The 114,611-nt window shown below is 61.4% G+C and carries 98 protein-coding genes and 1 pseudogene (1 of these 99 only partly in view); 41 read left to right on the top strand and 58 right to left on the bottom strand.

Annotated features, from left to right (window positions below; genetic code table 11):
* Positions 1–72 precede the first annotated feature (72 nt).
* Positions 73–780 carry a YebC/PmpR family DNA-binding transcriptional regulator gene (locus HDC32_RS05560; protein ID WP_131698122.1) on the top strand — a complete coding sequence of 236 codons (708 nt, stop codon included), beginning with the start codon at positions 73–75 and terminating at the stop codon, positions 778–780.
* 76 nt (positions 781–856) lie between these two features.
* Here HDC32_RS05560 and HDC32_RS05555 read toward each other — a convergent pair whose 3' ends face one another.
* The 4 genes from HDC32_RS05555 to HDC32_RS05540 form a co-directional block, all read right to left on the bottom strand.
* Entirely contained in the window at positions 857–2,161 is a 1,305-nt protein-coding gene (locus HDC32_RS05555) for a protein kinase (RefSeq protein WP_184742831.1), read from the bottom strand.
* A gap of 40 nt (positions 2,162–2,201) precedes the next feature.
* Positions 2,202–3,296, bottom strand: a complete 1,095-nt coding sequence (zapE, locus tag HDC32_RS05550; protein ID WP_184742828.1) for a cell division protein ZapE — start codon at positions 3,294–3,296, stop codon at positions 2,202–2,204.
* A 62-nt stretch (positions 3,297–3,358) separates the two neighbouring features.
* On the bottom strand, positions 3,359–4,096 hold the full coding sequence (locus tag HDC32_RS05545; RefSeq protein ID WP_184742825.1) for an anti-sigma factor: 738 nt from the start codon (positions 4,094–4,096) through the stop codon (positions 3,359–3,361).
* Entirely contained in the window at positions 4,093–4,599 is a 507-nt protein-coding gene (locus tag HDC32_RS05540) for an RNA polymerase sigma factor (protein ID WP_027606262.1), read from the bottom strand. The genes HDC32_RS05545 and HDC32_RS05540 overlap by 4 nt, the downstream gene beginning before the upstream one ends.
* A gap of 169 nt (positions 4,600–4,768) precedes the next feature.
* Between HDC32_RS05540 and HDC32_RS05535 the strand changes: the two genes are divergently transcribed.
* Complete coding sequence (locus HDC32_RS05535; RefSeq protein WP_184742822.1) at positions 4,769–5,851, top strand: catalase family peroxidase; 1,083 nt, start codon at positions 4,769–4,771, stop codon at positions 5,849–5,851.
* On the top strand, positions 5,848–6,387 hold the full coding sequence (locus HDC32_RS05530) for a cytochrome b (protein ID WP_065940125.1): 540 nt from the start codon (positions 5,848–5,850) through the stop codon (positions 6,385–6,387). Before HDC32_RS05535 ends, HDC32_RS05530 begins: the two co-directional genes overlap by 4 nt.
* Positions 6,388–6,405: 18 nt before the next feature.
* On the opposite strand, the gene HDC32_RS05525 is transcribed toward HDC32_RS05530, so the two are convergent.
* Both HDC32_RS05525 and HDC32_RS05520 read right to left on the bottom strand, forming a co-directional pair.
* A complete protein-coding gene (locus HDC32_RS05525) occupies positions 6,406–7,557 on the bottom strand; it encodes a M14-type cytosolic carboxypeptidase (RefSeq protein WP_131698117.1) in 1,152 nt (383 codons plus the stop codon).
* A 464-nt stretch (positions 7,558–8,021) separates the two neighbouring features.
* Positions 8,022–8,372, bottom strand: a complete 351-nt coding sequence (locus tag HDC32_RS05520; protein WP_131698116.1) for a DUF6124 family protein — start codon at positions 8,370–8,372, stop codon at positions 8,022–8,024.
* A gap of 131 nt (positions 8,373–8,503) precedes the next feature.
* Here HDC32_RS05520 and HDC32_RS05515 point away from each other — a divergent pair, with 131 nt between their 5' ends.
* On the top strand, positions 8,504–9,139 hold the full coding sequence (locus tag HDC32_RS05515; RefSeq protein ID WP_145337623.1) for a LexA family transcriptional regulator: 636 nt from the start codon (positions 8,504–8,506) through the stop codon (positions 9,137–9,139).
* Here the strand turns inward: HDC32_RS05515 and HDC32_RS05510 are convergent.
* The 4 genes from HDC32_RS05510 to HDC32_RS05495 are packed head-to-tail and all read right to left on the bottom strand — an operon-like array spanning position 9,136 to position 14,661.
* Positions 9,136–11,061, bottom strand: a complete 1,926-nt coding sequence (locus HDC32_RS05510; RefSeq protein WP_184742819.1) for an acetyl/propionyl/methylcrotonyl-CoA carboxylase subunit alpha — start codon at positions 11,059–11,061, stop codon at positions 9,136–9,138. The two genes, HDC32_RS05515 and HDC32_RS05510, sit on opposite strands and share 4 nt — an antisense overlap.
* Positions 11,058–11,864, bottom strand: coding sequence for a gamma-carboxygeranoyl-CoA hydratase (locus HDC32_RS05505; protein WP_184742816.1), 807 nt, complete (start codon positions 11,862–11,864; stop codon positions 11,058–11,060). Before HDC32_RS05505 ends, HDC32_RS05510 begins: the two co-directional genes overlap by 4 nt.
* 14 nt (positions 11,865–11,878) lie before the next feature.
* The gene (locus tag HDC32_RS05500; RefSeq protein ID WP_053138385.1) at positions 11,879–13,486 is read right to left on the bottom strand and encodes a carboxyl transferase domain-containing protein; all 1,608 of its coding nucleotides are present in this window, start codon (positions 13,484–13,486) and stop codon (positions 11,879–11,881) included.
* Positions 13,487–13,497: 11 nt separating this feature from the next.
* Positions 13,498–14,661, bottom strand: coding sequence for an isovaleryl-CoA dehydrogenase (locus tag HDC32_RS05495; protein ID WP_131698111.1), 1,164 nt, complete (start codon positions 14,659–14,661; stop codon positions 13,498–13,500).
* A 150-nt stretch (positions 14,662–14,811) separates the two neighbouring features.
* Between HDC32_RS05495 and HDC32_RS05490 the strand changes: the two genes are divergently transcribed.
* Together HDC32_RS05490 and HDC32_RS05485 are read left to right on the top strand one after the other, a co-directional pair.
* Entirely contained in the window at positions 14,812–16,446 is a 1,635-nt protein-coding gene (locus tag HDC32_RS05490) for an AMP-binding protein (RefSeq protein WP_184742814.1), read from the top strand.
* Positions 16,447–16,527: 81 nt separating this feature from the next.
* Positions 16,528–21,699 carry an NEL-type E3 ubiquitin ligase domain-containing protein gene (locus tag HDC32_RS05485; RefSeq protein ID WP_184742812.1) on the top strand — a complete coding sequence of 1,724 codons (5,172 nt, stop codon included), beginning with the start codon at positions 16,528–16,530 and terminating at the stop codon, positions 21,697–21,699.
* 549 nt (positions 21,700–22,248) lie between these two features.
* Here the strand turns inward: HDC32_RS05485 and HDC32_RS05480 are convergent.
* From HDC32_RS05480 to HDC32_RS05470, 3 genes are all read right to left on the bottom strand, one after another.
* Positions 22,249–23,148 (bottom strand): hydroxymethylglutaryl-CoA lyase, encoded by a 900-nt coding sequence (locus HDC32_RS05480; RefSeq protein WP_184742810.1) that lies wholly within the window; start codon positions 23,146–23,148, stop codon positions 22,249–22,251.
* A gap of 16 nt (positions 23,149–23,164) precedes the next feature.
* On the bottom strand, positions 23,165–23,557 hold the full coding sequence (locus HDC32_RS05475; protein ID WP_090402693.1) for a MerR family transcriptional regulator: 393 nt from the start codon (positions 23,555–23,557) through the stop codon (positions 23,165–23,167).
* Between the two features lie 115 nt (positions 23,558–23,672).
* Complete coding sequence (locus tag HDC32_RS05470) at positions 23,673–24,608, bottom strand: LysR family transcriptional regulator (RefSeq protein WP_131698107.1); 936 nt, start codon at positions 24,606–24,608, stop codon at positions 23,673–23,675.
* 151 nt (positions 24,609–24,759) lie between these two features.
* Here HDC32_RS05470 and HDC32_RS05465 point away from each other — a divergent pair, with 151 nt between their 5' ends.
* On the top strand, positions 24,760–25,989 hold the full coding sequence (locus HDC32_RS05465; RefSeq protein ID WP_184742808.1) for an acyl-CoA dehydrogenase: 1,230 nt from the start codon (positions 24,760–24,762) through the stop codon (positions 25,987–25,989).
* A gap of 121 nt (positions 25,990–26,110) precedes the next feature.
* Here the strand turns inward: HDC32_RS05465 and HDC32_RS05460 are convergent, their stop codons facing one another.
* Both HDC32_RS05460 and xthA read right to left on the bottom strand, forming a co-directional pair.
* A complete protein-coding gene (locus tag HDC32_RS05460; protein ID WP_184742806.1) occupies positions 26,111–27,445 on the bottom strand; it encodes a substrate-binding domain-containing protein in 1,335 nt (444 codons plus the stop codon).
* Between the two features lie 149 nt (positions 27,446–27,594).
* Entirely contained in the window at positions 27,595–28,407 is an 813-nt protein-coding gene (gene xthA, locus HDC32_RS05455) for an exodeoxyribonuclease III (RefSeq protein ID WP_131698105.1), read from the bottom strand.
* Positions 28,408–28,575: 168 nt separating this feature from the next.
* Here xthA and HDC32_RS05450 point away from each other — a divergent pair, with 168 nt between their 5' ends.
* The 7 genes from HDC32_RS05450 (at position 28,576) to HDC32_RS05420 (ending at position 39,554) form a co-directional block, all read left to right on the top strand.
* Positions 28,576–29,220 carry a GNAT family N-acetyltransferase gene (locus HDC32_RS05450; protein ID WP_131698104.1) on the top strand — a complete coding sequence of 215 codons (645 nt, stop codon included), beginning with the start codon at positions 28,576–28,578 and terminating at the stop codon, positions 29,218–29,220.
* 64 nt (positions 29,221–29,284) lie between these two features.
* A complete protein-coding gene (locus HDC32_RS05445; protein ID WP_184742804.1) occupies positions 29,285–31,012 on the top strand; it encodes an autotransporter assembly complex family protein in 1,728 nt (575 codons plus the stop codon).
* A complete protein-coding gene (locus HDC32_RS05440; protein WP_184742802.1) occupies positions 31,012–34,683 on the top strand; it encodes a translocation/assembly module TamB domain-containing protein in 3,672 nt (1,223 codons plus the stop codon). The genes HDC32_RS05445 and HDC32_RS05440 overlap by 1 nt, the downstream gene beginning before the upstream one ends.
* Before the next feature lie 205 nt (positions 34,684–34,888).
* Complete coding sequence (locus tag HDC32_RS05435; RefSeq protein ID WP_145337635.1) at positions 34,889–35,362, top strand: MarR family winged helix-turn-helix transcriptional regulator; 474 nt, start codon at positions 34,889–34,891, stop codon at positions 35,360–35,362.
* The gene (locus HDC32_RS05430) at positions 35,359–36,810 is read left to right on the top strand and encodes an efflux transporter outer membrane subunit (protein ID WP_184742800.1); all 1,452 of its coding nucleotides are present in this window, start codon (positions 35,359–35,361) and stop codon (positions 36,808–36,810) included. Before HDC32_RS05435 ends, HDC32_RS05430 begins: the two co-directional genes overlap by 4 nt.
* 15 nt (positions 36,811–36,825) lie before the next feature.
* Complete coding sequence (locus HDC32_RS05425) at positions 36,826–38,025, top strand: efflux RND transporter periplasmic adaptor subunit (RefSeq protein WP_184742797.1); 1,200 nt, start codon at positions 36,826–36,828, stop codon at positions 38,023–38,025.
* Positions 38,025–39,554 (top strand): DHA2 family efflux MFS transporter permease subunit, encoded by a 1,530-nt coding sequence (locus tag HDC32_RS05420; RefSeq protein WP_131698098.1) that lies wholly within the window; start codon positions 38,025–38,027, stop codon positions 39,552–39,554. The genes HDC32_RS05425 and HDC32_RS05420 overlap by 1 nt, the downstream gene beginning before the upstream one ends.
* A 94-nt stretch (positions 39,555–39,648) precedes the next feature.
* On the opposite strand, the gene lpxH is transcribed toward HDC32_RS05420, so the two are convergent.
* Positions 39,649–40,398 carry a UDP-2,3-diacylglucosamine diphosphatase gene (gene lpxH, locus HDC32_RS05415; protein ID WP_131698097.1) on the bottom strand — a complete coding sequence of 250 codons (750 nt, stop codon included), beginning with the start codon at positions 40,396–40,398 and terminating at the stop codon, positions 39,649–39,651.
* On the bottom strand, positions 40,395–40,898 hold the full coding sequence (locus tag HDC32_RS05410) for a peptidylprolyl isomerase (RefSeq protein ID WP_065927032.1): 504 nt from the start codon (positions 40,896–40,898) through the stop codon (positions 40,395–40,397). The genes lpxH and HDC32_RS05410 overlap by 4 nt, the downstream gene beginning before the upstream one ends.
* 249 nt (positions 40,899–41,147) lie before the next feature.
* On the opposite strand from HDC32_RS05410, the gene HDC32_RS05405 reads away from it, so the two are divergent.
* Together HDC32_RS05405 and cysS are read left to right on the top strand one after the other, a co-directional pair.
* On the top strand, positions 41,148–42,848 hold the full coding sequence (locus HDC32_RS05405; RefSeq protein ID WP_131698096.1) for a glutamine--tRNA ligase/YqeY domain fusion protein: 1,701 nt from the start codon (positions 41,148–41,150) through the stop codon (positions 42,846–42,848).
* Positions 42,849–42,868: 20 nt separating this feature from the next.
* Positions 42,869–44,257: a cysteine--tRNA ligase gene (gene cysS / locus HDC32_RS05400; RefSeq protein WP_131698095.1), complete on the top strand. Its 1,389-nt coding sequence runs from the start codon at positions 42,869–42,871 to the stop codon at positions 44,255–44,257.
* Between the two features lie 198 nt (positions 44,258–44,455).
* Here cysS and HDC32_RS05395 read toward each other — a convergent pair whose 3' ends face one another.
* The 7 genes from HDC32_RS05395 to HDC32_RS05365 all read right to left on the bottom strand — a co-directional run bounded on the left by HDC32_RS05395 (position 44,456) and on the right by HDC32_RS05365 (position 51,549).
* Positions 44,456–44,794 carry a Na+/H+ antiporter subunit G gene (locus tag HDC32_RS05395; RefSeq protein WP_027606290.1) on the bottom strand — a complete coding sequence of 113 codons (339 nt, stop codon included), beginning with the start codon at positions 44,792–44,794 and terminating at the stop codon, positions 44,456–44,458.
* Positions 44,791–45,069 (bottom strand): K+/H+ antiporter subunit F, encoded by a 279-nt coding sequence (locus tag HDC32_RS05390; RefSeq protein WP_024076217.1) that lies wholly within the window; start codon positions 45,067–45,069, stop codon positions 44,791–44,793. The genes HDC32_RS05395 and HDC32_RS05390 overlap by 4 nt, the downstream gene beginning before the upstream one ends.
* On the bottom strand, positions 45,066–45,554 hold the full coding sequence (locus tag HDC32_RS05385; protein WP_145337642.1) for a Na+/H+ antiporter subunit E: 489 nt from the start codon (positions 45,552–45,554) through the stop codon (positions 45,066–45,068). Before HDC32_RS05385 ends, HDC32_RS05390 begins: the two co-directional genes overlap by 4 nt.
* Positions 45,551–47,233 carry a monovalent cation/H+ antiporter subunit D gene (locus HDC32_RS05380; RefSeq protein ID WP_167655684.1) on the bottom strand — a complete coding sequence of 561 codons (1,683 nt, stop codon included), beginning with the start codon at positions 47,231–47,233 and terminating at the stop codon, positions 45,551–45,553. The genes HDC32_RS05385 and HDC32_RS05380 overlap by 4 nt, the downstream gene beginning before the upstream one ends.
* Positions 47,230–47,574 carry a Na+/H+ antiporter subunit C gene (locus HDC32_RS05375; protein WP_003192163.1) on the bottom strand — a complete coding sequence of 115 codons (345 nt, stop codon included), beginning with the start codon at positions 47,572–47,574 and terminating at the stop codon, positions 47,230–47,232. Before HDC32_RS05375 ends, HDC32_RS05380 begins: the two co-directional genes overlap by 4 nt.
* The gene (locus HDC32_RS05370) at positions 47,574–50,495 is read right to left on the bottom strand and encodes a monovalent cation/H+ antiporter subunit A (protein WP_184742794.1); all 2,922 of its coding nucleotides are present in this window, start codon (positions 50,493–50,495) and stop codon (positions 47,574–47,576) included. Before HDC32_RS05370 ends, HDC32_RS05375 begins: the two co-directional genes overlap by 1 nt.
* Before the next feature lie 124 nt (positions 50,496–50,619).
* Entirely contained in the window at positions 50,620–51,549 is a 930-nt protein-coding gene (locus tag HDC32_RS05365) for a DMT family transporter (protein WP_131698090.1), read from the bottom strand.
* Between the two features lie 93 nt (positions 51,550–51,642).
* Between HDC32_RS05365 and HDC32_RS05360 the strand changes: the two genes are divergently transcribed.
* From HDC32_RS05360 to HDC32_RS05325, 7 genes and pseudogenes are all read left to right on the top strand, one after another.
* Positions 51,643–52,206 carry a helix-turn-helix domain-containing protein gene (locus tag HDC32_RS05360; protein WP_167655681.1) on the top strand — a complete coding sequence of 188 codons (564 nt, stop codon included), beginning with the start codon at positions 51,643–51,645 and terminating at the stop codon, positions 52,204–52,206.
* Between the two features lie 152 nt (positions 52,207–52,358).
* Positions 52,359–52,703: a hypothetical protein gene (locus HDC32_RS05355; RefSeq protein ID WP_131698088.1), complete on the top strand. Its 345-nt coding sequence runs from the start codon at positions 52,359–52,361 to the stop codon at positions 52,701–52,703.
* 456 nt (positions 52,704–53,159) lie between these two features.
* Positions 53,160–54,356 carry an SfnB family sulfur acquisition oxidoreductase gene (locus tag HDC32_RS05345; protein ID WP_131698087.1) on the top strand — a complete coding sequence of 399 codons (1,197 nt, stop codon included), beginning with the start codon at positions 53,160–53,162 and terminating at the stop codon, positions 54,354–54,356.
* 12 nt (positions 54,357–54,368) lie between these two features.
* Entirely contained in the window at positions 54,369–54,695 is a 327-nt protein-coding gene (locus tag HDC32_RS05340; RefSeq protein ID WP_184742791.1) for an acyl-CoA dehydrogenase, read from the top strand.
* Positions 54,695–56,128 (top strand): LLM class flavin-dependent oxidoreductase, encoded by a 1,434-nt coding sequence (locus tag HDC32_RS05335; protein WP_184742789.1) that lies wholly within the window; start codon positions 54,695–54,697, stop codon positions 56,126–56,128. Before HDC32_RS05340 ends, HDC32_RS05335 begins: the two co-directional genes overlap by 1 nt.
* A gap of 181 nt (positions 56,129–56,309) precedes the next feature.
* Positions 56,310–56,873, top strand: a pseudogene (locus HDC32_RS05330) (ABC transporter ATP-binding protein); the annotation flags it as partial.
* Positions 56,874–56,885: 12 nt separating this feature from the next.
* Complete coding sequence (locus HDC32_RS05325; RefSeq protein WP_184742787.1) at positions 56,886–58,280, top strand: FAD/NAD(P)-binding protein; 1,395 nt, start codon at positions 56,886–56,888, stop codon at positions 58,278–58,280.
* 20 nt (positions 58,281–58,300) lie between these two features.
* Here the strand turns inward: HDC32_RS05325 and HDC32_RS05320 are convergent, their stop codons facing one another.
* The 4 genes from HDC32_RS05320 to HDC32_RS05305 are packed head-to-tail and all read right to left on the bottom strand — an operon-like array spanning position 58,301 to position 62,903.
* Entirely contained in the window at positions 58,301–59,542 is a 1,242-nt protein-coding gene (locus tag HDC32_RS05320; RefSeq protein ID WP_184742785.1) for an efflux RND transporter periplasmic adaptor subunit, read from the bottom strand.
* Complete coding sequence (locus tag HDC32_RS05315; RefSeq protein ID WP_184742783.1) at positions 59,532–61,010, bottom strand: TolC family protein; 1,479 nt, start codon at positions 61,008–61,010, stop codon at positions 59,532–59,534. The genes HDC32_RS05320 and HDC32_RS05315 overlap by 11 nt, the downstream gene beginning before the upstream one ends.
* On the bottom strand, positions 61,003–62,202 hold the full coding sequence (locus HDC32_RS05310; RefSeq protein ID WP_145337650.1) for an ABC transporter permease: 1,200 nt from the start codon (positions 62,200–62,202) through the stop codon (positions 61,003–61,005). Before HDC32_RS05310 ends, HDC32_RS05315 begins: the two co-directional genes overlap by 8 nt.
* Positions 62,199–62,903 (bottom strand): ABC transporter ATP-binding protein, encoded by a 705-nt coding sequence (locus tag HDC32_RS05305; protein ID WP_131698080.1) that lies wholly within the window; start codon positions 62,901–62,903, stop codon positions 62,199–62,201. The genes HDC32_RS05310 and HDC32_RS05305 overlap by 4 nt, the downstream gene beginning before the upstream one ends.
* Positions 62,904–63,265: 362 nt before the next feature.
* Between HDC32_RS05305 and HDC32_RS05300 the strand changes: the two genes are divergently transcribed.
* Positions 63,266–64,024: a TetR/AcrR family transcriptional regulator gene (locus HDC32_RS05300; protein ID WP_131698079.1), complete on the top strand. Its 759-nt coding sequence runs from the start codon at positions 63,266–63,268 to the stop codon at positions 64,022–64,024.
* 168 nt (positions 64,025–64,192) lie between these two features.
* Here HDC32_RS05300 and HDC32_RS05295 read toward each other — a convergent pair whose 3' ends face one another.
* Both HDC32_RS05295 and HDC32_RS05290 read right to left on the bottom strand, forming a co-directional pair.
* Positions 64,193–65,254 (bottom strand): FUSC family protein, encoded by a 1,062-nt coding sequence (locus HDC32_RS05295; protein WP_145337651.1) that lies wholly within the window; start codon positions 65,252–65,254, stop codon positions 64,193–64,195.
* A gap of 105 nt (positions 65,255–65,359) precedes the next feature.
* Positions 65,360–66,976, bottom strand: a complete 1,617-nt coding sequence (locus HDC32_RS05290) for an NADP-dependent glyceraldehyde-3-phosphate dehydrogenase (protein ID WP_131698077.1) — start codon at positions 66,974–66,976, stop codon at positions 65,360–65,362.
* Positions 66,977–67,127: 151 nt separating this feature from the next.
* Here HDC32_RS05290 and HDC32_RS05285 point away from each other — a divergent pair, with 151 nt between their 5' ends.
* The 3 genes from HDC32_RS05285 (at position 67,128) to HDC32_RS05275 (ending at position 70,669) form a co-directional block, all read left to right on the top strand.
* A complete protein-coding gene (locus HDC32_RS05285) occupies positions 67,128–67,991 on the top strand; it encodes a Dyp-type peroxidase (RefSeq protein ID WP_184742781.1) in 864 nt (287 codons plus the stop codon).
* 119 nt (positions 67,992–68,110) lie between these two features.
* Positions 68,111–69,478: an MFS transporter gene (locus HDC32_RS05280; protein ID WP_131698075.1), complete on the top strand. Its 1,368-nt coding sequence runs from the start codon at positions 68,111–68,113 to the stop codon at positions 69,476–69,478.
* Positions 69,479–69,535: 57 nt separating this feature from the next.
* A complete protein-coding gene (locus HDC32_RS05275) occupies positions 69,536–70,669 on the top strand; it encodes an MFS transporter (RefSeq protein ID WP_184742779.1) in 1,134 nt (377 codons plus the stop codon).
* 1 nt (position 70,670) lies between these two features.
* Here the strand turns inward: HDC32_RS05275 and HDC32_RS05270 are convergent, their stop codons facing one another.
* On the bottom strand, positions 70,671–71,192 hold the full coding sequence (locus tag HDC32_RS05270) for a DUF3087 domain-containing protein (protein ID WP_184744104.1): 522 nt from the start codon (positions 71,190–71,192) through the stop codon (positions 70,671–70,673).
* Between the two features lie 133 nt (positions 71,193–71,325).
* Between HDC32_RS05270 and HDC32_RS05265 the strand changes: the two genes are divergently transcribed.
* A complete protein-coding gene (locus HDC32_RS05265; protein ID WP_131698072.1) occupies positions 71,326–71,505 on the top strand; it encodes a hypothetical protein in 180 nt (59 codons plus the stop codon).
* 12 nt (positions 71,506–71,517) lie between these two features.
* Positions 71,518–71,718 (top strand): DUF6021 family protein, encoded by a 201-nt coding sequence (locus HDC32_RS05260; RefSeq protein WP_184742777.1) that lies wholly within the window; start codon positions 71,518–71,520, stop codon positions 71,716–71,718.
* A gap of 30 nt (positions 71,719–71,748) precedes the next feature.
* On the opposite strand, the gene HDC32_RS05255 is transcribed toward HDC32_RS05260, so the two are convergent.
* Entirely contained in the window at positions 71,749–71,985 is a 237-nt protein-coding gene (locus tag HDC32_RS05255) for a DUF6555 family protein (protein WP_027606320.1), read from the bottom strand.
* A gap of 120 nt (positions 71,986–72,105) precedes the next feature.
* On the opposite strand from HDC32_RS05255, the gene HDC32_RS05250 reads away from it, so the two are divergent.
* Both HDC32_RS05250 and HDC32_RS05245 read left to right on the top strand, forming a co-directional pair.
* Positions 72,106–72,945, top strand: coding sequence for an arylamine N-acetyltransferase (locus HDC32_RS05250; protein ID WP_184742775.1), 840 nt, complete (start codon positions 72,106–72,108; stop codon positions 72,943–72,945).
* 123 nt (positions 72,946–73,068) lie between these two features.
* Positions 73,069–73,821 carry an outer membrane beta-barrel protein gene (locus HDC32_RS05245; RefSeq protein ID WP_184742773.1) on the top strand — a complete coding sequence of 251 codons (753 nt, stop codon included), beginning with the start codon at positions 73,069–73,071 and terminating at the stop codon, positions 73,819–73,821.
* A gap of 125 nt (positions 73,822–73,946) precedes the next feature.
* Here HDC32_RS05245 and nuoN read toward each other — a convergent pair whose 3' ends face one another.
* The 21 genes from nuoN to HDC32_RS05140 all read right to left on the bottom strand — a co-directional run bounded on the left by nuoN (position 73,947) and on the right by HDC32_RS05140 (position 97,746).
* Positions 73,947–75,410 (bottom strand): NADH-quinone oxidoreductase subunit NuoN, encoded by a 1,464-nt coding sequence (gene nuoN, locus HDC32_RS05240; protein ID WP_003174731.1) that lies wholly within the window; start codon positions 75,408–75,410, stop codon positions 73,947–73,949.
* Between the two features lie 7 nt (positions 75,411–75,417).
* A complete protein-coding gene (gene nuoM / locus HDC32_RS05235; RefSeq protein ID WP_048728604.1) occupies positions 75,418–76,950 on the bottom strand; it encodes an NADH-quinone oxidoreductase subunit M in 1,533 nt (510 codons plus the stop codon).
* Between the two features lie 39 nt (positions 76,951–76,989).
* Complete coding sequence (gene nuoL / locus HDC32_RS05230) at positions 76,990–78,843, bottom strand: NADH-quinone oxidoreductase subunit L (RefSeq protein ID WP_184742771.1); 1,854 nt, start codon at positions 78,841–78,843, stop codon at positions 76,990–76,992.
* On the bottom strand, positions 78,840–79,148 hold the full coding sequence (gene nuoK, locus HDC32_RS05225) for an NADH-quinone oxidoreductase subunit NuoK (protein ID WP_003174727.1): 309 nt from the start codon (positions 79,146–79,148) through the stop codon (positions 78,840–78,842). The genes nuoL and nuoK overlap by 4 nt, the downstream gene beginning before the upstream one ends.
* 2 nt (positions 79,149–79,150) lie before the next feature.
* On the bottom strand, positions 79,151–79,654 hold the full coding sequence (gene nuoJ / locus HDC32_RS05220) for an NADH-quinone oxidoreductase subunit J (protein ID WP_003174726.1): 504 nt from the start codon (positions 79,652–79,654) through the stop codon (positions 79,151–79,153).
* 9 nt (positions 79,655–79,663) lie between these two features.
* Positions 79,664–80,212 (bottom strand): NADH-quinone oxidoreductase subunit NuoI, encoded by a 549-nt coding sequence (gene nuoI, locus HDC32_RS05215; protein ID WP_003174725.1) that lies wholly within the window; start codon positions 80,210–80,212, stop codon positions 79,664–79,666.
* 11 nt (positions 80,213–80,223) lie between these two features.
* Positions 80,224–81,231, bottom strand: coding sequence for an NADH-quinone oxidoreductase subunit NuoH (nuoH, locus tag HDC32_RS05210; RefSeq protein ID WP_057721782.1), 1,008 nt, complete (start codon positions 81,229–81,231; stop codon positions 80,224–80,226).
* Complete coding sequence (gene nuoG / locus HDC32_RS05205; protein ID WP_184742769.1) at positions 81,228–83,942, bottom strand: NADH-quinone oxidoreductase subunit NuoG; 2,715 nt, start codon at positions 83,940–83,942, stop codon at positions 81,228–81,230. The genes nuoH and nuoG overlap by 4 nt, the downstream gene beginning before the upstream one ends.
* Positions 83,943–84,076: 134 nt before the next feature.
* Entirely contained in the window at positions 84,077–85,432 is a 1,356-nt protein-coding gene (gene nuoF / locus HDC32_RS05200; RefSeq protein WP_027606325.1) for an NADH-quinone oxidoreductase subunit NuoF, read from the bottom strand.
* On the bottom strand, positions 85,429–85,926 hold the full coding sequence (nuoE, locus tag HDC32_RS05195; RefSeq protein WP_127880709.1) for an NADH-quinone oxidoreductase subunit NuoE: 498 nt from the start codon (positions 85,924–85,926) through the stop codon (positions 85,429–85,431). The genes nuoF and nuoE overlap by 4 nt, the downstream gene beginning before the upstream one ends.
* 2 nt (positions 85,927–85,928) lie before the next feature.
* On the bottom strand, positions 85,929–87,713 hold the full coding sequence (nuoC, locus tag HDC32_RS05190) for an NADH-quinone oxidoreductase subunit C/D (RefSeq protein ID WP_090402815.1): 1,785 nt from the start codon (positions 87,711–87,713) through the stop codon (positions 85,929–85,931).
* A 72-nt stretch (positions 87,714–87,785) separates the two neighbouring features.
* The gene (locus HDC32_RS05185) at positions 87,786–88,460 is read right to left on the bottom strand and encodes a NuoB/complex I 20 kDa subunit family protein (protein WP_003174719.1); all 675 of its coding nucleotides are present in this window, start codon (positions 88,458–88,460) and stop codon (positions 87,786–87,788) included.
* A gap of 10 nt (positions 88,461–88,470) precedes the next feature.
* The gene (locus HDC32_RS05180) at positions 88,471–88,884 is read right to left on the bottom strand and encodes an NADH-quinone oxidoreductase subunit A (RefSeq protein WP_003219575.1); all 414 of its coding nucleotides are present in this window, start codon (positions 88,882–88,884) and stop codon (positions 88,471–88,473) included.
* A 659-nt stretch (positions 88,885–89,543) separates the two neighbouring features.
* Complete coding sequence (gene aceA, locus HDC32_RS05175; RefSeq protein ID WP_003219577.1) at positions 89,544–90,869, bottom strand: isocitrate lyase; 1,326 nt, start codon at positions 90,867–90,869, stop codon at positions 89,544–89,546.
* A 495-nt stretch (positions 90,870–91,364) separates the two neighbouring features.
* Positions 91,365–92,102: a secretin N-terminal domain-containing protein gene (locus HDC32_RS05170; RefSeq protein ID WP_184742767.1), complete on the bottom strand. Its 738-nt coding sequence runs from the start codon at positions 92,100–92,102 to the stop codon at positions 91,365–91,367.
* Between the two features lie 231 nt (positions 92,103–92,333).
* Positions 92,334–92,756 (bottom strand): GNAT family N-acetyltransferase, encoded by a 423-nt coding sequence (locus tag HDC32_RS05165; protein WP_131698064.1) that lies wholly within the window; start codon positions 92,754–92,756, stop codon positions 92,334–92,336.
* Complete coding sequence (locus tag HDC32_RS05160) at positions 92,749–93,915, bottom strand: cupin domain-containing protein (RefSeq protein ID WP_184742765.1); 1,167 nt, start codon at positions 93,913–93,915, stop codon at positions 92,749–92,751. Before HDC32_RS05160 ends, HDC32_RS05165 begins: the two co-directional genes overlap by 8 nt.
* Positions 93,916–93,999: 84 nt before the next feature.
* A complete protein-coding gene (gene purB, locus HDC32_RS05155; protein WP_032889684.1) occupies positions 94,000–95,370 on the bottom strand; it encodes an adenylosuccinate lyase in 1,371 nt (456 codons plus the stop codon).
* A 125-nt stretch (positions 95,371–95,495) separates the two neighbouring features.
* Positions 95,496–96,119, bottom strand: a complete 624-nt coding sequence (hflD, locus tag HDC32_RS05150; RefSeq protein ID WP_027606331.1) for a high frequency lysogenization protein HflD — start codon at positions 96,117–96,119, stop codon at positions 95,496–95,498.
* Entirely contained in the window at positions 96,116–97,240 is a 1,125-nt protein-coding gene (mnmA, locus tag HDC32_RS05145) for a tRNA 2-thiouridine(34) synthase MnmA (protein ID WP_131698061.1), read from the bottom strand. The genes hflD and mnmA overlap by 4 nt, the downstream gene beginning before the upstream one ends.
* A gap of 59 nt (positions 97,241–97,299) precedes the next feature.
* The gene (locus tag HDC32_RS05140; protein ID WP_131698060.1) at positions 97,300–97,746 is read right to left on the bottom strand and encodes an NUDIX hydrolase; all 447 of its coding nucleotides are present in this window, start codon (positions 97,744–97,746) and stop codon (positions 97,300–97,302) included.
* Between the two features lie 192 nt (positions 97,747–97,938).
* Here HDC32_RS05140 and HDC32_RS05135 point away from each other — a divergent pair, with 192 nt between their 5' ends.
* Together HDC32_RS05135 and HDC32_RS05130 are read left to right on the top strand one after the other, a co-directional pair.
* Positions 97,939–98,835 (top strand): DMT family transporter, encoded by an 897-nt coding sequence (locus HDC32_RS05135; RefSeq protein WP_131698059.1) that lies wholly within the window; start codon positions 97,939–97,941, stop codon positions 98,833–98,835.
* A gap of 72 nt (positions 98,836–98,907) precedes the next feature.
* Positions 98,908–99,780 carry a LysR family transcriptional regulator gene (locus HDC32_RS05130; RefSeq protein WP_167655668.1) on the top strand — a complete coding sequence of 291 codons (873 nt, stop codon included), beginning with the start codon at positions 98,908–98,910 and terminating at the stop codon, positions 99,778–99,780.
* Between the two features lie 57 nt (positions 99,781–99,837).
* Here HDC32_RS05130 and HDC32_RS05125 read toward each other — a convergent pair whose 3' ends face one another.
* Positions 99,838–102,063, bottom strand: a complete 2,226-nt coding sequence (locus tag HDC32_RS05125; protein WP_131698057.1) for an NADP-dependent isocitrate dehydrogenase — start codon at positions 102,061–102,063, stop codon at positions 99,838–99,840.
* A gap of 493 nt (positions 102,064–102,556) precedes the next feature.
* Between HDC32_RS05125 and icd the strand changes: the two genes are divergently transcribed.
* The gene (gene icd, locus HDC32_RS05120) at positions 102,557–103,813 is read left to right on the top strand and encodes an NADP-dependent isocitrate dehydrogenase (RefSeq protein WP_027606337.1); all 1,257 of its coding nucleotides are present in this window, start codon (positions 102,557–102,559) and stop codon (positions 103,811–103,813) included.
* 80 nt (positions 103,814–103,893) lie between these two features.
* On the opposite strand, the gene cspD is transcribed toward icd, so the two are convergent.
* Positions 103,894–104,172, bottom strand: a complete 279-nt coding sequence (cspD, locus tag HDC32_RS05115) for a cold shock domain-containing protein CspD (RefSeq protein WP_131698056.1) — start codon at positions 104,170–104,172, stop codon at positions 103,894–103,896.
* A 225-nt stretch (positions 104,173–104,397) separates the two neighbouring features.
* On the opposite strand from cspD, the gene clpS reads away from it, so the two are divergent.
* Both clpS and clpA read left to right on the top strand, forming a co-directional pair.
* Entirely contained in the window at positions 104,398–104,766 is a 369-nt protein-coding gene (clpS, locus tag HDC32_RS05110) for an ATP-dependent Clp protease adapter ClpS (protein ID WP_010567912.1), read from the top strand.
* A gap of 29 nt (positions 104,767–104,795) precedes the next feature.
* Entirely contained in the window at positions 104,796–107,066 is a 2,271-nt protein-coding gene (gene clpA, locus HDC32_RS05105; protein ID WP_053128508.1) for an ATP-dependent Clp protease ATP-binding subunit ClpA, read from the top strand.
* Positions 107,067–107,247: 181 nt separating this feature from the next.
* On the opposite strand, the gene infA is transcribed toward clpA, so the two are convergent.
* The 3 genes from infA to aat form a co-directional block, all read right to left on the bottom strand.
* Positions 107,248–107,466 carry a translation initiation factor IF-1 gene (gene infA, locus HDC32_RS05100; RefSeq protein ID WP_002553999.1) on the bottom strand — a complete coding sequence of 73 codons (219 nt, stop codon included), beginning with the start codon at positions 107,464–107,466 and terminating at the stop codon, positions 107,248–107,250.
* 100 nt (positions 107,467–107,566) lie between these two features.
* Positions 107,567–108,274: an arginyltransferase gene (locus HDC32_RS05095; RefSeq protein WP_053128509.1), complete on the bottom strand. Its 708-nt coding sequence runs from the start codon at positions 108,272–108,274 to the stop codon at positions 107,567–107,569.
* Positions 108,275–108,329: 55 nt separating this feature from the next.
* Positions 108,330–109,010: a leucyl/phenylalanyl-tRNA--protein transferase gene (gene aat, locus HDC32_RS05090; protein ID WP_131698055.1), complete on the bottom strand. Its 681-nt coding sequence runs from the start codon at positions 109,008–109,010 to the stop codon at positions 108,330–108,332.
* A 498-nt stretch (positions 109,011–109,508) separates the two neighbouring features.
* Here aat and HDC32_RS05085 point away from each other — a divergent pair, with 498 nt between their 5' ends.
* The 5 genes in view from HDC32_RS05085 to serS are tightly spaced (at most 54 nt apart) and all read left to right on the top strand, a layout consistent with a single transcriptional unit that may run on beyond the window.
* Positions 109,509–111,917: a DNA translocase FtsK gene (locus tag HDC32_RS05085; RefSeq protein ID WP_131698054.1), complete on the top strand. Its 2,409-nt coding sequence runs from the start codon at positions 109,509–109,511 to the stop codon at positions 111,915–111,917.
* 54 nt (positions 111,918–111,971) lie between these two features.
* Positions 111,972–112,595 carry an outer membrane lipoprotein chaperone LolA gene (lolA, locus tag HDC32_RS05080; protein ID WP_016975527.1) on the top strand — a complete coding sequence of 208 codons (624 nt, stop codon included), beginning with the start codon at positions 111,972–111,974 and terminating at the stop codon, positions 112,593–112,595.
* A 27-nt stretch (positions 112,596–112,622) separates the two neighbouring features.
* Entirely contained in the window at positions 112,623–113,945 is a 1,323-nt protein-coding gene (locus HDC32_RS05075; protein ID WP_131698053.1) for a replication-associated recombination protein A, read from the top strand.
* Positions 113,945–114,319: a fluoride efflux transporter CrcB gene (crcB, locus tag HDC32_RS05070; RefSeq protein ID WP_131698052.1), complete on the top strand. Its 375-nt coding sequence runs from the start codon at positions 113,945–113,947 to the stop codon at positions 114,317–114,319. Before HDC32_RS05075 ends, crcB begins: the two co-directional genes overlap by 1 nt.
* A 16-nt stretch (positions 114,320–114,335) precedes the next feature.
* Positions 114,336–114,611: the 5' portion of a serine--tRNA ligase gene (serS, locus tag HDC32_RS05065; RefSeq protein WP_167655666.1), read on the top strand. 1,005 nt of this gene lie beyond the right edge of the window; only the first 276 of its 1,281 coding nucleotides appear in the window; it begins with the start codon at positions 114,336–114,338; its stop codon lies off the right edge, out of view.

Raw genomic sequence — 114,611 nt, 5'->3', positions numbered from 1 at the left:
CGCGCTATAAACTCTGCCCCCAAAGCGCCGGCCAGCAGACGTTTGGGCGCGATGTATAGAAGAGAGTGAGTCATGGGCGCACAGTGGAAAGTCAAACATAAAGAAGCGGCAGCCAATGCCAAGGGCAAGATCTTCGGCAAGCTGGTGAAAGAAATCACCATCGCCGCCCGCAACGGTGCCGACACCGCGACCAACGCTCACCTGCGTCTGGTGGTGGAACAGGCCAAAAAGGCCTCGATGCCCAAGGAAACCCTGGACCGTGCCATCAAGAAGGGCGCCGGTCTGCTCGGTGAAACCGTGCAATACCACCGCGTGACCTACGAAGGGTTCGCCCCGCACCAGGTACCGTTGATCGTCGAGTGCGTGACCGACAACATCAACCGCACCGTGGCGGAAATCCGCGTGGCGTTCCGCAAGGGGCAGTTGGGTGCTTCCGGCTCCGTGGCCTGGGATTTCAACCATGTCGGCCTGATCGAAGCCTCGCCGGACACCCCGGATGCCGATCCGGAAATGGCAGCGATCGAAGCCGGTGCGCAGGACTTTGAAGACGGCGAAGAAGAAGGCACCACCCTGTTCATCACCGAGACCACCGACCTGGACGCCGTGCAAAAAGCGTTGCCGGAACAGGGTTTCACCGTGCTGTCGGCCAAGCTGGGCTACATCTCGAAAAACCCGGTAAGCGGCCTGACCGATGAGCAGATGGCTGAAGTCGAAGCCTTCCTCGAAGGCTTGGACAACCACGATGACGTGCAGGACATGTTCGTCGGCCTGGCGGGCTGATTTATCAACTGAAGACAGGCGATCCACATGTGGGAGAGGGCAAGTCGAATCGTCGCACCGCCCCTCCCACATTTGCTTAGTGGTGCTGGATGGATTGCAGCAAGGCGTTGATTTCTTCGAAGCTCGGCCGTGCCAACACGTCGGGCTGGCAACAGCTTTTCTGCAAATCCAACAGCGCCTCGTCAATCAACCCCGCCTCAACCCGCTCCAGCAATTCCCCCAGCAACACCCCGAACGCGCGCACTTCAATGCGTTGCAATGCTCGCGTTTCCAAGGTGTCTGCCTTGGCATGAAACGACGCCGCGCCAAAGTCCCCGAGCAAACACTCTCCCGCTTCATTCCACAGGATATTGTGGCCATACAGGTCGCCATGGGTAATGCCGTGCCGGTGCAAATGCGCGGCCACGGAGGCGATGCCCCGGGCCATGCGCAAGGCTGTGTCGACGCTGAAGCGGGTGGTGGGGTCGTAGACGTCGCGGGTGCACGAGGCCAGGCTCGGCAGGGCGGCGAGGTTGCGGTAGCTCGGGTCGATCAGGTCCATGACCAACGCGGCCTGACCCTCAGGGGCACCCACCACGCGGCCTTGCACCTTGATCAGGTTAGGGTGCAACCCGGCGGCGATGCAGGCCTGCATTTCGTGCAGCGGCGAGCCGTCGCTGGTGATCGTGCCTTTGTACAGCTTGACGGCGACGGGCTTGGCCGTGGGGACCCACAGGGCCTTGCGAATCACCCCCGAGGCACCTTCGCCCAGCACGTCGGCCAGTTCCAGTTCCGTCCAGGGAATATCCGCTGTCGCGTCGTCCGCCCCCCCATCCACAGCCATTTCTACCGGGTTGCCCGCATAGGCCAGCCACGTCAGGCTCGGCAGCGTCAACAGCCATTCGGGCAGGAGCGTGAGGCGGTTGGAGGCGATGCGGATCAGCTCCAGGTTGTTGCAGTTGGCCAGGCTCTCCGGCAACTGCGTCAGTTGGTTCCCGGCGAGCATCAGTTTCTGCAGCAGCGGCCGCTCGCCCAATTCGCGGGGTAACTGGCTGATGCGGTTGTCGGTGAGGATCAGCCAGCGCAGCAACGGTGGCAGCGCGGCGGCTGGCACGTGGTTGATCTGGTTGGCCTTGAAGCCGATCATGCTCAGTTTGGCGCACTGGCCCAGGCATTCCGGCAGTTCGGTAAAGGCGTTGTCCGAACAGAACAGCACGCGCAGGTGCGGCAGGCGGTGCAGGTCGTCGGGCAGGCGGCTCAGGGCGTTGCCGCTGAGGTTGAGGATTTCCAGGGAGTCGGCCAGCCCGAAGATTTCCTCAGGGAATTCGGTGAGCCCGCAGGACAGGTCCAGGCGCGTAATGCCGGCCAATTGGCCGGCCTTGAGTTGGGCGAGGGTATTCATCAACGGCGCGGTCACTCGGCAAGGGGGGCGTAAATGGCGCTCATGATACCGGGTCGCGCACCCGTTGCGGGTTGGCCTGTTGCAATTGGCTCAGGCGGCTGGCAGTGCGCGCCAGGTCGATGGCCTGGCCGCTCATTGCCTGTGCCAGCGGTTGTTCGCCGATCAGGATCAGGTGCTTGTCCTTGTCGTAAAGCACGTCCACCAGGTTGATAAAACGCTGCTGCACGGCGATCGGACACTCTGCCAGGTGGGGCAGGCCGTCGATGACCCAGTGATCGAACGCCTCGCACAGCAACAGGTAGTCCATCACCGCCGTCAGCTGTTCGCACAGGTCGTTGAAGGTGAATACGATGGTGCGGGCTTGATGCTGGCGGCAGATCAATCTCCGGTTGCCCACCGTCAGCGTCTGCGTCGGGCCGCCGCTGACAGGCAGGTCGAGCGCCGCACGCTGGGCCTGCGTGCCCGGCCACAGGTAACAGCCGGTGGTAAAGCGCTGCACGGCCTGGGCCTGGGGCAGGCTGCGAAAGTCCTCGGGCGAACTGACTTCCAGCACGTCCATACGCGCGGCAATCAAGTCGATCACCGGCTTGAAACGTTCGTGGTACAGCGGGTTGGGCAACAGCCCTTCGGGTGGATAGTTGGAGGTCACCAGCACCCACACGCCACGCTGGAACAGGGCCTTGAACAGCCGGGTAATCAGCATGGCATCGCCGATGTCGTGCACGTGGAACTCGTCGAAACACAGCACGCGGCAGCCGTCGAGCAGTTCGTCCAGGGTCATGGCCAATGCATCGTCCGTCGCCTGGTGCGTGAACATACCGCGGTGCAGTTGGGCGAAAAACTCATGGAAATGCACGCGTTGCTTTTCGGCGATGGGCAGCGCCTGGAAGAAACCGTCCAGCAGCCAGCTTTTGCCGCGCCCCACCGGGCCGTGCAGGTACAGGCTGCGGGTAGGCTGGCCGGCGAGCAGGTGCTGGGTCTGGCGCGCCATGGCGGTGATGGCCTGGGTTTGGCCAGCACTGAGGGTGTAACCCAGTTGCCGGGCTTTGTCCTGAAAGAACGTCTGGATGGGCGTGTCGTCCAGTGTGTCGGTTTTTTTACCGAACAAACGACGGATAAGGGGGAGCACGGCCAATGCGAGTCACTCTGTAGTGCGGTGGTCGCTTACTTTAGGGCGCCGGTGGCGATTTGACCAATCTAGAACGGCTGCAGCGGCGGCGTCGGCTGGTCCGTCGGGCTGACCACCGCATAGTTGTAGCCGCCGCCGGACCAGTATTGGGCTTGCAACCCATCCGCCGTGCGCTCGCCACGGGGCAGGAAACCGTTGTCCGGGCCCGGTGGGCGAATGTAGAAGCTGATGCGCCGGCCTTGTGCGTCCTGGTACAGCACCATGGCGGCGGCGCCTTGATCGGTGGTGAGCAGTCGCCCGCTGACGGGCGTGAAGCCTGCTTGGCTCAAGTCCGGCAGGCGATGGGCTTGATTGAAGTAGCGGTCGAGCCACGCCTGCATCGTGCCGCGGTCCTGGCCGTTGTAGTCAGCGGGCATGATGCCCTCCTGGGCAAACAGGCGGAACGCTTGCATCGCGTCGGCCATCGGTAACAGCGGCGGTTGCGTGGCTTCACGGGCATGCCAGCCGCCGAGGCCGCCGAGGCTGACGGCCATCAGCAGCACTGCGGCGGTAGCAAAGTGGCGGCGCGTCTGGTGCTTGAGGCGCTGGCGAATCAGCGTCGGGTCCAGCGCCGGGTTGGCCGGTTGTTGCAGGGCGCCGCTCAATGACGCACGCAGCAATTGCGCGTCCTGTTGCCAGGCCTGCACTTGGGCCGCCAGCTCGGGATGGGCGGCCAGGTAGGTTTCGAGCACACGGCGATCACTGTCCAGGAGTTGGTGATCGACGTAGGCATGCAGGTCGCGTTCGCTGGGGGGCAGGCTGATCATTTGAGTATCCGCAGGGAAGGGCTGGCGATGTCGCCATCGCTGAGTTGACGCAACGCTTGGCGCGCCCGGGACAGGCGCGACATCACGGTGCCAATCGGCACCTCGAGTATTTGCGCGACTTCCTTGTAGCTCAAGCCCTCCACCGACACCCACAACAGCAGCGCGCGTTGTTCGGTGTTGAGTTGGTCGAAGGCTTGCAGGGTCGCTTGGGCGATGACGGTGCGCTCCACCGACGGCTGCGCATCATCGCGGCCGGTAAAGAATTCCAGCATGCGTGCATAGCGCCGGGTGCGGCGGTGGGCATCGAGGAACTGCCGGTAGAGGATCGAGAACAGCCACGCGCGCAGATCGCCTTCGATGCGTTTGTCGGCCCAACGGGTGATCGCCCGCTCCAGGGTCGCCTGCACCAGGTCGTCGGCACTGCTGGCGTTACGGGTCAGGGACACAGCGAAACGCCGCAGCCTGGGGATGAGTTCACGTAACGGTTCGTCGAGTTCATGCATGGGTGTCTGGCTGGTCACTACGCTGGGACTAGAGAGACGTCCGGCGTGAACGGTTATTCCCGACCGTGGAAAATAAATCCAGGGCCTGGGAATAGAGCGGATCGGCGTTCGTCTTAATGCTCCGACCTTATGTTTACCCCCAAAGGCCTTCAGGCCCTGGAGTTTGTTCATGGTAGATCACTCATCACCGCCACGTCCCCCGTTAAGCACGGCGAGCCTGATCGCACGACTTGCGGGTATTGGTGCCGTGGTTGCGGTTATGGCCGGGGCATTTGCCTACGTCAATGGCAGCCTCGACCCACAACGCCTTCGCCCGAAAACCCTGGTCAATGCCCTGGAAACCAACAACGGCGTGCACCCTGGATTCCGGCGTAACCACGCCAAGGGCGTGTGCGTGGCCGGGTACTTCGAAAGCAGTGCTGAGGCCCGTGCCTACTCCAGCGCCCAAGTGTTCAGTGAGGCCAGGACCCCGTTGATCGGCCGCTTCGCCTTGCCCAGCGGCAACCCCTATGCGCCGGACAGCAGTGTACCGATCCGCAGCTTTGCCGTGCAGTTCAGCCTGGCCAACGGCCAGCAATGGCGTACCGGCATGAACAGCATGCCGGTGTTCCCGGTGGGCACGCCCGAGGCGTTCTACCAGATGCTCAAGGCCGGCGCGCCGGACCCGGCTACCGGCAAGCCGAACCCGGCGAATATGCCGGCATTTTTTGCCGCACACCCTGAGGCGGCGCCATTCCTTGCATGGGTCAAAACGGCCAAGCCATCGGCCAGTTATGCGACCGAAACCTATAACGGTATCAACGCGTTTTACTTGGTGAGTGCCGAGGGCAAGCGCCAGGCCGTGCGCTGGGGCGTAGTGCCCGAGCGTCAGGATGCGGCGGGGGAGACCGCACCGGCCGGGGGCGATTTTCTTGAGAAAGACCTGGTGCAACGCCTGGCCACAGGGCCTTTGCGTTGGCAGTTGAACATGACCCTGGCCAACCCCGGCGACCCGCTGGAGGACGCGAGCAAACCCTGGACCGGTGAGCACAAGGTGCTGAATGCCGGCACCCTGGTGTTGCAAAGCAGCCAACCCCAGGCCGACGGTGATTGTCGCGACATCAATTTCGATCCGTTGATCTTGCCCAGCGGCATCGAAGCCTCCAATGACCCGCTGCTGGCTGCACGTTCGGCGGCATATGCCAGTTCTTTCCTGCGCCGTGCCGGTGAAGTCAGCCCCTTGCACAGTGCCCCAGCGGAGTCCAAGCCATGAATGCCCAACCTCGGTTTTTTGCGCCCCTGGCGCGCCTGCTGCACTGGTTGATGGCGCTGATGGTCATCGCCATGTTGTTTATCGGCGCAGGCTTGGCGGCGTCAGTGTCGGAGCGGCATGAGTGGTTGATCCACCTGCATAAGCCGCTGGGGATCGCGATCCTGGTGCTGGTGATCGTGCGCTTGGCGGTGCGCTTCTCCACCCGCCAGCCGCCGTTGCCGTCTGACTTACCGCTGTGGCAAGTGCTGGCGGCCAAGGCGTCCCATCTGGTCTTGTATGGGTTGATGCTGGTGTTGCCGCTGCTGGGCTGGGCGATGATTTCGGCGGCGGGCGACCCGGTGATGCTCAGCAGTTCGGTGCAGTTACCGGCGTTGGTGGCGGCGGATGCGCCGCTGTTTGCGCTATTGCGCAAGGCCCATGGGTATCTGGCCTACCTGCTGTTCCTGACGGTGCTGTTGCACCTGGCGGCGGCGCTGTTCCATGGGTTGATTCGGCGCGATGGGGTGTTGCAGAGCATGACCGGCACCAAGGACTGATGCCGGGGGCAAAGGGCGTTAGCGCAGGACCGTGACGATATCGGCCACGCTGCTCAATACGTTCTTGGCCAGTTGTTTGGAGCGTTCGCCTGACCAACCGGTTTGCGGGTTGGGCGCGTTGTCGTTGTCCTTGAACGGCATTTCCAGGGTCAGGGACAGGCAGTCGTATTGCTCGCCGACGGCGTTGCAGGCCAGGGTCATATTGGCTTCACCCGGCAAGTCACGGGTGTAGCCGTGGGTGGTTTGAAAGTCACGGGTCAGCGAACTCAAATGGCTGCGGAAGCGTTTTTCCAGCGCTTCGATGCGCGGGGTGTAGCTGGGGTTGCCTTCGCAGGCAGCGGTGAACACGTAGGGGATTTCTTCGTCGCCGTGGATGTCGAGGAACAGGTCGACGCCGTACTGGTGCATTTGCTGTTGCACGAACAGCACTTCCGGGCTGATCTCCTGGCTGGCGCTTTGCCAGGCGCGATTGAGGTCCTGGCCCATGGCGTTGGTGCGCAAGTGACCGTGGAAGGCGCCGTCGGGGTTCATGTTCGGCACCAGGTACAGGTCGGCAACGGCCAGGAGTTTTTTCATCTCGGCATCGCCATCCTGTTGCAGGCGTTCGATGATGCCTTCCATAAACCATTCGGCCATGTGTTCGCCGGGGTGCTGCTGGGCGATGATCCAGATATTGCGCCGGCCTTCGCCGCCTTTGCCACGCCGTAACAGTTGAATATCGCGGCCCTCGACACTTTTGCCGGTGGCCAGCAGTTGGGTGCCGGCGTACTTCAGGGCCTGGTCGATCAGCCAGTCGTGGCGTTCGCGGCTGTAGGGCTCAAAGTAGGCCAACCAGGCATGCTTCTCACTGGTTTCGAGGCTGATGTGCAGGATCTCGCCGTCAAAGCGCGTAGGGACTCGGAACCAGTTGACGTGATCATAAGACGCGACAGCGTTGTAGCCGCTCCAGGCGTGCTTATACGAAGAGCCACCGGCGTTGCTCAGGCGAAAATTATGGGTGTGGCCCACGTGCATGCCTTCGGCCTTGAAGTGGAACCATTGGTAATGGTGGCTGCGGGTATCGGGCTGGATGGCAAGCAGCAAATTGTAGGCATCGCTGGCGTCGAGCACCTGGATATTGCCACTGTCGAAGTCGGTACTGATCTTGATGGAGGTCAAGGCCACGGTCATAGTCTGGTTGCCTGAATATGAGTGTTGTGGCGGCTATATTACACAGGAGTCTGGTAAAGCCTGGATGCAAAATTGTTGCGGGGGAGGGGGGCGTCATCCGTGACGCCGCCGCAGCTTAGAGTCTATGAGATTGATTCTCAAGCGCTATTTCCCAGAGATGTGCGCCAGAGCGTTGTACTGGCTTTCTTTTGGCGATGGTCTTTTGCTACCATGCGCGCCATCAAGCAACACACAGTCTTCATTAGCCTGAAGCCATGCCAGGGAAACTGGCAAAAAAAAGACCCGGCCAAAGAGCCGGGTCAAAAACCGTGATTAGCCTGATGAGGAGATATTCCAAGAGTCCGACCTAAGGTCTCTTGGTCTATCGACTGATCTCGCGATCAGCTGAGCCCAATAATAATCATTATCATTTGCAAGTCAAATGTTTTTATCCATCGGATAGAAATATTTTTCTTCTGCGCCTGTTATCCGTTCGCCCGAACCTCCGTTGCCTGCAACGACCGCTCCACCATCGCCTTCGCCATATCAATCAAATACACCACTGAAAACGCCAGGTCGCGCTGATTGCCCTGATGGCTGCTCGCTGATTCGTAGGCCGTGGCAGCGGCACTGCGCAACAGGTCCGAGGCGTGTACCAAGGCTTCCTCCTGGCTGATGCCAGGCTTGATGGCGAACAAGCTCATATCCGGGACGGGTGCCGACATATTTTCTTTCAAGTAAAAGTCCAGCGCGCGCTGGGCAGCACCGCTGCTGCGCAGGTTTTGCACGTCATCGTTTTCAGGGGGTTCAGGCAGGAGATACGGGCTCGTCGTCATAAGGGGCGGTACTCTGGGTGGGTGTCGAAAACCTTATGCTCGATGATAGTACGTATCGTATTTATGTCGTTTTATGGATTACTACAAACTGTTTATTGCCCTGGAAAATACCTGACGTATTGTCGGCGCCCATGGATAAATGGATAGCGTTGGTCAAGGCCAGCATGAAAGACCGCAAGGTCACCCAGGGGGAGTTGGCTGAACGCTTGGGCATGTCCCAGGGTGGCGTCGGCCATTGGCTCAACAAGCGCCGCGTGCCGAGCCTGGTGGACATGAACCGGGTGCTGGCAGCGCTGGGGCTGGGCGACCTGGAAGTGGTGCAGGAGCTGCGTGAGAAGGCCGACGAGGTCCGTGGCCCGGCAAGACAGTACACGTCGTACTTTCGCTACCCGGTCAGCGAGTGGAAAGGCCTGTGCGAAATTCGCGAAGAGCGCCCGGCCTATGGCGCCGCACGCTTCGAGCTGACGGATTACCACGCCCAGGGTGACGCCTTCTGGCTGCCGGTGACAGGTGACGCCATGACTGCGCTCAGCGGCCCGAGCATCGCCGCGGGGATGATGATCCTGGTGGATCCGGCCATCGCCGCCGAACCCGGCAAACTGGTAGTCGCCCAACGGGCCGACAGCCCTCACGCGACCTTCCGCCAGTTGATGGAGGAGAGCGGCCAGCTCTACCTGGTGCCGCTCAACCCCACCTACCCGAAACTGTTGTTCACCGCTGATTGCCGCATCCTGGGCGTCGTGGTGCAGGCCACGGCGAAGTTCTAGTCCGCGGTTTCGAGTTCCACCAACGCGCACCCTTCGGCAACCATTTCGCCTTCCTGGCAGAACAGCGCCTTGACTACCCCGGCCTGGGGCGCGCGGATGCTGTGCTCCATCTTCATCGCTTCGAGCACCACCAGTTGCGTGCCGGCCTCGACCGTTTGGCCGACGTCCACCAGCACCCGTACGATGCTGCCGTTCATCGGTGCCGTGAGGCCGCCCTGGTGCGACTGGTTGGCCTCGACCGCCGCAATCGGATCGAACAGGCTCACGCCCTGCATCTCGCCGTCCCAACGCAGGAAAACTTCGTGCCCGTTGCGCACTGCCAGATGTGAACGACGGACGCCCTGGTGTTCGATCACTAACTGTTCGCCCTGCAATCTTGCGGCGTCTGCGGTCAGCGTCACCAGGCGGTCCTGGCCATTGCAGCTCAAGTGCAGCGAGACCTCGGCGGGCAGCCCTGCACGGAATCCACGGTTGTCCGCCCACGGCCCATCACCCGCAGGCAAGCTCTGCATGAAGGCCGAACCTGCGGCCTGCCAGAATTCATCGCTCAACGCCCCGGCCACCGGCAGAAGTTCGTCCTGGTAGCGCGGAATAAATCCGGTATCCAGCTCAGCTGCCGCAAATGCCGGATGGCCAATGATGCGCCGCAGGAAGCCCAGGTTGGTCTTCAGCCCACCCACGGCAAACTCATCGAGCATGCCCAGCAACCGCAGGCGCGCCTGTTCACGGTCTTCGCCCCAGGCAATCAGCTTGCCAAGCATCGGGTCGTAGAACGGCGAAACGTTGTCTCCTTGCTCGACACCACTGTCCACGCGACGCCCCGGGCCGGGGGCGGATTCGCGGTACAGCGCCAGGTGCCCGGTGGCGGGCAGGAAGTCGTTGGCGGGGTCCTCGGCATACAAGCGAACTTCAATTGCATGGCCGATCAGCGGCACCTGCTCCTGGGTGATCGGCAGCGCTTCGCCCTGGGCGACACGAATCTGCCAGGCCACCAGGTCGAGGCCGGTAATCGCTTCGGTGACGGGGTGTTCCACCTGCAGCCGCGTGTTCATCTCCATAAAGAAAAACTCGCCACGGGCGTCCAGCAAAAACTCAACGGTGCCCGCGCCGACATAACCGATGGCCTGGGCCGCACGCACCGCCGCTTCGCCCATCGCCTTGCGCTGTGCAACGCTCAGCCCCGGTGCCGGCGCCTCCTCGACGACCTTTTGATGGCGGCGTTGGATCGAGCAATCCCGCTCATTGAGGTACAGGCAATGCCCATGCTGATCGGCAAACACCTGGATCTCTACGTGGCGTGGCTTGAGCAGGTATTTCTCCACCAGCATCTGCCCATTGCCGAAGGACGACAGCGCCTCACGCTGGGCCGAGGCGAGCGCTTCGGCGAGTTGGCTGACATCCTCCACCACCTTCATGCCCTTGCCGCCGCCACCGGCCGTGGCCTTGAGCAGCACCGGATAGCCGATGCGCTCGCAGGCGGCGCGGAAGGTGTCCAGGTCCTGTTCTGTGCCGTGATACCCCGGCACCAGGGGCACGCCGGCGGTTTCCATCAGAGCCTTGGCCGCGGATTTACTGCCCATGGCGTCGATGGCCGAGGCGGGCGGCCCGAGAAAGATCAGGCCCGCCGCTTCGATCGCACGGGCGAACCCGGCGTTTTCCGACAGGAAGCCGTAGCCTGGGTGTATGGCCTGGGCGCCGCTGGCCTGGGCGGCGGCGATCAGTTTGTCGATTTTCAGGTAGCTCTCGTTAGCCTTGCTGCCCCCCAGGTCGACACGAATATCCGCCTCGCGGCTGTGTCGCGCATCACGGTCGACGGCGCTGTGCACCGCCACGGTGGTCAGGCCCATGGCCTTGGCGGTCCGCATCACCCGGCAGGCGATCTCGCCGCGGTTGGCCACCAGTACGGTGGTCAGGGTGCTCATGAACGCGGCTCCTGGGGCTGCCAGGTGGGCGGGCGTTTTTGCAGGAACGCGCGCAAACCCTCCTGGCCTTCGGCGCTGACACGGATGCGCGCAATGGCATTTTCGCAATAGCGGCGCAGGGCAGGGGTGAGCGCGCCGTTTCCGACTTCGCGCAACAGGTCCTTGCTGGCGCGCATCGCCGACGGGCTGTTTTGCAGCAGGTTGGAGATCCACTGTTCCACCTGCTGGTCCAGTTCGCCACTCGGGTAGCTTTCCGCCAGCAGGCCGATTTCCCGTGCACGCTGGCCGCCAAACCGCTCGGCGGTCAGGGCATAGCGCCGCGCCGCACGTTCGCCGATGGCCTGCACCACGAACGGGCTGATCACGGCCGGGGCCAGGCCGATGCGCACTTCCGACAGGCAGAACTGCGCATCATCGGCGCCGATGGCCATGTCGCAACAACTGATCAGGCCCAGCGCGCCACCGTAGGCCGCGCCTTGCACCACTGCCAGGGTGGGGATTTTCAGCTTGGCCAGGTTGTACATCAGCTCGGCCAGTTCGCGGGCGTCGTCCAGGTTGGTGTGGTAATCCAGTTCGGCCGACTGCTGCATCCAGGCCAGGTCGGCGCCGGCGCTGAAGTGCCTGCCGCGCCCACGCAGCACCAGGAAACGCAGGGACGCATCAGCTTGCACATGGTCGAGGGCGATGATCAGTTCGCGGATCATCTCGGCGTTGAACGCGTTGTTCTTGGCTTCACGACTGAGCCACAGCGTGGCAAAGCCACGGCTGTCGGTGATCAGTTCGAGGGTGTTGAAATCGCTCATGGGGACAACTCCATTTACATGCGGAACACACCGAAGCGGCTCGGCTCGATGGGGGCATTCAGCGCGGCGGACAAGGCCAGGGCCAGCACGTCGCGGGTCTGCAACGGGTCGATGACGCCGTCGTCCCACAGGCGTGCGCTGGAGTAATAAGGGTGACCCTGGGTTTCATACTGGTCGAGGATCGGCTGCTTGATCGCGGCTTCCTCTTCGGCGCTGAACCCGACGCCTGCACGTTCAGCCTGCTCACGCTTGACCTGCACCAGCACGCCCGCAGCCTGTTCGGCGCCCATCACGCCAATCCGCGCGTTGGGCCACATCCACAAAAAGCGCGGGTCGTAGGCGCGCCCGCACATCCCGTAATTGCCGGCGCCGAAGCTGCCGCCGATGATCACCGTGAATTTCGGCACCTTGGCACATGCCACCGCCGTCACCAGCTTGGCGCCGTGCTTGGCAATGCCACCGGCTTCGTATTTCTGGCCGACCATAAACCCGGTGATGTTCTGCAGGAACAGCAGGGGTATCCCGCGTTGGCAGGCCAGTTCGATAAAGTGCGCGCCTTTTTGCGCGGCCTCGGCGAACAGAATCCCGTTGTTCGCCAGGATCGCAATCGGGTAGCCGTGCAAGTGCGCAAAGCCGCACACCAGGGTAGTGCCGAACAGCGCCTTGAACTCATCGAACACCGAGCCATCCACCAGCCGTGCGATCACTTCGCGCACATCGAACGGCTGCTTGGCATCGGCCGGGATTACGCCGTAGAGCTCTTCGCTGCTGTACAGCGGCGCCACGGGCGTGCGTTGCAGCAATTGGCCCTGCTTGCGCCAATTGAGGTTGGCCACGCTGCGACGGGCCAGGGCCAGGGCGTGTTCGTCACTGTCGGCATAGTGGTCGGCCACGCCGGAGATCTTGCAGTGCACATCGGCACCGCCGAGGTCTTCGGCGCTCACCACTTCACCGGTAGCGGCTTTCACCAGCGGCGGGCCGGCCAGGAAGATGGTGGCTTGGTTGCGCACCATGATCGCTTCGTCGGCCATGGCCGGCACGTAGGCGCCGCCAGCGGTGCACGAGCCCATCACCACGGCGATCTGCGGGATGCCCTGGGCACTCATGTTGGCCTGGTTGAAGAAGATCCGCCCGAAGTGTTCGCGGTCGGGAAACACTTCATCCTGGCGCGGCAGGTTGGCGCCGCCGGAGTCCACCAGGTAAATGCACGGCAGGCGGTTTTGCTCGGCGATGGTCTGGGCGCGCAGGTGTTTTTTCACCGTGAGCGGGTAGTAGGAACCGCCTTTCACGGTGGCGTCGTTGGCGACGATCATGCATTCGACGCCTTCCACGCGGCCGATCCCGGCAATCACGCCGGCCGCCGGCACGTCTTCGCCATACACCTGATGAGCGGCCAGTTGGCTGAGTTCAAGGAACGGCGAGCCCGGGTCCAGCAGGCGATTGATGCGCTCGCGCGGCAGCAGTTTGCCACGCGAGGTATGGCGCTCCTGGGCCTTGGCACCGCCGCCTTGCTGCACGTGGGCAAGCAGGGTGTGCAGGGCGTCGACCTGTTGGCGCATCGCTGCGCTGTTGCTGGCGAACTCAGCGGAGCGTGGGTTGAGCTGGGTATGCAAGGTGGCCATGGGGCGCTCCTTCAGCGGGTTTCGTTGAAGAGTTCGCGACCGATCAGCATCCGCCGAATTTCACTGGTGCCAGCGCCGATTTCATACAGCTTGGCGTCCCGCAGCAGGCGCCCGGCGGGGAATTCATTGATATAGCCATTGCCACCGAGGATCTGGATCGCGTCGAGGGCCATTTGCGTGGCGCGTTCGGCGCTGTAGAGGATTACCCCGGCCGCATCCTTGCGCGTGGTTTCGCCGCGCTCGCAGGCCTGGGCCACCGCATAGAGGTAGGCGCGGCTGGCGTTGAGTTGGGTGTACATGTCGGCGACCTTGCCCTGGATCAGTTGGAATTCGCCGATGCTTTGGCCGAACTGCTTGCGATCGTGGATGTAGGGCACGATCAGGTCCATGCACGCCTGCATGATCCCGGTGGGACCGCCGGACAGCACCACGCGCTCGTAATCGAGGCCGCTCATCAGCACTTTTACACCGCCGTTGAGCACGCCGAGGATGTTTTCCTCGGGTACTTCGACGTCATCGAAGAACAGCTCGCAGGTGTTGGAGCCGCGCATGCCGAGCTTGTCGAACTTGTTGCTGCGGCTGAAGCCTTTCCAGTCGCGCTCGACGATAAACGCGGTGATGCCGTGCGGGCCCTTTTCCAGGTCGGTCTTGGCGTAGATCACATAGGTGCTGGCGTCGGGGCCGTTGGTGATCCAGGTCTTGCTGCCGTTGAGCACATAGTGGTCGCCGTGCTTGTCGGCGCGCAGTTTCATCGAGACCACATCGGAACCGGCGTTCGGCTCGCTCATGGCCAGGGCGCCGACGTGTTCGCCGCTGATCAGTTTGGGCAGGTACTTGAGTTTCTGCTCGTGACTGCCGTTGCGGTTGATCTGGTTCACACACAGGTTGGAATGAGCGCCGTAGGACAGCGCCACCGAGGCCGAGCCACGGCTGATTTCTTCCATGCTTACCACGTGGGCCAGGTAGCCCAGGCCGGCGCCGCCGTATTCTTCCGGCACGGTGATGCCCAGCAGGCCCATATCCCCGAACTTGCGCCACAGGTCGGCGGGGAACAGGTTGTCGATGTCGATCTGTGCTGCACGGGGCGCGATTTCCTTGGCCACGAAGGACTGCACCTGGTCGCGCAGCATGTCGATGGTTTCACCGAGGGCGAAGTTCAGGGACGGGTAACTCATGGACAGGCACCTTAATGTGAGCTTTGTTGTTGTGTGGATGGCGCGCCAGGGAAGGGCGCTCACCTTTACGTTAACGTAAGCTTGCGTTACGGCGCTGTCAATCGTAGTTTACGTATACGTCAACCTACAAAAAAGACAACAGGGGTCGTTATGGATCAACCGCATCCGAGCTACAGCCGTGGCTCCCAGGACAAGAGCTTGCTGGCCATGACGATTGGCCAAGCTTTCGATCACACCGTGGCGCAATACCCCGATGGTGAAGCCCTTGTGGTGCGCCATCAGCAGCGCCGCTACACCTGGCGGCAACTGGCCGAGACCGTCGATATGCACGCCCGTGCGTTCCTGGCCTTGGGGATGCAAACCGGCGATCGCCTGGGCATCTGGGCGCCCAATTGCGCCGAGTGGTGCATCAGCCAGATCGCCAGCGCCAAGATTGGCGTGATCCTGGTCAATATCAACCCGGCGTACCGCAGCAGTGAACTGGACTACGTGCTCAAGCAGTCCGGCTGCGAGTGGCTGGTGTGCGCCGGCTCGTTCAAGACCTCTGACTACCACGCGATGTTGCAGGAACTGCGGCCTGAGCTGCGCGGCATGATCAGCCTCGACCCCAGCCCGCCCCCGGGATTCCTGCCCTGGTCGGAACTGGCGGCCCTCGGTGCAGGCCTGCCGCCCGAGCAGTTGCACAGCCGCCAGGCCAGCCTGTACTTCGATCAAGCCGTCAATATCCAGTACACCTCCGGCACCACCGGTTTCCCCAAGGGCGCCACCCTCAGTCATCACAACATCCTCAATAACGGCTATATGGTCGGCGAAAGCCTGGGCCTCACCGCGCAGGACCGCCTGGTGATCCCGGTGCCGCTGTACCACTGCTTCGGCATGGTGATGGGCAACCTGGGCTGCATCACCCACGGCACCACCATGATCTACCCGAATGATGGCTTCGACCCGCTGCTGACCCTCACCGCCGTGGCCGAAGAGCGCGCCACCGGCCTGTACGGCGTGCCCACCATGTTCATCGCCCTGCTCGATCACCCGCGCCGGGGCGAGTTCGAGCTGTCCACCCTGCGCACCGGCATCATGGCCGGCGCCACGTGCCCCATCGAGGTGATGCGCCGGGTCATCGGCGAATTGCACATGGGTGAGGTGCAGATTGCCTACGGTATGACCGAGACCAGCCCTGTGTCCCTGCAAACCGGGGCGGATGATGACTTGGAGCGCCGCGTGACCACCGTCGGCCGCACCCAGCCGCAACTGGAAAGCAAGATCATTGATGAAGCCGGTAACACGCTGCCCCGTGGCCAGGTCGGCGAACTGTGCACCCGTGGCTACAGCGTGATGCTCGGCTACTGGAACAACCCCGAGGGCACCCGCGAGGCTATCGACGACGCCGGCTGGATGCACACCGGCGACCTGGCAACCATGGATGCCCACGGCTATGTGTGCATCGCCGGGCGCAACAAGGACATGATCATTCGCGGTGGCGAGAACGTGTACCCGCGCGAGGTGGAAGAGTTTTTCTTCACCCACCCGGCGGTGGCCGATGTGCAGGTCATCGGCATTCCGGATGAGCGCTACGGCGAGGAGATCGTGGCCTGGGTCAAGTTGCATCCGGGCCATGTGGCCGACGAGCTGGAACTGCAGGCCTGGTGCAAGGGCCGCATTGCACACTTCAAGACGCCCCGGTATTTCAAGTTCGTGGAGGAGTTTCCGATGACGGTGACGGGCAAGATCCAGAAATTCCGCATGCGTGAGATCAGCCTTGAGGAGCTGAGCATCAACCGCTGAAACGGGGTGCATTCCTACCGCGCCCCGCGCGGAGGTGTTGCCTAGAGTGGCGCATTATTTCGCCACTCGAAGGCTATACGCATGACAGACAACATCACGGCCCCTCCTGCAGACAGGGTTTCGGACGCGCAAAGTCCGCACCTGAGCGTCATCAGGGACAATATCCCCGACTGGTATACCGAGGCGCAGGGCAGCCGCAAAGCTGAACTGGCGTCATTGGATTTGCGTATTCCTGATTGGTACAAAAAGGCCTCGCAGGCTGACAGGGACCGGCTGGGTAAGGTCCACAAGCGCAGCAGGGCGTCGTTGAACCAATTGGATCAGATGCTCGGTGAACTGAAACCGCCGGCAGAGTATGCCGAGCCATTGTTGGCGGACGCGATCGAAAAAAAGTTCGGGCAACGGCTGGATACCAGAAAGGTGTTCTATGCCCGCAAGCTGGAACAGACCACCTGCGACGCGCAGCTCACTGAGGTTTCGACCACGCGCGTCAGCGAATTGGGCCCGCAGTTTTATTCTTATAAAGGTGTCAGCCTGTTGGAGGCGGCGCTGAACAACTTTGCTCCGGAACAGGCGAGCGAGCCGGTGTGTAAGGACTGTCACTTGATCACCCGGTACGACTTTTACCGGCATTCAAGCGCGCAGGTGCATCCCTCAGCCAACGTCCAGTCGCTCAAACTCGACATCCAGGCCCACGCGTTTGCCCAACTGTGCAGGGAGCTGGATCTGGGGCGTTCCTACTACGAATATCTGCGAGCCGCCATCAACCGCCACCTTGCGCCAGGAACCCAGAACCAGCCGGCGGGCAAGTTGTTTAGCAGCCTGATCATCAGCCATCAAAACCAGTTGGAACTGGCGGCAGACATCGCCTTGATGAAGGGCGATATCCAGCCTGCGCAACACCAGTTGATCAACGACGTTTTGGTGAGTCAGTCGAGCGGCAAGTGGTCAGGACACACAGTGAAGTTTTCGCCGTTGCGGCTGTGTAACCTCTACATCGAGAACATCCTGATCATCGGTCCGGTGGAGTGGCGGGTAAACATAAGGAATGCCCAGCTCCTGCCGATGCCCTGCATGGTGTATATCCCTGGCGACCCCCTCCATCCCCTCAAGAGCTATGACCACATAGCCGCCTTTACCGACCATTTGACCACCCGCCTGTGCCGTGATGAATACCGCAAATTCTTCAGCCAGTTCGTGCCGCTCGCCCATCAGGACAGTTTTTTTACCCGGCTCAAGGTCTTGCTTGATCCAGGCGCGGCGCATGCCGAGGATCAGGATTTTGTTCCGGCAAATAAAGCTCGAATCACCGACCAGGGGACGTACGGTGTTTCATGGTCTGATGTCTGGATGGACTGCGCGACGCAGCGTATCCGGCTGATCATGAACAACGCCAGTACCGCCGTGGTCTCCACTCAATCGAAGAATGATCAGGCGTATAACGCCTGGCTCTGGTCGTGGGGAAGCACGGCACTGGATATTCTCAATCTGGCTTCTTTCGTGGTGCCCTTCCTGGGGGAGGCCATGCTGGTCGTTGCGGCCGTGCAGATGGTCTATGAGATAGGCGAAGGTATTGAAGCGTGGTCCGAAGGCGACACTCGCACGGCCTGGGCGCACTTTTCGGCGGTGGGTCTGGATCTGGCGGGGCTGGCGGTGCCCAAAGTGCTGATGGCAGCCAAAGACACGGCATTTATCAAGCGTCTGGTGCATGTGGAGTTCGGTGGGCGCACGCGTTTGCACAGTGTCAATCCGGGCCAATACCTGCACCGGATCGCCTTGCCCGAAGGGCTGCGGCCGAACGCGCAGGGGCTGTATGCCCATGAGGGAGGCCTCTATCTGCCGGCAACTGACGGTGGTCACTACAAGGTCGTCACCGGCGCCGAGGGTGAATCCAGGCTCTTGCACCCCGACGGCGATTCACGTTATGCGCCACGCATTCACCATAACGGTATGGGCGCCTGGGTCCATGAGTTCGAACAACCCCTGACGTGGGACCGCAAGACACTGCTCCGGCGTATTGGCCATACGGTCGATCACCTGAGCGATAGCCAGCTTGAGCAGGCGAGGCTATTCAGCGGAGTGTCGGATGACGAGTTGCGTCAGGTGTTTATCGAGCATCGGGCGCCGCCGCCACTCTTCAGAGACATGCTCCGGCGATTTGAGTGCGACGCCAAGCATCAGGCTTTTATCGATCGGCTGAGCAGCCCCGACCCCAATGTGTTCAGTCGCGTCAACTGGTTCATGCAAGTCAAGTTGTTGATCGACAATGGTATGTGGCCTGAATCGCGGGTGCTGATAGCCTTTGATTCCGAGGGCAATCTGACGTGGCTTTCAGGCAAAGTGAGAAGACCACGTGACGTGGTCAAGTTGCAGCCTGAACAGCTCGGCAGTGGGGTCCTGTTCCCCGCCATGCTTAATCAACTGACTGAAGGTGAAATACGCCAGTTGCTGGATGAAGACGAGGTCGAGCAGGAGATACACGCGGAACAGGTGATGCTGGGCATCATTACGCGCGGTGAGCGTTCGGTTGACGGTAAACCGACATTCGCCGAAGAACGTATGGCGCAACTGATGCGTGCGCAGCGTACACCTGCAGCCAGGGCCGCAAGGTACCGGGATCGATTGCTGACAGCGGCTAAAAACACCCGGAATGAGCTGTTCAATCTGGAAATGTCGGCCGGTGATATCTCCAGTGATGTCCATGTCCAGTGGCTCCAGCGCAGCTTTCCCAGCCTGCCTAAATTGGCCGCCGAAGAAATAGTCGCCCACGCCAGGCCCGAAGAGTTGGCACGTTGCATTGAACCCACATCACGCTTGCCGTTGCGGTTGGCCGAAGAGGCACGCCGTTACGCGCAAAAGGCGCGTGTCATGCGGGCGCATGCCGACCTGCTGTTCGACAACCCGTTGACAATGGACGGTGTACACCTGGCGCTGCACAAGCTGGCCGCCATTCCGGGGCAACTGGAAGGGGTGTGTATTGAGCTGCGGGCCGATACGTATGAGGGGGCTGTGCTGGACCGGGTCGGCGATGCGACCGCCCCCAGGCAGCTTCGTCTGATCCGCAGCGACATGAAGGAGTGGATGTTATACAGCGTGCCGCAGCAAAGACTCTATTGTCGCAGTGACAAAGACGCATTTTTCAGCGCGCTGTGGTTCGCCAGCGGCGGGCAGTTCACCCACCGGACAGCGTTACTGTCCTCCACCCAGGCCTTGAAAGGGCAACTGGGGCGCCTGCCACTGAGCGAGCAGGCAAGCCGGCGTGCGCTGGGCCTGCAAACGATCAGGCCTGGATTCAAATCACCGATGCGCCTGGCGGATGGGCGCATCGGTTATCCGCTGAGTCCGGTGGGGGGCGCGGCACAGCGTCCGTTTGTTTGCACAATGAAAGCGATGGTGCTTTACCCCTCGAAGTCCCTGGCTGAAGTCGAGACCCTGCTAGGGCTTCAAGGTGCGGCGGATGCTGTGCTATTGGCGAGGCTGGCGCACCTGGAAACGGAGTTTTTCGATCTGAATAAAGCGCTGGTGAACTGGCAGGAGGAGGAGTCGGGCTATGCGAGTGCCAGGCGCAGAGTGTCGGCGACGATCAACGAAGTCTGGCAGCGAGGTGGCGCGCAGGCATTCGCGGGGGATGGCACACCCATCGGCCATGTGCTGGATCTATCCGAAGAAGCGGTCGGTGAGCTGCCTGCGATTACCGCCAATATGGATCATGTGGGCCATCTGAAGTTACGTCGAATGGGGCTTTCAGACCGTTCTTTGCCTTTTCTGCAGGCATTTGGCGGCTTGCGCTGGTTGAACCTGAGCGAAAACAATTTCACCCAACTGCCGGCGCTTCGAAACGGCGGGGCAGGGCTGACCAAACTCAACTTGAAGAGCAATGACATCCAACTGACCGAGCAGAGCCGAACGCGCCTGGAGAGCATGCAGCAGTTGAAGATTTTGAATCTGGGACACAATCGACGTTTGGGATGGTCGGCCGATGTAAGCCGCTTACGCGAGTTGAACCAGTTGTATCTGCCGAACACCGGCACCACCCGATTTCCCGTCGGCGTCGAACGTTTGCCTGCTCTCGCCCGTATCGACCTGCATGCAAACCAGATCACCACGTTGCCTGAATACGCTTATCAGCACCGGGAGCGCATCAACGTGCACGAAAATCCCTTGTCGGCGGCCACCCTTGCGCGCCTTCAAATGGGCGAGCCCTTGATGCAATGGGGCGAGCACGTCACCGTGGATGAGGCGCGTGATCTCTGGCTGGGCGAGCCATCGGCCGCAGAGCTGACACGGCGTGGTGGGATCTGGGACGAACTGCGGAGCATTCCTGAGTCGGCGGCTTTTTTTACCGTATTGGCCGATACCACCCGCAGTGCCGAGTACGCCAGTGCAGTGACCCGCCCCTCACTGGCGCAGCGAGTGTGGGACATGCTTGAGGCCGCAAGTGAAAGCCAGGCTATTCGCGAATCGCTGTTTACCACCGCCGATGATCGAGTCACCTGTGGCGACGGCAGTTCGGTTGAATTCATGAACCTTGAAAGCGAGCTGATGGGGGCCAGGGCACTGGAAATGGTGGGAACGGAGCACGTTGAAGGCTCGCTGATCGCTACGGGCAGGAAGCTGTTTCGTTTAACCCTGGTGGACGCCATTGCTCAGCGGGATGTCGAGGCCAGGGGGCCTGGGTTTACTGAACAGGTCGAAGTCATCCTGGCATACCGTACCCTGCTTGCAGACCGGCTTGAGTTGCCGGTCAAGTCCCGCGAGATGCTGTTTCCCCAGCAGGCCAATGTGAGTCAGGCAGCGATCGACGGAGCCTATGCGCAGGTGCTGAGGGACGAGCGCAATACCGCTGCCGAAGAGACTTTTTTGACCGGGCGACTGTTCTGGGAAACACATCTTCGCAGTCGATACCCCCAGGAGCTCAAGGCATTGATGACACCGGAGCTTGATCTGATCGACGAGAAAAGCACCGCGTTATTTGAGCTTTCGGATCTGCAAGGCGAGCAGGTTAGCGCCGCAGACCAGGCCACAAAAGACCAGTGGCAGGCGATGCATGACCAGGTGACTGACCGGCTGGCCGGCCTCTTGGGCAGGCGCCGGGATGAAATACTCGTGAACGGCGCGATGCAGAGTGCGTTTTTTGAGAGCGAACTCAAGCAGTTGGGAGTGGAGCGGCAGGCGCTGGAACAACGATCACTGCGAATCTTGACCCGCAGGGTGCTCAACAACTTCGCCGCCACCCAAGGAACACCGCTTTAAATACCAGGGTGCAGACAGCACAAAGGGGACCCGGAGGTCCCCTTTAATTTGTCGTTGCGTGCTCTTTTTTTATTATTGAGGGGCGGTCTATTGTTGTTTTTGGCAACCGTTACCCTTTACCGCTGTTTTTGGCGACCCCCATCCGGGGTCAAGAGCAAACGTATTTTTTTGAGCGCTGATCTGCTTCTTCGTTAACGATCCAACCAGTGGGTAGCTACCTGAGGTAGTTTTATTTTTCTCTAACCGGTTGCGGGTTTCGGCATGCCGGACCCTGCGAAGCACATCTTCTCCAAAAAAATCTGTTAGCTGCGTCTCTGCCGTGTTGTTTTTGTTATGTCAGAGTCGTTTCGTCTTATTTTTATTAGGTTTGGTGCTTTTTATTCTTGTTATGCCATAGAGATAGCAGAAGGCGTGCCAACTTTTAAAAATTCTTTAAAATCAATAAGTTAATTTTTTAGTAAGATTTTTGCTGCGGCAAATGCGACTAAATATGTTCCCGTGTTACTCGACGTGTAGCCGTGCGGTAACACATTGTCACGGCCGCGCTACTCAAACGGCGTTACGTGCCTTGGCCACGCGCGAACCCGTAGGGCGGCCCAGTACGTGACTGATTTGCAGGCCTGCGCGAATCAATGTGTCCAGGTCGATACCGGTGTCGATCCCCAGGCCATTGAGCAGGTACAGCACATCTTCGGTGGCGACGTTACCGCTGGCGCCCTTGGCGTAAGGGCAGCCGCCGAGGCCCGCAATAGAGCTGTCGAATACCGTAATGCCTTCCAGCAGGCTGGCATAGATATTGGCGATGGCCTGGCCATAGGTGTCATGGAAGTGGCCCGCCAGTTTGTCCCGTGGCACCTGCGCACCGACCACCTCGAACAGCCGCCGCGTGGTGCCCGCCGTGCCGGTGCCGATGGTGTCCCCCAGGGAGACCTCGTAGCAGCCCATGGCATACAACTCCCGCGCGACCGCCGCCACTTGCTCGGGCGCGATTTCACCTTCGTAAGGGCAACCCAACACACAGGACACATAGCCGCGCACGCTGATGCCGTGCTGCCTGGCTGCGGCCATGATCGGCGCAAAACGTTCCAGGCTTTCGCTGATGGAGCAGTTGATATTGCGCTGGGAAAACGCCTCGGAGGCCGCGGCAAACACCGCCACCTCCTTTACGCCCGCCGCCAACGCGTCCTCAAAACCACGCAGGTTTGGCGCCAGCGCACCGTAGGTGACGCCGGGCTTGCGCTGGATCTGCGCGAACACTTCGGCAGAGCCGGCCATTTGCGGCACCCATTTGGGCGAGACAAAACTGCCGACTTCGATATAGCTCAAGCCCGCCGCGCTGAGGGCGTCCACCAATTGGACCTTGTCGGCCACGCTGATGGGTTGGGCTTCGTTCTGCAAACCGTCGCGCGGGCCGACTTCCACCAGGCGTACATGGGAGGGGAGGGACATGGCAGCTACCTTCTGATCAATGGCCAACCTGGCCCATGGTGTGGGCCAGTGCCTGGGTGCAACGCTCTTCGGCGGTGTCCAGTTCCAGCTTCATTTGTTCGATGTCCAGCAGTTGCTGTTCCAACTGCTCACGGCGCTCGGCGATCTTGGCCAGCATGCTGTTGAGTTGGATCTGGTTGCCGCCGGTGGGGTCGTAGAGTTCGATCAGCTCGCGGCATTCCGCGAGGGAAAAACCGATGCGTTTGCCCCGCAGGATCAGCTTCAGGCTGACCTTGTCCCGTGCCGAATAGATGCGCTCCTGGCCCCGGCGTTCCGGGGCCAGCAAGCCTTGTTCTTCATAGAAGCGAATGGCGCGGGTGGTGATGTCGAGCTCGCGGGCGAGGTCGGAGATGCTGTAGGTCGTGCTCATGGGGGCGCTCAAGAGGGTCTTGGCGCTAAGCTAATGGCAGGTTGACGTGAACGTCAAGGGCCGCTGCGCAGCCCATCGGGGGCAAGCCCCCTCCCACAGGTAGCGTTCTTGAACCTCAGGCCTGTTGTTTATCCAGCTTCTTTTCGTGGGCGGTGACTTGCTGGCACAACTCGATCATCTGCTCGCGCATCCAGCGGTTGGCCGGATCCTGGTCGGTGCTTTCGTGCCAGTACAGGTGGGTTTCCACCGGTGGCACGTCATTGACCGGCAGGTGGAACCAGTGCAGTTCATGGCGGCGGGCGAAACGTTCGGGCACGGTCATGACCATGTCGGTCTGCTGCAACACTTGCGAGGCCATCAGGTAATGCTGGGAGCGCAGGGCGATCTTGCGCTGGATGCCCATCTTGCCCAGGGCCAGGTCGACGTGGCCCAGACCGTTGCGGCGGCTGGAGATATGGATATGGGTCAGCGACAGGTAGTCATCCAGGGTGAATTTGTCCTTGCCCGCCATGGGATGGCCCTTGCGCATGGCGCACACGTAGCGGTCTTCCATCAGCTTGACGTGGCGCACCTGCGGGTCGGTGTTGAGCGGCGCATCCACGGCAAAATCCAGGCGCCCGGCCGCCAGTTCCTTGGTGGTTTCGCGGCGTTTGGACAGGAAACTCTCGATCACCACGGTGGGCGCCAGGCGGCGCAGGCGTTGGAACAGCAGCGGCAGAATCACCGCTTCGGTGAGGTCGGTCATGCTGATGCGGTAGGTCTTGGCCGCCTGCTGTGGGTTGAAGATGCGGCTTTCCTGCACCGACACCCGCAGCAACGACAACGCATTGCGCACCGGGCCGATGATGTTCTGCGCCATCGGCGTGGGCACCATGCCTTGGGCGGTGCGCACGAACAGCGGGTCGTTGAACGTCTCGCGCAGGCGGGCCAGAGCGTTGGACACCGCCGGCTGGGTGATGCCGACGATCTGCCCGGCACGGGTCAGGTTGGCTTCGGTGTAGATCGCGTCGAAGACGATAAAGAGGTTGAGGTCGACCTTGCTCAGATTCATTTCGTTGCGCTCTTATTGTTAGGTGGCCATATGTCGATCATATATCGGTGATGAATGTTAATACACGCCGAGAATAGGCTAGGTAAATTATCAGCGCTGTTCTAGCATCGATTGCATGACCTAAACAACCTCTCAAAGAAGGGAGCTGCTCATGGATTTCGCCTATTCGCCCAAGGTTCAGGAACTGCGTGAACGCGTCACCGCGTTCATGGACGCTTACGTCTACCCGGCCGAGCCGGTGTTCGAACGCCAAGTCAGCGAAGGCGACCGCTGGCAGCCCACCGCCATCATGGAAGAGCTGAAAGCCAAGGCGAAAGCTGAAGACCTGTGGAACCTGTTCCTGCCCGAATCCGAACTGGGCGCCGGCCTGACCAACCTTGAATACGCACCCCTGGCCGAGATCATGGGCCGCTCACTGCTGGGCCCGGAGCCGTTCAACTGCTCCGCCCCCGACACCGGCAACATGGAAGTGCTGGTGCGCTACGCCAACGAAGAGCAGAAACAACGCTGGCTCGAGCCGCTGCTGCGCGGTGAGATCCGTTCGGCCTTCGCCATGACCGAGCCCGATGTCGCCTCCTCGGACGCCACCAACATGGCCGCCCGCGCCGAGCGCCAGGGCGACGAGTGGGTGATCAACGGCAAGAAGTGGTGGACCTCCGGCGCCTGCGACCCGCGCTGCAAGATCCTGATCTTCATGGGCCTGAGCAACCCGGATGCACCGCGCCACCAGCAGCACTCGATGATCCTGGTGCCGGTGGACGCCCCCGGGGTAAAAATCGTACGCCCGCTGCCGGTGTTCGGCTACGACGACGCGCCCCACGGTCACGCCGAAGTGCTGTTCGACAATGTCCGTGTGCCGTACGAAAACGTACTGCTGGGTGAAGGCCGAGGCTTCGAGATTGCCCAAGGCCGGCTTGGCCCAGGCCGTATCCACCACTGCATGCGCTCCATCGGCATGGCCGAGCGCGCGCTGGAACTGATGTGCAAACGCTCCGTCAGCCGCACCGCGTTCGGCAAGCCTTTGGCGCGCCTGGGCGGCAATATCGACAAAATCGCCGACTCACGCATGGAAATCGACATGGCGCGCCTGCTGACGCTGAAAGCGGCGTACATGATGGACACCGTGGGCAATAAGGTGGCGAAAAGTGAAATCGCCCAGATCAAGGTGGTGGCGCCGAACGTGGCGTTGAAGGTGATCGACCGCGCGATCCAGATCCACGGCGGCGCCGGCGTCTCCAACGACTTCCCGCTGGCCTACATGTACGCCATGCAACGTACCCTGCGCCTGGCCGACGGCCCGGACGAAGTGCACCGCGCGGCAATCGGCAAGTTCGAGATCGGCAAGTATGTGCCTAAAGAGTTGATGCGCAGCGGGCAGTAACACCGCGTCGCCCGCATCGGGGGCAAGCTCCCTCCCACATTTTGATTTGGGAATACATTCAAAGTGTGGGAGGGGGCTTGCCCCCCGATGAGGCCATTCCGAACACCGCAAGGCTAAGCCCTCAGTACACCCAAACCTCCACCCGCCGATTCTTGATCCGCCCCTCATCCGCCGTGTTCGCCGCCACCGGCATCTGTGCGCCGAAGCCGCGAATATCGCGCAATACCACGCCGTTCTTGACCAGCTCCCGGCGTACCGCCATCGCCCGTAGCTTCGACAGCAGCGCCGCCCGTTGCGGGTCATTCTTGGCGTCGCCGAATCCCACCAGCGTTACCTGCTTGTCGAGTTTGGCGTGGCTCTTTATATAGGCCACGACGCGCTGCACATCCTGGCGCGCCTTGTTGTCCAGGCTGGCGCTGCCTTCCTCGAAGCGAAAATTCACGGTCAAACGCTGGGCGTCACGGGCAATCGCTTGGTAGTCGTCAGGCATCGAGGGACGGGGTTGCACCGTCATCGCCTGCACCTGCTGGGCGATAAACCCGTTGGCCGCCACAATCGCCTGGCCTTTGCTGCTCTGGGCAAAGTCCACCAGGGCCTTGGCCCACGGGTTGCTGGAGGACGGCGGCAGGTAGAAGAACAGCCGGCGTGACAGCGGGTAATCCTCGGTGGCAATCAGGCTGTTCAATGGCAGCATCGGTTGCGAGTCGCCATCGACAATCGCCACCGCCTTGGCCTGGCGCACGTAAGGCAAGCCGATAAAGCCGATGCCCTGGGGATCCCGGCTCACCGCATCGGACAACGCTTCGCTGGACTCGAAGCGCTTGGCGGACGCTGCCAGGGGCTTGCCGCGCAGGCGCAACACCAGTTCCTTGAAGGTGTCATAGGTGCCGGATTGGTCATCCCGCGCGTACAAATGAATGGCACCGCCGATACCGCCCAGCGCTTCCCAGGTGTCGATCTCGCCGTTGAAGATCTGCGCCAGTTGCTCGGTGTTCAACGTATTCAGTGGGTTGTGCGGGTTGAGGATAATGGCCAGGCCGTCGATGGCGATCACCTGTTCGGCCTCGGGGCTTTTAAGATCGCCCAGGGGGTCGAGGTCCACCAGTTCGCTGTCCTTGATCGGACGGGAAGACGCAGCCAGGTCGGCGCTGGCTTTTTTCAGCGCGGCAAACCCGGTGCTGGAGCCATGGGCCGCCACCTCGACGGTCACTGTCTTGCCCTGGCGCGTCTTGCCGACCACGCGCTGTTCATTGGCGCCCTCGGCCGCTTCGCTGTGCACCGCCTGCAGGCCCTGATGCTCCATCAAGCCCTTGACCAGCGCCGGCCCCAACGCCGCGCCAATGGTGTTGGAACCCTGAATGCGCAAAGCCGGGCCTTGGTCGGTAACGGGTAGGGGGGCAGCCACAACGGAGAAGGAAAACGCGCAACACAACAGGAACAGAACGCGCAGCATCATGCCGGCACCTTCTCAAGCCAAAGGGAGTGCTGCGAGATTAAGTCAGTTGGATTTCAGTAATGTGACTGACAGTCAGCTTATCTGTTACTGATACACCGCGATCGGGGGCAAGCCCCCTCCCACATTTGGCCCGAGCACAGTCAGGGCGATCAGCTGAGTTCAAGCCAGATCGGTGCATGGTCCGACGGTTTCTCCAAACCCCGCAGGTCATAATCCACGCCCGCATCCTTGACCCGCGGCACCAGGCCGGTTGACGCCATGATCACGTCAATGCGCAGCCCACGCTTGGGCTCATCCTCGAACCCACGGCTGCGGTAGTCGAACCAGCTGAAACGGTCGGCCACCTCGGGGTTGAGGTGCCGGAAACTGTCCACCAGGCCCCAATTCTTCAGGCGCGCCATCCATTCGCGCTCTTCGGGCAGGAAGCTGCACTTGCCGGTTTTCAGCCAGCGCTTGGCGTTGTCGGCGCCGATGCCGATGTCGCAGTCTTCCGGGGAAATATTTACGTCGCCCATCACCACCAGGGCCTGGTCGTTGCTGAACTGGCTTTCCAGCAGGTGTTGCAAGTCTGCGTAGAAGCGGCGCTTGGCCGGAAACTTGGTCGGATGGTCGCGGCTTTCACCTTGTGGGAAATAGCCGTTCATGATGGTGATCGGTTGGCCGTTTTCATCGGCGAAGGTGCCCCAGATAAAGCGGCGCTGGGCGTCTTCTTCATCGCTGGCAAAGCCCTTGTGCACACTCAATGCTTCTTTGCGCGAGAGCAGTGCCACGCCGTAGTGGCCTTTTTGCCCGTGGTAGTACACGTGATAGCCCAAGGCCTGCACTTCGGCCAGGGGGAACTGGTCGTCGTGGACCTTGGTTTCCTGCAGGCCGATGACGTCGGGTTGGTGTTTTTCAATCAGTGCCGCCAGCTGATGAGGGCGGGCGCGCAGCCCGTTGATATTGAAGGAGACGATTTTCATGGTCGGCGGTCCAGTCTGGCAAAAGGGCGATGCTAGCGGACAAGTCGGACGGGGGCCAGCGTGGCGGTAGGACAGATGCACTGCTAATGTCTGGGAACGACTGGTGCTGCGTAGGTTCGTACCCATAAGAACGCCATCTATTGAGTGGCGCCCAGGGAGATTGACTGTATGACTGACACTGCCATTGGCGAAGTTCGCCTGCTCAACAGCGGCTATTCCCGCGAAGCCCGCTCCCTGCTGTACCAGGCCTATCGGCATGAGCCGACGTTTGCCTACATCTTTGAAGCTGAACGCGCAGGCTATGAACAACGGGTACGCGCCACGGTGCGCGAACTGGTCAAGCAGCATTTCTTCCAGAAACTTCCGGCGATTGGGCTGTTCATCAACGACCGCCTGATCGGCATCGCGCTGATCGCGCCCCCGCAGCGGCGCCTGGGGATTACCGAAAGCTGGGCCTGGCAATTGCGCATGTGGTTGAGCACCGGCGTGCGCGGTACCCGGCGCTACCTGGACTACCACTATGCGGTGATGGCCTGCTTGCCCAACGAGTCGGTGCATGTGTTGCCGCTGATGGGCATTCACCCGCAATTCCAGGGCAAGCACTACGGTGAACAGCTGCTGGGAGCGGTGCACAACTGGTGCGCGGAAGACCCGCACTCATCCGGTGTGGTACTGGATACGGGGAATTCGCGCTATCTGGAGTTCTACAAGCGCCAGGGCTATGAAGAGATCGGCGAAGTGGCGGTAGGACCGATCCTGGAACACGTATTTTTCCACCCCAATCCGCAGGTGTTACATGCTGCAACGGCTTAGCGCAGAATTTTTCAGAATCGTCTGAGTTCTAAGTTTCTCCCCAGCTCGTGTAGCATCCGCGCCTATGAAGTTTCCAGGAAGATTTACCAGCGGCTTGGTTCTGCTGTTCACAAGCTGCGGCGCATTCGCGCAAAGCGAATTGGACGTGCGGATCAAGCCTTCAAACGACGCGTTGAAAGCCAACATCGAAGGCTATATCGGTGGCGTGGGCGAGCGTGATGAAGAGGCCTTGCTGCGGTTCAGCCGTGGTGCCGAAGAGCAGGCGCGCAAAGCCGCCCAGGCACTCGGTTTCTATCAGCCCCGGATCGAAAGCGATGTGAAGGGCGGCGAGAACCCGCGCCTGATCCTCACCATCGACCCCGGCGAACCGGTGCATTTGCGCAACGTGACCATTCGGGTCGACGGCCCTGCCGCGAACCTCAAGGCCTTTCGCGTGCCCGCCAGCGATGACCTCAAGTCCGGCGCCGTGCTCAATCACGGCCACTACGAAGACGCCAAGCGTCTTATCCAGAACCAGTCCTCGCGCTACGGCTTTTTCAGCGGGCGCTTCACCAGTCAGAAACTCTCGGTAGACCCCAAGGCCGGCGTCGCCGATATCGAACTCATCTATGACAGCGGCCCCCGCTACACCTTGGGCAAGGTCAGCTTTGCCGGCGATACGCCCTTTGATGAAGAGCTGCTGCAACGCATGGTGCCGTTTAAAAGTGGCGCCCCCTACGATTCCGAACTGATCGCCGAACTTAACCAGAACCTGCAAGCCAGCGGCTTTTTCGAAGGCGTGCGCGTCGACGCGGCCCCCGCGGCTTCGGCCAATGATGTGATTCCGGTGGCCGTCAACCTGGAGACCCGCAAGCCCCGCACCATGGGCCTGGGCCTGGGTTTCTCCACCGACGTCGGCCCGCGCGGCAAGGCCAACTGGACGCGCCACTGGGTCAATCCCCAGGGCCACAGCTATGGCTGGGAAGCCGAGTTGTCGGCGCCACGGCAGAACGTTGGGCTGTGGTACGACATCCCGCTCGACCCGCCGCTCACCGATAAGCTGCGTTTTGCCGGCGGTTACCAGAATGAAGAAATCGCCAACACCGACACCTTGAGTAAATTGCTCACCCTCGGGCCCGAATGGCACAGCAAGTTGCCCAGTGGCTGGACGCGGGTGATCTCGCTCAAATACCAGCGCGAAGAATATCGCCTGGGCAATGACTCGGGCCTGAGTAACCTGGTGATGCCGGGGATCAGTTATTCCTACCTGCGCAGCGATAACCGCATCGACCCCCACAACGGCTACCGCCTGCAATTCGACAGCAAGGTGGCCAAGGAGGGGTTGGGGTCCGACACCAACCTGCTTTACGGCACGGCCATGGTCAAGGGCCTGACCACCCTGTGGGACAACCACCGTTTCCTGGCACGGGCGCAGGTCGGCGGCAGTGCGACAAACGGCTACAAGTCGGTGCCGCCGTCATTGCGCTTCTTCGCCGGTGGCGACCAGAGCGTGCGCGGTTACGAGTACCAGACCCTGTCACCCGAGAACGACCGGGGCGACCGTATCGGCGGCCGCTACATGGTGGCCCTGAGCGCCGAGTATCAATATTCCATCGCCGAAAAATGGCGGATAGCGACGTTTATCGACCAGGGCAACTCGTTCAACTCCCTGGACTTGCCCAGCCTGAAAACCGGCGTCGGCGTCGGCATTCGCTGGGTCTCGCCGGTCGGCCCGATCCGCTTGGACCTGGCCCATGCCCTGGAAGACCCGGGCGGCGTTCGATTGCACTTTTCCATGGGGCCTGAGCTGTGATGTGTGGTGTGAAAATAGCGGGGCTGGCCGTGCTGGCCATCCTTGCCGTGCTGTTGCTGGCCCTGTGGGCGGTCCTCGGTACCCAGGCGGGCAGTCGCTGGGCGCTGGGGCGTGTACCGGGGTTGAGCGTGGAGAATTTCCAGGGCCGTCTGGGCGGCCAGTGGAGCGCCGATCATCTGGTGTGGGCGCAAGACGGCAGTCGCGTTGAACTCGATGCCCCGACGTTTGACTGGTCACCGGCGTGCCTGTTGCGCATGACCCTGTGCATCAATCGCCTGGACGTGGAGCAAGTCCGCCTGGACGTTGCGCCGAGCACCGAAGAGAGCAGCGGGCCGATTCAATTGCCGGACCTGAAGCTGCCCGTTTCCATTCAGTTGGGCGACGTTCGTGTCGGCAGCCTGCTGTTTAACGGCAGCGAAGAACTCAAGGGCCTGCAACTGGCCGCGCACTGGACCGCCGCCGGCATGCAGATTGACGCGGCGCACCTGCAACGGGACGGCCTGGTGTTGGACCTGAACGGCCTGTTGCAACCCAGTGGCGAATGGCCGCTGACCGCCAGCGGCAACCTGAGCCTGCCCTACGCCCCCGGCGGCGCGCCGTGGACGGTCGCGCTCAAGGTCGAGGGCGACCTGCTCAAGACCCTCAGGCTCGACGCCGACAGCAGCGGCTACCTGCCGGCCAAACTCAAGGGCGAGCTGCAACCCCTGGCGGACAACCTCCCGGCCCAGGTGCATATCACCGCCGATGGCTTCAAACCCAGCGCCGATCTGCCCGACACCCTGCAACTCAATCAACTGGACCTCACCGCCAAGGGTGACCTGGGCAGTGGCTACCAACTGCTGGGCAAGGCTGTGCTGCCGGCGGACAAAGGCCCGGTGGACTTGCTGCTGCAAGGCAGGGTCGACGCCAAGGGCGCGCAGATCGCTGGCCTGGACCTGAATGCCGGCGACAAAAAAAGCCTCAAGCTCACGGCGCAGTTGGATTGGCAACAAGGCTTCAGCGCCGAGGCCAAGATCGATTGGCTGGATTTTCCCTGGCATCGCCTCTATCCGCTGATCGACGAGCCACAGGTGGTAGTGCGCACCTTTAACGGTGAGGTTTCCTACAAAGACGGCAACTACCTCGGCAACCTCAAGGCCGACCTCGACGGCCCGGCCGGCAAATTCAATGTGGTCACGCCGTTCAGTGGCGACCTCACGCAAATCTTCCTGCCGGAGCTGAAACTGACCGCCGGCCAAGGCAAGGCCGAAGGGCATCTGAACCTGCAATTTGCCGATGGCATTGCCTGGGATACAGCGTTGGACCTGTCGGCGCTGAACCCGGCTTTCTGGGTGGCGGAATTGCCTGGCACGCTGGCTGGCCCCTTGCGCAGCCAAGGTGAATTCAAAAACGAACAGCTCACACTCAACGCCGATCTCGACCTCAAGGGCCGCCTGCGCGGGCAAACCGCAGTGCTGGCGGCCAAGGCCGAAGGCGCGGGCGAGCAATGGACCCTGGCCAACCTGGATATGCGCCTGGGCGACAACCGCATCAACGGCAGCGGCAGCCTGCAGCAACGCCTGGCAGGGCAGATCGACATCAAGCTGGCGCGCCTGGCCCAGCTGTGGCCGCAGCTGCGTGGGCAGGTGAATGGCCGACTCGACGTGGCCGGCAGCCTCAAGGCGCCCCAAGGCAAACTCGACCTTAAGGGCCAGCAACTGGCGTTCGCCGATAATCGCCTGCAAAGCCTGAGCCTGGACGCGAACCTGGACAGTGCCCAGCGCGCGAAAATCGACCTCAAGGGCAGCGGCATTCAAAGCGGCGACACCCAGGTCGGCACGCTCACCGCCAGCGCCCAGGGCGACATCAGGAGCCAGAAGGTCCAACTCGACCTGGCCGGCCCCTTGGTCAAACTGGCCCTGGCCCTGGATGGCAACCTCGACAAAGGCAACTGGCGCGGCCGCCTGGCCAGTGGCGATGTGCAGGCGGGTGGCCAGGACTGGAGGCTGCAAGCGCCGGCAAAAATCGAGCGCATGGCCGACGGCAAGCTGACCTTCGCGGCCCACTGCTGGGTCTCCGGCGCCGCCAGCCTGTGCGGTGAAGACCAGCGCCTGATGCCCGAACCCAAGTTGCGCTACCACCTCAAGCAATTCCCCATCGACAGCCTGGCGGCGTTTTTGCCCAAGGACTTCGCCTGGCAGGGCAAGCTCAACGCCGACATCCAACTGGACTTGCCCGACAGCGGCCCCAAAGGCGTGGTCTCGGTGGATGCCAGTGGCGGCACCCTGCGCGTGAAGGACAAGGACCAGTGGCTGGATTTCCCCTACGACACCCTCAAGCTGGAAACCACCCTCAACCCCAAGCGTATCGACACCCAGCTGAACTTCCGTGGCGGCAAGCTCGGCGAGTTGCTGTTGCAGGCGCAGATCAACCCGTTGCCGAAAAACAAGCCGATCAGCGGCAATTTCAGCCTGACCGGCCTCGATCTCGCCGTGGCACGGCCGTTTGTGCCCATGGTCGAGAAACTCAACGGCAAGCTCAACGGCAGCGGCCGGATCTCCGGAGGATTGCTGGCGCCACAGGTCAACGGCAACCTCAACCTGGTGGGCGGCGAAGTCTCCGGGCCGGAGCTGCCCATCAGCCTTGAAGGCCTGAACGTGCAGGCGCTGATTGCCGGTGAACGCGTGCAGTTGAACGGCGCATGGCGCAGTGGCAAGGCCGGGCAGGGCAGCCTCAAGGGCCAGATCGACTGGGACCAGGCCCTGGCGGTGGACCTCAGCCTGCAAGGGTCGCAACTGCCGGTCACGGTGGAACCCTACGCCACGCTGGAAGTGGCGCCGGACCTGAAAATCAGCCTGAAGAACGACAAACTGGCGATTGCCGGCAAGGTGCGGATCCCACGCGGCGACATTACCGTGCGTGAGTTGCCGCCTTCCACCGTCAAGGTCTCGGATGACACCGTGATCGTCGGCAGCCAGACCGAAGAGGGCAAGCCGCCGATGGCCATGGCCATGGATATCGACGTGGCGGTGGGCGAAGACCAGCTCAACTTCTCGGGCTTTGGCCTGACCGCCAAGGTGCAGGGCCATGTGCACATCGGCGACAACATGGATACCCGTGGCGAGTTGTGGCTCAACGACGGTCGCTATCGTGCCTACGGGCAACGGCTCGATGTGCGCCGTGCACGCCTGCTGTTCGCCGGGCCGCTCGACCAGCCCTATCTGGATATTGAGGCGATTCGTAAGACCAACGATGTGGTGGCCGGCATCCGCCTGAGCGGCAGCGCCGAGCAGCCCACCACACAGATCTTCTCGGAACCGGCCATGAGCCAGGAGCAGGCGCTGTCCTATCTGGTGCTGGGTCGCCCGCTGAGCACCACGGGCGAAGACAACAACATGCTCGCCCAGGCCGCACTTGGCCTGGGCCTGATGGGCAGCGCCGGGGTCACCTCGGATCTTGCCAACAAGCTGGGCATCCAGGACTTCGACCTCGACACCCAGGGCAGCGGCACCACCACGGCGGTGGTGGCCAGCGGCAAGATCACCGAGAAACTCAGCCTGCGTTACGGCGTGGGGGTGTTCGAACCGGCCAGCACCATCGCCTTGCGCTACCTGCTGAGCAAGAGGGTGTACCTGGAAGTGGCGAGTGGTGTGGCCAGTTCCCTCGACATCTTCTACAAGCGCGATTTCTAGATCCTTTCGCAGTACAAAATGTGGGAGGGGGCTTGCCCCCGATAGCAGCCGTTCAGTCAACACATCAGTGACTGACCCAACGCTATCGGGGGCAAGCCCCCTCCCACATTAGCAAGCAAGCTAATTATTCCATTTGACTTTCGCTGCCTAGGCAGTAACATCTCGTCATACATTCACTGCCTAGGCAGTAATAAGGTGACTTCCGATGCCTCACTTCACCCCCGAAAACTTCCACAACTGCCACCTTGGCCTGTTGCTGGGCCGCGCGGCGATCCTAAAGGACCGCATCATCGACACCCACATGGAACCCCACGGCATCACTGCCGCGCAGTTCAAGGTGTTGATCATCATGGCCCAGTTCGGCGTCGATACCCCGGCGGAGCTGTGCCGCAACCTGTCCCTGGACAGCGGTTCGATGACCCGCATGCTCGACCGGCTGGAGCAGAAAAAATTGCTCAGCCGCCAGCGTTCCGAACTGGACCGTCGCCAGGTGCAGTTGGTGCTGACTGCCGACGGCCAGCGCCTGGCAGACATGCTGCCGCACATAGGCGCCCAAGCGTTGAACCAGCTGGCGGGCGTACTTGAGCCCGGCGAGCTGCAAACCCTGGAACGGATCCTCAAGAAAATTCTGATAGCTGCCGGTGATCCCATCACCCTGCAGCGGGTAGGTAAAGAATGAACACACGTGCCCTATGCCTGGTGCTTGCGGCCATGAGCATGGCCGGTTGCGCCAACTTCAGCGGCCTCGACACCCAGGGCAAGCGCCTCGACGCCAACACCTTGCAAACCGGCAAATCCCTGAGCGGCGTGACCCTGTCGAATGCTGCCTGGCCCAGCGCCGACTGGTGGAAAAGCCTCGGCGACCCGCAGCTCGACGGCCTGATCCAGGAAGCCCTGCAAAACAGTCCCGACATGCAAGTCGCCAGCGCCCGTGCCCATCAGGCCGAAGCCGCCGCCTATGCCGCGAATGCCGCGCGCATGCCGACCCTGGATGCCAGCGCCGGCGTGAGCCGTTCACGCCTGGCCAAAGACCAGGACCCGCGCGGCGAGGGCGATGCCTATTCGACCGTGCGTAATATCGGTGCCAGCTTCAATTACAACTTCGACCTCTGGGGTGGCCAGCGCGCCGCCTGGGAAGCCGCGTTGGGCCAGGCCCGCGCCGCCGAAGTCGACCAGCAGGCCGCGCGCCTGACCCTCGCCGCCGATGTGGCCAAGGCCTACAGCGACCTGGGCCAGGCGCATATCGTGCGAGACCTGGCCAGCGATGACCTCAAGCGCACCCGGCAAATGCTCGACTTGAGCAAGCGTCGCCTCAGCGCGGGCATCGACAGTCAGTACCAGTACCAGCAGACCGAGAGCCTGGAAGCCAGCTCCCAGTCGCAACTGATCGACGCGGAAAAACAACTGCAGAGCGCCAAGATCGCCCTGGCGGTGTTGCTCGGCAAAGGTCCGGACCGTGGCAGCGAATTGGCCCGCCCGAATGTGCTCAAGCCCGCCGCTGTCGCCGTGCCTTCGGTGTTGCCCGCCGAATTGCTGGGCCGCCGCCCGGACCTGATCGCCGCGCGCTGGAGAGTCGAGGCCGCGAGCAAGGACGTCGCCGCCAGCAAGACGCGCTTCTACCCCAACCTCAACCTCAGCGCGAGCGCCGGGGCCGAGTCGTTGCTGGGGGATGCGATGTTCGGCTCGGCCAGCCGCTTCTTCAATATTGCGCCGACGATCTCGCTGCCGATCTTCGACGGCGGCCGCCTGCGCGCCGACCTCGATGCCCGCGATGCCGACTACGACCTGGCGGTAGCCCAGTACAACAAGACCTTGGTGCAGGCCTTGGGCGATATCGGCAACACCCTTTCGCAACTGCGCGAAACCGGTCGGCAGATCCAGGCCCAGCAACATGCTGCGGACATTGCCCAGCAGTCTTACGACACCGGCATGCAGCGCTACAGCTCAGGGATCGGTAACTACCTGGATGTGCTCAGCATCGAGCAGCAATTGCTGCAGGCCCAGCGTCAGCTGGCGACCCTGAATGCCGCGCAGATCGATCTGTCGATTCAATTGATGCAGGCCCTGGGTGGCGGATACAACGCCGACAACGTGGCGTCGACCACCCCAGCCACTCGCACGGAATAATTTGAGGTATTTGTCATGGCCACTGCCGAAAACACCAACGCTACAGAACAACCCAAAGACAACAACCCACGCAAACGCAAAGTCATGCTGATCGGCCTGGCGCTGATCGTCATCCTCGGCGTGGTGGGCGTATGGGGCTGGTATGAGCTGTACGGTCGCTTCAACGAAAGCACCGATGACGCCTATGTGAACGGCAACGTGGTGGAAATCACCCCGCTGGTCACCGGCACCGTGGTCAGCATCGGCGCCGACGATGGCGACCTGGTCCACGAAGGCCAGGTGCTGATCAACTTCGACCCCAACGACGCCGCCGTCGGCCTGCAAAGTGCCCAGGCCAACCTGGCCCGCACCGTGCGCCAGGTGCGTGGCTTGTACAGCAACGTCGATGGCATGAAAGCCCAGGTCAACGCACAGAAAGCCGACGTGCAAACCGCCCAGGACAATTTCAACCGCCGTAAGACCCTGGCCCAGGGCGGCGCGATTTCCCAGGAAGAACTGTCCCACGCCCGTGACAGCCTGACCGCCGCCAAGAACGCCCTGACCAACCTTGAGCAACAACTCAAGACCAGCAACGCGCTGGTGGATGACACCGTGATCTCGTCCCATCCGGACGTGCAAGCGGCCGCTGCGCAACTGCGCCAGGCGTACCTGGCCAATGCCCGCAGCACCTTGATCGCACCGGTCACCGGCTATGTGGCCAAGCGCACCGTGCAACTGGGCCAGCGTGTGCAGCCGGGTACTGCGCTGATGGCGGTGATCCCGCTGAACCAGCTGTGGATCGACGCCAACTTCAAGGAAACCCAGCTGCGCGATATGCGCATTGGCCAGCCGGTGGACATCGAGTCGGACATCTATGGCAGCGATGTTAAGTACAGCGGCACCGTAGATAGCCTCGGCGCCGGTACCGGCAGCGCGTTTGCCCTGCTGCCGGCGCAGAACGCCACCGGTAACTGGATCAAGATCGTGCAACGGGTGCCGGTACGCATCCACATCAATGCCGAAGAACTGGCCAAGCACCCGCTGCGGGTCGGTTTGAGCACCGTCGTGAATGTGGACCTGCATGACCAGAGCGGCCCGGTGCTGGCGCAACAGGCGCCGCAGAAGGCTTCGTTCACCACCAACGTGTATGACCGCCAATTGGCCGAGGCTGACGCCATGATCACCCAGTTGATCCATGACAACAGCAACGCCGCGCCCAAGGCTGTGCAACGCTGATGAGCAATAACGCCTCCTTCACGCCGCCCAGCCTGTTGATGGCCACTATTGGCCTGTCGCTGGCGACCTTTATGCAGGTGCTCGACACCACCATCGCCAACGTGGCGTTGCCGACCATTTCCGGCAACCTCGGCGTGAGTTCGGAGCAGGGCACCTGGGTCATCACCTCGTTTGCGGTGAGCAACGCCATCGCCTTGCCGCTCACCGGTTGGTTGAGCCGGCGTTTTGGCGAAGTGAAGCTGTTTTTGTGGGCCACCATTCTGTTTGTGCTGGCCTCGTTCCTCTGCGGTATTTCCACCTCGATGCCCGAGTTGATCGGCTTCCGGGTGCTGCAAGGTCTGGTGGCCGGGCCGTTGTACCCGATGACCCAGACCTTGCTGATCGCGGTCTACCCGCCGGCCAGGCGTGGCATGGCCCTGGCGCTGTTGGCGATGGTCACGGTGGTGGCGCCGATTGCGGGGCCGATCCTCGGTGGCTGGATCACTGACAGCTACAGCTGGCCGTGGATCTTCTTTATCAACGTCCCCATCGGTATCTTTGCGGTGATGGTGGTGCGTTCGCAGCTCAAGAAACGCCCGGTGGAAACCAGCTACCAACCGATGGATTACGTCGGGCTGCTCAGCCTGATCGTCGGTGTCGGCGCCCTGCAGATCATCCTCGACAAGGGCAACGACCTGGACTGGTTCGAATCCAACTTCATCATTGTGGGCGCGGCGATTTCGGTGATTGCCCTGGCGGTGTTCATCATCTGGGAAATGACCGACAAGCACCCGGTGGTCAACCTGCGGCTGTTTGCCTACCGTAACTTTCGCATCGGCACGATTGTGTTGATCCTGGGGTACGCGGGCTTCTTCGGCATCAACCTGATCCTGCCGCAGTGGCTGCAAACCCAGATGGGCTATACCGCCACCTGGGCCGGCCTGGCGGTGGCGCCGATCGGCATCCTGCCGGTGCTGATGTCACCGTTTGTGGGCAAGTACGCGCACAAGTTCGACCTGCGCCTGCTGGCAGGCCTGGCGTTCCTGGCGATTGGCCTGAGCTGCTTTATGCGCGCGGGCTTCACCAATGAGGTGGACTTCACCCACATCGCCCTGGTGCAGTTGTTCATGGGCATCGGCGTGGCGCTGTTCTTCATGCCGACCTTGAGCATCCTGATGTCCGACCTGCCACCGCATCAGATTGCCGACGGCGCTGGTCTTGCGACCTTTCTGCGGACCCTGGGCGGCAGTTTTGCGGCCTCGTTGACCACCTGGATCTGGATTCGCCGGGCAGACCAGCACCATGCGTACATGAGCGAGAACATGACCACCTATGACTCCGCCACCCGCGACGCGCTGCAGGCGCTCGGTGGGGCAGGGCACAAGGCCTACGCGCAACTGGACCAGATCCTCACCAGCCAGGCGTACATGATGTCCACCGTGGATTACTTCACGTTGCTGGGGTGGATGTTCATGGGGTTGATGCTGCTGGTGTGGCTGGCGAAGCCGCCGTTTGGTGCCAAGGCAGGGCCGGAAGCGTCCGGCCACTGATTGGCAAAGACTGAAATGCAATCAATTGTGGGAGGGGGCTTGCCCCCTCCCACATTTTGATCTCTGTTCACATTGGATCAGTGGGATTCGAGGATCAGGCGCCAGGCAACGCCAACTGCGGATTGACGAAGTCAAACGCCGCCAACTGAAAGCCTTGCTCATCTGCCTGCAACGCCCAGCCCTGCTTGTCCCAATCCCCCAGCACAATGCGCTTGGCCGCCTGGTCGCCAATCTGCAACTTGTGGATCGCCGGGCGGTGCGTATGGCCGTGGACCAGGGTGCGCACGCCGAACTGCTGCATCACCCGCGGCACTTCCTCGGGCGTGACATCGACAATGTCGTTGGCCTTCATGCGCGTTTGCGCACGGCTTTCACTGCGCAGCTTGCGCGCCAGCCGATGGCGGGTGCGCAACGGCAAGTGACGCAGGATAAACAGCACAATCGGGTTACGCAGGATGCGCCGCAGCTTCATATAGCCAAGGTCGCGGGTGCAGAGGCTGTCGCCGTGCATCAACAGCACGGGTTCGCCTGCGAGCTGCACGACACTCGGATCCTTGAGCAACGTGGCGCCTGCCGCTTTGCAGAACGCTTTGCCGAGCAGGAAGTCGCGGTTGCCATGCATGATAAAAATCGGGGTACCGCTGTCGCTCAGCTCGCGCAGAGCCTCGCAGATCGAACGCTGGAAGGGCGTCATCCCATCGTCGCCAATCCAGGCTTCAAAGAAGTCCCCCAGAATGTACAACGCCTGGGCGCCACGGGCGCGGGTGTGGAGCAGATCCAGAAACGCCCGGGTAATGTCCGGGCGTTCCTCTTCCAGATGCAAATCTGAAATCAGTAATATCACTCAACGATCTCGGCTTTCTCGACGATCACGTCTTCGACCGGAACGTCCTGGTGACCGGCCTTGGAGGTGGTCGACACGCCTTTGATCTTGTCGACAACGTCCTGGCCTTCGGTGACTTTACCGAACACGGCGTAGCCCCAGCCCTGTACGTTCTTGCCGCTGTGGTTCAGGAAGGCGTTGTCGGCCACGTTGATGAAGAACTGCGCGGAGGCCGAATGCGGCTCCATGGTACGGGCCATGGCGACGGTGTACTTGTCGTTGGAAAGGCCGTTGTCCGCTTCGTTCTGGATGCTTGGGCGCTTGTCTTTCTTTTCTTTCATGCCCGGCTCGAAACCGCCGCCCTGGACCATGAAGTTACCGATGACACGGTGGAAAACCGTGTTTTCGTAGTGGCCGGCCTTAACGTACTCGATGAAGTTGGCGACGGTGATCGGCGCTTTCTCGGCGTTCAGCTCGATGACGATGTCACCGTGGTTGGTGGTCAGTTTGACTTGGGTCATGTTCACTACTCTTTTCAGGGAATTCGTGGGTTTGGACGCCTGGGGCGCCTTACCTGTCTGGCTAAACGGCGGCCAAGGCGCGCAGTTTAGCGTGCCCGGCAGGAATTTCGAGGTGGTTTTTTACCGCCCGGTTAATTAAAGCAGCAGTTTTTGGTCGTGACCTGTCAGTGTCTTGACAGCATCAGCTATGATATCGCCTTTGTTTTATCTGGCCCCAACCGGCCACGAACCTGTCTGTTCAAGGATCCTATGAGCAAGCCCACTGTCGACCCTACCTCGAATTCCAAGGCCGGACCTGCCGTCCCGGTCAATTTCCTGCGCCCGATCATCCAGGCGGACCTGGATTCGGGCAAGCACACGCAGATCGTCACCCGCTTCCCGCCAGAGCCCAACGGCTACCTGCACATCGGTCACGCCAAGTCGATCTGTGTGAACTTCGGCCTGGCCCAGGAGTTCGGTGGCGTCACGCACCTGCGTTTCGACGACACCAACCCGGCCAAGGAAGACCAGGAATACATCGACGCCATCGAAAGCGACATCAAGTGGCTGGGCTTCGAGTGGTCCGGTGAAGTGCGCTATGCCTCCAAGTACTTCGACCAGCTGTTCGACTGGGCCGTCGAGCTGATCAAGGCCGGCAAGGCCTACGTCGACGACCTCACTCCGGAGCAGGCCAAGGAGTACCGTGGCACGCTGACCGAACCGGGCAAGAACAGCCCGTTCCGCGACCGTTCGGTAGAAGAGAACCTCGACTGGTTCGCCCGCATGCGCGCCGGTGAGTTCCCGGACGGCGCCCGCGTGCTGCGCGCCAAGATCGACATGGCCTCGCCGAACATGAACCTGCGCGACCCGATCATGTACCGCATCCGCCACGCCCACCACCACCAGACCGGCGACAAGTGGTGCATCTACCCTAACTACGACTTCACCCACGGCCAGTCGGACGCCATCGAAGGCATCACCCACTCCATCTGCACCCTGGAGTTCGAGAGCCATCGCCCGCTGTACGAGTGGTTCCTGGACAGCCTGCCGGTACCGGCGCACCCGCGTCAGTACGAATTCAGCCGCCTGAACCTCAACTACACCATCACCAGCAAGCGCAAGCTCAAGCAACTGGTGGATGAAAAGCACGTCAATGGCTGGGACGACCCACGCATGTCGACCCTGTCGGGCTTCCGCCGCCGCGGCTACACCCCGGCGTCGATCCGCAACTTCTGCGAGATGGTCGGCACCAACCGCTCCGACGGTGTGGTCGACTACGGCATGCTCGAGTTCAGCATCCGCCAGGACCTCGACGCGAACGCGCCGCGCGCCATGTGCGTGCTGCGTCCTTTGAAAGTCGTGATTACCAACTACCCGGAAGACAAGGTCGACCACCTCGAACTGCCGCGTCATCCGCAGAACGAAGCACTGGGCGTGCGCAAGCTGCCGTTTTCGCGTGAAATCTACATCGACCGCGATGACTTCATGGAAGAGCCGCCAAAAGGCTATAAGCGCCTGGAGCCGAACGGCGAAGTGCGCCTGCGCGGCAGCTACGTGATCCGTGCCGACGAAGCGATCAAGGACGCCGATGGCAACATCGTCGAACTGCGTTGCTCTTACGACCCGGAAACCCTGGGCAAAAACCCTGAAGGCCGCAAGGTCAAGGGCGTGATCCACTGGGTGCCGGCCGCTGCCAGCATCGAGTGCGAAGTGCGCCTGTACGATCGTCTGTTCCGTTCGCCGAACCCTGAGAAGGCCGAAGACAGCGCCAGTTTCCTCGACAACATCAACCCAGACTCCCTGCAAGTTCTCACCGGTTGTCGTGCCGAACCCTCTTTGGGCGACGCACAGCCGGAAGACCGTTTCCAGTTCGAGCGCGAAGGCTACTTCTGCGCGGATATCAAGGACTCGAAACCTGGTCAGCCGGTATTCAACCGTACCGTGACCTTGCGTGATTCGTGGGGCCAGTGATTCTGTTTTAAGGAACTGTCGTGCTAACGATCTACAACACACTCAGCAAGACCAAAGAAGTCTTCAAGCCGCTGGATGGCAACAAGGTGCGCATGTACGTGTGCGGCATGACCGTGTACGACTACTGCCACATCGGCCACGGCCGCAGCATGGTTGCCTTCGACCTGGTGACCCGCTGGTTGCGTTTCAGCGGCTATGACTTGACCTATGTGCGCAACATCACCGACATCGACGACAAGATCATCAACCGCGCCAATGAAAACGGCGAGTCGTTCGACGCGCTGACCGAGCGCATGATCGCCGCCATGCACGAGGACGAGGCGCGCCTCAACATCCTCAAGCCGGACATGGAACCGCGTGCCACGGACCACATCCCTGGCATGCACGCGATGATCCAGACCCTGATCGACAAGGGTTACGCCTACGCTCCAGGCAACGGCGACGTGTACTACCGCGTCGCCAAGTTCATGGGCTATGGCAAGCTGTCGCGCAAGAAAATCGAAGACCTGCGCATTGGCGCGCGTATCGAAGTCGACGAGGCCAAGCAGGATCCGCTCGACTTCGTGCTGTGGAAAGGCACCAAGCCCGGCGAGCCGAGCTGGGAATCGCCGTGGGGCGCCGGGCGTCCGGGCTGGCACATCGAGTGCTCGGTGATGTCCACCTGCTGCCTGGGTGAGACCTTCGACATTCATGGCGGCGGCAGCGACCTCGAGTTCCCGCACCACGAAAACGAAATCGCCCAGAGCGAAGCCGCCACCGGCAAGACCTACGCCAACGCCTGGATGCACTGCGGCATGATCCGCATCAATGGCGAGAAGATGTCCAAGTCCTTGAACAACTTCTTCACCATCCGCGACGTACTGGAAAAGTACCACCCGGAAGTGGTGCGTTACCTGCTGGTGTCCAGCCACTACCGCAGCGCCATCAACTACTCGGAAGACAACCTCAAGGACGCCAAGGGCGCCCTGGAGCGGTTCTACCACGCGTTGAAAGGCTTGCCCGCCGTTGCACCGGCGGGCGGCGAAGCGTTCGTGGCACGGTTCACCGAAGTCATGAACGACGATTTCGGCACCCCCGAAGCCTGCGCCGTGCTGTTCGAGATGGTGCGCGAGATCAACCGGTTGCGTGAGACTGATCTCGACGCGGCAGCGGGTCTGGCGGCGCGCCTGAAAGAACTGGCGAGCGTGCTGGGTGTGTTGCAGATGGAAGCCGACGACTTCCTGCAAGCCGGCGCTGAAGGGCGTGTGGATGCGGCTGAGGTCGATGCGCTGATCCAGGCGCGTTTGGCGGCTCGTGCCAGTAAAGACTGGGCGGAGTCCGACCGTATCCGTGACCAACTGACCGCGATGGGTGTGGTGTTGGAAGATGGGAAGGGCGGGACGACGTGGCGGTTGGCTGATCAGGCCTGATTGGCAAACGCCGGATGAAAAACGCCCCGACTGGTTCGGGGCGTTTTTTTGCGTACCGTTTTAGTGAGCGGCTCACCCGGTTCAGTGTGGGAGGGGGCTTGCTCCCGATAACAGTGGACCAGTCAGCTCATCTGTAGCTGGCCCACCGCCATCGGGAGCAAGCCTCTCCCACATTTTTTACTGTGTCAGCTTCATAAATCAGCGGCGGCTGCTGACCTCAGCCGGTACATCATCACCGGCCATGCGCTTGCGAAACAGCGCCGTACGCGCCAGCAGCAACGTGGTCACCGGCACGGTGATCGCCAACAAAATCGGTATCAACCACCCGTGCAACACCGGCCCGGACTTGAGCACCGAAAAGTAGATGATCGACGCCAACGCCACGCACCACGCGCCCAGCGTCGAGGCCAGTGCAGGCGGGTGCATGCGCTGGAAGAAGTCTTTCATGCGCAGCAAGCCAATCGCGCCGATCAGTGCGAACACGCTGCTCAACACCAGCAGGACCGCGACGACGATTTCCATCCATAACGGCATCATTCAATTACCTCCCCACGCAGCAGGAATTTCGCCAGGGCAAACGAGCCCACGAAGCCGAACAGCGCAATCAGCAGCGCCGCTTCAAAGTAGGTGTCACTGGCATAACGAATACCGAGCACCAGCATCATCAGCATCGCCAGGATGTACAGATAGTCCAGCGCCAGTACCCGGTCTTGAGCTGAAGGGCCTTTGAACAGGCGGATTAACGTCAGCACCATGGCCAGTGAGAACAGGAACAGGCTGAACAGGATCGCATTGGAGAGCAGGGGGCTCATTCGAAGATCTCCATCAATGGCCGCTCGTAGGCGCTTTTGAAGTGTTCGATAAACGCCGCTTCATCCTCCAGGTCGAACACGTGCAGCAGCAGGATGCTGCGGTCCAGCGCCAGTTCCGACCAGATGGTGCCGGGGACCACGGTGGTGATCATCGACAGGGCGGCGAGGCCGTTGGGGTCGCGCAGGTTCAGGGGGATTTTGACGAAGTGCGAACGCGGTGGGCGTGAACCGCACATCAGCACGCCCCAGGCCACTTGCAGGTTGGAGACGATCACATCGCGGCCGACCACGAAGAACAGGCGGATGATCACGCCGGGGCGGCGGACGCGGATCGGCAGCGGGCGCAGCGGCGCCATCAGCAGCGGTGCGAGAAAGCCCAGCAGCGCGCCCAGCAGCAGGTTGCCGGGGCTGACGGACAGGTTCAGCACCAGCCACAGCAACCACAATGCCAGCGACAACCACGGGGCAGGCAACAGGCGCTTCATGGTTGCACCTCCAGGGCGGCGGTCTTGGCTTCGGGGCTTGGAACCGGGCGGGTCGCCATCACCGCCATGACGTAGTTCTCCGGATTGTTCAGGCTCTGGGCAGTAGCCTGGGTGTAGCGCATCAGCGGCTCGGCCTTGAAGGTCAGCAGGATGCTCAGGCCCAGCAGGAAGAAGATCGGCACGCATTCATAGCGGCGCAGCAAGGGCGATGGGCGCTCTTCCGGGGTCCAGAAACGCTGGATGCCCAGGCGGGCGAAAGCGATCAGCGAGGCCAGGCCAGAGAGGATCAACAGCGCCACCAGGCCCCAGGCCGCAGGACGAACAGGTTCATCCACACTGACGCCCAGGCCCAGAGGATTAACCAGCGCACTCAACAGGCTGAGCTTGCCGATAAACCCGGACAGCGGCGGCATGCCGATAATCAGCAGGGCGCAGGCGACAAAGCTCAAGCCAAGGAAGGCCATGGTCCACGGGATTACCTGGCCGACCACGGCTTTCTGCTCGTCATCCAGGTTGACGCCAGGGCGCGGATGCAGGGATTCCATGGCCTTGGGCAGTGCGTCGATCTCTTCATCCAGCGGCAGGTCGTTGGCCGAGCGCGAACGTTCGATCAATTCGGCCAGCAGGAACAGCGCGCTCAACGCCAGCGTGGAGCTGACCAGATAGAACAGCGCTCCGGCGGTCAGGCTTGGCTGGGCGAAACCAACGGCCGACAGCAGGATCCCGGCCGAGACCAGGATGCTCAAGCTGGCCATGCGCTCCAGTCGCTGCGCCGCCAGCATTGCCAGCGCCGCGCAGATGATCGTGGCCATGCCGCCGTACACCAGCCAGTCGCCGCCGAACAATGCCGACGCGCCGGCCTGGCCGGAGAACAGCAGGGTCCACAGGCGCAGCACGGTGTACACGCCGACCTTGGTCATGATCGCGAACATCGCCGCCACCGGCGCACTGGCCGAGGAGTAGGCGGGGGCCAGCCAGAAGTTCAGCGGCCACATGCCGGCCTTGGCCAGGAATGCGGTGGCGAGGATCGCCGCACCGGCATGCAGCAGGCCGCGATCGGCCTCGGGCACGAGTGGGATTTTCAGCGCCAGATCAGCGAAATTCAGCGTACCGGTGACGCCGTAGATCATCGCCGCGCCAATCAGGAACAACGACGACGCCAGCAGGTTGATCGCGATGTAATGCAGGCCCGACGACACCCGCGCCCGGCCCGAGCCGTGCAGCATCAAGCCGTAGGACGCCGCCAGCAGCACCTCGAAGAACACGAACAGGTTGAACAGGTCCGCCGTGAGGAACGCGCCGTACAGGCCCATCATCTGGATCTGGAACAGCGCATGGAAACTGGTGCCGGCACGGTCCCAACGGGCCATGGCGAACAGCAGCGCACTCACGCCGATGATCCCGGTGAGCACCAGCATCAATGCCGAGAGTTGGTCCACCACCAGCACGATACCGAACGGCACCTGCCAGTTGCCCGGCAGGTAGACGCCAATCGAGCCGGGGCCACCTTGTTGCGTCCAGTACAGCAGCAAAACGGCAATGCCCAGACCGATCAGGCTGGAGAACAGATTGATCTTGGCTTTGAGCGGGCGGCGTTTTTCACCGAGCATCAGCATCAGCGCGGCGGTGAGCAACGGCAGCAGGATGGGGGCGACGATCAGTTGGTTGACCCAATTCATTCCTTGGGCTCCCGGCCGTCCACATGGTCAGTGCCGGTCAGGCCCCGTGACGCCAGCAGCACCACCAGGAACAGCGCAGTCATGGCGAAGCTGATCACGATGGCCGTGAGCACCAGGGCCTGGGGCAGGGGGTCGGTGTAGTTGAGCAGGTCTTGCGGCACGCCGTCCTTGATGATTGGCTCCTTGCCGATAAACAGGCTGCCCATGCTGAAAATGAACAGGTTGACCCCGTAGGACAGCAGGCAAAGGCCCATCACCACCTGGAACGTCCGTGGCCGCAGGATCAACCAGACGCCGGAGGCCGCCAGGACCCCAATGGCAATTGCGATGACTTCTTCCATCAGGCGGCTCCTTCGGTGGCGGCGACTACTTTGGCCTGGTTGCTCGGTTTATGCGCACGCACCGACTGGTGGCCGAGGGCGGTGAGCATCAGCAGCGTCGAGCCGACGACCATGGCGTACACGCCGACGTCGAAGAACAACGCGCTGGCGATATGAATATCGCCCAGCAGCGGCAGGCTGAAATGCCAAGTGTGGGTGGTGAGGAACGGGTAGCCGACAAACAACGCGCCGATCCCGGTCAGCGTCGCCGAGAACAGGCCGAAGCCCATCCAGCGCATCGGCCGCAGGCTCATCTGCGCCTCGACCCATTGGGTGCCGGCGACCATGTATTGCAGGATAAACGCCACCGACATCACCAGGCCCGCGACAAACCCGCCGCCCGGTTGGTTGTGGCCGCGCATGAACAGGTAGAACGACACCACCAGCGCAATCGGCAGCAGCAGGCGCACCAGCACCGCCGGCACCATCATGAAGCCTAGTGCGGTGTCGCTGGCCTGGCGCGGGTTGACCAGGTCGGTGGCCACGTCGGGTGCCAACTGCCGCTGTTGCGAGGGCAGTTGCATACTTTCCTTGGACGGGCGGAAGCGCCGCAGCAGGGCGTAGACGGTCAGCGCCACGGCGCCGAGTACGGTGATTTCGCCGAGGGTATCGAAGCCACGGAAGTCCACCAGCATCACGTTCACCACATTGCTGCCACCCCCTTCGGGCAGGGCGCGGCTCAAGTAGAACGAGGAAATATCGTTGGGCGTCTGGCGCGTCAGCATCGCGTAGGACAGCAACGCCATCCCGCCGCCCACCACGGTGGACAGCAGGAAGTCGCGCAGACGACGGATGCGGGCCTTGCGCAGCGAACCGGGCAGTGGCGATACCTCTTCGATCCGCCGAGGCAGCCAGCGCAGGCCCAGCAGGATCAGCACGGTGGTGACGACTTCTACCACCAACTGCGTCAGCGCCAGGTCCGGTGCCGAGAACCACACGAAGGTGATGCAGGTCATCAGGCCGCACACGCTGACCATGGTCAGGGCCGCGAGCCGGTGATACTTGGCTTGCCAGGCGGCGCCCAGGGCACAGGCGATCGCCAGCAGCCACAGGGTGACGAACACGATGGAGCCCGGGATCTTCGGCCGGTCGCCCCAGGTAAGGCCGCTGTTGATCATCGGGATCATGGCGCCGATCACTGCGACGATCACCAACAGGAACAATTGGGTCTGGAGGCGCTTGGTGCTGATGCGTTTCTCGATCCTGCGCACGCCGCGCATCATCACCACCAGGCTGCGCTCGAAGCCGCGCTTGCCGTTGAAGTAGCTGATGACCGGCGGGTACTTGAAGCGGCCGCGCTTGAGTTGTTTGCGCAACAGCAGGTAGAGCACCACGCCACCGGACATGGCCACCAGGCTCATGATCATCGGCGCATTCCAGCCATGCCAGATCGCCAGGCTATATTCCGGCAGCACGCCGCCGACCACCGGCAGCGCTGCGGCCGCGAGGATCGAACCGACCACCTGAGCTGGGAAGATCCCCACCAGCAGGCAGGTGAATACCAGCAGCTCAACCGGGGCGCGCATCCAGCGCGGGGGTTCGTGAGGCGTGTGGGGTAAGTCGGTGGCGGGCGGGCCGAAGAACACATCCACGGTAAAGCGCAGGGCGTAGGCCACGCTGAACGTACCGGCGATGGTTGCGATCAACGGCAGGGCGAACTCCACCCAGGCGGTCGAGGTAATGAACACGGTTTCGGCGAAGAACATCTCTTTTGACAGGAAACCATTGAGCAATGGCACGCCCGCCATGGATGCGCTGGCCACCATCGCCAAGGTCGCGGTAAACGGGATCAACCGCACCAGCCCGCTGAGTTTGCGGATGTCCCGCGTGCCGCTTTCGTGGTCGATGATGCCTGCCGCCATAAACAGCGAGGCCTTGAAAGTGGCGTGATTGAGGATGTGGAACACGGCGGCGACAGCGGCCAGCGGGCTGTTGAGGCCCAGCAGCAGGGTGATCAGCCCGAGGTGGCTGATGGTGGAATAGGCTAAAAGGCCTTTGAGATCATTCTGGAACATGGCGCAGTAAGCGCCGAGAAGGAGGGTGAGCGCGCCGGCACCGCCGACGATCCAGAACCATTCTTCGCTGCCGGACAGCGACGGCCACAGGCGGGCCAGCAGGAACACGCCGGCTTTCACCATCGTCGCCGAGTGCAGATAGGCTGACACCGGGGTCGGTGCGGCCATGGCATGGGGCAGCCAGAAGTGGAACGGGAACTGCGCGCTTTTGCTCAGCGCGCCGATCAGCACCAGGGCGAGCATCACCGGGTACAGCGAATGCGCGCGAATCTGGTCGCCGGCGGCCAGCACCCGATCCAGGTCATAGCTGCCGACGATATGCCCCAGCAGCATCACCCCGGCCAGCAGGCACAAGCCGCCCGCGCCGGTGACCATCAACGCCATGTACGCACCACGACGCGCATCGGCGCGGTGGTGCCAGTAGCCGATCAACAGGAACGAGAACAGGCTGGTCAGTTCCCAGAAGAACACGATCTGGATCAGGTTGCCGGAAATCACCAGCCCGAGCATCGCGCCCATAAAGGCCAGGAAAAATGCGAAGAAACGCGGCACCGGATCGTCCGGTGACATGTAGTAGCGCGCATACAGAGACACCAGCGCGCCGATGCCGAGCACCAGCATCGAGAACAGCCAGGCAAACCCATCCATGCGCAGCACGAAGTTCAGCCCAAGGCTGGGCAACCACATGAATTCTTCGCGGATCACGCCACCGTGGGCGATCTGGGGGTAGAGCAGGGCGACTTGAACGGTTCCCACCAGGGCCACAAGGCCAGCCAGCAGGGATTCGGTGTTACGTGCATTGTGCGGCAGCAAGGCCGCTAGACAGCTGCCAATGAACGGCAGAAGCAGTAGAACTATCAGGGACATAGGCTTCTAATCTGCGGGAGTTTGGGATGCATCATACGTGCCGCTTTCACGATCACCAAACGGCAAGATGTGGCAGGATCCTACAAGATAGGTCGAATAATCCCATTTGGCAGTGTTTCGGACCCTAGCCCTGTTGCTCCTGTTCCCTCGCATCCTGCAGCTCGATGGCTTTTTGCCCTTTTGTCTTCATCTCACTCACAATCACCGCCACCACGATCAATGCCGCCCCCAGCATCGCAATCGGCGGGAACCGCTCGCCGGCGATACGCCCGACTACGCCTGCCCACACCGGCTCACCGGCATAGATCAACGTGGCTCGCGTCGGCGAAACACTCTGCTGCGCCCAGTTCATCGCGACCTGGATCACCGCACTGGTCAGGCCCAGGCCCACCGCGCTGAACAGCAGCAGCCACGAGAACCCTGGCAACGCTTCGCCCATGGGCACCACCATCAGGAACGACAGCAGCGACGCCGTCGCCAGTTGCACCACCGTCACCCGGCGTACGTCCACTTGCCCGGCGAACGCACTGATCAGGATGATCTCTGCCGCTATCGCCACGGCACCGATCAGGGTGGCGATTTCACCTGGGCTGAAATTCAGCGAAGCCCCCGCCGGTCCGGTCAACAACATCAACCCGGCAAACGCCAGCATGATGCCAATGCTCGGCATCAACCCCGGGCGACGGCCCAGCACCAGCCATTGCAGCAGCGGCACAAACGGCACATACAGTGCAGTGATGAACGCCGACTGGCTGCTCAAGATCGTCTGCAGGCCAATGGTCTGCAAGCCGTAGCCGAACATGATCGCCACGCCGATGAACACGCCCGCCTTCAATTCGAACAACGTCAGGTCGCGTAGGGTACGCAAGGAAAAGAACCCGACCACAATCGCCGCCGCCGCAAAGCGCAGGCCCACGAAAAACATCGGCCCGCTCACGGTCATGGCATGCTGAACCAGCAAAAAAGTGCCGCCCCAAATCATGGTGATAAACACCAGGATGCATTCGGCTTTGCTGAAGCGGTTGAAACGCGAAGGGGAGGTCGGGGCAGTCATGGCGGCTCTGGTCTTGCATGGGAAAGGCACGGACCGCACAATGCGCCGCACGCTGGGCAGTATACTGCGCACACCCACCCAATGAGCAATATAGTGCACAAAGAAAATCCACAACGGGCCTCGGTCCTGCAGCACGTCAGCCAGAACGTTCGTCGCCTGCGCCATGCCGCCGACCTGAGCCAGACCGCGCTCTCGGAAAAGTCCGGGGTCAGCCGGCGCATGCTCGTTGCCATCGAGGCGGGGGAGAAGAACGTCAGCCTGTCCACCCTCGATCGCGTGGCCGAAGCATTGGATGTGGCGTTCAGCGACCTGATCCAGGCGCCGGATGTGCGCGATCACAGCCGCATCAATGAACTGGCCTGGGCGGGTGAGATTCCCGGCAGCAAGGCGGTGTTGCTCGCCAGGGCTCACGCCCGGCGCGAAGTCGAGCTGTGGGAAATGCGTCTGGAGCCGGGGGACCGCTACAGCCCCGAGCCGGACCCGGAAGGTTGGAGCGTGCAGGTGTTCGTATTCGAAGGCAGCTTGACGTTGGTGGTGGGCGAGCAGGAAAACGCCATCAATGCCGGCGAATTCTTCATGTTTCCCAGCCACCAGCCTCATTCTTATCGCAACTCAGAGGGTGGGGTAGTGCGGTTCGTGAGAAATATAGTGATCTGATGATCAGTGTTATTTATGCCTGTCAACTGTCAGGTTTCACAGCTTACATTCTTTGGAGAGGGGACTAGAGTCGGTGTTGCCACTCAATAAAGTCGATTCATGCTAAACCAGTGAATGTTGGGTGGTTTTATCACCTCATGGAGGAAATACTGATGAAATCAAAACACCTACTCAGGGAGCAGCTGTTACCCGCTCCAGAAATAAGACCCTCTGATGGCAAGACTGTGAAGTACAGCGAGGTGACCGGTGGCAAAGGTCGGATTGTTATTCCGCAGTATCCAGGGATATCGGTAGGGCATAAGGTTTACTGGAGTGTGAAAGGAAACGGTACTGCATCTTCCTGGTTTGAGGTTGAGAAGTTGGAGCCCTGTTATGAGGCTGTTTTAAAGTTTGATATCGTATTCCTTACGGAGTCCGTCGTTGCCAGTTATTTTGTTATGCTCAATGATGAAGTACTGGGTTACTCTGATGAGAATACATATAGCGTGTCGAGATGATCTTGGATTGCTATAGGCTCCAGTGGTGCCAATACTCAGGGCCATCGCCCTGAGTATTAAAGTTGGGTATCGAATGAGTCGGAACAAGATCGTAGCCGGTGCAAGTGCTTACGGCGCCACACTATTGGGATAATTTTTTCTCGGCTTGACCGCCTAGCCCCGTATTTCTTTCGAATATCTGGTTTATTGAAAGTCCCGCTTTAACTCCGATATGCCATCCCTCAACGGCCAGCCACCAGCCCCATGCCTATCGCAGTGACGGCGACGTCGCCGTGCGCTTTGTGCGCAATGTGGTGATCTAACTGTTTGCCAGCCAACAGTGGATGGACACTTTGCTGGTTTGAAACGGCGGTTGTCCGCCTGTTTACCCAGCAACCGCCTGATTTTACTGACGATTAAATTCAGGCACGACTCCTGCAAACACTCCAGTATCCCATCGGAGCCTGGAGTCGGCCCATGTCTGCCCACCCTCAACAACCTGCCCATATCATCCGCTCGGACGCGGAGGCCATCGAGGTCGCCAAGCGCCTGGCCCAACGCTTTGCCGTCGACGCCAGCGAGCGTGACCGTGAGCGTCGCCTGCCCGTTGCCGAACTTGACGAATTTTCCGCCAGCGGCCTGTGGGGTATCACCGTTCCCAAGGCCTATGGCGGCGCCGAGGTGTCCTATGTGACGGTGGCCGAGGTGATCAAGTTGATCTCCGCCGCCGACCCGTCCCTGGGGCAAATCCCGCAGAACCACCTGGGTGTGGTGGACATCCTCTTGCAAACCGCCACCGAGGAACAAAAGCGTCACTACTTCGGCAAGGTCCTGGCGGGTTATCGCTTCGGTAACGCCTTCTCCGAGGCCAAGAGCAAAAACGCCGGCACCTTCGATACGCAGATCCGCTTTCACGGCCACACCGCGCAAATCAACGGCGAGAAGTTCTACTGCACCGGCGCGTTGTTCGCGCATATCGTGCCCACCGTGGGTAATAACGAAAAGGGTCAGGCGTTCATCGGCCTCGTCGAGCGTGATGCGCCAGGCCTTACCGTCATCGACAACTGGGACGGCTTTGGCCAGCGCACCACCGCCAGCGGCGGCGTGACCCTCGACGGCGTGACCGTGCCCTTGAGCGCGGTGATTCCCGCCCACCTGGCGTTTGACCAACCCACGGCCGATGGGCCGATTTCGCAAATCATCCAGGCTGCTGTCGACACCGGCATTGCCCTCGGCGCCCTTGAGCAGGCAAAAATTTTCGCGCGCCAGGCCCGTCCGTGGATCGACAGCCAGCAGGATCACGGTTGGCAGGACCCGTTCACCATCGCCGCCATCGGCGACCTGGAATGGCGTGTGCACGGCACCGAAGCGATCCTCGCCAAGGCCGGTCTGGCCGTCGACCGGGCCCTCGCCGAACCGAATGAAGACACCGTCGCCCAGGCCTCGCTGGTCGTCGCCCAGGCCAAGGTCCTGTCGGCCGAAACCGCTTTGCTCGCCAGCAGCAAACTCTTCGAACTGGCCGGTACCCGCTCGGTCACCGCCAAGCACAACCTCGACCGCTTCTGGCGCAACGCGCGGACCCACACCCTGCACGACCCGGCCCGCTGGAAATACCACCTGATCGGCAATTACGTGCTTAACGGCGTCAAGCCTGCGCGCCACGCCTGGAACTGAGGAGCCTTATCCATGACTGCCCTGAATCAAGCGCGCCAATTGCTGGAAAGCACCCGACGCATTGTCGAAAAAAGCGACGACCCCTACGTGATCAGCCGCTTCGGCGATTGGCAGATTCGCGTGGATGTAGCGGCCGTCTTGTTTGAACGCGCCGAAACCGATCCAAGCCCGGTCGCCGTCACCGAAGCGCAGATCGCCGCCGCCGAAGCCTTGCTCTTTGCCAGCAACACCGAATTCGAACTGACCGGCCAACGCACCGCGCTGCCACCGACCCTGGATGATCCGTTGCGCTGGAAATACCAGGTCGTCGGCAACTACCACCTCAACGGAGTGCTGTGATGTCCCGTGAAATCCGCTTGAACGCCTTCGACATGAACTGTGTCGGCCACCAATCGCCGGGCCTGTGGGCGCATCCGCGTGATCGCTCGTGGCAGTACAAGGACCTTGAGTACTGGACCGACCTGGCGAAGATTCTTGAGCGCGGCAAGTTCGACGGCCTGTTTATCGCCGACGTGCTGGGCATCTACGACGTGTACAACGGCAATGGTGACGCGGCGATTCGCCAGGCGACCCAGGTGCCGGTCAACGATCCGTTGTCGCTGATCGCGCCCATGGCGCTGGTCACCGAGCACCTGGGTTTTGGCCTGACCGCGTCGCTGTCGTTCGAGCACCCGTATCCGTTTGCCCGCCGTCTCTCGACCCTCGACCACCTGACCAAGGGCCGCATCGGCTGGAACATCGTCACCTCCTACCTGGAAAGCGGCGCCAAGAACCTTGGCCAGAAAGCCCAGACCGAACACGACGCACGCTACGACTACGCCGAGGAATACCTGGAGGTCTGCTACAAGCTCTGGGAGGGCAGTTGGGAAGAGGGCGCGGTACTGCGCGACCGCGAACGTCGGATTTTCAGCGACCCGAGCAAGATCCACGAAATTCGCCACGTCGGTAAACATTTCCAGGTGCCCGGCATCCACCTGTGCGAACCCTCGCCGCAGCGCACGCCGGTGCTGTACCAGGCCGGTGCCTCCAGCCGTGGCAAGCAGTTCGCCGCCGAGCAGGCCGAATGCGTGTTCGTTGCCGCGCCGTCCAAGGTGCTGCTGAGAAAGACCGTCGCCGACATCCGCCGCCGTGCGGCCGAGGCCGGGCGCGACCCGAAGAAAATCCTGATCTTCAACTTGCAGACGGTGATCGTCGATGAGACCGACGCCAAGGCCAAGGCCAAGTTTGACGAGTACAAATCCTACGTCAGCTATGAAGGCGCGATGGCGCTGATCTCCGGCTGGACCGGGATCGATTTCAGTCAGTTCAAGCCGGATGAACCGCTCAAGCACGTGCACACCAATGCGATTCAATCGGCGGTGGAAGCTTTCTCCACGGCGGATCCGAACAAGGTCTGGACGCCCAACGAACTGGCCGATTGGGTCGGTATCGGCGGCTTTGGCCCACTGTTCGTCGGTGGCCCGGAAACCGTGGCGGACCTGTTGCAGGAGTGGGTCGAAGAGACTGACGTCGACGGCTTCAACCTCGCCTATGCACTGACCCACGAAACCTTTATCGACGCCGTCGAGTGGCTGGTGCCGGAATTGCAGAAGCGTGGCGTGTACAAGACCGAATACGCCCAGGGCACGTTGCGCGAGAAGTTGTTTGGCGACGGTGCAAGGTTGGGCGCGAACCACCCGGGCGCGGGCTACCGCAATTTATTTGGGATACAAAAAACCAATGTGGGAGGGGGCTTGCTCCCGATAGCGGTGGCTCAGTCAAAGGTGTTCTAACTGACCCACCGCCATCGGGAGCAAGTCGAATCGTCGCACCGCCCCTCCCACAGTTGTCCCGTGTCGATCCAAATAATCAAACCAGCGGACCACCGCACGCACACCCCCCAATAGGAGCAACCCCCTATGAGCGTGCACGAACCAACGGCCCTCCTGGAACACCTGCAACACTGGGCACAACTTGCGTGCCGAACGCGCCGAGGTCAGCCGGGGCCTGCTCGAATACGCCGGCGTCGACCCCAGCCAGCGCGTGCGCCAGGGCATGGTGCATGTGCTGGAAGGCCGCCATGTATTCGGCCAGCTCACCGTGGAAGACAACCTGCGCAGCGGCGGCTTTGTGCGGCGCCTGAGCCGCAAGGCCATGGAGCAAGACCTGGAGCGCATCTACGCCTGGTTCCCCCGGCTCAAGACCAAACGTCACACCCGCGCCGGCCTGACGTCCGGCGGCGAGCAGCAAATGGTCGCCATTGGCCGCGCATTGATGACCCATCCTACTTTGGTACTGCTCGACGAGCCGTCCATGGGTTTGGCGCCTATGATCGTGCAGGAGATCTTCGAGATCATCGCGCAGCTCAACCGCGAGCAGCAGGTGAGCTTCCTGATCGCCGAGCAGAACATCCACGTCGCGCTCAACTATGCGTCCCAGGGCTACGTGCTGGATACTGGGCGCGTGGCCTTGAGTGGCAGCGCCGCCGAGCTGTTGGCGCGGGGCGATTTGCACGATATTTATCTGGGTAAACAGTAAAGGCGAATGTGCATGACTGAATCCCTCCGCAACGCTGATGTCCTGATCATCGGCGGCGGCCTGAGCGGCACGATGCTGGCGGTGCAACTGCTGCGCCTGCCTGGGCAGCGCCGGATCCTGGTGATCGAACCGCGCGCCGAACTCGGGCGTGGCGAGGCCTACAGCGCCGTCGAACTGGGCCACACCCTGAACGGCAATGCCGCGCGCATGAGCGTCGACCCGGACAATGCCGATGACCTGACCCAATGGCTCACCGACTACATCGGCGCCGGCGGTTGGCCCGAGTCGGACCAGCAGCACGTGCCCATCAGCGAACTGTTCCCGCCACGCGGGATTTTTGGCCTGTATGCGCAGCAACGGCTGGCTGAAGCCAAGGCGTTGTCGGCGTCCACCGTCGAGCATATCCGCGCCGAAGTCGTCGACCTGCAAGTTGGCGACGACTCAGTGTTGCTGACCCTCGACAATGGCCAACAACTGCGTGGTGCCCACGCGGTGTTGGCCACCGGCATGTTCCCGGCGGCGCGCACGCCGCAGACCGAATCCAGCGGGTTGAACGCCGCCGCCGTGGACCCCTGGGACGTGCAGGCCATGACCCACCTCGACCCGCAGGCGCCCGTGCTGATCATCGGCTCCGGGTTGACCATGGTGGACGCCGTGGTGTCCCTGGAACAGGCCGGGCACCGTGGGCCCATCGAGGTGTTTTCACGCCACGGTTTGTTGCCCCATGTGCGCCGGCAACCGCCGGGCTGGGACGATTTCCTCGCCGCTGACCACGCCTTGCGCAGCCCGCGGAAACTGCTGCGCGAGGTGCGTCGCCAATGCCGCCTGGCGCTGGCGCAGGGTATCGATTGGCAGGCGCCACTGGACACGGTGCGCGCCCATATCGGGCGTTTGTGGAGCCAGGCCAGCGAGGGCCAGAAACGTCAGTTCGTGCGGCATGTACGGCCCTGGTGGGAAAGCCATCACCACCGCTCGCCGCCGTTGAGTGCGCAGTTGGTGGCAAGGCTGCATGAAGAGGGGCGGTTGCGGATTCGTGCGGCGTCGTTCAAGGGGCTGGAGCCTGCGGGTGAGGGCGTGACCATTCGTTTGCGTTATCGGGGCGAACAGGCGATCACTCAGGTATCGGGCGCAGCGCTGATCAACTCCAGCGGCATCGAATACGACTGGCGCCGCGTGGCCCGGCCGTTGCCGCAGCAGTTGCTCAAGCGCGGGCTGATCACGCCCGGGCCGTTGGCGTTGGGGATTGCGGCGGACACCTCCGGCGCAGTGCTGGATGCCCAGGGCCAGGTCAGCGCGCGATTGTTCGCCATGGGCCCGCCGTTGAGGGGGATGTGGTGGGAGAGCACGGCGGTAACGGATGTTGCCCTTCAGGCCAAGGCATTGGCATCGAAGTTGGCGCATTTCTAAATGTGGGAGGGGATCTCTATTTATCTTGAGGTCTTTACGAAGCCGGGTTTTAGGCCGAACACTTCCACCCCCTGCGGCGTCGATTGCCCGGTGGTCACCTTCACGCGCTCCACCGGCTTATCCATCGTTTCTCGATACTCCACCGTCCTATCCGCCTGGATTGCCTCGCTCGGAATCACCATCGCCTGCGCGTTGTTGTAAGTGACGATGGTCAATCGCGCACTCATCCCCAGCCGCACGCGCTGCAACTGTTGCGGGGTCAGCCTGGGGATCGACAGGGTCACCGGAAACTGCGCGCTGCCCTGGCTGTCGCCGGCAATCGCCAGGCCGCTGACCACGCTCACCGAGCCGCTCAGCCGTTCGCCGTCAAAACCATCGCCCAGCACTTCCACCGCCTGGCCCTGGTGCAACTGGTTGATGTCCAGCTCGGAGACCTTGGCGACGATCTTCAGCCGCTCGATATTGGCCAGGCCGAATAGCACCTGGCCCTGGCTGACCCTGCTGCCGGCCTGAATGGGCGCGTTCGCGTTGCCGCCTTGGGGCGCATTATTGCCGGGCGCGGGCACCACGATGCCGGAGAACGGCGCCTTCACCTCTTTGCCTTCGAGCAGGGTGCGCAAGGCCTCGTATTTCACTGTGGCGTTGGTCAGTTCCATGTCGGCGATCTGGCGGTACTCGCCCTTGCCCTGATCAAGGGCCTGCTGCAGTTCGCTGCGGGCAGAGGCGAGGTCCAGCTGCTGTTGCTGGGTCTGTTGCTTGAGGTCGTCCAGCTCGTTGCGCGGGATGATGCCGCGCTTGAACAGATTTTCGCTTTCGATGAGTTTGCGCTGGGTGTTGCCGGCGGTCATCTCGGCGGTGCGCAGGCTGCGGCGCGCACGGCTGACGGTGGGGCCGCTGTCCCAGTCCTGCATTTCCTGCACGGTGCGCCTTGCCTTGAGCTGGGCGGAGAGGGCGTCGCGCAATTGTACTTCAAGGGTGGCCGGGTCCATGCGCAGCAGGACCTGGCCGGCCTCGACTCGCTGGCCTTGCTCCACCAGGTTGGCCTGCACATTGCCGTCGAACGGCGCGGTGAGGGTGAGGGTGGTGTCGGGTTCGATCTTGCCCACCAGGCCGATCTGGTGCACCAGCGGGTCGGGCTTGACCGCCAGCCATTGCTCGCCGGTGGCAGCCGGGCCTTCGGCCGGGCTGCGCAGGGCCAGCCCGGCGCCCGCCAGCAGCACGATCAATACAGCGCCCAGCAGGCCTTTCTGTTTAATAGTCATTGAGGGCGATTTCCCAACTTTCCAGCGTCATGCCCAGGGTCAAGTCGAGCTGGGTCTGGGCGTTCAAATAAGCGATCAGCGCGTTGAGCTGTGCGTTTTCGGCATTGCGCAGGTCGGTCTCGAAACTCAGCACCTGGAAGTTGGTGGAGCGCCCGGCGCTGAGCTTTTCCCGTTCGATCTCGATCTTGCGCCGCGACAACTCCACCGCGCGCTGGGAGATTTCATACTGGCGCCAGCGGGTGCCGAGGTCGCGCACCACGTCGTTGACGCTGCGCTCCAGTTCCTGGCGGGCGTCGGTGATGCGGATCTCCTGGTCCTCCACGTTGACCCGCGCACGCACTTCGGCCTGGCGTGTGCTGATGTCGCCGATGGGGATCTGCACCTGCACCCCGGCGTAGCTGTCCCAGGTGCGGTTGTTGGTGCTGCCGCCGTCGTTATTGTAGGCGTCGCGTATCTGGTTCGCGCCGGCCACCAGGTCCACCTGCCAGCGCCCGGAGTCCTTGGCGATCACCAGGTTGAGGTCGGCCTGCTGGCTGCCGAGCAGGGCGGCGAGGTATTCCGGTTGCTGGGTCTGCGCCAGATTGAAAGCCTGGCGTTTGTCGATCTGCATGGGTTTGGCCTCCAGGGCTTCGCTGGCGCGAATCGGTGTGGACAGGTCCAGGGCCAGCAGGCGCAGCAGGGCGAGGCGGCTGGTGTCCAGTTGGTTCTGCGCTTCTTCGACGCCCAGTTGCTGGGTGGCGATGTCGGCTTCGGTCTGCACGATTTCGAACTCGGCCATGCGCCCGGCGCTGATCAACGCCTTGTTCACTTCAAGCAGCGTGCCGGAGCGCTTGAGGGCGTCCTGCACGATGCTCAGTTGCTCCTGGGCCCGCAGCAGTTCGCGGTAGGTGGCGATGATCTGGCTGATGGTTTGCGCCACGGTCGCCTTGAGGTTCAGGCGGTTGGCCTGCTCCGACAGGCGTGACAGGCGCAGCGGTGCGGTGGTGGCGTCCCAGCCGGCACCGCGCATCAACGGCTGGATGATCGCCAGGTCGAGGCCGTCGCTGCGGTAACGGCCGGCGCGGTCGGCGTTGTTCAATTGCTGGGTCCAGGCCATGCTCAAGCGGGTGCCGTACTCACTGAGCAAACTGGTGGCCGGCGCCACGTTGGCATTGCGCGCACTGTCCTGGGAGCCGCGGGTGCTGCGGTAATAGCTGTTGAGGGTGAGCTTGGGGTTGAACACGTCTTCGGCGACACGCAGGTCGAATTTCTGCGCGACCCGCTGCAGGTAAGCGCTGCGGATCGCCGGGTTGTTGCGCAGGCCCAGGTACACGGCGTCACCCAGGGTCATGGTGGTGACCTGGGCATTCAAGGACACGCCCCGGTCGTAACCGCTGCGGGTGGTACTCGGCGCCGACGGCTTGATGACCACATCGGCCGCCCCGACGGGCAGGCTGATCAGCGCGAGTAGCCAGAGCCATTTATTCATCACGCAGGGCCTCCACCGGCTGCAACCGTGAGGCCGAGACAGCCGGGTAGATGCCAAAGAACAGGCCCACCAGCAACGTACTGCCCACCCCCAGGGGCAGGGCGGCAGCGGCCAGGTCAAATAGCCAGCCCGACAGCCAGGCATAGAGCCACGCGGCGGTCATCCCGAGTACCGCGCCGCACAGCGCGCCGACGGCGGTGAGGGTAACGGCTTCGAGCAGGAACAGGTTGCGGATGTCGCGCTGGCGAGCGCCCAGGGCCATGCGAATGCCGATCTCACGACGGCGCTCCGATACGTTCATCAGCATCACATTCATCACCCCCACACCGCCGCCGACCAGGGAGATGGCGCCGAGGGCCAGCAGCAGGTAGGCGAACGTGCGGCTTTGCCGGGTCATGCCGTCGATCATTTGCTGGGGCACCTGGATGTCGACAGTGTGGTCGGTGAGCTGGGTCTGCAAGGCGCTGGCGGCTTCCTTGGCAATGCGCTCCATGTCCTGACCGGGCGCGGCGCGGATGATCACATTGCCGATCTGCGGCATGGCATAGATGCGGCGCATGCCTTCGGCGGGAATGAACAACGAATCGTTGGCCTGTACCGGCATCAGCATTGCCCTGGGCTGGTTCTGCAGAATGCCCACCACCAGGAACAGGTAGTCGTTGATGCGCACGCGGTCGCCCAGTTGCAGCGGATCGCCCGGCGTTCCGAGGGCCTGGGCCACCTGGTCACCGATCACGCCGTAGGTTTCGTTGGCGTCGAAGCTCGACAGGAAGCGCCCCTGCCGTACCACCAGGCGCATCGCCGCCTGGATGTCCGGTGTGCTGCCGACGAGGTTGGCGTTGGTGGTGCGGCCATGGAACACGATGGGCCCGCTGAACAAGGTCAGTGCGCCGATATGGGCAATGCCCGGCACGGCCTGGCGCACGGCGTCCAAGTCGAGCTTCGCGGGCGTCGGCACGGTGCTGCTGCCCTTGGGCGGGAACTGGGCGACCAGGGTGTCGGTGCCCATGTCCTTGAAAATCATCGCGGCATCCACCGCCGCGTTATGGCCGATATTGATCAGCGCCACCACCGACGAACTGCCGATGACGATGCCCAGCAGGGCCAGGACCGAGCGCTTGCCCAGGGTGCGCAGGCTGACGAAGGCTTCATGCAGCAATTGGCTGAAGCTCTGTTCGACCCGCAGGCTCATAGGCGGTCGGCCTCGTGTACCACGCCATTGCGCACCAGTATCCTGCGCTCCAGGCGCTCGGCGATATGCGGGTCGTGGGTGACAATGATCAACGTGACCTGTTGCTCGCGGTTCAGGGCCAGGAGCAGGTCCATGATGTCCTGGGCGGTGCTGCTGTCGAGGTTGCCGGTGGGCTCGTCGGCCAGGATCACCGAAGGCTTGCCCACCAATGCTCGGGCAATCGCCACACGTTGGCGCTGGCCGCCGGAGAGGTCGGCGGGACGATGATGGGCGCGCTCCGCCAGCCCGACCTGTTCGAGCATGCGCAGGGCCTGCGCCACTGATTCATGCCGGGACACGCCGCGATAACTCAGGGGCAGGGCGACGTTGTCCAAGGCGCTGAGGCGCGGCAGCAGGTTGAAGCTCTGGAACACAAAACCGATCTGCTGGTTACGGATCGCCGCCAGCTCGTCCGGGGAGGCGCTGAAGATATCGTGGCCGGCAAAGTGGTACTGGCCGCTGTTGGGCAAGTCCAGGAGGCCGAGGATATTGAGCAGGGTGCTTTTGCCGGAGCCCGAGGCGCCGAGGATGCCGCAGCTGTCACCGCGATCGATGGACAGGCACACCTCATTGAGAATGGTCAGTTCCTGCCCGGCGAGCTGATAGCGCTTGCCGATACCTTGCAGGGAAATCAAGCCTGGGTGCGCGCGGGTATCTGTCATCGTGACTACGCCTGCAGTCTCGACGCCGCCGTCCTGCCCCCTTTGTAAATCTTTGTAACAAGTTCGGGAGCTAGCTGGTTCGCGTCTCGGACTGGTTTTATTTCTTGTTTTTAAAATATTGTTTGAATACTAACCGGGTTCCCCGCGCTTCGCCAGCCGTGGGTGTAGAGCGGTTTTACGCTTTGAAATGATTTCACCCGTCGGTGTGGTGGGCTGCCAAAATACCTGGGACTGCCCTCAAAGTGCCCATTGGCAAAGGCTTTGGATAGCATAGCGGTGTGTCACTACTTGCTTTCGAACGGCCGCACCGGTATAAAAAATCAAATTATTTTTTAAAACAATATTTCCGCCGTGGAACCCTTATGGTCGCGAAGAAACTCAGCGCTCCAAACGTTACCAAGACTCGATTGCTGGATGCGACAGAGGCTCTCTTCATTAAGTACGGTTATGACGCGGTGTTGTTGCGGCAGATTACCGAGCGCGCCCAGGTGAACCTGGCCGCTGTGAACTACCACTTCGGGGACAAGGATTCCCTGATGAAGACCCTGCTGATGCAACGCCTGGAGCCGCTCAACGAGCAGCGCCTGGAACTGCTGGCGCGTTGTGAAGCCGAGTCCGATGGCCCGCTTGATTGCGACACCTTGCTCGGTGTGCTCTTCGCTCCGGCCATGGGCCTGGAGCGCAGCGACCCGGCCAGTGCCAGTGGGGAAGGGCGTTCGTTCATCCGTTTCCTCGGGCGGGTGTATAGCGACACCTCGCCGTTTATCCAGGAATACCTCAAGGTGCATTACCAGCCGGTGTTCCAGCGCTTCTTCGAAGCCTTCGCGCTGGCCTTGCCGGACTTGCCGCGCAATGAGCTGGGAGTGCGCCTGCAATTTGCCCTCAAGGCCATTTCCGGGGTCATGGCGGGTACCGAACTGCGCCTGCTGATGAACTCCATGAGCCTGGGCCGCCCGGCGACCGACGCTGAAGTGATGGCCAAGCTGATCACCCTGGTCTCGGCGGCGATTCGTGTGCCGCAGCAAAGCCCGGAAGCCGAACACGCGCTGGCCAAGGTGCTGGATACCCAGCGCGCCATTCGTGAGCAAGCGGCCGCGCCGGCCGCGAAGGCCTCGCGTTAACTCAAATCCCAGGCAAAAAAAAGCCCGCTGGGGCGGCGGGCTTGATGTGCAACATTTGTAACGGATGAGGCTTCACACTACGTCTCGGGATGTGAATAAAACGTGAAAAATATGTAAGAGAAAGTGTGAAAGTGTTGATGTGAGTAAACAGGTCAACGGGCCACCTTTCTAGATCCTCCAACGCCCGGCGCTCTTGGCCAGTCGTTGGCGCATCGCGTCCACATTCGCCGCCAGTTGCACCGTTAACAATCGATACCCATCCAGCGCACTGTAAACCGGCGCATCCAGCGTGGGCTCGCCGCCGGTGATAGGGCTGGGCCGCTCCAGCCGCTCCGTGACCCCCGACTTCAATGCCCGCGCCATCCCCACCAGTTGCACTCGAATCTGCCGGTGCTCGGCTTTCAGCATCACCTGCATACGCGCCATCGCCTGTTCATCGCGCGGGTCCGGTCGCGTGTTGCCGAGAATCTCCAGGGTGCTCATGCACATGCGCAGGTGCCGTTGGATGGCGTCCAGTTCGGTCATGGAAATCCGCACTTCCTTGGACACCGACGGCATCAGCGAGCGCAATTGCAGCATCGCCGCATTCAAGCGGTTCAGCAGTTTGAGGTGTTCATCGTCAGTGACCGATTGGCCATTGATGATCCGGCTATAGATCGCGGCACAGTCACGCAACGCGCTGGCCAGGTTGTAGCGCCACGAGTACACCGCATACAGCGGCAGGGCGAAGGAGAACGCCAGGGCCAGCACGATACCGATCAGGATGTCGACCGTGCGCCACAAGCCATCCGAGATCGGATTGTCACCGTGCCCGGCGACGATAAACACCGTGATCGCCGACAACAGCGCGATGTAGCCGCCCTTGCCGATGGCGTGATAGGAAAAGAACCCGCACACCACCGACATCAACAGGTAAGTCAACAGCGGTTGGCCGAAGTAGGCCTGTTGCACCACCAGCAACAAGCCGACGCTGGCGCCGATCAAGGTGCCGTAGGCGCGCTCCACGGCTTTCTTGCCGATATTGCCGTGGTGCTGCAAGCCACCGATCACAATCAGCATGGTCACCGACGCCCATTCACCATGGGGCAGGTTGATGCCGGTGGTCAGCAGGATCGTCGCCAGCAGGCCAATGGACACGCGCACGGCGTGGATCAGCTTGGCGTGGCGATAGCGGCGGTACGGGTCGAGCAGGGGGCGCAGCAGGCGCCGGGCGAAGAGTGGCAGGTTCATCAGTACTAAAGTGGCCTCGGTTTTGGAGATGTACACAATCCAAATGTGGGAGGGGACAAGTCGAAACGTCGCACCGCCCCTCCCACATTGAGATCGGTATTGCCCTTAGAAGATATAGTCGGTGGTCAGGAAGCTTGAGTCGCGGTTGCGCAGAATGTCGCTGACCAGCGCCTTGTTGCTGTCCTGGAACTTGGTCGCCACCAGGGTGCGGATCGAAAACACGCGCAGCGCGTCATGTACCGACAGCGTGCCCTCGGCCGAGTTCTTGCGCCCGTTGAACGGGAACGTGTCCGGCCCGCGCTGGCACTGGGCATTGATATTGATGCGGCCGACCTGATTGGCAAAGGTGTCCACCAGGCGCCCGACTTCCACGGCGTTGGTGCCGAAAATACTCAATTGCTGGCCGAAGTCCGAGTCGAGTACGTACTCGATCACCGTCTCCAGATCACGGTAGGGCACGATGGGCACCACCGGGCCGAACTGTTCCTCGTGGTACACGCGCATCTGCGGGTTCACCGGGTACAGCACCGCCGGGTAGAAGAACGAACCCCGGCGGGTACCGCCATTGGCGTTCACCACCTGGGCGCCGTGTTGTTGCGCATCGGCCACCAGCTCGTTGAGGTAATCCACCTTGCCGACTTCCGGCAGCGGTGTCAGTGAAACGCCGTCTTCCCAGGGCATGCCGGGCTTGAGGGTCTCCAGTTTGCGGTTGAATTTCTCGATGAAGCTGTCGACCACGTCTTCATGCACAAACAGGATTTTCAACGCGGTGCAACGCTGGCCATTGAAGGACAGCGAGCCGGTGACGGCCTCGCTGACGGCGTTGTCCAGGTCCACCTCCGGCAGCACGATGCCGGGGTTTTTCGCATCCAGGCCCAGTGCTGCACGCAAGCGGTGCGGCTTGGGGTGCAGTTTTTTCAAGTCACTGGCGGCCTTGTTGGTGCCGATAAAGGCAAAGATGTCGATCTTGCCGCTGGCCATCAACGCACTGACGGTTTCGCGGCCGCTGCCGTAGATCACGTTGATCACCCCGGCCGGGAAGCTGTCGCGGAAGGCCTCCAGCAACGGTCGAATCAACAGCACACCGAGCTTGGCCGGCTTGAACACCACGGTGTTGCCCATGATCAGCGCCGGGATCAGCGTGGTAAACGTCTCGTTGAGCGGGTAGTTATAGGGGCCCATGCACAGCGCCACGCCCAGGGGGACGCGGCGGATTTGCCCGAGGGTGTCCTGTTCCAGCTCGAAGCGGCTGCTGCGGCGGTCGAGTTCCTTGAGGGCATTGATGGTGTCGGTGATGTAGTCGCAGGTGCGGTCGAACTCTTTCTGTGAGTCCTTGAGGTTCTTGCCAATCTCCCACATCAGCAGCTTGACCACTGCGTCGCGCTGTTCGCGCATACGTCGCAAAAATGCCTCGACGTGCTGGATACGCTCCACCACCCGCATCGTCGGCCATTCACCCTGGCCACGGTCATAAGCGCGTACGGCGGCATCGAGGGCGGTGAGGGCGGTGTCGGCGTCCAGCAACGGGGTGCTGCCGATCACCACGCGGCGGTCGCCCAATTGCACCGGGCTCTGCACCTGGGCCAAGGGGCCGTTCCACACCTGCAACTGGCCGTTGACCAGGTAATCACGCTGTTCGATGGGCGCCGCCAGGCGGTATTGCTCGGGAATATCGGCGACGCTGGTGGGAAACAGCTGGTCGAGCAGGTTGCTGGTGGTCATGTCACTTCCCCTGGAATAGTTGCAAAATATGACTAGAGAGTCACCCAACACAGGGCTCTATGGCAAGGCTTGTGCGCTTTGCAGTACGCACCGGGGCGTGTGGCCTGCTCTTCGAGATAGTAGACTGCGCGCCTTTCTTGAAGGAGTTCACATGAGTCAGTACCAGCCGGGCATTCTTGCCGCACCGGTGCCTTTGCAGGCACGCCATCTGTTTTTTGTCGTGGATACCCTGGCAGCCGTGCCCGCTGCGCTGGACGCGCTGGTGCAGTTGACCGATTCGGCGGCAGTGGTCGGATTTGGCGAGCCGCTGGTAAACGCGCTGGGTGCAACGATTGATGGCTTGCGCAGCTTTCCTGCCGTGAGCGCGCCGGGCGCGCACAACCCGTCCACCCAGCAGGCACTGTGGGTGTGGCTGCATGGCGTCGATCGCGGCGAGTTGCTGCTGCGCAGTCGCGCTTTCGAGAAGGCCCTGGCCCCGGCGTTTCGCCTGGTGCAGTCGACCGAAGGCTTCCGCTACAAGACTGGCTTCGACCTCACCGACTACGAAGACGGCACCGAAAACCCCCACGACGACGCCGCCGTTGACGCCGCCCTGACCGACAGCGGCGCCAGCTTCGCCGCGATCCAGCAATGGCAACACGACCTCGATGGTTTCGCCGCGTTGCCCGCCCAGGAACGCGACCACATCATCGGCCGCCGCCATGGCGACAACGAAGAGCTGGAAGACGCTCCCGAATCCGCCCACACCAAGCGTACCGCCCAGGAAAGCTTCACCCCGGAAGCCTTCGTGGTGCGCCGCTCGATGCCCTGGGCCGAAAACGGCCAGGCCGGGTTGATGTTCCTTGCATTCGGCCATTCCTTCGATGCGTTCGAAGCGCAACTGCGCCGCATGAGCGGCTTGGAAGACGGGATTGTCGATGGCCTGTATCGGATCAGCACGCCGTTGACCGGTGGCTACTACTGGTGCCCGCCGACCCTCGGTGGGCGCCTGGACCTGAGTGCACTGGCAGGCTGATCGCCTTTACCTGTGGTGTGTGGCTGAACATGAAAATTCGCACAGCCACGCAATGCCCCACTGAAAAAATCCCCGGCTGCCCGTAATCTAGACACCTTTGCCACCTGTGCGGATTGTTCATGTCTTCTGTTGCCGATGGGCTGCCCCTCAATAAACGCCTGCCAGCCGTGATCGCGATCTCCCTGGGAATCGGCATGGCGACGCTGGACACGGCCATCGTCAACACGGCGTTGCCGACCCTGGCCGAAGGGATTGGCACCGATTCCGCCTCGGTGATCTGGGTGGTCAACGCTTACCAGTTGGCGATTATCGCCACGGTGCTGCCGTTTGCATCGCTCAGCGATGTGCTCGGGCACCGCCGCGTGTATCTCGGCGGGTTGCTGCTATTTATCGTCTCGTCGCTGTTTTGCGGGCTGGCCGGCTCGCTGGTCAGCCTGACCGCCGCCCGTGTGGTGCAGGGGCTGGGTGCGGCGGCGATCATGAGTGTCAATACGGCGTTGCTGCGGCATATCTACCCGTCAAAAATGCTCGGGCGTGGCCTGGGCTATAACTCGCTGGTGGTCGGGCTGGCGTTTACCCTGGGGCCCACGGCGGCGTCGGCGATTCTGTCGGTGGCGACCTGGCACTGGCTGTACCTGATCAATGTGCCGTTGGGGCTGTTGGCCCTGGCATTGGGCCTGCGTTCATTGCCGACCCTGCCGATGACCGGGCATGCCTTCGACCGCCTCGCGGCCCTGCTATGTGCGGGTTTGTTCGCCTTGCTGGTGCTGGGGTTGGGCACGGCGGTGCACGGTGCTCAGGGGGCGTTGACCCTTGGCTTGATAGCAGTGGCGCTGGTGTGTGGCGCGTTACTGCTGCGCCGGCAGGCCGGTCACCCGGCGCCGATGCTGGCGTTGGATCTGTTCAAGCGGCCGGTGTTTGCCTTGTCTTCCCTCACGGCGATCTGCGCCTTCAGCGCCCAGGGCCTGGCTTTTGTGTCGCTGCCCTTTCTGCTACAGGCGATGCTGGGGCATAGCCAGGTGGAAACCGGGTTCCTGATGACGCCGTGGCCGGCGGTCGTGGCGGTCATGGCCCTGGTCGCTGGACGCCTGGCTGACCGTGTGTCCCTGGGCCTGCTGTGTGGTATCGGGCTGTTGATGTTGAGCGTGGGGATGGCCGCGTTGGCGACCTTGGGCAACGGCGCATCGGCCTTCGATATCGGCTGGCGCATGGCGCTGTGCGGTGCCGGTTTCGGCTTCTTCCAGTCGCCCAACCTCAAAGCCTTGATGACCAGTGCGCCGTTGGCGCGCAGCGGCGGGGCCAGCGGCATCGTGGCGATTTCGCGGTTGCTGGGGCAGACGCTGGGGGCGTCGTTGGTGGCGCTGTGTTTCCACCTGTCCCTGGGCAATGGCCCGCTGTATGCGCTATGGCTGGGTTGTGTGTTTGCGCTGGTGGGCGCCGTGGCCAGCGGCCTGCGTCTGCTGCCTTACGGGAAAAAGCCGTTGTAAAACCTGCGGCGGGAGGGCTACCGTGGCGACCTGAATATTTCGGGATGTTTCAGATTTATGTCCAGCCTGGCCCTCCGCACTGCTGATACCCATTCCCGCCGCGCTGCGTTGACCCTGGCTTTATGCCTGCCCAGTGACGTGTTGCTCTATCTGCTGTTGCCCATGGAGTCCCAGGCCTTCGGCATCACGCTCGCCCAGGCCGGGGTGTTGCTGGCGGCCAACCGGCTGGTGCGGATTTTCGGTTACCGGCATGTGCTGAATTTCTACGCGCGCAACGGTGATCGCCTGAGCTGCATGATCGCCGCCGGTGCCGCAACGCTGTGTGCCCTGGGTAATTCGGTGCTGTCGGGTTTTGCCGCATTGTTGGGGCTGCGGCTGGTGTGGGGCCTGTGTTTTGCCGCGTTGAACCTGTCGACCCAGGTATTGGCCACCTCCGAACCGGAGGGCGCCGCGCGGCGGGCAGGGCGATCGCGGGCGTTGATCGCCTGGGGGCCGATGCTGGCGTTGCCGTTGGGTGGCTGGCTAACGCTGTGGGCCGGGCCGCGGCCGATCTTTGTGATCCTCGCCGGCTGTTGCCTGGTGGGGCTGTGGATGGCGCGCAGCCTGCCCAGCGCCGGGCATGATTTGCACAGTACCCCCGGGCGCCGCTTCCAATGGCCCGACAGCGTGGCGATGTGGTCGTTTATCGAAGGCGTGGCGCTGGACGGACTGTTTATTTTCGGCCTGTCGATCCAGGCGCAGAAGCTGCTCGGCGGCGACGCGGTGCTGATCGCGGGCGGCTTGATGGCCCTGCGTTATGTCTCGGAAATGCTCCTGAGCCCCCTGGGCGGCCGCGCGGCGCAGCGCTTTGGCGCCACCTCGATGTTGTTGCTGTTTTCGTTCATGAGTGCCTTGGCCTTGACGGCGTTCGGCAGCTATTGGGTGGTTGTCGGCGCGGCAGCGGTGTTGGTGCTGCGCGCGTTGCAACTGCCCCTGGTGACCACCTTGGTCGCCGAGCGCAACCCCGGTTCGATGCGGGTGTCGGCCCTGGCGTCCAACGCGGTATGGCGTGATATCGGCGCGGGCCTCGGGCCACTGCTGGCGGGCCTGCTGTTGCCGGTGGCCTCGGCACCCCTGGTGTTTGGCGTGGCAGGCGCTGCGATTGCGGTGAGTGCGCTGTTTTGCTGGCGTACGCGTGTGGCTGGCGACTGACTTACGCGCTTTTCAAGCCTTCCAGCCAGGTGGGGTCGAAACGGGTCTGCTCGGTGTCCATCCCCAGTGCCTGCATCTTGTTTTTATGCGCGTTCATTTCGCCGACCAACTGCGCCTGGGCGCTGGAGTTGGCATCCAGTTCATGCATCTGCGTCAGCCCCAAATGGTAGAAACGCAGCACCTTGATCGCCGTCGGGTCATTGGCCTGCACCCGCTCTGTGACGGTGTGCATCACATTGGTCACGCGCATCAGGTTGCGCTTGAGCTGCCAGCCATACACGGCCGGCGCCAGCCAGGGTTGGCTCCAGAACGGGCCGCGCACCAGGGCGAGGGTAATCAACACCCCGGCGAATACGCCGCCGACATTGAAGCGCACGTTGTCACCGCCGGGTTCGCCGAACAGCATTACCGCCAGGCTCGACAGCAGCATGGCCAAGGCCATGAACAGCACGGCTACGATCAGTGTGCTGCGGCGGGTCTGTTGGCGGTAGGTGACGGGGTCGCAGGGTTTGAGCTCGAACATCCGGTCCAGGTCTCCAGGGCGGGTAGGGAGTGGCATCTTCTCATGGCCAGCGGTCAGCGGTGGGGCAATCAAGTTGAACCATGATCTGGGGCAGTTTCTCTAAACCGGTGTACTCCCTTTGAGGTGAACCACCATGCCCGAATACAAGCAGCCACCGCCCGGTACACCCGACCCAGATCGCACCCCCGGTGAAGAAGAGCGTGACAACGATGCCTTGCGCCCCAATGACCCGAAAGAGCGTGATGCACAGGATGATGTGGAGCGCGTCGAACAAGACCTGGAAAATCTTCACGACAAAGCTCGCCCCCTATAACAGGAGACCATGATGAACAATCGCTCGGATGGACCCCCCTCCAACGAACACGCCAGCGGCAAGGATGAGTTGGGATTTGATCCGGACTCACCGGATGTGGCAGATCCGCAGGTTGATCCGGTAGGTCCGGCCATCGCGCCGCTGGATAAAAAGGACAAGGAAGAGGCGAAAAAAAAGCCGCCCTACGATCCGTTGGGCGACTTGAAAAAATGAACTGAGCCCCGCCATTGAGCGGGGCTTTTTTTATCTGGGCGGCATCCAGGTGACGTCGGTGATGCCGTACTTCTCGGCCCATGGGCGCGTGGTTTTTTTCACCTGTTCATGACCAACCCGGCCGATACGACTGACATGCGCAATGTCAGCGTCAACGGCTGCCCAGTGCCACGCCTCGGCGTTGTTCATCACTTCGGCACGCACCACAAAGGACTTCGGTTGACCGTGCAGTTGGTAGTGGATGGTGTAGATTTTTGCGGTACTCATGTTGCCTCCCTGTCTTGTTATAGATGGATAGGGAACGGTTTAAAAAGGTTCACTCAAAATGACAATCTGCATGCTTGCGCGGCATAGTGACCCCTCCCTTCCGCGCCCAAGGATCGCGCCATGACCCTCCTGAACCACAGCCGTCTGTACCTGCAACGCCTGGGTTACGATTCGCCACCACCGCCCACCCTGCAGACCCTGCGGGATTTGCAACTGCGTCATGTGTGCACCTTCGCCTTTGAAAGCCTGTCGACCCTGCTGCGTCTGCCGGTGCCGATCGACTTGCGCAGCGTCGAGCAGAAAGTCCTGTTCGAGGGGCGGGGTGGGTATTGCTATGAGTTGAACCAGATGTTCCTGGCGCTGTTGCAAGAGTTGGGCTTTGATGCACGCGGCATTACCGGCCGGGTGGTGATGGGCGGGCCACCGGAGGCGCGCACGGCGCGTACCCATCGCCTGAGCCTGGTGACACTGGACGGCGTGCGTTACGTCACCGACGTCGGCTTTGGTGGCATGGTGCCCAGCAGTCCGTTGCAGTTGCACACACAAGCCGTTCAGGCCACGGCCCATGAGCCGTATCGCCTGGCGCTCAATGAGCAGGAGGGCAGCTACACCTTGTGGGCCGAGGTCGCGGGGGAATGGCGTGGCTTGTATGTGTTCGACCTGCAAGTGCAGGCAGACATCGACTACGAAATCGGTAACTGGTACGTCTCGACCCATCCAGGTTCGCCGTTCCTGGGCCAATTGAAAGTCGCACGCCTGGCAGCGGGCGAACGCCACACCTTGAACAACGCCCATTATGCGATTCACTACCTGGATCGGCCGAGTGACAAGCGCGTGATCCAGAGCGCCGACGAACTGCTGGGAGTGCTGGGCACTACTTTTGGGATTCGCGTGCCGGTTCACCCTCAGCTGGATTCAACCCTTGATGGCTTGGTAATGGCTGCCCGCCAGGAGTATTGATCTAGAGCCATCGCTGAACCGTTTTACCTCCAAGAGGGGGCAAATTTTTTCGAACCTTTGGTGCCAACCCGGGTTCGAAGCGTTTCCTGAATAATTTGCCCACCAGACAAGGAGATGTAAGCGATGTCCAAACTATTCGGAAACTTCCTCAAGCATTCCTCACTGCTGGCGCTCGTCGCCGCGCCAGCCGTGGTGTTCGCCGCACCGTCCACTGACCCGATTTCTACCTTTGGGATTCTGGGCAGCTACAACGACTTCAAGCTCGAAGGCGGTAGTGAAAGTGATAAGGACCACATGCCCGAAGCCGGCCTTTTCTACAACTTCGGCAACAAGCTCACCGCCGAGTCGGGCTTTATCTACCAGGCAGGCGTGGAAGCCAAGTACGGTAAAAAGAGTGATAACACACTCAAGGAAGGCCAGGCCGACCTGGATCTCGGCTGGCGTGCCGCGCTGGATGCGCACAACTTTGTCGACGTGATCGTTGGCGGCGGTTACAGCTGGACCCGCTATGAGCTGGACTCGAACGACTACGACATGGAACTCACCAACAAGTCGCCGTTCGCCAAGGCAGCCTTGGGCTACAACCATCAGTTCGATGACATGACGCTGCGTTTTGAAGCGGGTGCGCGTCGCACCCTTGATGGTCGTACGAAGCTCAAGGTGGACGGCGTGGGCAGCGATACCGTAGACCTCAAGGACCGCACCAACCCTTACGCCGAAGTCAGCCTGCTGATGAACCAGAAGGGCGACCTGCCGGTGATGGCGGGCCTTTACTACACCCGCACCGAATACAAGCTAGACGGTGATTCCGAAGTGGCCGATAACACTCGGCTCAAGCGGGATGAGTACGGGGTCAAGGTAGGCATCGCGTTTTAACGCGGTTGCAACGTAAAACGCCCCGAACATTCGGGGCGTTTTTTTTGAGCTATTGCAGGTCAGCCCAGAACGCAAAAACGGCGCCCGAAGGCGCCGTTTCTGTTGACTCACATACCGCTAAGCGATCAAACCCCCAGCACCGCGTGCTGCACCAGGGTGAGCAACGGTTGTGGGTACACGCCGAGGAAGAAGGCGAGCAGGGCGATAGCCAGCAGCATCACGCCACCGGCTTTCTGTTCCCAGTGCAGCTCGGCATCCACACGGCGCAGGTTTGGCTCGATCAGGTACAGGGTGACCATCACGCGCAGGTAGTAGAACACGCCGATGGCACTGCCCAGCACCAGGGACGCAACCAGCCACCACTCGTGGGCTTCGACACCGGTAGCGACGATGTAGAACTTGCCGATGAAACCTGCAGTCAGCGGGATACCGGCCAGGGACAGCATCATCACGGTGAGTACGGCGGTCAGGTACGGACGGCGCCAGAACAGGCCGCGGTATTCGTACAGGGCGTCGGCGTCACGGCCTTTATAAGGCGAGGACATCAGCGTGATCACGCCGAACGCGCCGAGGCTGGTGATCACGTAGGTGACCAGGTACACGCCGATGGCTTCCACGGCCAGGCCTTTGCTCGCCACCAGGGCGATCAGCAGGTAGCCGAAGTGAGCGATGGACGAGTAACCCAGCAGACGCTTGAGGTTGTTCTGGGTCAGCGCCAGCAGGTTGCCGAACAGGATCGACGCGATGGCAATCACGGTCAGCACGTTGCTCAGCACGCCGGTGTTGGCGGCAGGCGAGATCTGGAACAGACGCACCATCACCGCAAACACAGCGACCTTGGACGCGGTCGCCAGGAACGCCGCCACCGGCGCCGGGGCGCCTTCGTACACGTCCGGGGTCCACAGGTGGAACGGCACCAGGGAGAGCTTGAACGCCAGGCCGATCAGCATCATCGCCAGGCCCAGTTGGGCAATCGGCGCGGGGCTGTTGGTGGCCGCCAGGGCGTGACCGATACCGGTGAAGCTCAGGCTGCCGGCTTCGGCGTAGAGCAGGGCCATACCGAACAACAGGAACGCGGAACCGGCGGCCGACAGCACCATGTACTTGATGCCGGCTTCCAGGGAACGCTTGTTGAAGAAGGCGTAGGCCACCAGGCCGTAGGTCGGGATCGACAGCAGTTCCAGGCCGATGAACAAGCCGGCCAGGTGCTGAGCGCTGACCAGCACGATACCGCCGGCCGCAGCCAGCAGGATCAGCAGGTACAGCTCTTCGCGGTTGCCCGGGTAGCCGGTGCCGCCTTCGCCGAGGTAGGCGTGGGCGAGGGTGACGCAGGCGAGGGTGGCGACGAGGATCAGCGCGATATACAGCAGCGCGAAGTCATCGACCATCATCAGCGGGGTCACCGCCAGTGGCGCGACCTTGAGTGCCGGGATAATCGACAGCAAGGCCAGGTTCAAACCGGCACAGGACAGCAGGAACGTTTGTGAATGATTGCGGCGCCAGGCGATCGCCAGCATCACCACCACGATGGTGAGGCTGGTGATCAGCAGCGGCGCAAGCGCGATAAAGTGTTGGATCGTGAATTCCATAGCGCTCTTACCGGGCCGAAGCGAGTTGAGAGAAGGCGGTGCCGAACCACTGCTGCACGCCATGCATCGTTGCGGCAGAAGTGTCCAGGAACGGCTGCGGGTATACGCCGATGTAGATCAGCAATACCGCCAGGCCGAGCACCATGATCAGTTCGCGAGCATCCATCCCTTTCAGGACGGCGTCGGACTTGGCCGGGCCGAAGTAGGCGCGGTGGATCATGATCAGCGAGTAGACCGAACCGAATACCAGGCCGGAAGTAGCAATGGCACTGATCCACGGCGTTTGCACGAAGGCACCCATCAGGATCAGGAACTCGCCGATGAAGTTACCGGTACCCGGCAGGCCCAGGGAGGCGGCGGCAAAGAACAGGCTGATCGCCGGCAGGTACGCAATGCGCGACCACACGCCGCCCATCTCACGCATGTCACGGGTGTGCAGGCGCTCGTACAACTGGCCACTCAGGATAAACAGTGCGGCGGCGGAGACACCGTGGGCCAACATCTGGATCACTGCACCCTGCAACGCCAGCTGGCTGCCGGAGTAGATGCCGATCAGTACGAAGCCCATGTGGGAAACGGACGAGAAGGCAATCAGACGCTTGATGTCGGTTTGCGCGAACGCCAGGAACGCACCGTAGAAGATCCCGATCAGACCGAGGGTCATGGCAATCGGCGCGAACTCGGCCGAGGCATTCGGGAACAGCGGCAGGGCGAAACGCAGCAGGCCGTAGGCCGCCGTCTTCAGCAGGATACCGGCCAGGTCCACGGAACCGGCGGTCGGCGCCTGGGCGTGAGCGTCAGGCAGCCAGGAGTGGAACGGCACCACCGGCAGCTTCACCGCGAAGGCGATGAAGAAGCCCAGCATCAGGATGTACTCGGTGGTCAGGGACATCTTGGTTTTCAACAGGTCGGCGTAGTTGAAGGTAATCACGCCCGTGCTGTTGAAGTTGACCAGTACCAGGCCCAGGATCGCCACCAACATGATCAGGCCGGAAGCCTGGGTGAAGATGAAGAACTTGGTCGCCGCGTAGATCCGGGTTTTCTTGCCGTCCGAAGAACTGTGACCCCAGAGCGCGATGAGGAAGTACATCGGCACCAGCATCATTTCCCAGAAGAAGAAGAACATGAACAGGTCGAGGGCGAGGAACACGCCGACCACGCCGCCCAGGATCCACATCAGGTTCAGGTGGAAGAAGCCCACGTGACGCTGGATCTCTTTCCAGGAGCAGAGTACCGAGAGGATACCCAGCAGGCCGGTCAGCAGGATCATCAACAGCGACAGGCCATCGAGGGCCAGGTGCACGTTGATGCCGAAGCGCTGGATCCACACGTGCTTGAATTCAAGCGCGAACGTTGGATCGACACCCGGTGCCGGAGCAAATGAATAGTCGCCATGGGCCCACAGCCAGAGGCCGAGTGCGAGTTCCAGGGACATGGTCAGCAACGCAATCCAGCGGGGGAGGGTGGCGCCGAAGCGTTCACCCATCCAGCAGAGCAGGCCGCCGATAAAGGGGATCAGGATTAGCCAGGGCAGAATCATGACGGGCTCGTTTCCTTTCGCAAGTTCGCAAAGTTCATATCAGACCGCTACCACAACGATGGCGCCGATCACCAGCACGGCACCGGCCGCCATGGAAGCTGCATACCAACGCAATTGGCCAGTCTCGGTACGGCTCAGGGCGGTGTGACCGCCTTTGGCCGCGCGCGGGATCAAACCGATGGTCTGGTCGAGCGGGTCTTTACGCAGCACGTGACTGATGGCCAGGTATGGCTTGACGAACAGTTTGTCGTAGATCCAGTCGAAGCCCCAGGCCGCGAACCACCAGGCCGAGAGGAAACGGCCGATGCCACTGTTGGCCACGGCGGTCACGAAGCGACGCTTGCCGAGGAACAGCATGGCCGCCAGCAGGATACCGGCGATGGCAATGGCGCCCGAGGCGATTTCCAGGCTGTGCTTGGCGGCGCCGCCGGCATGGCCGGCGCTTTCCGGCAGTACACCGGCCAGTGGCGGGGTGATCAGGGCGCCGATGAAGGTCGACAGGATGATCAGCACCGACAGTGGCAACCAGTGGGAGATGCCGTGGCCTGCGTGTGCTTCGGTCTTGGCTTCACCGTGGAAGGTGATGAAGATCAGGCGGAAGGTGTACAGCGAGGTCATGAACGCACCCACCAGGCCTGCGTACAGCAGGTTCTGGTTACCGCTGGCAAAGGCTTCCCAGAGGATTTCGTCCTTGGAGTAGAAACCGGCGGTCACCAGCGGCAGGGCGGCCAGGGCGGCACCACCGACGATGAAGCTGGCGTAGGCCAGTGGCAGTTTCTTCCACAGGCCGCCCATCTTGAAGATGTTCTGCTCGTGGTGGCAGGCCACGATCACCGCACCGGAGGCCAGGAACAGCAGGGCCTTGAAGAAGGCGTGGGTCATCAGGTGGAAGATCGCCGCGTCCCAGGCGCCGACGCCCAGGGCCAGGAACATGTAGCCGATCTGGCTCATGGTCGAGTAGGCGAGGATACGCTTGATGTCGGTCTGCACCAGCGCGGCGAAGCCGGCCAGTACCAGGGTCACGCCGCCGACGATGCCCACCAGGTGCAGGATGTCCGGCGCCAGGGTGAACAGGCCGTGGGTACGGGCGATCAGGTAGACACCGGCGGTAACCATGGTTGCGGCGTGGATCAGTGCCGACACCGGGGTAGGACCGGCCATCGCATCCGCCAGCCAGGTTTGCAGCGGCAGTTGCGCGGATTTACCCACGGCGCCGCCCAGCAGCATCAGGGTCGCCAGGGTGATCCAGAAGTCGCCGACCTGGAATTTCTGCGGTGCCAGCACCAGCAGTTCCTGGATGTTCAGCGTGCCCACCTGTTGGAACAGGATGAACAGGCCGATGGCCATGAACACGTCGCCGATCCGGGTGACGATAAATGCCTTGAGTGCCGCGTTACCGTTGTTGCGGTTGCTGTAGTAGAAACCGATCAACAGGTACGAGCACAGGCCCACGCCTTCCCAACCGAAGTACAGGAACAACAGGTTATCGCCGAGCACCAGGAACAGCATGCTGGCGATAAACAGGTTGGTGTACGAGAAGAAGCGCGAGTAGCCCGCTTCACCGCGCATGTACCAGGACGCGAACAGGTGGATCAGGAAGCCCACGCCGACGACCACGCCGAGCATGGTGATCGACAGGCCGTCGACGTAGAGGGCGAAGTTGGGCTTGAAGCCTTCCACCGACATCCACTGCCACAGCACCAGGGTGTAGTGACCACCTTCCGGCGGCGCCACGTTGAATTGCCAGATGACGTAGGCGGCGACAATGGTCGACAGGCCAATGGAGCCCACACCGATCAGGGCCGAAAGGTTTTCCGACCAGCGTCCGCGAGAGAACGACAGCAGCAGGAAACCGATCAGGGGAAATACGAAAGTCAGAAAGATCATGTTCATCCGCGCATCTCACTGGCAGCGTCGATATCAAGCGTGTGGAAGCGACGATACAGTTGCAGCAGGATCGCCAGGCCGATACTGGCCTCGGCGGCTGCCAGGCTGATCACCAGGATGAACATCACTTGTCCATCCGGCTGGCCCCAACGTGCACCTGCAACGATGAACGCCAGTGCCGCAGCGTTCATCATGATTTCCAGGCTCATCAACACGAACAGAATGTTACGGCGAACCATCAGGCCGACCAGGCCAAGGCAGAACAGGATGCCGGCGACCGCCAGACCATGCTCCAAAGGGATAGCAGGCATCGTCATTGCTCCTTGGCTTCGTTACGGCCCAAGTGGAAGGCGGTGATGGCTGCGGCGAGCAGCAGCATCGAAGCCAGTTCGACCACCAGCAGGTACGGGCCGAACAGGCTGATGCCCACGGCTTTCGCGTCCACGGTGGTGTGGCCGATGGCCTGGCCGCTCTGGTGAGCGAACAGCACATACAGCAGTTCACCCAGCAGCAGCGCTGCGAGGACAACCGGGCCGAGCCAGATGCCGGGCTTGAGCCAGACGCGTTCCTGGGCGACCGAGGCCGGCCCGAGGTTGAGCATCATCACCACAAACACGAACAGCACCATGATGGCGCCGGCGTAGGCGATCACTTCGAGCACACCGGCGAACGGCGCGCCGAGGCTGAAGAAGGTCATGGCCACGGCGATCAGCGAAATGATCAGGTAGAGCAGGGCGTGCACGGGGTTGGTGTTGGTGATCACGCGAAGCGTGGACACCACTGCAATACCCGATGCGAAATAGAAAGCGAATTCCATCTTTCTTCCTTAAGGCAGCAAGCTCTTCACGTTGATCGGCTCGGCTTCGTTTTGTGCGGCGCCTTTCGGCTTACCGGCAACGGCCATACCTGCAACACGATAGAAGTTGTAATCAGGGTTTTTACCGGGACCAGAGATCAGCAGATCTTCTTTCTCGTACACCAGGTCCTGACGTTTGAACTCGGCCATCTCGAAATCCGGTGTGAGCTGGATCGCGGTGGTCGGGCAAGCTTCCTCGCAGAGGCCGCAGAAAATGCAGCGCGAGAAGTTGATGCGGAAGAAGTCCGGGTACCAGCGACCGTCTTCGGTTTCAGCTTTCTGCAGGGAGATGCAACCCACCGGGCACGCCACGGCGCACAGGTTGCAGGCCACGCAACGCTCTTCGCCATCGGGGTCGCGGGTCAGTACGATGCGGCCGCGATAGCGCGGCGGCAGGTACACCGCTTCTTCCGGGTATTGCAGGGTGTCGCGCTTGCGGAAGCCATGGCCGAAAACCATCACCAGGCTTCGCAACTGGGTACCGGTACCCTTAACGATGTCGCCAATATATTTGAACATGGGTCAAATCCTCACTGAACCGCGCCCGCTGGCGTGTTCAACAACACAACGGCAGCAGTCACCAGCAAATTGATCAGGGTCAGCGGCAGGCAGAAACGCCAGCTGAAATCCATCACCTGGTCATACCGTGGACGCGGAATGGAAGCGCGCAGCAGGATAAACAGCATGATGAAGAACGCGGTCTTCAGGAAGAACCAGAAGAACGCCAGCTGCGGCAGGATGCCGAATGGACCGTGCCAGCCGCCGAAGAACAGCGTGACCAGCAGGGCCGAGATCAAGATGATGCCGATGTACTCACCGACGAAGAACATGCCCCATTTCATACCGGCGTATTCAATGTGGTAACCGTCGGCCAGTTCCTGTTCCGCTTCCGGCTGGTCGAACGGGTGACGGTGAGTCACGGCGACGCCGGCGATGAAGAAGGTACAGAAGCCGAAGAACTGCGGAATGATGAACCACAGGTTCTGCGCCTGGTACTCGACGATGTCGCGCATGTTGAACGAGCCGACCTGCACCACGATGCCCATCAGCGCGAGGCCCATGAACACTTCGTAGGACACGGTCTGGGCCGAGGCCCGCAAGCTGCCCAGCAGGGCGAACTTGTTGTTGCTCGACCAGCCGGCGAACAGCACCGCGTAGACCGACAGGCCAGCCATGGCGAAGAAGAACAGCAGGCCGATGTTCAGGTCCGCCACGCCCCAGGTCGGGGTAATCGGGATGACTGCGAACGCGATCAGCAAGGCGCTCATGGCCACGACCGGTGCCAGGGTGAAGATCACCTTGTCGGCAAACGGCGGGGTCCAGTCTTCCTTGAAGAACATCTTCAGCATGTCGGCAGCGATCTGGAACATACCGAACGGGCCAACGCGGTTCGGACCGTAACGGTCCTGCCACCAGCCCAGCAGGCGACGTTCGACGAAGCTGAGCAGGGCGCCTGCGACGACCACGGCCAACAGGATCACGATGGCCTTGACGACCGAGATGATCACGTCGATCACTTCAGGGGTGAACCAGGTCATTGCGCTGCCTCCTGCAGACCGTCAACGGTTTTGCCAAAGATCGCAGGCGGGATACCGGCGAGGCCTTTAGGCAGTGCAACCAGGCCGGCACCCAACGCTTCGTTGATGCGCAGCGGCAGACGCAGGGTCTGGCCGGCCACGGTCACGCTGAGCAGGGCACCGTCGTTGACGCCCAGGCGGTCGGCTTCGGACTTGGCCAAGGACACGTAGGCTTCGGGAATGCGCTCTTGTACCGGCGCGGCCTTGGAAGAGGTCTCTTCGCTGCCGAACAGGTGGAAGAGCGGCACAACCTGCCAGGTGCCCTGGGCCGGGTTGAATGGGCGCGGGACCGCAGCGAACCAGTTCAGCGCGTCGCCCTGGGGTTCGATCAGGCGGGTGCCCGGGTCGCCGGCGCGGATATGCCCACCGACTTCGTCCTGGAACTTGTTCCAGGCCTGCGGCGAGTTCCAGCCCGGCGACCAGGCAAACGGCACCTGCTGACGTGGCTCGACCGAACCCGAGTAACCTTCCATGGAGAAGGCGAACGCGGTGTCGTTGTCTTGCGGGGTACGCGGTTCGTGCACGCTGATGTCGGCGCGCATGGCGGTACGACCGGAGTAACGCAGCGGCTCACGGGCGAGCTTCATGCCCTTGATGCGGAACGCGGCGGACGGTGCGGCGTCGACGATACGCGCCAACTGCGGCGCGCTCGCGGCGGCTGCGGCGGTGACGTGGTCGAGCTGGGTCCAGTCGATCGGCTGGTTCAGCAGGGTCGCGCGCAGGGCATGCAGCCAGCGCCAGCCTTCGTGAACCAGGATGCTGGCGTCCATGTACTTCGGATCGAACACCTGGAAGAAGCGCTGGGCGCGGCCTTCCTGGCTGACCAGGGTACCGTCGCCTTCGGCGAAGGTGGCGGCTGGCAGCACCAGGTCGGCACGGTCGCTGGTGGCGGTCTTCTGGTGGTCGGCGACAATCAGGACCTTGGCGGCGTTCAGCGCAGCGTCAACCTTGGCGGCATCGGTGCGGGTGTACAGGTCGTTTTCCAGCACCACGATCGCATCGGCAGTGCCCTCGATCACGGTTTGCAGGGCCGCGTCCAGGGACTCGCCACCGAGCATGGCCAGGCCGAGGCTGTTGGCTTCCGGCACCACCAGGCTGATGGAGCCGTTCTTGTCGCGCAGCTTCAAGGCCTTGGCGATGTTGGCGGCGGCTTCGATCAATGCCTTGGAACCCAACGAGGTACCGGCAATGATCAATGGACGCTTGGCTGCCAGCAGGGCGTCGGCGATGCGTTGGGCCAATTCGACGGCTTCAGTGTCCAGTCCTTCAACCGCTGGTGCGCTGGCGTCGAGGGCGTGGGCCACGGCGAAACCGAGGCGCGCCAGGTCGTCCGGTGCAGCGTGGACGCATTCTTCGGCGATGTCGTCGAGCTTGGTTTCAGCGAGGCTTGCGATAAACAGCGGGTTCAGCGCGTGCTGGCCGATGTTTTTCACCGCAGCGTCGAGCCAAGGCTGTACGCGCATGGCGTCGGCCATGTCTTCAGCCTTGCCTTTGACCGATTGACGCAGGGACAGCGCGATACGCGCGGCGGTCTGGGTCAGGTCTTCACCGAGCACGAAGATGGCATCGTGGTCTTCGATGTCGCGCATGTTCGGCACCGGCAGCGGGCTGTCGTTCAGCACCTGCAGGACCAGGCGAATGCGCTCCAGCTCACTGGCTTCGATACCGGAGTAGAAGTGCTCGGCACCCACCAGCTCGCGCAACGCGTAGTTGCTTTCGAGGCTGGCGCGGGGCGAACCGATACCGACGATGTTGCGGCCGCGCAGCAGGTCGGCGGCTTTATCCAGCGCCGCGTCCAGGCTCAGCTTGGCGCCATCGGCCAGCAGTGGCTGGCGTGGGCGGTCTTCGCGGTTGACGTAGCCATAGCCGAAACGGCCACGGTCGCACAGGAAGTACTGGTTGACCGAACCGTTGAAGCGGTTTTCGATGCGACGCAGTTCGCCGTAGCGCTCGCCGGGGGAGATGTTGCAACCGCTCGAGCAGCCATGGCAGATGCTTGGCGAGAACTGCATGTCCCACTTACGGTTGTAGCGCTCGGAGTGAGTCTTGTCGGTGAACACACCGGTCGGGCAGACCTCGGTGAGGTTGCCGGAGAACTCGCTTTCGAGCACGCCGTCTTCAACGCGACCGAAGTACACGTTGTCGTGGGCGCCGAATACGCCGAGGTCGGTGCCGCCGGCGTAGTCTTTATAGAAGCGTACGCAGCGGTAGCAGGCGATGCAGCGGTTCATCTCGTGGGAAATGAACGGGCCCAGTTGCTGGTTCTGGTGGGTACGCTTGGTGAAGCGATAACGGCGCTCGTTGTGGCCGGTCATCACCGTCATGTCTTGCAGGTGGCAGTGACCGCCTTCCTCACAGACCGGGCAGTCGTGGGGGTGGTTGGTCATCAGCCATTCGACAACGCTGGCGCGGAACGCCTTGGATTCATTATCGTCGATGGAGATCCAGGTGTTGTCGGTGGCTGGGGTCATGCAGGACATGACGATACGACCACGGGTGTCGTTTTCGTCGGTGTACTGCTTGACCGCACACTGGCGACAGGCACCGACGCTACCAAGCGCGGGGTGCCAGCAGAAATAAGGGATGTCGAGGCCTAGTGACAGACACGCCTGTAACAGGTTGTCCGCCCCATCGACTTCGAGCGCTTTGCCGTCTACGTGGATAGTGGCCATGGTTCAAAGTTCTTCGTTGGCCCGTTGTCAGCGGGCGTGGCTAATGGAATCTTGTTGTTCATGTGCATCTACACAGCCTTGACGGCGTCAGCACATGAGAAAGCGAAGGGCACGGACCCTTCGCTTTTTAAGCGTTACGCGCCGACTACGATCGGCCTTGCCAGAGGCGGGACGGCGGCGCTGGTAGGCGCGATGCCGGCTTCGAACTCCGAGCGGAAGTATTTGATTGCGCTGCCCAATGGCTCCACGGCGCCCGGTGCGTGAGCACAGAAGGTCTTGCCTGGGCCGAGGAAACCGACCAGCCCCAGCAGGGTCTCGATGTCACCCTCGCGGCCTTCGCCATTTTCCAGGGCCATCAGCAGCTTGACGCTCCACGGCAGGCCGTCGCGGCATGGGGTGCAGAAGCCGCAGGATTCACGGGCAAAGAACTGCTCCATGTTGCGCAGCAGCGAGACCATGTTCACGGTGTTGTCCACCGCCATCGCCAGGCCGGTACCCATCCGGGTGCCCACCTTGCCGATGCCGCCGGCATACATCTGTGCGTCAAGATGCTCGGGGAGCAGGAAGCCGGTGCCGGCGCCGCCTGGCTGCCAGGCCTTGAGGGTGTAGCCGTCGCGCATGCCGCCGGCGTAGTCCTCGAACAGCTCGCGTGCGGTCACGCCGAATGGCAGTTCCCACAGGCCAGGGTTCTTGACCTTACCGGAGAAGCCCATGAGCTTGGTGCCCATGTCTTCGCTGCCTTCGCGGGCCAACGATTTGTACCAGTCCACGCCGTCGGCGATGATCGCCGGCACGTTGCACAGGGTCTCGACGTTGTTCACGCAGGTCGGCTTGCCCCACACGCCCACGGCGGCAGGGAAGGGCGGCTTGGAACGCGGGTTGGCGCGGCGGCCTTCGAGGGAGTTGATCAGTGCGGTTTCTTCACCGCAGATGTAACGCCCGGCGCCGGTGTGCACGAACAGTTCGAAGTCAAAACCCGAACCGAGGATGTTCTTGCCCAACAGGCCTGCGGCCTTGGCTTCTGCCACGGCACGGTTGAGGTGCTTGGCGGCGGTGGTGTATTCGCCGCGCAGGAAGATGTAGCCACGGTAGGTTTTCAGCGCGCGGGCGCTGATCAGCATGCCTTCGATCAGCAGATGGGGCAGTTGCTCCATCAGCATGCGGTCTTTCCAGGTGTTGGGTTCCATTTCATCCGCGTTGCACAGCAGGTAGCGGATGTTGATGGACTCGTCTTTGGGCATCAGGCCCCACTTCACGCCCGTGGGGAAGCCTGCACCGCCGCGACCCTTGAGGCCGGCGTCCTTCACGGTCTGGACGATGTCGTCCTGGGCCATGTCGGCGAAGGCCTTGCGCGCAGCGGCGTAACCGTTCTTGGCCTGGTACTCGTCGAGCCATACCGGCTCGCCGTCGTCACGCAGGCGCCAGGTCAGCGGGTGGGTTTCGGCCGAACGCTTGATCAGGTTGGCCGGGCCGAAGGAAGTCAGGGTCATGGGTAGCCCTCGAGCAATTGGGTCACGCCAGCAGGCTGCACGTCACCGAATGTGTCGTCGTCGATCATCAACGCCGGCGCCTTGTCGCAGTTGCCCAGGCAGCACACCGGCAGCAGCGTGAAGCGGCCGTCCGGGGTGGTTTGGCCGAGGCCGATGCCCAGCGTGTTCTGGATCTCGCTGACCACTGATTCGTGGCCACCGATGTAGCAGACCATGCTGTCGCACACGCGAATGATGTGACGGCCGACCGGCTGGCGGAAGATCTGGCTGTAGAACGTCGCCACGCCTTCAACGTCGCTGGCGGGGATGCCGAGGATCTCGCCGATGGCGTAGAGGGCGCCGTCCGGCACCCAGCCACGTTCCTTCTGGACGATCTTCAAGGCTTCGATCGACGCCGCGCGCGGGTCTTCGTAGTGATGCAGCTCGTGCTCGATGGCCGAGCGCTCGGTTTCACTCAGGGTGAAACGGTCTGTCTGGATAAGCGTGCTGTTCATGCTTAGCGGTCCACGTCGGCCATAACGAAATCGATACTACCCAGGTACGCAATCAAGTCCGCGACCATCTCGCCTTTGATCACCGAAGGGATCTGCTGCAAGTGGGCGAAGCTTGGGGTACGAATCCGGGTGCGGTAGCTCATGGTGCCGCCATCGCTCGTCAGGTAATAACTGTTGATACCCTTGGTCGCTTCGATCATCTGGAAGGATTCGTTGGCCGGCATTACCGGACCCCACGAAACCTGCAGGAAGTGCGTGATCAGGGTTTCGATGTGCTGCAGCGTGCGCTCTTTCGGCGGCGGCGTCGTCAGCGGGTGATCCGCCTTGTACGGGCCGGCCGGCATGTTGCGCATGCACTGCTCGATGATCTTCAGGCTCTGGCGCATTTCTTCGACGCGCACGATGCAACGGTCGTAGGCGTCGCCATTGGCCGCCAGCGGGACTTCGAACTCGAAGTTCTCGTAGCCGGAATAGGGGCGCGCTTTACGCAGGTCGAAGTCGCAACCGGTCGAACGCAGGCCGGCACCGGTGACGCCCCATTCCAGGGCCTCTTTGGTGTTGTAGGCGGCAACGCCGATGGTCCGACCCTTGAGGATGCTGTTGTCCAGGGCGGCTTTCTGGTACTCGTCCAGGCGCTTGGGCATCCAGTCGATGAATTCCTTGACCAGGCGTTCCCAGCCATTCGGCAGGTCGTGGGCGACACCGCCGATGCGGTACCAGGCCGGGTGCAGGCGGAAACCGGTGATGGCTTCGATGACCTTGTAGGCGCGCTGACGGTCGGTGAAGGTGAAGAACACCGGGGTCATGGCGCCGACGTCCTGGATATAGGTACCCAGGAACAGCAGGTGGCTGGTGATCCGGAAGAACTCGGCCATCATGATGCGTATGGTGTCGACGCGGTCCGGGACCTTGATGCCGGCCAGCTTCTCGACCGATAGCACGTACGGCAGGTTGTTCATCACGCCGCCGAGGTAGTCGATACGGTCGGTGTACGGGATGAAGCTGTGCCACGACTGGCGCTCGGCCATCTTCTCGGCACCACGGTGGTGGTAGCCGATGTCCGGTACGCAGTCGACGATTTCTTCGCCGTCCAGCTGAAGGATGATGCGGAAGGCACCGTGAGCCGAAGGGTGGTTCGGGCCCAGGTTGAGGAACATGTAGTCCTCGTTGGTGCCGGAACGCTTCATGCCCCAGTCTTCCGGACGGAAGCGCGCGGCCTCTTCTTCAAGTTGCTGCTTGGCGAGGTTGAGGCTGAACGGGTCGAATTCGGTGGCGCGGGCAGGGAAGTCCTTGCGCAGCGGGTGACCTTCCCACGTTGGCGGCATCATGATGCGCGTCAGGTGCGGGTGGCCCGGGAAGTCGATACCGAACATGTCCCAGACTTCGCGCTCGTACCAGCTGGCGTTGGGCCAGATACCGGTCACGGTCGGGATGCTCAGGTCGCTCTCGGACAGTGCGACCTTGATCATCACGTCGCTGTTACGTTCCAGCGACATCAGGTGATAGAACACGGTGAAATCGGCGCCGCTCGGCAGGCCTTGGCGCTTGGTGCGCAGGCGCTCGTCCACGCCATGCAGGTCATAGAGCATGACGTACGGCTTGGGCAGGTTGCGCAGGAAGGTCAGGACTTCGACGAGCTTGGCGCGCGCCACCCACAGCACCGGCATACCGGTGCGTGTGGCCTGGGCGGTGAAGGCGTCAGGGCCAAAACGGTTATTGAGTTCGACGACCACATCCTGGTCGTCTGCCTTATAAGGCGGGATGTACAGAGCACTGCCTGTAGTCATGGTTTTTTATCGCTTTCGGTCAACGTAAAGAATGAAGCCAGGTTTTCGTTCTATAAAAGAAGCGGTGCTGGATCAGACTTCGTCGGGGCTGCGCAGGTTGGTGACTGCGATTCGCTGTTCGCGGCGCTGTTCCTTTTGCGACGGCATCTCGGCGCGGTACACGCCTTGATCGCCGACGACCCAGGAAAGCGGGCGACGCTCCTTGCCAATCGATTCCTGCAACAGCATCAAGCCTTGCAGGAATGCTTCGGGGCGGGGCGGGCAGCCAGGCACGTAGACGTCCACGGGCAGGAACTTGTCCACCCCTTGAACCACGGAGTAGATGTCGTACATGCCACCGGAGTTGGCGCACGAACCCATGGAGATAACCCACTTTGGCTCGAGCATTTGCTCGTAGAGACGCTGAATGATCGGCGCCATCTTGATAAAGCAGGTACCGGCGATAACCATGAAATCCGCCTGGCGCGGCGATGCCCGGATAACTTCGGCGCCAAAGCGTGCGATGTCGTGGGGCGCCGTGAAGGCGGTGGTCATTTCCACGTAGCAGCACGAAAGACCGAAGTTGTACGGCCACAGGGAGTTCTTACGTCCCCAGTTGACCGCGCCACTCAGCACGTCTTCCAGCTTGCCCATGTAGATGTTTTTGTGGACTTGGTCTTCTAACGGATCGGAAACGGTTTCCCGTTCGCCGATGGGGTACTGCTCGTTAGGAGCATCCGGGTCGATCCTGGTGAGATTGTATTGCATCGCCAAAGCCTCATTGTTTCAGCTTCGCTTGCCGCTTACGACGAGCTTCCGGAGCCCAATCAAGGGCGCCCACTCGAAATAGGTAGACAAGGCCTGCCAACAGAATTGCTATGAAAACGAGAGCTTCGACGAATCCGGTCCAGCCGCTTTCGCGGACGGACACAGACCAGGCAAAGAGAAAGAGGGCTTCGATATCGAAGATCACGAAGAGCATCGCGACCAGATAGAATTTGGCTGAGAGCCGCAAGCGGGCGCCACCTGTAGGCAGCATGCCGGATTCAAACGGTTCATTCTTGCTGCGGCCCCAGGCTTTTGACCCGAGGAGGCTGGAAACACCGAGCATGAAGGCGCAAAGGCCGACAACACCGAGGAGGAAAATGGCAAAGCCCCAGTTGTGGGCCATGAGTCCTGTCGCTTCGGTCATGCTGGAAATCCTTAACAGAGAGCAAAGGTCTCTGAGCTCGAAAAAGTAACGATGCAGTGACGATATGTCGCACTGCAATCAATCGCGGTGATTTTATGGCTAAACACCGGGCAAGTAAAATTCCTAGGGCGAAATTATTCGATGGAATAAGCACATAGTGCACCTTCTTGGGGCTGTAGCCCTTGCGGGGCGGGCATTAGCGGGCATTTTATCAAATGTGTTTTGTTTAACCAGTAACGAAGTTTTTATGCGCCAAATGATAATGAATATTGTTTGCGTGGGGTTTAAGCGATTGTTTCTCATGCAGCGGAGTAAGTTGCCGTTACTTGCCTGATTAGCGCTAGTTGTTGGAGCGGATCTTTTAACCGATTTATCTGCAACGAATAGCGCTCTGGATCAAGGTTTTGGACAAAATCTTCAGGTTGCATGCGTTCCCTTGTGGGAGGAGGCTTGTAAAGGATGTCTCCGGTTTCAAACGTAAAGGATGTCTCCGGTCTGTACCGGGGCAAGACCCTTCCCACATTTTGCCCTTTTGCCCTTATTGAATCAGTGAGATGCGTACCGGCAAAAAAACGCCCCGAACCAGTCGGGGCGTGATTGTCGTGCGGCACTGCGGTTAGCTCTTTAACGGGTCCGCAGTGGCCGTGTACTCACATCGATCAGTGGAACTGCTCTTCTTCGGTCGAGCCGGTCAGCGCGGTCACGGACGAGGTGCCGCCCTGGATCACGGTGGTCATGTCGTCGAAGTAGCCGGTGCCCACTTCCTGCTGGTGGGCCACGAAGGTGTAGCCCTTGGCGGCGTCAGCGAATTCCTGCTCCTGCAGCTTCACGTAGGCGGTCATGTCGTTGCGGGCGTAGTCGTGCGCCAGGTTGAACATGCTGTGCCACATGTTGTGAATGCCGGCCAGGGTGATGAACTGGTGCTTGTAGCCCATGGCGGACAGTTCGCGCTGGAACTTGGCAATGGTTGCGTCGTCCAGGTTTTTCTTCCAGTTGAAGGAAGGCGAGCAGTTGTAGGACAGCAGTTGGTCCGGGTATTCCTTCTTGATCGCTTCAGCAAAGCGACGCGCTTCGTCCAGGTCCGGCTTGGCGGTTTCGCACCAGATCAGGTCGGCGTACGGCGCGTAGGCCAGGCCGCGGGCGATGGCCTGGTCGAGACCGGCGCGCACTTTGTAGAAACCTTCCTGGGTGCGTTCGCCCGTCACGAACGGTTGGTCGTACGGGTCGCAGTCCGAAGTCAGCAGGTCCGCAGCGTTGGCGTCGGTACGGGCCAGGATGATGGTCGGCGTGCCGGCAACGTCAGCCGCCAGGCGGGCAGCGGTCAGTTTCTGCACGGCTTCCTGGGTCGGTACCAGTACCTTGCCGCCCATGTGGCCGCATTTCTTCACCGAAGCCAGTTGGTCTTCGAAGTGCACGCCGGCAGCGCCAGCTTCAATCATGCTTTTCATCAGCTCGTAGGCGTTCAGTACGCCACCGAAACCGGCTTCGGCGTCGGCCACGATTGGCGCGAAGTAGTCGATGTAGCCTTCGTCGCCCGGGCCTTTACCGGCTTTCCACTGGATCTGGTCGGCACGACGGAACGAGTTGTTGATGCGCTTGACCACGGTCGGCACGGAGTCCACCGGGTACAGCGATTGGTCGGGGTACATGGATTCAGCGGAATTGTTGTCCGCTGCCACTTGCCAGCCGGACAGGTAGATCGCCTGGATACCGGCTTTCACCTGTTGGACTGCCTGGCCGCCAGTGAGGGCGCCCATGCAGTTGACGAAATCTTTCTCGGGGCGGAAGGACGGCTTGGCACCTTGGGTGACCAGCTTCCACAGCTTCTCGGCGCCGAGTTTTGCAAAGGTGTGCTCAGGTTGAACCGAGCCACGCAGGCGGACGACGTCAGCAGCGGAATAAGCGCGGGTTACGCCTTTCCAGCGTGGGTTTTCAGCCCAGTCTTTCTCGAGGGCTGCAATTTGCTGTTCGCGTGTCAGTGCCATGGGGGAAAACCTCGTCGCATAGGTCTAGGTGGAAAATTCCATTTGCCAGCCACGTAGTGAATGCGTGGTTATGGCTGCTCGCTGACCAGAAGCTCAGGTGTTCAAGTTGAGTTCGACGGGGTAGGCGACGGGATGAACGACGGCTCAAGGGGGGGAGTTGAGCAGGTAAGGGCGAACTGCGAACGGTCTTCGGGCGTCGTGGGCCTTTGTACGATCCATCAGTGTGTAGCCGGGTTACCTGGTTAGCTTCCGTCCCTCGGGACAACTTCGTTCCAGTCGCAACCTCGTCAAACACGCCTTGTGGGCGGTACAGACACGAATCGGCTCGGGTGGGTAGCTTGGAGCGTCGATCCGAAGGCCCTTGCCAGGGCCCCTGATTAGCGGGAGCGAGGCCATCATGCCCATGCTTTTTTGGATCGTCAAATGTTTTGTAGTGCTTTTTTTGTGGCACTACATCTTTAGTCTAATACGACTCATCAGTCAGTTTTTGGTGCTTCAGTTCAGGGTGTCGACCTTAACCCGCAACGTCAGGTCATCACGGCCCTGGGTAGAGTAGCTGCGGGTTGTAGAGGATTTATCGGCCTGGGTCTCGCGGTTGATGCCGGCCAGGGGGATCCATTCGCCAAGGCGCCCGCTGACGCTTGTGTCGGTACTTTGCACATTCACTACATCGGGACGTTCCTGGCTCATGCGGTCACGGTTGGTACTGATCGCCAAATGTACGGTCTCGCCGGTGACGCTGGCGGTGACGTAGAAGCCCTGGGTGACGTTGCGGTACTGGGTCTGGTTCTGCGGGCGACCGTAGGCGTCGGGCTGGGTCGTGGTCAGTGGCACGCTCTGGCCGAACTGGATCAGCGCAGGCACGCCTTCGCTGGCCTGGATCTGCTGGATGCCGCCGTCGCGGCTGGCGGTGCCGTAGCTGATGATGCGGGTCTGGCTGTCGCCGCTGTTCTGCTGGTTATTTTCGTTGGTGTCCACGGTGATCAGCAGGCGCTTGGCCGGTGTGTCCAGTTGGGCGAGCAGCGCGCGCAGGTCCTGGATCTTGCCGGGGGCGGCGTTGACAATTAGCTGGTTGCCGTAGGCGCTGACGGTGCCGTCCTTGCCGATGAAATTCTGCGCCACGGGGAGCAGGTCGGTGCTGGTGCGGTTGCTCAGGTTGACGACTTCGGTGTCGGCCATGGCCGAGCAACTGGCAGTCAGGAGGAGGGCGGTGAGCAGGGTGCGTAGGGACATGTCCGTTATCTCTGCGAGTCATTTAGGCTTGATAGTGCCAGTTTGTCGGCCTGGGAGGTCGCAATTTGAATCGTAGACGGCAAAATGCCCTGGCATGGCAGGGCATTGTTGGTGTTGCTGAAATAGCCATCGGGGGCAAGCCCCCTCCCACATTTTGACCGAGTACATCCTTGGGGATGCGGTCAAGTGTGGGAGGGGGCTTGCCCCCGATGGCAGCGACGCGGTCTCGAATCAGCCCCCGCGCACCATATCGACATGGGGAATCCCGACTTCCAGGAATTCCTCGCTGACGATCTTGAAGCCCAGTCGCTCATAGAACGGCGCCGCATACACCTGCGCACTCAGGAACTGCTTGGTCTGGCCACGTTGCTCGGCCACGCCAATCACCGCTTCCATCAGCTTGTCGCCGACCTTCAGTCCGCGCCAGTCCTTGAGCACCGACACACGGCCGATCTCGCCGCTGGGTAGCAGGCGCGCGGTGCCAATCGGAAAGTCGCCTTCGAATGCAAGGAAATGCACCGCGTCTGCGTCGTCCGCGTCCCACTCCAGTTCAGGTGGGACCGATTGTTCAGCGATAAATACCGCTTCACGAATGCGCCGAATCTCGGCGATATCCTTATGCCAGTCCGCGACACTTACGTGAATCTTATTCATCAGCAAACCCCAGGCTTCCTTGCTTGACCAGCTCGCACAGCAGGTCGCGGGCGTCTTCGTCCAACAGCCATTCGCCGAGGTTTTCGGCGTGCAGTGCATCGGCGGCGCAGACCAGTTTCAGCAGCTCGCGCAGTTTGCCTGGCAGGTAGCGGCTCTGGCCGCTGGCGAACAGCAATACGTCATCGTCGACTTCCGACCAGGCCATGCGCGCGCTTGGATTGCGCACCAGGATCGCGCCGTCTTGCAGGCTGCTGATGAAGTCGTCTTCGCCCAGTTCTTCGCCCGCCACCATTTCCGGGTAGCGCGGTTCGGTCATGAATTGGCCGAACCAGGTCAGCAGCATGCGCTCGTCGCTCATGTGCTCGGCCAGCAGGCTCTTGAGGCGGTCGAGGGCGTCGCTTTGGATCTGGTGCGGGTCGCTGACCGGCTGCGCGTCGGCGTCGGTGTAGCGCTCTTCGTCGGTCAGGTACTGGGCGAGGAAGTCGGTGAAGTGGGTCAGTACTTCAGCGGCGCTTGGTGCGCGAAAGCCCACCGAGTACGTCATGCAGTCATCTTCGGCGATGCCGAAATGCGCCAGGCGCGGCGGCAGGTAGAGCATGTCGCCCGGTTCCAGCACCCATTCGGCGCTTTCTTCGAATTCGGCGAGGATGCGCAGGTCGGCGTGTGGCAGCAGCGGGCTTTCGGAGCTGCACATCTGGCCGATCTTCCAGTTGCGCTTGCCCTGGGCTTGCAGCAGGAATACGTCGTAGTTGTCGAAGTGCGGGCCTACGCTGCCGCCGGGTGCGGCAAAGCTGATCATCACGTCATCGATGCGCCAGCTTGGCAGGAAGCGGAACTGCTCCAGCAGCTCGGCCACTTCTGGGACGAACTGGTCGACCGCCTGTACCAGCAGGGTCCACTCGCGCTCAGGCAAGGTGCTGAAGGCGTCTTCGGCGAACGGGCCGCGGCGCAGTTCCCACGGGCGTTCGCCGTGTTCGATCACCAGGCGCGATTCGACTTCTTCTTCCAGGGCCAGGCCGGCGAGTTCGTCGGCGTCGATCGGGCTTTCGAAGTCAGGGATCGCCTGGCGAATCAGCAGCGGTTTTTTCTGCCAGTAGTCGCGCAGGAATTCCCGTGCCGTGATGCCGCCCAGAAGTTGAAGAGGGATGTCAGAATTCATGTGTAACCTATTGAAAAAAAGCACTTTTCAGACTGGAATAAAAACGCCCGGCGCGGCCGGGCGTCTCAAGGGGGCTAGCGCGAATCAGATGCGCTTGGCTTGCTCTACAGCGTTGCCGATGTAGTTGGCCGGGGTGAGCAGCTTGAGCTCGGCCTTGGCCGCGGCTGGCATGTCCAGGCCGTCGATGAAAGTTTGCAGTGCTTCAGGGCTGATGCCCTTGCCACGGGTCAACTCTTTCAGCTTCTCGTAAGGGTTTTCGATGTTATAGCGGCGCATCACGGTCTGGATCGGCTCCGCCAGCACTTCCCAGCAGGCGTCCAGGTCAGCGGCGATTTTCTGCGCGTTGAGCTCCAGTTTGCTTATGCCCTTGAGGCTGGCTTCGTACGCGATCACGCTGTGGGCAAAGCCCACGCCGAGGTTGCGCAGTACGGTGGAGTCGGTCAGGTCGCGCTGCCAGCGGGAGATCGGCAACTTGCTGGCCAGGTGCTGGAACAGGGCGTTGGCGATGCCGAGGTTGCCTTCGGAGTTTTCGAAGTCGATCGGGTTGACCTTGTGCGGCATGGTCGACGAACCGATTTCACCGGCAATGGTGCGCTGCTTGAAGTAACCCAGGGAGATGTAGCCCCAGATATCGCGATCGAAGTCGATCAGGATGGTGTTGAAGCGCGCAATGGCGTCAAACAGCTCGGCGATGTAGTCGTGCGGTTCGATCTGCGTGGTGTACGGGTTGAAGCCCAGGCCCAGCTCGTCTTCGATGAAGGCGCGGGCGTTGGCTTCCCAGTCGATCTCAGGGTAGGCCGACAGGTGGGCGTTGTAGTTGCCGACGGCGCCGTTGATCTTGCCCAGCAGTGGGACTGCGGCGACTTGAGCGATCTGGCGCTCCAGGCGGTACACCACGTTGGCGAGTTCTTTGCCCAGGGTGGTCGGCGACGCCGGCTGGCCGTGGGTACGCGACAGCATCGGCACGTCGGCGAAGCGGATGGCCAGCTCACGGATGGCTTCAGCGGTCTGGCGCATCAGCGGCAGCATCACGTCATCACGGCCTTCGCGCAGCATCAGGGCGTGGGACAGGTTGTTGATGTCCTCGCTGGTGCAGGCAAAGTGGATGAATTCGCTGACCTGGGCCAGTTCCGGCAGCTTGGCCGCCTGCTCCTTGAGCAGGTATTCGATGGCTTTGACGTCGTGGTTGGTGGTGCGCTCGATCTCTTTCACACGCTCGGCGTGCTCCAGGGAGAAGTTCTCCGCCAGGGTGTTGAGCACAGCGTTGGCTTCGGCGGAGAACGCCGGCACTTCGCTGATGGCGGGGTGAGCGGCCAGGCGCTGGAGCCAGCGCACTTCAACCAATACACGAGCACGGATCAGGCCGTATTCGCTGAAAATAGGGCGCAGGGCCTGGGTTTTGCCGGCGTAGCGGCCGTCAACAGGGGAAACCGCAGTGAGCGAAGAGAGCTGCATGGGGTGTTCTCGGACAGTCGGGCAACGAAATGGGGCGCGTATCATACATGAAAAAATTCGCCGGTCCGTTGCCAACTGACCGGCGTATTACGCGTAACGGCTTGAAAATAGTCTGTTGGTGCGACTTATTCGTTGCGCATCAACGGGTAAAGCTCTTTGAGCAATTTGCGTCGGCTGATCACCAGCTGCCAACGATGACCGCCCAATTGCCGCCACAACCGCGCCGAACGAATACCGGCCAGCAGCAGGGCGCGGATTTTCGAGGCGTTGTTCGGTTGCTGCAGGTTGCGCATGTCGCCGTGCACCTGGATGCGTTGGCGCAAGGTGCTCAAGGTGTCCTGGTACAGCGCACCGCAGGCGGCGATCACGTTTTCGTGGGCCGGGCCGAAGTGCTCTACCTGGGATTGGATCTGGGGCAGGCGTTTGCCGATGGTTTCCAGCATGTCCTCGCGCTTGGCCAGTTGGCGCTCGAGGCCGAGCATCGACAGGGCATAACGCAGCGGCTCGCGCTGCAAGGTGCTGGGGTCGCGCTCCAGGGCGCCGATCAGGGCGCGGTAGCCTTCACGCAGTGCGAGGTCGTCGCCCCCGTAGACTTCCAGGGTGTCCTTGGGGTCGCGGATCAGCAGGCTGCCGAGCATGCAGGTCAGGCCGGCTTCGGTGACCTGGCCGGTCTTGGCGATCTTGTCCACCAGCACGGCGGAGAGAAATACCCCGCCGAGTGCCGTCAGTTGCTCCTGGGTCGGGCTCATGCCGGGTTGCTCCAGGCTTCGGCGACTTCAATCACGCCGCCGCCCAGGCAGATTTCGCCGTCATAGAACACCACCGACTGGCCAGGGGTGACCGCACGTTGCGGGTCATCGAAAGTGGCGCGGTAGCCGCTGGCGGTTTTTTCCAGGGTGCAGGGCTGGTCGCTCTGGCGATAGCGCACCTTGGCGGTCAGGCGGCGCGGGGTGCTCAGGTCGATCGGGTTGACCCAATAGATCTCCGAGGCCAGCAGCGCGCCCGAGAACAGCAGCGGGTGTTCATTGCCCTGGCCGACGATCAGCACGTTGTGTTCCAGGTCCTTGACCAGCACGTACCACGGCTCTTCGCCGGCGTCCTTCAAGCCGCCGATGCCCAGGCCCTGGCGCTGGCCGATGGTGTGGTACATCAGGCCGTGGTGACGGCCGATCACTTCACCCTCGGTGGTCTTGATCTCACCCGGTTGCGCCGGCAGGTACTGCTTGAGGAAGTCGCTGAAGCGGCGCTCGCCGATAAAGCAGATCCCGGTGGAATCCTTCTTCTTGGCGGTCGCCAGGCCGTGTTGCTCGGCGATCCTGCGGACTTCGGGCTTTTCCAGTTCGCCCACCGGGAACAGGGTCTTGGCGATCTGCTCGCCGCCGACGGCGTGCAGGAAGTAGCTCTGGTCCTTGTTCGGGTCCAGGCCCTTGAGCAGTTCGGTGCGGCCATCGATGTCACGGCGGCGCACGTAGTGGCCAGTGGCAATTAAGTCGGCGCCAAGGATCATGGCGTAGTCGAGGAACGCCTTGAACTTGATTTCGCGGTTGCACAGGATGTCCGGGTTCGGCGTGCGACCGGCCTTGTATTCGGCCAGGAAGTGCTCGAACACGTTGTCCCAGTACTCGGCGGCGAAGTTGGCGGTGTGCAGCTTGATACCGATCTTGTCGCACACGGCCTGGGCGTCCGCCAGGTCGTCCATGGCGGTGCAATATTCCGTTCCATCGTCTTCTTCCCAGTTCTTCATGAACAGGCCTTCCACCTCATAACCCTGCTCCATGAGCAGAACGGCGGAAACGGAAGAATCCACGCCGCCGGACATGCCGACGATGACGCGCTTCTTTTGTGTGTCAGAAGGGGCTGGATCACGCATAGGGTTTCAACGGGTGTCTTGAAAAAGGACGCGATTCTAGCAGGCCTGGGCCCGCAAGGCTAAAGAGAAGGGCGGATCAATTCCAGACTGTGACGCTGGCCGGCCAGATAATCATCGATACAGCGGATGATCAGCTCGCTGCGCCAGTCGTCGCGCACGGCCATCAGCTCGTCACGGGTCAGCCAGCGGGCGCGCAGGATGCCTTCGTCGAGTTGGTAGTCCGGGTGGTGTTTCAAGGCCTTGGCGATGAAGCACACGCGCTGGTAGGTCACGCCGTTGCTGGGGGCGGTGTACAGGTAGATGCCGACGATGCCCGTGGCTTCCACGTCCCAGCCGGTTTCTTCGAGGGTTTCGCGCACGGCGGCCTCGGTCAGGGTTTCATGCGGGTCGAGGTGGCCGGCGGGCTGATTGAGCACGGCGCGGCCGCCCTTGAGTTCTTCAACCATCAGGAATTTTCCGTTGTCTTCGACGATGGTGGCGACGGTGATGTGGGGTTGCCAGGTCATGGGATGCCTCTCGATTCAGGATGCCGCACAGGCTTGGGGATGGGTTGCAGTCAGTGTGTGAGGGGGGGGCTTGCCCCTCACACAGGGATGATGCATAAGCAATCTGCATGATGCGCCTGACATTTTATGATTTTACCGATTTAAGCTCCCGGTGCAGCTTATCTCTCCAGAACCCTTGCCTTGGAGAGTGTCATGCACCCGATTGCCGATAAAAGCTACGAAGTGCGCCTTACATCGCCACTGCCCATTGCCTTCATCCTGCTGTGGAGTTCCGGCTACATCGGCGGTGCGTTCGGTGTGCGTTATGGCGAGCCCTTCACCATGACGTTCTATCGGTTTGCCTTGGCTGCCCTGGTGTTCTTGGGAGTTGCACTCGCCATCAAGGCGCAATGGCCGAAACGGCTCGCCCCCTACCTCCATGCTGCGGCAGTGGGGCTGCTGTTGCAGGCCTTGCAGTTCGGCGGCCTTTACACCGGCATCAGCCAAGGCGTTCCCGCAGGGCAGGCGGCATTGATCGTCGGGCTGATGCCGGTGTTCGTCGTGATCGGTGCCTATTTCTGCCTGGGTGAGCAATTGAGCTGGCGCGACCTGCCGGGTTCGATCCTGGGCGTTGGCGGCGTGGGCATCGTCGTGGCCGGCAGCTTTTTTGGCTCCGAGGCGTCAGTGGTTGGTTACGGCGCGGTGGGCTTGGCGCTATTGGGTATCACGCTTGGCACCCTCTATCAAAAACGCTTTCTTGGCGGGGTGAATCTATGGGTGGGTTGTTTCATTCAGATGGTCACCGCGTCACTGGTCATGTTGTTGCTGGCATACACCACCGAAACCATGCAGGTCACCGAGTGGGTTCCATTCGCAGCGTCGGTGGCCTGGATCACGCTGATGAACTCCGTGGGTGCGCTGACGCTGCTGTATTTGATGATTCGACGGGGGGAGGCGAGTAAGGCGACGAACTTGTTTCATGTGATTCCGGCGGTCACGCAGATCATGGCGTCATTGGTGTTGGGTGAGGTGCCGAGTGGGGTTGCGCTTGTGGGGTTTGTTGTTTCAGGGACGGGGGTTTATTGGATGAATCATGTGCGCGCCAAGTAGGTAGTCTTGACAGGTATAGCGGGTGCCTTGCACTAATAGCGGGGAATATTTACTCACTCGCATGGGTATGGCATGAGAGTCAATCTTGATATTCAGTCGCTGCGCAGTTTCCTCAAGGTCGCAGAACTGGGCAGTTTCACCCGGGCCGCGCAAGCGTTGAGCCTGACCCAGCCGGCAATCAGCCAGCAAATTCGACGACTTGAGGATTTGCTGGGTGTCGAGCTTTTTGCTCGCGACAATCGGCATGTATTGCTCACTCTCGAAGGAGAGCGCTTGACCGGCTATGCCCAGCAGATGGTCAGCGTCAACGACAAGGTGGGGAGCCTGTTTGATACCAGTCGCACTCAAGAGTTCGTGACGCTGGGTATTCCCGAATATTTCAGCGAGGAAATCCTGCAGCGCATTATTCCTGCTTTGGCGCTTGAATTACCTTCAGTGCGAATTGTGGTCAAGGTCGCGCGTTCCCTGTTGCTTGCGGAGGCGTTCAGTGAGGGACGAATCGATATTGGCCTGATGATTGATGAATTGCCAAAAGTCGCTGGCGTGCCTTTGCATGCACTTTCGTTGATGTGGCTGGGTGGCGAGTGTGCGGCAGCCCCCATGGACGGGCAGGAAGTTTCGCTGGCCCTGTTCAAGGCGCCCTGCGTGTTCAGGAGCCTGGCGATTCGGCGTTTGGAGGAGAGTGGCATCAGGTGGCGCTGCGTGTATGAGTCTGAAGACCTGATGTCGCTGCGTTCAGCGGTCCAGGCGGGAGTCGGTGTGACGCTTTTACCCTGGTTTGCCCAGGTGCCGGGCTTGAAAAACGTCGAAGCGCTCGCGCATTTGCCTGCGCTGCCGGGGTTTGGGGTCGAACTCAAGCAGAGGGCGGGCTGGGAGCCTTGGTACAAGCCGCAGTTCCTGGCGATTATCGAGGCCGCGTGGCGCGAGGAATACGGCGTTGCATAAGCCCTGAAAACACAAACCCCGGCACTTGGCCGGGGTTTGTGATGCATCCTTACAACCTTACTTCAACTTGGCAATCGCCGCGTTGAGGGTGTTGCTTGGGCGCATGGCCTTGCTGGTCAGCTCTGGGTTCGGCGCGTAGTAGCCGCCGATGTCCACTGGCTTGCCCTGTACGGCATTGAGCTCGGCAACGATGGTTGCTTCGTTCGCGGCCAGGGTCTTGGCCAGTTCGCTGAATTGACCTTGCAGTGCAGTGTCTTCGGTCTGGGCGGCCAGGGCTTGGGCCCAGTAAAGCGCCAGGTAGAAGTGGCTGCCGCGGTTGTCGATGTTGCCGACTTTGCGCGATGGCGACTTGTTGTTGTCGAGGAACTGGCCGGTGGCCTGGTCCAGGGTCTTGGACAGTACCAGGGCTTTCGGGTTGTTGTACGTCACACCCAAATGCTCGAGGGAAGCAGCCAGGGCCAGGAACTCGCCCAGGGAGTCCCAACGCAGGAAGTTCTCTTCCAACAGCTGTTGCACGTGCTTCGGAGCCGAACCGCCGGCGCCGGTTTCGAACAGGCCTCCGCCATTCATCAGCGGCACGATCGACAGCATCTTGGCGCTGGTGCCCAGTTCCATGATCGGGAACAGGTCGGTCAGGTAGTCGCGCAGTACGTTGCCGGTCACCGAGATGGTGTCCAGGCCCTTGCGGGTGCGCTCCAGGGTGAACTTCATCGCGTCGACCGGCGACATGATGCGGATGTCCAGGCCTTCGGTGTTGTGGTCTTTCAGGTAAGCCTGAACCTTCTCGACAACAACGCCGTCATGTGCGCGCTTAGGGTCCAGCCAGAAGATGGCCGGGGTGTTGCTGGCGCGGGCACGGTTGACGGCCAGTTTGACCCAGTCCTGGATCGGCGCGTCTTGGGTCTGGCACATGCGGAATATGTCGCCAGCCTCGACTTTCTGTTCCATCAGCAGGTTGCCCTTGCTGTCGGTCACGCGGACGACGCCGTCAGCCTTGACCTGGAAAGTCTTGTCGTGGGAACCGTACTCTTCGGCTTTTTTCGCCATCAGGCCAACGTTTGGCACGCTGCCCATGGTGGTAGGGTCGAAGGCGCCGTTGGCCTTGCACTCTTCGATCACCGCCTGGTAGATGGTGGCGTAGCAGCGGTCCGGGATCACGGCCTTGGTGTCGTGCAACTGGCCGTCGGTGCCCCACATTTTGCCGGAGTCACGGATCATGGCCGGCATCGAGGCGTCGACGATGACGTCGCTCGGCACGTGCAGGTTGGTGATGCCTTTGTCGGAGTTGACCATCGCCAGGGAAGGGCGGGCGGCGTAGACCGCCTGGATGTCAGCTTCGATCTGCGCTTGCTGCTCGGCCGGCAGGGCCTTGATGCGGGCGTACAGGTCGCCGATGCCGTTGTTCAGGTTGAAGCCGATCTGTGCCAGCACGTCTGCGTGCTTGGCCAGGGCGTCTTTATAGAACTCGGCAACGATCTGGCCGAACATGATCGGGTCGGAGACCTTCATCATGGTGGCTTTCAGGTGGACCGACAGCAGCACGCCTTGTTTCTTGGCGTCTTCGATTTCAGCGGCGATAAAGCTGCGCAGCGCGTTCTTGCTCAGTACGGCGCTGTCGATGATTTCGCCGGCCTTGACGGTGGTCTTTTCTTTCAGGACGGTGGTGGTGCCGTCTTGGGCGACCAGCTCGATTTTGACCGCGTCAGCGGCTTCGATCTGTACGGCTTTTTCGCTGCCGTAGAAGTCGCCGTTGCTCATGTGGGCAACGTGGGACTTGGAGTCGGCAGCCCAGGCGCCCATCTTGTGCGGGTGCTTGCGAGCGTAGTTCTTGACCGACAGCGGCGCGCGGCGGTCGGAGTTGCCTTCGCGCAGTACCGGGTTCACGGCGCTGCCCTTGACCTTGTCGTAACGTGCACGGGTTTCTTTTTCCGCGTCGGTGGTTACGGTTTCCGGGTAGTCCGGCAGGGCATAGCCCTGGGCCTGCAGTTCCTTGATCGCCGCTTGCAGCTGAGGTGTCGAGGCGCTGATGTTAGGCAGCTTGATGATGTTGGCTTCAGGGGTAACGGCCAGGTCGCCCAGTTCGGCGAGGTGGTCCGGTACGGCCTTGGTGCCCAGTTGCTCGGGGAAGCTTGCGAGGATGCGCCCTGCGAGGGAGATGTCGCGGGTTTCCACGGCAATATCAGCGGAAGCGGTGAAGGCCTCTACGATAGGCAGCAGTGAATAGGTGGCGAGGGCTGGGGCTTCGTCGGTGAAGGTGTAGATGATCTTCGAGCGGGTGGGCATATTCGGATTAACTCTCTTCTTTGCTGAAAGCGTGCGCAGAAACTCGAGATGCGCCGGGTGGAGCGCGTTCGTTCAAAGTCATCCATGAGCGAAAGGTCGAGGTTTCTTCGCGGTGATGTTGGGTTGCATCAGTCGAGCGTCAAGCGGGTGGACTATTGTATTAGTCCTGCTTTGTAGCGGAGGGCCCTGTTCCAGAGCGGTCTGCCGTCGTGACTCTTTGGTCAGCGGCGGCATTATACATAGGTCGCTATGCTTACGCCGAGCCTTCATACAAAAGGTGTGTCGTCCATTGGTCTAAAGGTCGCAGGTACCGGATTACGCCTAAAGTCGCACGATGTGCTCAAGATTGGCGCTTTTCCCTTTGCTTTCAGGCTTGTAGGCGACAATTTATGCTGTTTTCGAGGCAAATGAGCATGGCGCGAGGTTTCAGTCGCCATTTATCTGGAGTAGGCTCGGACGCAGCCAGATGTTCAATCCATAGATGGAGTTCAGCATGGGATACAAGAAGATTCAGGTTCCGGCAGTCGGCGACAAAATCACCGTCAATGCAGACCATTCTCTCAATGTTCCTGACCAACCGATCATCCCTTATATCGAAGGTGACGGTATTGGCGTCGACATCAGCCCGGTGATGATCAAGGTGGTCGACGCAGCTGTTGAAAAGGCTTACGGCGGCAAGCGCAAAATCTCGTGGATGGAGGTGTACGCCGGCGAGAAGGCGACCCAAGTCTACGACCAGGACACCTGGCTGCCCCAGGAAACCCTGGATGCGGTCAAGGATTACGTGGTGTCCATCAAGGGTCCGCTGACCACCCCGGTCGGCGGCGGCATTCGTTCGTTGAACGTGGCCCTGCGTCAGCAACTCGACCTCTACGTGTGCCTGCGCCCGGTGCGCTGGTTCGAGGGTGTGCCCAGCCCGGTCAAGAAGCCAGGCGACGTGGACATGACCATCTTTCGCGAAAACTCCGAAGATATTTACGCCGGGATCGAGTGGAAGGCCGGCTCGCCGGAAGCGACAAAGGTCATCAAGTTCCTCAAGGAGGAAATGGGCGTTACCAAGATTCGTTTCGACCAGGATTGCGGCATTGGTATCAAGCCGGTATCGCTGGAAGGCACCAAGCGCCTTGCGCGCAAGGCCCTGCAGTATGTAGTGGATAACGATCGCGACTCGCTGACCATCGTGCACAAAGGCAACATCATGAAGTTCACCGAAGGCGCCTTCAAGGAGTGGGCCTACGAAGTGGCGGCTGAGGAGTTCGGTGCGACCCTGCTGGATGGCGGTCCGTGGATGCAGTTCAAGAACCCGAAGACCGGCAAGAATGTCGTGGTCAAGGATGCCATCGCCGATGCCATGCTCCAGCAGATCCTGCTACGTCCGGCTGAGTATGACGTGATCGCGACCCTCAACCTGAACGGCGACTACCTGTCCGACGCCCTGGCGGCAGAGGTGGGTGGTATTGGTATCGCTCCGGGTGCCAACCTGTCCGACACCGTGGCCATGTTCGAGGCGACCCACGGTACCGCGCCCAAGTATGCGGGCAAGGACCAGGTCAATCCGGGCTCATTGATCCTGTCGGCGGAAATGATGCTGCGTCATATGGGCTGGACCGAAGCGGCAGACCTGATCATCAAGGGTACCAACGGCGCTATCTCGGCCAAGACGGTGACTTATGACTTCGAGCGCCTGATGGATGGCGCGAAGCTGGTGTCGTCGTCGGGCTTTGGGGATGCGCTGATTTCGCATATGTAAAGGTGTGTCACAAAAAAACCGGCCATCCCAAGTCGATTGGGTGGCCGGTTTTTTATCGCATTTCACTCGCTTCGCGGGGGTCAGGCCGTTTGTTTCTTTTCTTTATGAGCGGTTGATGGCGTGTTTTTCTCATGTGTTTCAGCTTTCACTGCATCGATGTTCACGGCGTGCAGCCCTTTCGGTCCTTGAATGATTTCAAAGCTCACAGCTTGGCCAGCCTTCAGCGTTTTATACCCATCCATGATAATCGCTGAGTAGTGCGCAAAAAGGTCCTCGGTTTTACCCTCTTCATTAACAAAACCATATCCCTTGGCATTGTTGAACCACTTGACCTTGCCACTGATCTTGACGCCAGACATACCCATATCCCTCTGCACCAGACTCCATCACTGGAGTATCATCCAGTTTATCCGTCCTAACCCGAATAAATAAGGTTGACTGCGCGGACCTTTTTTACCCACTGTGGGTTCTATTGGTTGTAACACCGATTTGCCGATAGTCAAGGCGACCGGGTGGTCAGGAGTTGAAATTCTGACAGGTCGCCCCCACCACTGTATTTGAACCACTGACGAACCTTTCTTTCCATGCATGCAATCAGCCAGATTCGACTAACATTCAATCAGGATCGACCGGATCACGAACACGATGACGACGGTTCTGCAGGCATTGCTGTTCAGGAGGCCAAGCCTGCTTTACAGGCGCCGCCGATGTACAAGGTGGTTTTGTTCAACGATGACTACACACCGATGGATTTCGTGGTCGAAGTGCTCGAGGTGTTTTTTAACCTGAACCGCGAGTTGGCGACCAAGGTAATGCTGGCCGTTCACACAGAAGGACGGGCAGTATGTGGAGTGTTTACCCGTGACATCGCCGAGACAAAGGCCATGCAGGTCAACCAGTACGCCAGGGAAAGCCAGCATCCGCTACTCTGTGAAATCGAGAAGGACGGTTAACGCCGACCACTTGGGTATGAGGTGAAGCTATGTTAAACCGCGAGCTCGAAGTCACCCTCAATCTTGCCTTCAAGGAGGCTCGTTCGAAGCGTCATGAGTTCATGACCGTCGAACACCTGCTGCTGGCACTTTTGGATAACGAAGCTGCCGCCACGGTTCTGCGTGCGTGCGGCGCCAACCTCGACAAACTCAAGCATGACCTGCAGGAGTTTATCGACTCCACCACGCCACTGATCCCCGTGCATGACGAGGACCGCGAAACCCAGCCAACCCTGGGCTTCCAGCGGGTATTGCAGCGTGCTGTTTTCCACGTACAGAGCTCCGGTAAGCGTGAAGTCACGGGCGCCAATGTGCTTGTGGCGATCTTCAGCGAACAGGAAAGCCAGGCAGTGTTCCTGCTCAAGCAGCAGAGCGTTGCCCGTATTGATGTCGTCAACTACATCGCCCACGGTATCTCCAAGGTGCCTGGGCACGGCGATCATTCCGAGGGTGAGCAGGATATGCAGGACGACGAGGGCGGTGAGTCCTCTTCTTCAAGCAACCCGCTGGATGCCTATGCCAGCAACCTCAATGAGCTGGCGCGCCAGGGGCGGATCGATCCGTTGGTGGGGCGTGAACTCGAGGTCGAGCGTGTAGCGCAGATCCTTGCGCGCCGTCGCAAGAACAATCCGTTGCTGGTGGGTGAGGCGGGCGTGGGTAAGACCGCGATTGCCGAAGGCCTGGCCAAGCGCATCGTCGACAACCAGGTGCCGGACCTGCTGGCCAACAGTGTCGTCTACTCCCTTGACCTGGGCGCGTTGCTCGCCGGGACCAAGTACCGTGGCGATTTCGAGAAGCGTTTCAAGGCCCTGCTCGGCGAGCTGAAAAAACGCCCGCAGGCGATCCTGTTCATCGACGAGATCCACACCATCATTGGTGCCGGCGCGGCATCCGGTGGGGTGATGGATGCTTCCAACCTGCTCAAGCCGTTGCTGTCGTCGGGTGATATCCGCTGCATCGGTTCGACCACCTTCCAGGAATTCCGTGGCATCTTCGAGAAAGACCGTGCCCTGGCGCGTCGCTTCCAGAAAGTCGACGTGTCCGAGCCCTCGGTTGAAGACACCATCGGCATTCTGCGCGGGCTCAAGGGGCGTTTTGAAGCGCACCACGGCATCGAGTACACCGATGAGGCGCTGCGTGCGGCCGCTGAGCTGGCGTCGCGCTACATCAATGACCGGCACATGCCGGACAAGGCCATCGACGTGATCGACGAGGCAGGGGCCTACCAGCGCCTGCAGCCGGTCGAGAAGCGTGTGAAGCGCATCGACGTACCTCAGGTCGAGGACATTGTCGCGAAAATCGCGCGGATTCCGCCAAAACACGTCAACAGTTCCGACAAGGAGCTGCTGCGTAACCTTGAGCGCGACCTCAAGCTCACCGTGTTCGGCCAGGACGCGGCGATCGACGCGTTGTCCACCGCGATCAAGCTGTCGCGTGCGGGCCTCAAGTCGCCGGACAAGCCTGTCGGTTCGTTCCTGTTCGCCGGTCCTACCGGTGTCGGCAAGACCGAGGCGGCACGGCAATTGGCCAAGGCCATGGGGATCGAGCTGGTGCGCTTCGACATGTCCGAATACATGGAGCGTCACACTGTGTCGCGCCTGATCGGTGCGCCTCCGGGCTATGTCGGTTTCGACCAGGGCGGCCTGTTGACCGAAGCGATCACCAAGCAGCCACATTGCGTACTGCTGCTCGATGAGATCGAGAAGGCCCACCCGGAAGTCTTCAACCTGCTGCTGCAGGTGATGGACCACGGGACCCTGACCGACAACAACGGGCGCAAGGCGGACTTCCGCAATGTCATCGTGATCATGACCACCAACGCCGGTGCCGAGACGGCCGCGCGGGCTTCGATCGGCTTTACTCATCAGGATCACTCGTCTGATGCGATGGAAGTGATCAAGAAGAGCTTCACGCCGGAGTTCCGCAACCGTCTGGACACCATTATCCAATTTGGTCGCCTCAGCCATGAGGTCATCAAGAGTGTGGTGGACAAGTTCCTCACCGAGCTTCAGGCGCAGTTGGAAGACAAGCGCGTGCAGCTGGATGTCACGGAAGCGGCGCGCAGCTGGATCGCCGAAGGTGGCTACGATGCGGCAATGGGCGCTCGCCCAATGGCGCGTCTGATCCAGGACAAGATCAAGCGGCCACTGGCCGAAGAGATCCTGTTTGGCGAGCTTTCCGACCATGGTGGCGTGGTGCATATCGACCTGAAGGATGGCGAGCTGACCTTTGAGTTCGAAACCACGGCTGAAATGGCCTGATCGTTCTGCAGTAACACAAAAGGCGCCGCAAGGCGCCTTTTTGCTGTCTTGAAATGCAATTGTCAGAACAATGAAGATCCAGTGTGGGAGGGGGCAGGCCCCTCCCACAGGAATCCTCGGAGTTTGAGAAATCCCGCACACAAAAACGCCCGGCATAACCGGGCGTTTTGTATTGACTTGCTTAGCGAGCGCGGTAAGTGATGCGCCCTTTGCTCAAGTCATAGGGCGTCAGCTCGACGCGCACTTTGTCACCGGTAAGAATACGAATGTAGTTCTTGCGCATCTTGCCGGAGATATGCGCGGTTACGACGTGCCCATTTTCCAACTCCACACGAAACATGGTGTTGGGCAGGGTGTCGACGACAGTGCCTTCCATTTCGAAGCTGTCTTCTTTCGACATGCAGTAAAGCCCTCGGTATCCAGTGAATGGCCCGGTGCAACTGCGCCAGGCAAAAGCGGCGTGCATTGTGCCCGAAAAAGGGTGTTTAAGCCAAGGGGTTCTAGTTAAGCGTGACCCATCTTTGATTAATCAGCAGTTCTATGGGGCGATATTGGGTCTTGTAGTTCATCTTTTTGCAGTTCTTGATCCAGTATCCGAGGTACACCGCCTCGAGTTCCAGGCGCAGTGCTTCACCGATTTGCCAGAGGATCGCGAAACGCCCGAGGCTACGCCGCTCTTCGGCCGGCTCGTAGAAGGTATAGACCGCTGACAGGCCGTTAGGCAGCAAATCGGTCACGGCGACGGCCACCAGGCGGCCGTCCGCGCGAAATTCGTAGAAGCGTGAGAACGGCAGGTCACGCACCAGGAAGGTGGAAAATTGGTCGCGGCTCGGTGGGAACATATCGCCGTCGGCGTGGCGCTGCTCGATATAGCGCTGGTACAGGTCGAAGTATTCTTCGGTGAATCGTGGTTTGGCAGCCGTCACCGTCAAGTCGGCGTTGCGCTTGAGGATGCGTTTCTGATTGCGGTCCGGTAGAAACTGCGCCACGGGGATGCGTGCCGGCACGCAGGCATTGCAGTTCTGGCAGTGGGGCCGGTACAGATGATCGCCGCTGCGCCGAAAACCCATTTCCGAGAGATCGGCATACACGTGCACATCCATTGGCTGGCTGGGGTCGAGGAACAGCGTGGTGGCCTGCTCGTCGGGCAGATAGCTGCAAGAGTGGGGTTGAGTGGCATAAAACTTCAAACGCGCCAACTCGGTCATGATCAACCCTCGGATAAGCTTTGAAATAAGTGTAAGCCAGGTGCGCGGATGTCGCCTAAGAAACCCATGGCCCGCAATTGCGTTGGTCCAGGTGGTCGCGTAGGAAGCCGGCAAATTCACTGCGAGGAATGGCGCGAGCACCCAGGCTATGCAGGTGATCATTGGGCATTTGGCAATCGATCAGTGCAAAGCCCCAGGCCTGTAGTTGCCGTGTGAGTGTAGCGAAGCCGAATTTTGAGGCATTGTCGGCACGGCTGAACATGGATTCGCCAAAAAACAGCTGGCCCATCGCCAGGCCATACAGTCCGCCCACCAGCACGCCCTCGTCCCATACCTCGACCGAGTGCGCATAGCCGCGCTGATGCAGTTCCAGGTAGGCGCGCTGTATACCTTCGGTGATCCAGGTGCCATCAGCATACGCGCGCGGCGCGGCGCACGCTTGGATGACGGCGGCAAAGTCCTGGTCGAAGGTCACGGTGTAGCGCTGCTGGCGCAATAGTTTGCCCAGGCTGCGGGAGACATGCAGTTCGTCGGGGAATATCACGGTGCGCGGGTCCGGCGACCACCAGAGGATCGGCTGGCCCTCGGAGAACCAGGGAAAGCAGCCGTGGCGGTAGGCTTGCACCAGTCGTTCGGCCGACAGGTCGCCACCGGCGGCGAGCAGGCCATTGGGTTCGCGCATGGCCTTGGCCAGCGGGGGGAATGTCAGTGAGTCGCGTTGTAACCAGGTCAGCATGGCATCCAGGCTTACGGAAGGGGAGGGGAGTGGCAGGCGGATCGCCTGCCCCAAGGGGTGTGATTATTGTCGACGCAGCGCTGTGGGGCCAGTCCGAATCGGCTGTTGACGTGCATAAGCATGAGCGGGTGTTTCTGCAACTCTCTGCGTGAGGCGTGGTCGTAATCGGGTCTGGCCCATGCAGGCCATTTGCCAAGCTTGCCTGGATTGGTAAAAACAGCTCATAAGCCTTTGTCAGCAAAGACAATGCATGCTCAAATTGAACATGTTGTGACACGCAATTGGCTATGCTGCTCTAAGAAAGCCAAGTGGCGTGGCAACAGGAACACAAACCCGTACAATGCGGCCATTGTGGCGTTATCGCCATTTCATCCAGCAATCGCCCAGTGTTAAAAGTAGATTCCACGACGTTCGTTCATTTTTCAGCTGCTCGGATTGGGCAGTATTTGCACTTATTCAACAGATGGACGCGCTAACAGGCGCAGGAAAAGACCCGTTTTGAAGAAATCCGCCGCAACACCTAAAGCAGCCATCGTGCCGGCCTGGCGTCAGCACCTGCACTATCGACTCAAGGAAGGCGCGCTGATCGCTATCGGCGCCCTGTGCCTGTTCCTGATGATGGCCTTGCTCACCTATGGCAAGGACGATCCGGGCTGGAGCCACAACAGCAAGATCGAAGACGTGCAGAACTTCGGTGGGCCTGCCGGCTCCTACAGCGCCGATATCCTGTTCATGGTGCTGGGTTATTTCGCTTACATTTTCCCCTTGCTGCTGGCGATCAAGACCTGGCAGATCTTCCGCCAGCGCCACGAGCCGTGGCAGTGGAGCGGCTGGCTGTTTTCCTGGCGCCTGATCGGCCTGGTGTTCCTGGTGCTGTCGGGTGCCGCCCTGGCGCATATTCATTTCCATGCACCCACCGGCCTGCCGGCGGGCGCGGGCGGGGCGCTGGGCGAAAGCCTCGGCGACCTGGCGCGCAAGACCCTGAATATCCAGGGCAGCACCCTGATGTTCATCGCGCTGTTCCTGTTCGGCCTCACGGTGTTCACCGACCTGTCGTGGTTCAAGGTGATGGACGTGACCGGTAAGATCACCCTTGACCTGCTGGAGTTGTTCCAGGGCGCCGCCAACCGTTGGTGGGCCGCCCGTGTCGAGCGCAAGCGCATGGTGGCGCAACTGCGCGAAGTCGACACCCGCGTCAACGAAGTGGTGGCCCCAAGCACACCGGACCGCCGTGAGCAGGCCAAGGTCAAGGAACGCCTGATCGAACGCGAGCAGGCCCTGAGCAAGCACATGTCGGACCGCGAGAAGCAGGTGCCGCCGGTAATCGCCCCGGCGCCGCCCAAGCCGGCCGAGCCTAGCCACCGCGTGCAGAAAGAGAAACAGGCGCCGTTGTTTGTCGACAGCGCCGTGGAAGGCACCTTGCCGCCGATCTCGATCCTCGACCCGGCCGAAAAGAAACAACTCAACTATTCCCCCGAGTCCCTGGCGGCCGTCGGCCATTTGCTGGAAATCAAACTCAAGGAGTTCGGCGTCGAAGTGTCGGTGGACTCGATTCACCCCGGCCCGGTGATTACCCGTTACGAAATCCAGCCGGCCGCTGGCGTAAAAGTCAGCCGCATTTCCAACCTGGCCAAAGACCTGGCGCGCTCCCTGGCCGTGACCAGCGTGCGCGTGGTGGAAGTGATCCCCGGCAAGACCACCGTGGGTATCGAGATTCCCAACGAAGACCGCCAGATCGTGCGTTTCTCCGAAGTGCTGTCGACGCCCGAGTACGACAACTTCAAGTCGCCGGTCACCCTGGCCCTGGGCCACGACATCGGCGGCAAGCCGGTGATCACCGACCTTGCAAAAATGCCTCACCTGCTCGTGGCCGGTACCACCGGTTCGGGTAAATCGGTGGGCGTGAACGCGATGATCCTGTCGATCCTGTTCAAGTCCGGCCCGGAAGACGCCAAGCTGATCATGATCGACCCGAAGATGCTCGAGCTGTCGATCTACGAAGGCATTCCGCACCTGCTCTGCCCTGTGGTCACCGACATGAAGGACGCCGCCAACGCCCTGCGCTGGAGCGTTGCCGAGATGGAACGCCGCTACAAGCTGATGGCGAAGATGGGCGTGCGTAACCTGTCAGGCTTCAACGCCAAGGTCAAGGAAGCCCAGGACGCCGGCACGCCGCTGACCGACCCGCTGTACAAGCGCGAAAGTATCCATGACGAAGCACCGCTGCTGAGCAAGCTGCCGACCATCGTGGTGGTGGTCGATGAGTTTGCCGACATGATGATGATCGTCGGCAAGAAGGTCGAAGAGCTGATCGCGCGTATCGCCCAGAAGGCGCGGGCGGCCGGTATTCACTTGATCCTCGCCACCCAGCGTCCGTCGGTGGACGTGATCACCGGCCTGATCAAGGCCAACATCCCGACCCGCATGGCGTTCCAGGTGTCGAGCAAGATCGACTCACGGACCATCATCGACCAGGGCGGCGCCGAGCAACTGCTGGGCCACGGTGACATGCTCTACATGCCGCCCGGCACCAGTCTGCCGATCCGCGTTCACGGCGCCTTCGTGTCCGATGATGAAGTACACCGCGTGGTGGAAGCCTGGAAGCTGCGTGGCGCGCCCGAATACAACGACGACATCCTTGCCGGTGTCGAAGAGGCCGGCAGTGGCTTCGACGGTGGCAGCAGCGGTGGTGACGATGATGCCGAGACCGATGCCCTGTACGACGAAGCCGTGGCCTTCGTGCTGGAAAGCCGCCGCGCCTCGATTTCTGCGGTGCAGCGCAAGCTCAAGATTGGCTACAACCGCGCCGCGCGCATGATCGAGGCTATGGAAAACGCTGGCGTCGTCACCGCAATGAACACCAACGGCTCGCGCGAAGTCCTTGCTCCTGGGCAGGCGCGCGACTGATTCCGTGCCGCGTGGCAGCACGCGGCGCGCCCTTACGACTCAATGAGGACTCCCATGCGTCTTATCCGCATGCTGTTGTTGCCGGCACTGGCCCTGACCGCTGTTTCGGCCCACGCTGACCCGGCCTCCGTTGCCAGCCTGAAAAACCTGTTGGACAAATCCCAGACCCTGACTGCGCGCTTCTCCCAGCTCACGCTGGATGCCGGCGGTACCCAGTTGCAGGAAACCGCTGGCGAGATGGCCGTGCAGCGCCCAGGGCTGTTCTACTGGCACACGGAAGGCAAGGCCGAGCAGACCATCGTCTCGGACGGCCAGAAAGTCACCCTGTGGGACCCGGACCTGGAGCAGGCGACCATCAAGAAGCTGGACCCGCGCCTGAACCAGACTCCGGCGCTGCTGCTCTCGGGCGACGTGTCGAAAATCAACGACAGCTTCGACATCACCTCCAAGCAGACCAGCAACGTGATCGAGTTCACCCTCAAGCCGAAATCCAAGGACACGCTGTTTGACACGTTGTCCCTGTCGTTCGGCAACGGTGTGATCAATAACATGCGCCTGGTCGACAGCGTCGGTCAGCGCACCGATATCCTGTTCTCCGGGGTCAAGGCCAACCAGCCGGTACCGGCGTCCAAGTTCAAGTTCGACATCCCCAAGGGTGCCGACGTGATCCAGGAATAAACTCCCCAGAGGTTTCAAGCGCTGCCCATGGATCTGTTTCGAAGTGACCCGATTGCCCAGCCTTTGGCCGCGCGCTTGCGCTCGACCAACCTGGATGAGTACGTCGGTCAGGAACACCTGCTCGCTCGCGGCAAGCCGTTGCGCGAAGCCCTGGAGCAGGGTGCGCTGCACTCGATGATTTTCTGGGGGCCGCCGGGCGTGGGTAAGACCACCCTGGCGCGGCTGCTGGCAAAGGTCTCGGATGCGCACTTCGAAACGGTCTCGGCCGTGCTGGCCGGGGTCAAGGAGATCCGCCAGGCCGTCGAGGTGGCCAAACAGCAGGCCGGGCAGTACGGCAAGCGCACCATCCTGTTTGTCGATGAAGTGCATCGCTTCAACAAGTCGCAGCAGGATGCATTCCTGCCCTATGTCGAGGACGGCACGCTGATTTTTATCGGTGCGACCACCGAGAACCCTTCCTTCGAATTGAATAACGCCTTGCTCTCGCGTGCGCGGGTCTATGTGCTTAAAAGCCTGGACGAAGCCGCGATGCAAAAGCTGTTGCACCGCGCCCTGAGCGAAGACAAGGGTCTGGGCAAGCGCCAGCTGAGTCTCAGCGACGAAGGCTTCAAGATCCTGCTTACCGCCGCCGACGGCGACGGTCGGCGCTTTCTCAACCTGCTGGAGAACGCCTCCGACCTGGCCGAAGACGGCAGCGAGATTGGCGTCGACCTGCTGCAAAGCCTGCTCGGCGATACGCGTCGGCGGTTCGACAAGGGCGGCGAAGCCTTCTACGACCAGATTTCGGCGCTGCACAAGTCCGTGCGCGGCTCCAACCCGGACGGCGCGCTGTATTGGTTTGCGCGCATGATCGACGGCGGCTGCGACCCGCTGTACCTGGCGCGGCGCGTGGTGCGCATGGCCAGTGAAGACATCGGCAACGCCGACCCGCGCGCTCTGAGCCTGTGCCTGGCTGCATGGGAGGTGCAGGAGCGCCTCGGCAGCCCGGAGGGTGAGCTGGCGGTGGCCCAGGCCATCACGTACCTGGCCTGCGCGCCGAAAAGCAATGCGGTGTACATGGGTTTCAAGTCCGCCCTGCGTGCCGCCGCTGAACATGGTTCCCTCGAAGTGCCGCTGCACCTGCGCAACGCGCCGACCAAGTTGATGAAACAACTGGGCTACGGTGATGAATACCGCTATGCCCATGATGAGCCGGACGCTTATGCCGCCGGCGAAGACTATTTCCCCGACGAGCTTGAGCCGCAGCCGTTCTACCAGCCGGTGCCCCGTGGCCTGGAGCTGAAGATCGGTGAAAAGCTCAATCACCTCGCCCAACTCGACCGCCTCAGCCCCAAACAGCGGAGAAAGTAGTGCTCAAGACGATTCTTGCCGTGTCCGCAGCCGGCATCGCTGGTACATTATTGCGTTTCGCCACCAGTACGTGGGTGAGCGCCAATTGGCCGAAGCATTTTTATGCGGCGACCCTGGCGGTCAACCTGGTGGGTTGCCTGATCATCGGGTTGCTGTACGGCTGGTTCCTGTTGCGCCCGGAAGTACCGATTGAAATTCGCACCGGCTTGATTGTCGGTTTTGTAGGCGGTCTGACGACCTTTTCATCCTTTTCACTGGATACGCTGCGCCTGCTGGAAAGCGGGCAGGCCCTGGTCGCCTTCGGGTACCTGGGCATCAGCGTGTTCGGCGGGCTGCTCGCCACCTGGGCTGGCCTGTCCTTGACCAAACTTTGATAAACGAGAGACCGACATGCTCGATTCCAAACTGTTACGTAGCAACCTTCAGGACGTAGCGGACCGCCTGGCATCCCGTGGCTTTGCCTTGGATGTTGCGCGCATCGAAGCGCTGGAAGAACAGCGCAAGACCGTCCAGACCCGCACCGAAGCACTGCAGGCTGAGCGTAATGCGCGTTCCAAATCCATCGGTCAGGCCAAGCAACGTGGCGAAGACATCGCACCGTTGATGGCGGACGTCGAGCGCATGGGCACCGAGCTGTCCGACGGCAAGGTCGAGCTGGAAGGCATT

The organism is Pseudomonas sp. JAI120, from assembly GCF_014207255.1.
GTDB lineage: Bacteria > Pseudomonadota > Gammaproteobacteria > Pseudomonadales > Pseudomonadaceae > Aquipseudomonas.
Note: the sequence above shows the minus strand (reverse complement) of the source record. Positions and strands in the feature narration are given on the sequence as shown.

Bases quoted from the DNA above. Each gene is read 5' to 3' on its own strand.
- HDC32_RS05560 (WP_131698122.1), top strand. From the start codon at position 73: ATGGGCGCACAGTGGAAAGTCAAACATAAAGAAGCGGCAGCCAATGCC.
- HDC32_RS05555 (WP_184742831.1), bottom strand. From the start codon at position 2,161: ATGAATACCCTCGCCCAACTCAAGGCCGGCCAATTGGCCGGCATTACG.
- HDC32_RS05545 (WP_184742825.1), bottom strand. From the start codon at position 4,096: ATGATCAGCCTGCCCCCCAGCGAACGCGACCTGCATGCCTACGTCGAT.
- HDC32_RS05540 (WP_027606262.1), bottom strand. From the start codon at position 4,599: ATGCATGAACTCGACGAACCGTTACGTGAACTCATCCCCAGGCTGCGG.
- HDC32_RS05535 (WP_184742822.1), top strand. From the start codon at position 4,769: ATGGTAGATCACTCATCACCGCCACGTCCCCCGTTAAGCACGGCGAGC.
- HDC32_RS05530 (WP_065940125.1), top strand. From the start codon at position 5,848: ATGAATGCCCAACCTCGGTTTTTTGCGCCCCTGGCGCGCCTGCTGCAC.
- HDC32_RS05525 (WP_131698117.1), bottom strand. From the start codon at position 7,557: ATGACCGTGGCCTTGACCTCCATCAAGATCAGTACCGACTTCGACAGT.
- HDC32_RS05520 (WP_131698116.1), bottom strand. From the start codon at position 8,372: ATGACGACGAGCCCGTATCTCCTGCCTGAACCCCCTGAAAACGATGAC.
- HDC32_RS05515 (WP_145337623.1), top strand. From the start codon at position 8,504: ATGGATAAATGGATAGCGTTGGTCAAGGCCAGCATGAAAGACCGCAAG.
- HDC32_RS05510 (WP_184742819.1), bottom strand. From the start codon at position 11,061: ATGAGCACCCTGACCACCGTACTGGTGGCCAACCGCGGCGAGATCGCC.
- HDC32_RS05505 (WP_184742816.1), bottom strand. From the start codon at position 11,864: ATGAGCGATTTCAACACCCTCGAACTGATCACCGACAGCCGTGGCTTT.
- HDC32_RS05500 (WP_053138385.1), bottom strand. From the start codon at position 13,486: ATGGCCACCTTGCATACCCAGCTCAACCCACGCTCCGCTGAGTTCGCC.
- HDC32_RS05495 (WP_131698111.1), bottom strand. From the start codon at position 14,661: ATGAGTTACCCGTCCCTGAACTTCGCCCTCGGTGAAACCATCGACATG.
- HDC32_RS05490 (WP_184742814.1), top strand. From the start codon at position 14,812: ATGGATCAACCGCATCCGAGCTACAGCCGTGGCTCCCAGGACAAGAGC.
- HDC32_RS05485 (WP_184742812.1), top strand. From the start codon at position 16,528: ATGACAGACAACATCACGGCCCCTCCTGCAGACAGGGTTTCGGACGCG.
- HDC32_RS05480 (WP_184742810.1), bottom strand. From the start codon at position 23,148: ATGTCCCTCCCCTCCCATGTACGCCTGGTGGAAGTCGGCCCGCGCGAC.
- HDC32_RS05475 (WP_090402693.1), bottom strand. From the start codon at position 23,557: ATGAGCACGACCTACAGCATCTCCGACCTCGCCCGCGAGCTCGACATC.
- HDC32_RS05470 (WP_131698107.1), bottom strand. From the start codon at position 24,608: ATGAATCTGAGCAAGGTCGACCTCAACCTCTTTATCGTCTTCGACGCG.
- HDC32_RS05465 (WP_184742808.1), top strand. From the start codon at position 24,760: ATGGATTTCGCCTATTCGCCCAAGGTTCAGGAACTGCGTGAACGCGTC.
- HDC32_RS05460 (WP_184742806.1), bottom strand. From the start codon at position 27,445: ATGATGCTGCGCGTTCTGTTCCTGTTGTGTTGCGCGTTTTCCTTCTCC.
- xthA (WP_131698105.1), bottom strand. From the start codon at position 28,407: ATGAAAATCGTCTCCTTCAATATCAACGGGCTGCGCGCCCGCCCTCAT.
- HDC32_RS05450 (WP_131698104.1), top strand. From the start codon at position 28,576: ATGACTGACACTGCCATTGGCGAAGTTCGCCTGCTCAACAGCGGCTAT.
- HDC32_RS05445 (WP_184742804.1), top strand. From the start codon at position 29,285: ATGAAGTTTCCAGGAAGATTTACCAGCGGCTTGGTTCTGCTGTTCACA.
- HDC32_RS05440 (WP_184742802.1), top strand. From the start codon at position 31,012: ATGTGTGGTGTGAAAATAGCGGGGCTGGCCGTGCTGGCCATCCTTGCC.
- HDC32_RS05435 (WP_145337635.1), top strand. From the start codon at position 34,889: ATGCCTCACTTCACCCCCGAAAACTTCCACAACTGCCACCTTGGCCTG.
- HDC32_RS05430 (WP_184742800.1), top strand. From the start codon at position 35,359: ATGAACACACGTGCCCTATGCCTGGTGCTTGCGGCCATGAGCATGGCC.
- HDC32_RS05425 (WP_184742797.1), top strand. From the start codon at position 36,826: ATGGCCACTGCCGAAAACACCAACGCTACAGAACAACCCAAAGACAAC.
- HDC32_RS05420 (WP_131698098.1), top strand. From the start codon at position 38,025: ATGAGCAATAACGCCTCCTTCACGCCGCCCAGCCTGTTGATGGCCACT.
- HDC32_RS05410 (WP_065927032.1), bottom strand. From the start codon at position 40,898: ATGACCCAAGTCAAACTGACCACCAACCACGGTGACATCGTCATCGAG.
- HDC32_RS05405 (WP_131698096.1), top strand. From the start codon at position 41,148: ATGAGCAAGCCCACTGTCGACCCTACCTCGAATTCCAAGGCCGGACCT.
- HDC32_RS05395 (WP_027606290.1), bottom strand. From the start codon at position 44,794: ATGATGCCGTTATGGATGGAAATCGTCGTCGCGGTCCTGCTGGTGTTG.
- HDC32_RS05390 (WP_024076217.1), bottom strand. From the start codon at position 45,069: ATGAGCCCCCTGCTCTCCAATGCGATCCTGTTCAGCCTGTTCCTGTTC.
- HDC32_RS05385 (WP_145337642.1), bottom strand. From the start codon at position 45,554: ATGAAGCGCCTGTTGCCTGCCCCGTGGTTGTCGCTGGCATTGTGGTTG.
- HDC32_RS05380 (WP_167655684.1), bottom strand. From the start codon at position 47,233: ATGAATTGGGTCAACCAACTGATCGTCGCCCCCATCCTGCTGCCGTTG.
- HDC32_RS05375 (WP_003192163.1), bottom strand. From the start codon at position 47,574: ATGGAAGAAGTCATCGCAATTGCCATTGGGGTCCTGGCGGCCTCCGGC.
- HDC32_RS05370 (WP_184742794.1), bottom strand. From the start codon at position 50,495: ATGTCCCTGATAGTTCTACTGCTTCTGCCGTTCATTGGCAGCTGTCTA.
- HDC32_RS05365 (WP_131698090.1), bottom strand. From the start codon at position 51,549: ATGACTGCCCCGACCTCCCCTTCGCGTTTCAACCGCTTCAGCAAAGCC.
- HDC32_RS05355 (WP_131698088.1), top strand. From the start codon at position 52,359: ATGAAATCAAAACACCTACTCAGGGAGCAGCTGTTACCCGCTCCAGAA.
- HDC32_RS05345 (WP_131698087.1), top strand. From the start codon at position 53,160: ATGTCTGCCCACCCTCAACAACCTGCCCATATCATCCGCTCGGACGCG.
- HDC32_RS05340 (WP_184742791.1), top strand. From the start codon at position 54,369: ATGACTGCCCTGAATCAAGCGCGCCAATTGCTGGAAAGCACCCGACGC.
- HDC32_RS05335 (WP_184742789.1), top strand. From the start codon at position 54,695: ATGTCCCGTGAAATCCGCTTGAACGCCTTCGACATGAACTGTGTCGGC.
- HDC32_RS05325 (WP_184742787.1), top strand. From the start codon at position 56,886: ATGACTGAATCCCTCCGCAACGCTGATGTCCTGATCATCGGCGGCGGC.
- HDC32_RS05320 (WP_184742785.1), bottom strand. From the start codon at position 59,542: ATGACTATTAAACAGAAAGGCCTGCTGGGCGCTGTATTGATCGTGCTG.
- HDC32_RS05315 (WP_184742783.1), bottom strand. From the start codon at position 61,010: ATGAATAAATGGCTCTGGCTACTCGCGCTGATCAGCCTGCCCGTCGGG.
- HDC32_RS05310 (WP_145337650.1), bottom strand. From the start codon at position 62,202: ATGAGCCTGCGGGTCGAACAGAGCTTCAGCCAATTGCTGCATGAAGCC.
- HDC32_RS05305 (WP_131698080.1), bottom strand. From the start codon at position 62,903: ATGACAGATACCCGCGCGCACCCAGGCTTGATTTCCCTGCAAGGTATC.
- HDC32_RS05300 (WP_131698079.1), top strand. From the start codon at position 63,266: ATGGTCGCGAAGAAACTCAGCGCTCCAAACGTTACCAAGACTCGATTG.
- HDC32_RS05295 (WP_145337651.1), bottom strand. From the start codon at position 65,254: ATGAACCTGCCACTCTTCGCCCGGCGCCTGCTGCGCCCCCTGCTCGAC.
- HDC32_RS05290 (WP_131698077.1), bottom strand. From the start codon at position 66,976: ATGACCACCAGCAACCTGCTCGACCAGCTGTTTCCCACCAGCGTCGCC.
- HDC32_RS05285 (WP_184742781.1), top strand. From the start codon at position 67,128: ATGAGTCAGTACCAGCCGGGCATTCTTGCCGCACCGGTGCCTTTGCAG.
- HDC32_RS05280 (WP_131698075.1), top strand. From the start codon at position 68,111: ATGTCTTCTGTTGCCGATGGGCTGCCCCTCAATAAACGCCTGCCAGCC.
- HDC32_RS05275 (WP_184742779.1), top strand. From the start codon at position 69,536: ATGTCCAGCCTGGCCCTCCGCACTGCTGATACCCATTCCCGCCGCGCT.
- HDC32_RS05270 (WP_184744104.1), bottom strand. From the start codon at position 71,192: ATGTTCGAGCTCAAACCCTGCGACCCCGTCACCTACCGCCAACAGACC.
- HDC32_RS05265 (WP_131698072.1), top strand. From the start codon at position 71,326: ATGCCCGAATACAAGCAGCCACCGCCCGGTACACCCGACCCAGATCGC.
- HDC32_RS05260 (WP_184742777.1), top strand. From the start codon at position 71,518: ATGAACAATCGCTCGGATGGACCCCCCTCCAACGAACACGCCAGCGGC.
- HDC32_RS05255 (WP_027606320.1), bottom strand. From the start codon at position 71,985: ATGAGTACCGCAAAAATCTACACCATCCACTACCAACTGCACGGTCAA.
- HDC32_RS05250 (WP_184742775.1), top strand. From the start codon at position 72,106: ATGACCCTCCTGAACCACAGCCGTCTGTACCTGCAACGCCTGGGTTAC.
- HDC32_RS05245 (WP_184742773.1), top strand. From the start codon at position 73,069: ATGTCCAAACTATTCGGAAACTTCCTCAAGCATTCCTCACTGCTGGCG.
- nuoN (WP_003174731.1), bottom strand. From the start codon at position 75,410: ATGGAATTCACGATCCAACACTTTATCGCGCTTGCGCCGCTGCTGATC.
- nuoM (WP_048728604.1), bottom strand. From the start codon at position 76,950: ATGATTCTGCCCTGGCTAATCCTGATCCCCTTTATCGGCGGCCTGCTC.
- nuoL (WP_184742771.1), bottom strand. From the start codon at position 78,843: ATGAACATGATCTTTCTGACTTTCGTATTTCCCCTGATCGGTTTCCTG.
- nuoK (WP_003174727.1), bottom strand. From the start codon at position 79,148: ATGCCTGCTATCCCTTTGGAGCATGGTCTGGCGGTCGCCGGCATCCTG.
- nuoJ (WP_003174726.1), bottom strand. From the start codon at position 79,654: ATGGAATTCGCTTTCTATTTCGCATCGGGTATTGCAGTGGTGTCCACG.
- nuoI (WP_003174725.1), bottom strand. From the start codon at position 80,212: ATGTTCAAATATATTGGCGACATCGTTAAGGGTACCGGTACCCAGTTG.
- nuoH (WP_057721782.1), bottom strand. From the start codon at position 81,231: ATGACCTGGTTCACCCCTGAAGTGATCGACGTGATCATCTCGGTCGTC.
- nuoG (WP_184742769.1), bottom strand. From the start codon at position 83,942: ATGGCCACTATCCACGTAGACGGCAAAGCGCTCGAAGTCGATGGGGCG.
- nuoF (WP_027606325.1), bottom strand. From the start codon at position 85,432: ATGACCCTGACTTCCTTCGGCCCGGCCAACCTGATCAAGCGTTCGGCC.
- nuoE (WP_127880709.1), bottom strand. From the start codon at position 85,926: ATGAACAGCACGCTTATCCAGACAGACCGTTTCACCCTGAGTGAAACC.
- nuoC (WP_090402815.1), bottom strand. From the start codon at position 87,713: ATGACTACAGGCAGTGCTCTGTACATCCCGCCTTATAAGGCAGACGAC.
- HDC32_RS05185 (WP_003174719.1), bottom strand. From the start codon at position 88,460: ATGCAATACAATCTCACCAGGATCGACCCGGATGCTCCTAACGAGCAG.
- HDC32_RS05180 (WP_003219575.1), bottom strand. From the start codon at position 88,884: ATGACCGAAGCGACAGGACTCATGGCCCACAACTGGGGCTTTGCCATT.
- aceA (WP_003219577.1), bottom strand. From the start codon at position 90,869: ATGGCACTGACACGCGAACAGCAAATTGCAGCCCTCGAGAAAGACTGG.
- HDC32_RS05170 (WP_184742767.1), bottom strand. From the start codon at position 92,102: ATGTCCCTACGCACCCTGCTCACCGCCCTCCTCCTGACTGCCAGTTGC.
- HDC32_RS05165 (WP_131698064.1), bottom strand. From the start codon at position 92,756: ATGAATAAGATTCACGTAAGTGTCGCGGACTGGCATAAGGATATCGCC.
- HDC32_RS05160 (WP_184742765.1), bottom strand. From the start codon at position 93,915: ATGAATTCTGACATCCCTCTTCAACTTCTGGGCGGCATCACGGCACGG.
- purB (WP_032889684.1), bottom strand. From the start codon at position 95,370: ATGCAGCTCTCTTCGCTCACTGCGGTTTCCCCTGTTGACGGCCGCTAC.
- hflD (WP_027606331.1), bottom strand. From the start codon at position 96,119: ATGAGCCCGACCCAGGAGCAACTGACGGCACTCGGCGGGGTATTTCTC.
- mnmA (WP_131698061.1), bottom strand. From the start codon at position 97,240: ATGCGTGATCCAGCCCCTTCTGACACACAAAAGAAGCGCGTCATCGTC.
- HDC32_RS05140 (WP_131698060.1), bottom strand. From the start codon at position 97,746: ATGACCTGGCAACCCCACATCACCGTCGCCACCATCGTCGAAGACAAC.
- HDC32_RS05135 (WP_131698059.1), top strand. From the start codon at position 97,939: ATGCACCCGATTGCCGATAAAAGCTACGAAGTGCGCCTTACATCGCCA.
- HDC32_RS05130 (WP_167655668.1), top strand. From the start codon at position 98,908: ATGAGAGTCAATCTTGATATTCAGTCGCTGCGCAGTTTCCTCAAGGTC.
- HDC32_RS05125 (WP_131698057.1), bottom strand. From the start codon at position 102,063: ATGCCCACCCGCTCGAAGATCATCTACACCTTCACCGACGAAGCCCCA.
- icd (WP_027606337.1), top strand. From the start codon at position 102,557: ATGGGATACAAGAAGATTCAGGTTCCGGCAGTCGGCGACAAAATCACC.
- cspD (WP_131698056.1), bottom strand. From the start codon at position 104,172: ATGTCTGGCGTCAAGATCAGTGGCAAGGTCAAGTGGTTCAACAATGCC.
- clpS (WP_010567912.1), top strand. From the start codon at position 104,398: ATGCATGCAATCAGCCAGATTCGACTAACATTCAATCAGGATCGACCG.
- clpA (WP_053128508.1), top strand. From the start codon at position 104,796: ATGTTAAACCGCGAGCTCGAAGTCACCCTCAATCTTGCCTTCAAGGAG.
- infA (WP_002553999.1), bottom strand. From the start codon at position 107,466: ATGTCGAAAGAAGACAGCTTCGAAATGGAAGGCACTGTCGTCGACACC.
- HDC32_RS05095 (WP_053128509.1), bottom strand. From the start codon at position 108,274: ATGACCGAGTTGGCGCGTTTGAAGTTTTATGCCACTCAACCCCACTCT.
- aat (WP_131698055.1), bottom strand. From the start codon at position 109,010: ATGCTGACCTGGTTACAACGCGACTCACTGACATTCCCCCCGCTGGCC.
- lolA (WP_016975527.1), top strand. From the start codon at position 111,972: ATGCGTCTTATCCGCATGCTGTTGTTGCCGGCACTGGCCCTGACCGCT.
- HDC32_RS05075 (WP_131698053.1), top strand. From the start codon at position 112,623: ATGGATCTGTTTCGAAGTGACCCGATTGCCCAGCCTTTGGCCGCGCGC.